Origin of the sequence: Kineococcus sp. R86509, from assembly GCF_042466365.1 — a bacterium.
Taxonomy (GTDB): domain Bacteria; phylum Actinomycetota; class Actinomycetes; order Actinomycetales; family Kineococcaceae; genus Kineococcus.
Genome location: NZ_JAXHCE010000001.1, coordinates 4862663 through 4978005, shown reverse-complemented (window position 1 = coordinate 4978005; position 115343 = coordinate 4862663). Strand labels below are relative to the sequence as shown.

At 72.5% G+C, this 115343-nt stretch carries 106 protein-coding genes and 1 tRNA gene (2 of these 107 running past the window's edge); 39 read left to right on the top strand and 68 right to left on the bottom strand.

The annotated features are described in order from the left end of the window. The 7 genes from SJY07_RS24305 to SJY07_RS24275 form a co-directional block, all read left to right on the top strand. Positions 1-950: the 3' portion of a substrate-binding domain-containing protein gene (locus SJY07_RS24305; RefSeq protein ID WP_380161861.1), read on the top strand. It extends 160 nt beyond the left edge of the window; only the last 950 of its 1110 coding nucleotides appear in the window; the start codon falls outside the window, past its left edge; the stop codon is at positions 948-950. A gap of 164 nt (positions 951-1114) precedes the next feature. Further along, entirely contained in the window at positions 1115-2770 is a 1656-nt protein-coding gene (locus SJY07_RS24300) for a hypothetical protein (protein WP_328291634.1), read from the top strand. Further along, a complete protein-coding gene (locus tag SJY07_RS24295; protein ID WP_380161860.1) occupies positions 2767-3396 on the top strand; it encodes an urease subunit gamma in 630 nt (209 codons plus the stop codon). The genes SJY07_RS24300 and SJY07_RS24295 overlap by 4 nt, the downstream gene beginning before the upstream one ends. Next, the gene (locus SJY07_RS24290; RefSeq protein WP_380161859.1) at positions 3389-5086 is read left to right on the top strand and encodes an urease subunit alpha; all 1698 of its coding nucleotides are present in this window, start codon (positions 3389-3391) and stop codon (positions 5084-5086) included. Before SJY07_RS24295 ends, SJY07_RS24290 begins: the two co-directional genes overlap by 8 nt. Further along, complete coding sequence (locus SJY07_RS24285) at positions 5086-5748, top strand: urease accessory UreF family protein (RefSeq protein ID WP_328291636.1); 663 nt, start codon at positions 5086-5088, stop codon at positions 5746-5748. Before SJY07_RS24290 ends, SJY07_RS24285 begins: the two co-directional genes overlap by 1 nt. Beyond that, the gene (ureG, locus tag SJY07_RS24280; RefSeq protein ID WP_328291637.1) at positions 5741-6460 is read left to right on the top strand and encodes an urease accessory protein UreG; all 720 of its coding nucleotides are present in this window, start codon (positions 5741-5743) and stop codon (positions 6458-6460) included. The genes SJY07_RS24285 and ureG overlap by 8 nt, the downstream gene beginning before the upstream one ends. Then, on the top strand, positions 6457-7113 hold the full coding sequence (locus tag SJY07_RS24275; protein ID WP_380161858.1) for an urease accessory protein UreD: 657 nt from the start codon (positions 6457-6459) through the stop codon (positions 7111-7113). The genes ureG and SJY07_RS24275 overlap by 4 nt, the downstream gene beginning before the upstream one ends. A 20-nt stretch (positions 7114-7133) precedes the next feature. On the opposite strand, the gene SJY07_RS24270 is transcribed toward SJY07_RS24275, so the two are convergent. Continuing rightward, positions 7134-8450 carry a hypothetical protein gene (locus SJY07_RS24270; RefSeq protein WP_380161857.1) on the bottom strand — a complete coding sequence of 439 codons (1317 nt, stop codon included), beginning with the start codon at positions 8448-8450 and terminating at the stop codon, positions 7134-7136. Between the two features lie 57 nt (positions 8451-8507). Beyond that, positions 8508-9182: a hypothetical protein gene (locus SJY07_RS24265; RefSeq protein WP_328291640.1), complete on the bottom strand. Its 675-nt coding sequence runs from the start codon at positions 9180-9182 to the stop codon at positions 8508-8510. Positions 9183-9303: 121 nt separating this feature from the next. Between SJY07_RS24265 and SJY07_RS24260 the strand changes: the two genes are divergently transcribed. Next, a complete protein-coding gene (locus tag SJY07_RS24260) occupies positions 9304-9801 on the top strand; it encodes a Rieske (2Fe-2S) protein (protein WP_328291641.1) in 498 nt (165 codons plus the stop codon). Positions 9802-9934: 133 nt separating this feature from the next. Continuing rightward, a complete protein-coding gene (locus SJY07_RS24255; RefSeq protein ID WP_380161856.1) occupies positions 9935-10933 on the top strand; it encodes a tyrosine-type recombinase/integrase in 999 nt (332 codons plus the stop codon). A gap of 24 nt (positions 10934-10957) precedes the next feature. On the opposite strand, the gene moeB is transcribed toward SJY07_RS24255, so the two are convergent. The 6 genes from moeB to SJY07_RS24225 form a co-directional block, all read right to left on the bottom strand. Beyond that, positions 10958-12067: a molybdopterin-synthase adenylyltransferase MoeB gene (gene moeB / locus SJY07_RS24250; RefSeq protein ID WP_380161855.1), complete on the bottom strand. Its 1110-nt coding sequence runs from the start codon at positions 12065-12067 to the stop codon at positions 10958-10960. Continuing rightward, a complete protein-coding gene (locus SJY07_RS24245) occupies positions 12064-12876 on the bottom strand; it encodes a hypothetical protein (RefSeq protein ID WP_380161854.1) in 813 nt (270 codons plus the stop codon). Before SJY07_RS24245 ends, moeB begins: the two co-directional genes overlap by 4 nt. A 43-nt stretch (positions 12877-12919) precedes the next feature. After that, complete coding sequence (locus SJY07_RS24240; RefSeq protein ID WP_380161853.1) at positions 12920-14056, bottom strand: Gfo/Idh/MocA family protein; 1137 nt, start codon at positions 14054-14056, stop codon at positions 12920-12922. Beyond that, positions 14053-15246, bottom strand: a complete 1194-nt coding sequence (locus tag SJY07_RS24235) for an acetylesterase (protein ID WP_380161852.1) — start codon at positions 15244-15246, stop codon at positions 14053-14055. Before SJY07_RS24235 ends, SJY07_RS24240 begins: the two co-directional genes overlap by 4 nt. Positions 15247-15325: 79 nt before the next feature. Then, positions 15326-16045 carry a ZIP family metal transporter gene (locus SJY07_RS24230; RefSeq protein WP_380161851.1) on the bottom strand — a complete coding sequence of 240 codons (720 nt, stop codon included), beginning with the start codon at positions 16043-16045 and terminating at the stop codon, positions 15326-15328. Between the two features lie 45 nt (positions 16046-16090). Further along, on the bottom strand, positions 16091-16789 hold the full coding sequence (locus SJY07_RS24225; protein ID WP_380161850.1) for an SDR family NAD(P)-dependent oxidoreductase: 699 nt from the start codon (positions 16787-16789) through the stop codon (positions 16091-16093). Positions 16790-16881: 92 nt separating this feature from the next. On the opposite strand from SJY07_RS24225, the gene SJY07_RS24220 reads away from it, so the two are divergent. Next, positions 16882-17709: a helix-turn-helix domain-containing protein gene (locus SJY07_RS24220; protein WP_380161849.1), complete on the top strand. Its 828-nt coding sequence runs from the start codon at positions 16882-16884 to the stop codon at positions 17707-17709. 79 nt (positions 17710-17788) lie between these two features. Here the strand turns inward: SJY07_RS24220 and SJY07_RS24215 are convergent, their stop codons facing one another. Continuing rightward, complete coding sequence (locus SJY07_RS24215) at positions 17789-18616, bottom strand: undecaprenyl-diphosphate phosphatase (protein WP_380161848.1); 828 nt, start codon at positions 18614-18616, stop codon at positions 17789-17791. 51 nt (positions 18617-18667) lie between these two features. After that, positions 18668-19222, bottom strand: coding sequence for a DUF2231 domain-containing protein (locus SJY07_RS24210; RefSeq protein WP_380161847.1), 555 nt, complete (start codon positions 19220-19222; stop codon positions 18668-18670). Positions 19223-19359: 137 nt separating this feature from the next. On the opposite strand from SJY07_RS24210, the gene SJY07_RS24205 reads away from it, so the two are divergent. Beyond that, positions 19360-19746, top strand: a complete 387-nt coding sequence (locus tag SJY07_RS24205; protein ID WP_380161846.1) for a BlaI/MecI/CopY family transcriptional regulator — start codon at positions 19360-19362, stop codon at positions 19744-19746. 5 nt (positions 19747-19751) lie between these two features. Beyond that, a complete protein-coding gene (locus SJY07_RS24200) occupies positions 19752-20801 on the top strand; it encodes a M56 family metallopeptidase (RefSeq protein ID WP_380161845.1) in 1050 nt (349 codons plus the stop codon). On the opposite strand, the gene SJY07_RS24195 is transcribed toward SJY07_RS24200, so the two are convergent. After that, a complete protein-coding gene (locus SJY07_RS24195) occupies positions 20778-21518 on the bottom strand; it encodes a VIT family protein (protein ID WP_380161844.1) in 741 nt (246 codons plus the stop codon). The genes SJY07_RS24200 and SJY07_RS24195 overlap by 24 nt on opposite strands. 168 nt (positions 21519-21686) lie before the next feature. Between SJY07_RS24195 and SJY07_RS24190 the strand changes: the two genes are divergently transcribed. Further along, positions 21687-23210: a GDSL-type esterase/lipase family protein gene (locus SJY07_RS24190; RefSeq protein ID WP_380161843.1), complete on the top strand. Its 1524-nt coding sequence runs from the start codon at positions 21687-21689 to the stop codon at positions 23208-23210. Positions 23211-23867: 657 nt separating this feature from the next. Here the strand turns inward: SJY07_RS24190 and SJY07_RS24185 are convergent. The 5 genes from SJY07_RS24185 to SJY07_RS24165 all read right to left on the bottom strand — a co-directional run bounded on the left by SJY07_RS24185 (position 23868) and on the right by SJY07_RS24165 (position 27054). Further along, positions 23868-24545, bottom strand: coding sequence for an esterase/lipase family protein (locus SJY07_RS24185; protein ID WP_380161842.1), 678 nt, complete (start codon positions 24543-24545; stop codon positions 23868-23870). A 23-nt stretch (positions 24546-24568) separates the two neighbouring features. Then, a complete protein-coding gene (locus SJY07_RS24180; RefSeq protein ID WP_380161841.1) occupies positions 24569-25066 on the bottom strand; it encodes an alpha/beta fold hydrolase in 498 nt (165 codons plus the stop codon). Between the two features lie 507 nt (positions 25067-25573). After that, positions 25574-26107, bottom strand: coding sequence for a hypothetical protein (locus tag SJY07_RS24175; RefSeq protein WP_380161840.1), 534 nt, complete (start codon positions 26105-26107; stop codon positions 25574-25576). Between the two features lie 189 nt (positions 26108-26296). Beyond that, positions 26297-26497 (bottom strand): hypothetical protein, encoded by a 201-nt coding sequence (locus SJY07_RS24170; protein ID WP_328291658.1) that lies wholly within the window; start codon positions 26495-26497, stop codon positions 26297-26299. A 257-nt stretch (positions 26498-26754) separates the two neighbouring features. Then, positions 26755-27054 (bottom strand): hypothetical protein, encoded by a 300-nt coding sequence (locus tag SJY07_RS24165; RefSeq protein ID WP_328291659.1) that lies wholly within the window; start codon positions 27052-27054, stop codon positions 26755-26757. A gap of 251 nt (positions 27055-27305) precedes the next feature. Between SJY07_RS24165 and SJY07_RS24160 the strand changes: the two genes are divergently transcribed. Next, positions 27306-27707, top strand: a complete 402-nt coding sequence (locus SJY07_RS24160) for a hypothetical protein (protein WP_328291660.1) — start codon at positions 27306-27308, stop codon at positions 27705-27707. A gap of 246 nt (positions 27708-27953) precedes the next feature. Here SJY07_RS24160 and SJY07_RS24155 read toward each other — a convergent pair. Continuing rightward, positions 27954-28038 (bottom strand) — tRNA-Leu (locus tag SJY07_RS24155). Between the two features lie 164 nt (positions 28039-28202). Here SJY07_RS24155 and SJY07_RS24150 point away from each other — a divergent pair. From SJY07_RS24150 to SJY07_RS24120, 7 genes are all read left to right on the top strand, one after another. Beyond that, complete coding sequence (locus tag SJY07_RS24150; protein ID WP_380161839.1) at positions 28203-29201, top strand: AAA family ATPase; 999 nt, start codon at positions 28203-28205, stop codon at positions 29199-29201. Then, positions 29198-30229, top strand: a complete 1032-nt coding sequence (locus tag SJY07_RS24145; protein WP_380161838.1) for a DUF58 domain-containing protein — start codon at positions 29198-29200, stop codon at positions 30227-30229. Before SJY07_RS24150 ends, SJY07_RS24145 begins: the two co-directional genes overlap by 4 nt. After that, on the top strand, positions 30226-32304 hold the full coding sequence (locus SJY07_RS24140; protein WP_380161837.1) for a transglutaminaseTgpA domain-containing protein: 2079 nt from the start codon (positions 30226-30228) through the stop codon (positions 32302-32304). Before SJY07_RS24145 ends, SJY07_RS24140 begins: the two co-directional genes overlap by 4 nt. Positions 32305-32440: 136 nt before the next feature. Continuing rightward, positions 32441-33493, top strand: a complete 1053-nt coding sequence (locus tag SJY07_RS24135; protein WP_380161836.1) for a 3-oxoacyl-ACP synthase III — start codon at positions 32441-32443, stop codon at positions 33491-33493. Further along, positions 33490-36207 (top strand): alpha/beta fold hydrolase, encoded by a 2718-nt coding sequence (locus SJY07_RS24130; protein ID WP_380161835.1) that lies wholly within the window; start codon positions 33490-33492, stop codon positions 36205-36207. Before SJY07_RS24135 ends, SJY07_RS24130 begins: the two co-directional genes overlap by 4 nt. Then, positions 36204-37181, top strand: coding sequence for an NAD-dependent epimerase/dehydratase family protein (locus SJY07_RS24125; protein ID WP_328291666.1), 978 nt, complete (start codon positions 36204-36206; stop codon positions 37179-37181). The genes SJY07_RS24130 and SJY07_RS24125 overlap by 4 nt, the downstream gene beginning before the upstream one ends. A gap of 10 nt (positions 37182-37191) precedes the next feature. Then, on the top strand, positions 37192-38424 hold the full coding sequence (locus tag SJY07_RS24120) for a phosphatase domain-containing protein (protein WP_328291667.1): 1233 nt from the start codon (positions 37192-37194) through the stop codon (positions 38422-38424). Positions 38425-38818: 394 nt separating this feature from the next. On the opposite strand, the gene SJY07_RS24115 is transcribed toward SJY07_RS24120, so the two are convergent. The 16 genes from SJY07_RS24115 to SJY07_RS24040 form a co-directional block, all read right to left on the bottom strand. After that, positions 38819-40624, bottom strand: coding sequence for a diguanylate cyclase domain-containing protein (locus SJY07_RS24115; RefSeq protein WP_380161834.1), 1806 nt, complete (start codon positions 40622-40624; stop codon positions 38819-38821). Between the two features lie 138 nt (positions 40625-40762). Continuing rightward, the gene (csrA, locus tag SJY07_RS24110; RefSeq protein ID WP_328291669.1) at positions 40763-40999 is read right to left on the bottom strand and encodes a carbon storage regulator CsrA; all 237 of its coding nucleotides are present in this window, start codon (positions 40997-40999) and stop codon (positions 40763-40765) included. 187 nt (positions 41000-41186) lie between these two features. Further along, on the bottom strand, positions 41187-41432 hold the full coding sequence (locus SJY07_RS24105) for a hypothetical protein (protein ID WP_328291670.1): 246 nt from the start codon (positions 41430-41432) through the stop codon (positions 41187-41189). Further along, entirely contained in the window at positions 41429-42157 is a 729-nt protein-coding gene (locus tag SJY07_RS24100; RefSeq protein ID WP_380161833.1) for a PilZ domain-containing protein, read from the bottom strand. Before SJY07_RS24100 ends, SJY07_RS24105 begins: the two co-directional genes overlap by 4 nt. A gap of 70 nt (positions 42158-42227) precedes the next feature. Then, a complete protein-coding gene (locus SJY07_RS24095; RefSeq protein WP_380161832.1) occupies positions 42228-44591 on the bottom strand; it encodes a hypothetical protein in 2364 nt (787 codons plus the stop codon). A 10-nt stretch (positions 44592-44601) separates the two neighbouring features. Then, positions 44602-46656 carry a flagellar biosynthesis protein FlhA gene (gene flhA, locus SJY07_RS24090; protein ID WP_328291673.1) on the bottom strand — a complete coding sequence of 685 codons (2055 nt, stop codon included), beginning with the start codon at positions 46654-46656 and terminating at the stop codon, positions 44602-44604. Between the two features lie 259 nt (positions 46657-46915). Beyond that, a complete protein-coding gene (locus SJY07_RS24085) occupies positions 46916-47305 on the bottom strand; it encodes a response regulator (protein ID WP_328291674.1) in 390 nt (129 codons plus the stop codon). 89 nt (positions 47306-47394) lie between these two features. Next, positions 47395-49248: an ATP-binding protein gene (locus SJY07_RS24080; protein WP_380161831.1), complete on the bottom strand. Its 1854-nt coding sequence runs from the start codon at positions 49246-49248 to the stop codon at positions 47395-47397. Beyond that, the gene (locus SJY07_RS24075) at positions 49245-51467 is read right to left on the bottom strand and encodes an ATP-binding protein (protein ID WP_380161830.1); all 2223 of its coding nucleotides are present in this window, start codon (positions 51465-51467) and stop codon (positions 49245-49247) included. The genes SJY07_RS24080 and SJY07_RS24075 overlap by 4 nt, the downstream gene beginning before the upstream one ends. A gap of 104 nt (positions 51468-51571) precedes the next feature. Then, positions 51572-52654, bottom strand: coding sequence for an EscU/YscU/HrcU family type III secretion system export apparatus switch protein (locus SJY07_RS24070; protein ID WP_328291677.1), 1083 nt, complete (start codon positions 52652-52654; stop codon positions 51572-51574). Beyond that, positions 52651-53457 (bottom strand): flagellar biosynthetic protein FliR, encoded by an 807-nt coding sequence (locus tag SJY07_RS24065; protein WP_380161829.1) that lies wholly within the window; start codon positions 53455-53457, stop codon positions 52651-52653. The genes SJY07_RS24070 and SJY07_RS24065 overlap by 4 nt, the downstream gene beginning before the upstream one ends. A 5-nt stretch (positions 53458-53462) precedes the next feature. Next, positions 53463-53741 (bottom strand): flagellar biosynthetic protein FliQ, encoded by a 279-nt coding sequence (locus SJY07_RS24060; RefSeq protein ID WP_328291679.1) that lies wholly within the window; start codon positions 53739-53741, stop codon positions 53463-53465. Between the two features lie 258 nt (positions 53742-53999). Further along, positions 54000-54887, bottom strand: a complete 888-nt coding sequence (gene fliP, locus SJY07_RS24055; protein WP_328291680.1) for a flagellar type III secretion system pore protein FliP — start codon at positions 54885-54887, stop codon at positions 54000-54002. Then, positions 54884-55414: a FliO/MopB family protein gene (locus SJY07_RS24050; protein ID WP_380161828.1), complete on the bottom strand. Its 531-nt coding sequence runs from the start codon at positions 55412-55414 to the stop codon at positions 54884-54886. Before SJY07_RS24050 ends, fliP begins: the two co-directional genes overlap by 4 nt. After that, a complete protein-coding gene (fliN, locus tag SJY07_RS24045) occupies positions 55414-56157 on the bottom strand; it encodes a flagellar motor switch protein FliN (RefSeq protein ID WP_380161827.1) in 744 nt (247 codons plus the stop codon). Before fliN ends, SJY07_RS24050 begins: the two co-directional genes overlap by 1 nt. Beyond that, positions 56154-57098, bottom strand: a complete 945-nt coding sequence (locus tag SJY07_RS24040; RefSeq protein ID WP_328291683.1) for a FliM/FliN family flagellar motor switch protein — start codon at positions 57096-57098, stop codon at positions 56154-56156. Before SJY07_RS24040 ends, fliN begins: the two co-directional genes overlap by 4 nt. A gap of 331 nt (positions 57099-57429) precedes the next feature. On the opposite strand from SJY07_RS24040, the gene SJY07_RS24035 reads away from it, so the two are divergent. From SJY07_RS24035 to SJY07_RS24015, 5 genes are all read left to right on the top strand, one after another. Then, the gene (locus tag SJY07_RS24035; protein WP_380161826.1) at positions 57430-58842 is read left to right on the top strand and encodes a ferric reductase-like transmembrane domain-containing protein; all 1413 of its coding nucleotides are present in this window, start codon (positions 57430-57432) and stop codon (positions 58840-58842) included. A gap of 74 nt (positions 58843-58916) precedes the next feature. Continuing rightward, positions 58917-59327: an FMN-binding protein gene (locus tag SJY07_RS24030; RefSeq protein WP_380162512.1), complete on the top strand. Its 411-nt coding sequence runs from the start codon at positions 58917-58919 to the stop codon at positions 59325-59327. Continuing rightward, positions 59324-60100 carry an FAD:protein FMN transferase gene (locus SJY07_RS24025; protein ID WP_380161825.1) on the top strand — a complete coding sequence of 259 codons (777 nt, stop codon included), beginning with the start codon at positions 59324-59326 and terminating at the stop codon, positions 60098-60100. The genes SJY07_RS24030 and SJY07_RS24025 overlap by 4 nt, the downstream gene beginning before the upstream one ends. A gap of 91 nt (positions 60101-60191) precedes the next feature. Continuing rightward, the gene (locus SJY07_RS24020) at positions 60192-61589 is read left to right on the top strand and encodes an MFS transporter (protein ID WP_380161824.1); all 1398 of its coding nucleotides are present in this window, start codon (positions 60192-60194) and stop codon (positions 61587-61589) included. Positions 61590-61599: 10 nt separating this feature from the next. Then, complete coding sequence (locus tag SJY07_RS24015) at positions 61600-62604, top strand: aldo/keto reductase (protein WP_380161823.1); 1005 nt, start codon at positions 61600-61602, stop codon at positions 62602-62604. Positions 62605-62612: 8 nt separating this feature from the next. Here SJY07_RS24015 and SJY07_RS24010 read toward each other — a convergent pair whose 3' ends face one another. The 5 genes from SJY07_RS24010 to SJY07_RS23990 all read right to left on the bottom strand — a co-directional run bounded on the left by SJY07_RS24010 (position 62613) and on the right by SJY07_RS23990 (position 66088). Beyond that, positions 62613-62843, bottom strand: a complete 231-nt coding sequence (locus SJY07_RS24010) for a hypothetical protein (RefSeq protein WP_328291689.1) — start codon at positions 62841-62843, stop codon at positions 62613-62615. Next, positions 62840-63598 carry a hypothetical protein gene (locus SJY07_RS24005; RefSeq protein WP_380161822.1) on the bottom strand — a complete coding sequence of 253 codons (759 nt, stop codon included), beginning with the start codon at positions 63596-63598 and terminating at the stop codon, positions 62840-62842. Before SJY07_RS24005 ends, SJY07_RS24010 begins: the two co-directional genes overlap by 4 nt. Positions 63599-63632: 34 nt before the next feature. Further along, entirely contained in the window at positions 63633-64523 is an 891-nt protein-coding gene (locus tag SJY07_RS24000) for a hypothetical protein (RefSeq protein WP_380161821.1), read from the bottom strand. A gap of 96 nt (positions 64524-64619) precedes the next feature. After that, complete coding sequence (locus tag SJY07_RS23995) at positions 64620-65246, bottom strand: DedA family protein (RefSeq protein WP_380161820.1); 627 nt, start codon at positions 65244-65246, stop codon at positions 64620-64622. Continuing rightward, complete coding sequence (locus SJY07_RS23990) at positions 65243-66088, bottom strand: hypothetical protein (protein WP_380161819.1); 846 nt, start codon at positions 66086-66088, stop codon at positions 65243-65245. The genes SJY07_RS23995 and SJY07_RS23990 overlap by 4 nt, the downstream gene beginning before the upstream one ends. A 113-nt stretch (positions 66089-66201) precedes the next feature. Between SJY07_RS23990 and SJY07_RS23985 the strand changes: the two genes are divergently transcribed. Next, on the top strand, positions 66202-67680 hold the full coding sequence (locus SJY07_RS23985; RefSeq protein ID WP_380161818.1) for a sensor histidine kinase: 1479 nt from the start codon (positions 66202-66204) through the stop codon (positions 67678-67680). On the opposite strand, the gene SJY07_RS23980 is transcribed toward SJY07_RS23985, so the two are convergent. From SJY07_RS23980 to flgB, 17 genes are all read right to left on the bottom strand, one after another. Next, on the bottom strand, positions 67670-68329 hold the full coding sequence (locus SJY07_RS23980; RefSeq protein WP_380162510.1) for a response regulator transcription factor: 660 nt from the start codon (positions 68327-68329) through the stop codon (positions 67670-67672). The two genes, SJY07_RS23985 and SJY07_RS23980, sit on opposite strands and share 11 nt — an antisense overlap. Positions 68330-68472: 143 nt before the next feature. Beyond that, on the bottom strand, positions 68473-68985 hold the full coding sequence (gene fliL, locus SJY07_RS23975; RefSeq protein ID WP_380161817.1) for a flagellar basal body-associated protein FliL: 513 nt from the start codon (positions 68983-68985) through the stop codon (positions 68473-68475). 33 nt (positions 68986-69018) lie between these two features. Beyond that, on the bottom strand, positions 69019-70035 hold the full coding sequence (locus tag SJY07_RS23970) for a flagellar motor protein MotB (protein ID WP_380161816.1): 1017 nt from the start codon (positions 70033-70035) through the stop codon (positions 69019-69021). Beyond that, complete coding sequence (locus tag SJY07_RS23965; protein WP_380161815.1) at positions 70035-70808, bottom strand: motility protein A; 774 nt, start codon at positions 70806-70808, stop codon at positions 70035-70037. The genes SJY07_RS23970 and SJY07_RS23965 overlap by 1 nt, the downstream gene beginning before the upstream one ends. Positions 70809-70811: 3 nt before the next feature. Then, positions 70812-71123, bottom strand: coding sequence for a flagellar FlbD family protein (locus SJY07_RS23960; RefSeq protein WP_328291715.1), 312 nt, complete (start codon positions 71121-71123; stop codon positions 70812-70814). A 227-nt stretch (positions 71124-71350) separates the two neighbouring features. Continuing rightward, a complete protein-coding gene (locus tag SJY07_RS23955; RefSeq protein ID WP_380161814.1) occupies positions 71351-72709 on the bottom strand; it encodes a flagellar hook protein FlgE in 1359 nt (452 codons plus the stop codon). 54 nt (positions 72710-72763) lie between these two features. Next, a complete protein-coding gene (locus SJY07_RS23950) occupies positions 72764-73681 on the bottom strand; it encodes a flagellar hook capping FlgD N-terminal domain-containing protein (protein ID WP_380161813.1) in 918 nt (305 codons plus the stop codon). Between the two features lie 88 nt (positions 73682-73769). Beyond that, positions 73770-75683 carry a flagellar hook-length control protein FliK gene (locus SJY07_RS23945; RefSeq protein WP_380161812.1) on the bottom strand — a complete coding sequence of 638 codons (1914 nt, stop codon included), beginning with the start codon at positions 75681-75683 and terminating at the stop codon, positions 73770-73772. Next, positions 75680-76756 (bottom strand): transglycosylase SLT domain-containing protein, encoded by a 1077-nt coding sequence (locus tag SJY07_RS23940; protein ID WP_380161811.1) that lies wholly within the window; start codon positions 76754-76756, stop codon positions 75680-75682. Before SJY07_RS23940 ends, SJY07_RS23945 begins: the two co-directional genes overlap by 4 nt. Beyond that, on the bottom strand, positions 76753-77205 hold the full coding sequence (locus SJY07_RS23935; RefSeq protein WP_328291720.1) for a hypothetical protein: 453 nt from the start codon (positions 77203-77205) through the stop codon (positions 76753-76755). The genes SJY07_RS23940 and SJY07_RS23935 overlap by 4 nt, the downstream gene beginning before the upstream one ends. After that, positions 77202-78563, bottom strand: coding sequence for a FliI/YscN family ATPase (locus SJY07_RS23930; protein ID WP_328291721.1), 1362 nt, complete (start codon positions 78561-78563; stop codon positions 77202-77204). Before SJY07_RS23930 ends, SJY07_RS23935 begins: the two co-directional genes overlap by 4 nt. After that, on the bottom strand, positions 78560-79339 hold the full coding sequence (locus SJY07_RS23925) for a FliH/SctL family protein (protein WP_380161810.1): 780 nt from the start codon (positions 79337-79339) through the stop codon (positions 78560-78562). Before SJY07_RS23925 ends, SJY07_RS23930 begins: the two co-directional genes overlap by 4 nt. Beyond that, the gene (fliG, locus tag SJY07_RS23920) at positions 79323-80348 is read right to left on the bottom strand and encodes a flagellar motor switch protein FliG (RefSeq protein WP_328291723.1); all 1026 of its coding nucleotides are present in this window, start codon (positions 80346-80348) and stop codon (positions 79323-79325) included. Before fliG ends, SJY07_RS23925 begins: the two co-directional genes overlap by 17 nt. A gap of 3 nt (positions 80349-80351) precedes the next feature. Beyond that, entirely contained in the window at positions 80352-81965 is a 1614-nt protein-coding gene (gene fliF, locus SJY07_RS23915; RefSeq protein ID WP_380161809.1) for a flagellar basal-body MS-ring/collar protein FliF, read from the bottom strand. Beyond that, positions 81965-82414, bottom strand: a complete 450-nt coding sequence (fliE, locus tag SJY07_RS23910) for a flagellar hook-basal body complex protein FliE (RefSeq protein ID WP_380161808.1) — start codon at positions 82412-82414, stop codon at positions 81965-81967. The genes fliF and fliE overlap by 1 nt, the downstream gene beginning before the upstream one ends. 2 nt (positions 82415-82416) lie before the next feature. Continuing rightward, positions 82417-82812: a flagellar basal body rod protein FlgC gene (gene flgC / locus SJY07_RS23905; protein ID WP_380161807.1), complete on the bottom strand. Its 396-nt coding sequence runs from the start codon at positions 82810-82812 to the stop codon at positions 82417-82419. A gap of 49 nt (positions 82813-82861) precedes the next feature. Beyond that, the gene (flgB, locus tag SJY07_RS23900) at positions 82862-83212 is read right to left on the bottom strand and encodes a flagellar basal body rod protein FlgB (RefSeq protein ID WP_328291727.1); all 351 of its coding nucleotides are present in this window, start codon (positions 83210-83212) and stop codon (positions 82862-82864) included. A gap of 422 nt (positions 83213-83634) precedes the next feature. Between flgB and SJY07_RS23895 the strand changes: the two genes are divergently transcribed. Both SJY07_RS23895 and SJY07_RS23890 read left to right on the top strand, forming a co-directional pair. Next, positions 83635-85830, top strand: a complete 2196-nt coding sequence (locus tag SJY07_RS23895) for a hypothetical protein (protein WP_380161806.1) — start codon at positions 83635-83637, stop codon at positions 85828-85830. Continuing rightward, positions 85827-86411 (top strand): hypothetical protein, encoded by a 585-nt coding sequence (locus tag SJY07_RS23890; protein ID WP_328291729.1) that lies wholly within the window; start codon positions 85827-85829, stop codon positions 86409-86411. The genes SJY07_RS23895 and SJY07_RS23890 overlap by 4 nt, the downstream gene beginning before the upstream one ends. Before the next feature lie 73 nt (positions 86412-86484). Here the strand turns inward: SJY07_RS23890 and SJY07_RS23885 are convergent, their stop codons facing one another. Both SJY07_RS23885 and SJY07_RS23880 read right to left on the bottom strand, forming a co-directional pair. Beyond that, complete coding sequence (locus SJY07_RS23885) at positions 86485-87414, bottom strand: M56 family metallopeptidase (protein WP_328291730.1); 930 nt, start codon at positions 87412-87414, stop codon at positions 86485-86487. Positions 87415-87435: 21 nt separating this feature from the next. Next, positions 87436-87831 (bottom strand): BlaI/MecI/CopY family transcriptional regulator, encoded by a 396-nt coding sequence (locus SJY07_RS23880; RefSeq protein ID WP_380161805.1) that lies wholly within the window; start codon positions 87829-87831, stop codon positions 87436-87438. A 113-nt stretch (positions 87832-87944) separates the two neighbouring features. Here SJY07_RS23880 and SJY07_RS23875 point away from each other — a divergent pair, with 113 nt between their 5' ends. The 5 genes from SJY07_RS23875 to SJY07_RS23855 all read left to right on the top strand — a co-directional run bounded on the left by SJY07_RS23875 (position 87945) and on the right by SJY07_RS23855 (position 95254). Further along, the gene (locus SJY07_RS23875; protein ID WP_380161804.1) at positions 87945-89387 is read left to right on the top strand and encodes a cytochrome ubiquinol oxidase subunit I; all 1443 of its coding nucleotides are present in this window, start codon (positions 87945-87947) and stop codon (positions 89385-89387) included. Between the two features lie 10 nt (positions 89388-89397). Continuing rightward, the gene (cydB, locus tag SJY07_RS23870; protein WP_380161803.1) at positions 89398-90423 is read left to right on the top strand and encodes a cytochrome d ubiquinol oxidase subunit II; all 1026 of its coding nucleotides are present in this window, start codon (positions 89398-89400) and stop codon (positions 90421-90423) included. Further along, entirely contained in the window at positions 90420-93749 is a 3330-nt protein-coding gene (gene cydD / locus SJY07_RS23865) for a thiol reductant ABC exporter subunit CydD (RefSeq protein ID WP_380161802.1), read from the top strand. The genes cydB and cydD overlap by 4 nt, the downstream gene beginning before the upstream one ends. An 89-nt stretch (positions 93750-93838) precedes the next feature. Further along, on the top strand, positions 93839-94558 hold the full coding sequence (locus SJY07_RS23860; protein ID WP_380161801.1) for a hypothetical protein: 720 nt from the start codon (positions 93839-93841) through the stop codon (positions 94556-94558). A 9-nt stretch (positions 94559-94567) separates the two neighbouring features. Beyond that, the gene (locus tag SJY07_RS23855; RefSeq protein WP_380161800.1) at positions 94568-95254 is read left to right on the top strand and encodes a M15 family metallopeptidase; all 687 of its coding nucleotides are present in this window, start codon (positions 94568-94570) and stop codon (positions 95252-95254) included. Between the two features lie 2 nt (positions 95255-95256). Here the strand turns inward: SJY07_RS23855 and SJY07_RS23850 are convergent, their stop codons facing one another. Together SJY07_RS23850 and SJY07_RS23845 are read right to left on the bottom strand one after the other, a co-directional pair. Then, complete coding sequence (locus SJY07_RS23850; RefSeq protein ID WP_380161799.1) at positions 95257-95826, bottom strand: Uma2 family endonuclease; 570 nt, start codon at positions 95824-95826, stop codon at positions 95257-95259. 97 nt (positions 95827-95923) lie between these two features. Beyond that, the gene (locus tag SJY07_RS23845) at positions 95924-96475 is read right to left on the bottom strand and encodes a hypothetical protein (RefSeq protein WP_328291738.1); all 552 of its coding nucleotides are present in this window, start codon (positions 96473-96475) and stop codon (positions 95924-95926) included. Between the two features lie 189 nt (positions 96476-96664). On the opposite strand from SJY07_RS23845, the gene SJY07_RS23840 reads away from it, so the two are divergent. Both SJY07_RS23840 and SJY07_RS23835 read left to right on the top strand, forming a co-directional pair. Beyond that, a complete protein-coding gene (locus SJY07_RS23840) occupies positions 96665-98776 on the top strand; it encodes an EAL domain-containing protein (protein ID WP_380161798.1) in 2112 nt (703 codons plus the stop codon). A gap of 37 nt (positions 98777-98813) precedes the next feature. Further along, the gene (locus SJY07_RS23835) at positions 98814-100043 is read left to right on the top strand and encodes a DUF6880 family protein (RefSeq protein ID WP_380161797.1); all 1230 of its coding nucleotides are present in this window, start codon (positions 98814-98816) and stop codon (positions 100041-100043) included. A 306-nt stretch (positions 100044-100349) separates the two neighbouring features. On the opposite strand, the gene SJY07_RS23830 is transcribed toward SJY07_RS23835, so the two are convergent. The 9 genes from SJY07_RS23830 to SJY07_RS23790 form a co-directional block, all read right to left on the bottom strand. Further along, a complete protein-coding gene (locus SJY07_RS23830) occupies positions 100350-101375 on the bottom strand; it encodes a glycosyltransferase (protein ID WP_380161796.1) in 1026 nt (341 codons plus the stop codon). 64 nt (positions 101376-101439) lie between these two features. Next, positions 101440-106629, bottom strand: coding sequence for a beta strand repeat-containing protein (locus SJY07_RS23825; protein WP_380161795.1), 5190 nt, complete (start codon positions 106627-106629; stop codon positions 101440-101442). Between the two features lie 130 nt (positions 106630-106759). Then, positions 106760-107143, bottom strand: a complete 384-nt coding sequence (locus SJY07_RS23820; RefSeq protein WP_380161794.1) for a hypothetical protein — start codon at positions 107141-107143, stop codon at positions 106760-106762. Continuing rightward, entirely contained in the window at positions 107140-107562 is a 423-nt protein-coding gene (fliS, locus tag SJY07_RS23815) for a flagellar export chaperone FliS (protein WP_380161793.1), read from the bottom strand. Before fliS ends, SJY07_RS23820 begins: the two co-directional genes overlap by 4 nt. A gap of 140 nt (positions 107563-107702) precedes the next feature. Then, on the bottom strand, positions 107703-109169 hold the full coding sequence (fliD, locus tag SJY07_RS23810) for a flagellar filament capping protein FliD (RefSeq protein ID WP_380161792.1): 1467 nt from the start codon (positions 109167-109169) through the stop codon (positions 107703-107705). Positions 109170-109293: 124 nt separating this feature from the next. Further along, positions 109294-110493, bottom strand: a complete 1200-nt coding sequence (locus SJY07_RS23805) for a flagellin (RefSeq protein WP_380161791.1) — start codon at positions 110491-110493, stop codon at positions 109294-109296. Between the two features lie 267 nt (positions 110494-110760). Further along, a complete protein-coding gene (locus SJY07_RS23800; RefSeq protein ID WP_380161790.1) occupies positions 110761-112290 on the bottom strand; it encodes a glycosyltransferase in 1530 nt (509 codons plus the stop codon). Positions 112291-112305: 15 nt separating this feature from the next. Next, positions 112306-113172 carry an FkbM family methyltransferase gene (locus SJY07_RS23795; protein ID WP_380161789.1) on the bottom strand — a complete coding sequence of 289 codons (867 nt, stop codon included), beginning with the start codon at positions 113170-113172 and terminating at the stop codon, positions 112306-112308. A gap of 48 nt (positions 113173-113220) precedes the next feature. Continuing rightward, positions 113221-114117, bottom strand: coding sequence for a sigma-70 family RNA polymerase sigma factor (locus SJY07_RS23790; RefSeq protein WP_380161788.1), 897 nt, complete (start codon positions 114115-114117; stop codon positions 113221-113223). A 235-nt stretch (positions 114118-114352) separates the two neighbouring features. On the opposite strand from SJY07_RS23790, the gene SJY07_RS23785 reads away from it, so the two are divergent. The 3 genes from SJY07_RS23785 to flgK all read left to right on the top strand — a co-directional run. Next, the gene (locus SJY07_RS23785; RefSeq protein WP_380161787.1) at positions 114353-114700 is read left to right on the top strand and encodes a hypothetical protein; all 348 of its coding nucleotides are present in this window, start codon (positions 114353-114355) and stop codon (positions 114698-114700) included. A 98-nt stretch (positions 114701-114798) separates the two neighbouring features. After that, entirely contained in the window at positions 114799-115290 is a 492-nt protein-coding gene (gene flgN, locus SJY07_RS23780) for a flagellar export chaperone FlgN (RefSeq protein WP_380161786.1), read from the top strand. 14 nt (positions 115291-115304) lie between these two features. Further along, positions 115305-115343 carry the 5' portion of a flagellar hook-associated protein FlgK gene (gene flgK, locus SJY07_RS23775; protein ID WP_380161785.1) on the top strand. 1344 nt of this gene lie beyond the right edge of the window, so the window shows 39 of its 1383 coding nt (coding positions 1-39); the start codon lies at positions 115305-115307; the stop codon falls past the right edge of the window.

The following is a 115343-nucleotide window of genomic DNA, read 5'->3' as shown; positions in this document are numbered from 1 at the left end:
GCCTCGACCCCGACCAGGTCGCCGACACCCTCGACCTCGCCGTCACCCGCGGCAACATCGACGCCGTCGCGGGCTGGCACCTCTCCAGCGTCCGCGAAACCGTCGCCCCGGCGCTCGCCGGCCGGGTCCCCTACGTCTACGCCACCGCCTACGAGGGCGGCGAGGCCCGCGACGGGGTGCTGTGCACGGGAGAGCTCCCGGGGGAGCAGGTGGTCGCGGCGCTCGGGTTCCTGCGCGAGGAGTTCGGCTGGCGGCGCTGGCTCGTCGTCGGCGACGACTACGTCTGGCCGCGGGCCACGGCCGCACGGGTGGCGCGGACGCTGGCCGGGTCCGGGATCCACCTGGGGGTTCAGCACTGGCTGCCGCTCGGTTGCGACGACGACGAGGTCTGGTCCGGACTGCTGGACACGCTGCAGCGCAGCGCATCCCGGCTCGACGGGGTGGTCATGCTGCTCGTGGGCGCGGACGGCGCCCGGTTCAACCGCGAGTTCCACGCCGCGGGCCTGGACGGGGACCTGGTCCGGTTCAGCCCCTTCATGGACGAGACGATGCTGCTGGCCAGCGGGCCCGGGACGACCCGGGGGCTGTTCGCGTCCGCCGGCTGGTTCGCCGGTCTCGCCACTGCGGCCGCCCTGGACTTCAGCGCAGGTTTCGCCCGCACCTTCGACCGCGTCGCGGGCACCTCCCCGGGGCTGGCGGCGCCGTCGCCCGGGACGATGGCCGAAAGCACCTACCTCGCCCTCAAACTACTGGCCGACGTGGGGCACCGCACGCCACCCGGTGCGGACGACCTGGACCGCGCCCGGTCGCAGTGGGCCTGGGAGACCCCGCACGGGACGGTGGAGATGCGCCGGGGCCGCGCAGGGCACCGCGTACACGTCGCCGCCGCAGTGGGACTGGAGTTCGAGGTGCTGGCCGAGGTCTCCGGTCCGTCCTCCCCGCCGCTCTGAGGTGTTTCCGGCGTGTTTCGGCAGTTTTTCCAGCAGGTCAACTTTCGTAATCCTGTGCGCTGCAACATGATTGAGAACACCGGTTCGTTGACCGCCGAACGGGTGACGCCCTAGCGTCAGAACGCTTCCAGTTGGAAGCGATCCGACGTCGCCGGAGGTCCGGGATGACCCAAGACACCACGAGCGCGCACCACGTCAGCGCCGCCACCTCGGAGACCCTCGAGGACTACACGCTGCGGTTCGCCCCCCGCAGCTACCGCCGCTGGACCCCCGCCGTGGTCGCGACCTCCGCCCTCGGCGGCATCGCCTACCTCGCCGACTTCTCCATCGGCGCGAACATCGGCATCGCGCACGGGACCACCAACGCCCTCCTCGGCATCCTCGTCGCCGCCGTCGTCATCTTCGTCAGCGGTTTCCCGCTGGCCTACTACGCGGCGCGGTACAACATCGACCTCGACCTCATCACCCGCGGCTCCGGGTTCGGCTACTACGGTTCCGTCCTCACCAACGTCATCTTCGCGACGTTCACGTTCATCTTCTTCGCCCTCGAGGGATCGATCATGGCCCAGGGCCTCGAACTCGGCCTCGGGATCCCGCGGTGGATCGGGTACGCGATCTCGACGATCCTGGTGATCCCGCTGGTCGTCTTCGGCATGAAGGCCCTGTCGAAGATGCAGGTCTGGACCACGCCGTTCTGGCTCGTCCTCATGGTCATCCCCTTCGTCTACCTCGTCGCCAGCCACCCCGACTCGGTGGACACCTTCTTCGCCTACGACGGCGAGGACGGTTCGGGCGCCTCGATCAGCACCGCCTCCGTCCTGCTCGCGGCCGGGGTCTGCCTCTCGCTGATGGCCCAGATCGCCGAACAGATCGACTACCTGCGGTTCATGCCGCCGCGCACCGCGCAGAACCGGCGGAAGTGGTGGACCGCGGTCGTCCTCGCCGGCCCCGGCTGGGTCGTCTTCGGCGCGCTCAAGCAGGCTGTCGGACTGTTCCTCGCCGTCTACCTCATCGCCTCCCTCGACCCCCAGGCCGCGGCCACCGCGAACGAACCCGTGCACCAGTTCCTCGGCGTCTACGAGGAGATGATGCCGGGCTGGCTGGCCATGACCCTCGCCGTCATCCTCGTCGTCATCAGCCAGATCAAGATCAACGTGACGAACGCCTACTCGGGTTCGCTGGCCTGGACGAACTCCTTCACCCGGGTCACCAAGCGCTACCCCGGCCGGATCGTCTTCGTCGTCGTCAACCTCGTCATCGCGCTGACGCTGATGGAGTCGAACATGTTCGACTTCCTCAACACCATCCTCGGCTTCTACGCCAACTGCGCCATGGCCTGGGTCGTGACCGTCGCCACCGACATCGTCGTGAACAAGGGCATCCTCAAGATCTCCCCGACCGTCGCGGAGTTCCGCCGCGGGATGCTCTACCCGGTGAACCCCGTCGGGTTCGTCTCGGTCCTGCTCTCGGCGGGGTTGTCCATCGTCGTGTTCTTCGGCGGGTTCGGTGCCGGTCTGCAGCCTTACTCCCCCGTCGTCGCCATCGTCCTCGCGGTGCTCTGCCCACCGGTCCTGGCACTGGCCACGAAGGGGAAGTACTACCTGCGCCGCAGCGACGACGGCATCGCGCTGCCGATGTACGACGAGGACGGCAACCCCTCCGGCGCCGTCCTCACCTGCCACGTCTGCCGCCAGGACTACGAACGTCCCGACGTCACCGCCTGCCTCACCCACGACGACGTCGTCTGTTCGCTCTGCCTCAGCACCGACAAGGTGTCCGACCACGTCCTGCCCGCCGCCGGGCGTACGGTCCACCCGTGAACCTCAGCCCGGCCGACACCGAGAAGCTCCTCCTGGCGGTCGCGGGCATGGTCGCCCGCGACCGCCTCGAGCGGGGAGTCCTCCTCAACCACCCCGAGGCCGTCGCCCTGCTCTCCACGTGGGTGCTGGAACGGGCCCGCGAAGGCGCCCTCGTCGCCGACCTCATGGAGTCCGGTCGTCACGTCCTGCGTGCCGACCAGGTCATGACCGGGGTCCCCGAGATGCTCCACGACGTGCAGGTCGAGGCGACGTTCCCGGACGGACGCAAACTCGTCACCCTGCACCACCCCGTCCAGGGCGGTGCCCCCACCGAAGGCCCCGGCGCGGTCCGGGTCCGACCGGGCACGATCGTCCTCAACGGGGACCGGACACCCGGGGAACGCCTCGAACTCCTCGTCGAGAACACCGGAGACCGCCCCGTCCAGATCGGTTCGCACCTGCACCTCCCCGACGCCAACCCGGCGCTCCGCTTCGACCGCGCCGCCGCCGCGGGTTTCCGGCTCGACGTCCCCTCCGGCACCTCGCTCCGCTTCGAACCCGGCGTCTCCCGACTGGTCCAGGCCGTCGCCCTGCGCGGGAACCGCCTCGTCCCCGGCCTGCAGATCAAGGAGTCCTCGCGTGGTTGAGATCGACCGCAGCGCCTACGCCGCGCTGTACGGCCCCACCACCGGCGACCAGGTCCGCCTCGGTGACACCGACCTCTGGATCGAGATCGAGCAGGACCTCACCGCCGGCGGCGAGGAAGCCGTCTTCGGCGGCGGCAAGTCGATCCGCGAGTCCATGGCCCAGGGCACCACGACCCGGGCCGCCGGCTCCCCCGACACCGTCATCACCAACGCCGTCGTCCTCGACCACAGCGGGATCTACCGCGCCGACGTCGGCGTCCGCGACGGCCGGATCTCCGCGATCGGCCGCGCCGGGAACCCCGACATCGCCGACGGGGTCCACCCCGACCTCCGCATCGGTCCCTCCACCGACGTCATCTCCGGCGAGGGACGCATCCTCACCGCCGGTGGCATCGACACCCACGTGCACCTCATCTCCCCCTCCCAGGTCCACGAGGCCCTGGCCGCGGGGATGACCACCATCGCCGGGGGCGGCACCGGCCCCAGTGAGGGGACGAAGGCGACGACCGCCACCCCCGGGTCCTGGCACCTCGCGCACACCCACCGGGCGCTGGACGCCCTCCCCGTCAACGTGCTCCTGCTGGGCAAGGGCAACACCGTGAGTGCCGAGGGTCTCGCCGAACAGGCCCTCGGTGGCGCGGCCGGCTACAAGGTCCACGAGGACTGGGGATCCACCCCGGCCGCCATCGACGCCGCCCTGCGCGCCGCCGACGAGTTCGGCCTCCAGGTCGCACTGCACTCCGACTCCCTCAACGAGGCCGGCTACGTCGACTCCACCGTCGGCGCCATCGCCGGCCGCTCCATCCACGCCTTCCACACCGAGGGGGCCGGCGGCGGCCACGCCCCGGACATCATCACCATCGCCGGGCTCCCCCACGTCATCCCGGGTTCCACCAACCCGACGCTGCCGCACACCGTCAACACGGTTCCCGAGCACCTCGACATGCTGCTGGTCTGCCACCACCTCAACCCGGCCGTCCCCGAGGACCTCGCCTTCGCCGAGTCCCGGATCCGGGCCACGACGATCGCGGCCGAGGACGTCCTGCACGACCTCGGCGCCCTCTCCATCACCAGTTCCGACGCGCAGGCGATGGGCCGCATCGGCGAGGTCATCACCCGCACCTGGCAGGTCGCGCACGTCATGAAGCTCCGGTTCGGAGGCCTGGACTCGCGGGCCGACAACGAACGGGCCCGCCGCTACGTCGCCAAGTACACGATCAACCCCGCCATCGCCCACGGCATCGACCACCTCGTGGGATCCGTCGAGGTCGGGAAGCTGGCCGACCTCGTCCTGTGGGACCCCGCGTTCTTCGGCGTCCGGCCCTCGGTGGTGCTCAAGGGCGGAGCACTGGTGCTCGGGGCCCTGGGGGATCCGAACGCCTCCATACCCACCCCCCAACCCGTCCTGCTGCGCCCCGCGCTGATGCACGCCAACGGCGCGGACGTCTCGGTCAGCTTCGTGTCCCCGGCCGCCCTGGCCGACGGCCTCGAAGGCCGACTCGGGCTGCGGCGCAGGCTCGAACCCATCCACGACACCCGTGGCGTCGGGAAGGCGCAGATGATCCACAACGACGCCCTGCCCCGCATCGAGGTCGACCCGGAGACCTTCGCCATCACCATCGACGGTGACCTCGTGGAACCCTCCCCGGCCACCGAACTCCCGCTCGCCCAGCGGTACCAGCTGTTCTGATGACGGTTTCCCCGGACCTCCTGCTCACCCTGCTCGCCGACGCACGCCTGCCCGTCGGCGGGCACACCCAGTCCGCCGGCCTGGAACCCGCCGTGACCCACGGCGGGGTCACGGCGGCGGACGTCCCGGAGTTCCTCCGCGGACGGCTCACGACCGTCGTCGCCGTCGAGGCCGGGACCGCCGTCGTCGCCCGCCACCACGTCCTCGCCGGGCTCGACCTGGAGCCCGTGGAGGACGCCTGGGCAGCCAGGACGCCCAGCGGCCCGCTGCGGACGGTGTCACGCACCCTCGGGCGCGGCTACCTGCGCCTCGCCGGACGCACCTGGCCCGATCCGGTCTGGGCGCACCTCGGCCGCACCCCACCCCGGCCGCTCGTCCTCGGCGCGCTGGCCGCCGTCGCCGGACTGGACGCAGCACGGCTCGTGCGCCTCTGCGGGCACGAGGACATCGCCACCGTCACCGCCGCCGCGCTGAAGCTCGACCCGTGCGACCCGCTCGAGACGACCGGGTGGGCGCTCGCCGCGCACCCCCTCGTCGAGGAGCTCGTCGAGCGGTGTGCGGGGCTCACCGAAGCCTCCGCGATACCCGCCGGATCGGCCCCGACGCTCGAACGGTTCTCCCTCCTGCACGACCGGACGAAACAGAGGTTGTTCCATGCCTGAGCACCACCACCACGCGACCCGCTCCTTCCGCCTCGGCGTCGCCGGCCCCGTCGGGACCGGCAAGAGTTCCCTCATCGCCCTGCTCTGCCGGGAACTGCGCGACACCTACCGCCTCGGCGTCATCACCAACGACATCTACACCGACGAGGACGCCCGGTTCCTGCGGTCCGCCGGCGTGCTGGAACCCGAACGCATCCGCGCGGTCGAGACCGGGGCCTGCCCGCACACCGCCATCCGCGACGACGTCACGGCCAACCTGCTGGCCGTCGAGGACCTCGAGCACGACTTCGACCCCCTCGACGTCGTCCTCGTCGAGTCCGGTGGCGACAACCTCACCGCCACCTTCTCCCCCGCCCTCGTCGACGCGCAGATCTTCGTCCTCGACGTCGCCGGCGGCGGTGACGTCGCCCGCAAGGGTGGCCCGGGGATCGCCCGTGCGGACCTGCTGGTGGTGAACAAGACCGACCTCGCACCCCACGTCGGGGTCGACGTCGCCCGGATGCAGGCGGACGCCACCCACGCCCGCGACGGCCGCCCCGTCATCGCCCTGTCCCGCACCGACGCGGCGTCCGTCACCGAACTCACGGACTGGCTGCACGCCGTCGTCGCGCGGTTCCGCTCCGGAACGCACTCCCCCGTCGACCCGGGCCCGATGGCCCCGCACTTCCACCGGGGGGACGACGGCGCGATCACCGCCCACACCCACGCGTGACCAGGATCCACCTGCACCGCAACGGTTCCCTCGACCTCGTCACCGGGGCGTTCGCACCGAAGCTCCTCACCCGCGGCGTCGCGTCCGCGCGCGTGGCCCTCGTCGGGGCCCGAGCGCTGCTGCTCGCCGGCGACGACGTGCGCATCGACGTGAGCGTCGCCGCGGGCTGCACGCTGGAACTCGTCGAGGTGGCGGGCACCGTCGCCCACGACGGCCGGGGTGGACCGGCCTCGACGTGGACCACCACCGTGGACGTCGCACCCGGCGCGAGGATCTCCTGGGCCGGAGAACCGTTCGTCGTCGCCGACGGGGCCGAGGTCACCCGCTCCCTCGACGTGTCACTGGGTCCCGGGGCCGTCGCCGAACTGCGGGAGACGTTCGTGCTGGGCCGCACCGGCGAACGCGGCGGGTCACTGCGCTCCACCACCCGCGTCGACCTCGCCGGGAAACCCCTGCTCGTGGAGGACCTCGACCTCACCGTCGACGCCGTCCGACGCTCGCCCGCCGTCCTCGGCACCGCGCGGTGCCTCGACACCCTCAGCCGGTTCGGCGAGCGGTTCGAGCACCCCGACGCCCTGCAACTGCAGGGACCCGGAACCCTGCTGCGCTGGCTCGGCACGGACCAGCACCGCTCCCCGGTCCCTTCCCCCTGAGCGTCTGACCGACCCCGAGGTCAGGAGGTCGGAGCGTTCCGCGAGGCCAGGACGAGTTCCAGAGCCCGGACGGGCTCCCACGGCAGGTGCAGCGCCAGGTTGTACTGCTCGCCGAGGACGTCCCGGCTCCAGCCGATCCGGGTGTGGCCCGGGTACCCGTGCTGGACCCCGATGCGGGTGCTGTTGACGGTGACGCGCGTGTAGCCGCCGGCCGGCTCAGTGAAGGACGTCGTTCGCTGGCTGGGGTCCTCCGCCAGGCGGACGAACGGCGACCAGCGCACTAGTCCCGTCACCCGTTCCTCGTCAGGTGCAACGCGCGCGGCGTCGGGGCCCCGAGGCACCCAGAGCAACTGGATGCTCACCTCCAGCGGTTCGCCGTTGGGCAGCAGGCTCCCCCTCGCGGGCAACGGGTCGGCGTCGCCGTTCCAGAAGTGCTTGGCGGTCCTGCAGATCAGCTCGAACCCCGACGCCTCCAGGGGCGTCAGCGACGGCAGGGGGAACCCGAGCCAGTCCTCGACCTCGCCACGGGTGTAGCGCAGCACGGAGTCGTCGACGTCGTCTGCGAGGCGCGCTCGTCGTCGGGAGCGCCGACCGACGCTCTGCGGCCGCAGGGCTTCGAGCACCCGGCGCAGGTGGTCGCCGAGCGGGAGTTCCGCGACCGGGTAGGGGTTCGCGAGGGCGGCGCGCAGGAGATCCGCTTCCGCGTCGGCCGCCGGGTACAGGGACAGCCGTCCCTGTCGCCACGGACCGGACGGGTCGTTCGAACCGGTCCAGCGCTGCACCTCGGCCTCGGCGTCGCTCCAGTCGTAGAGCGGGCCCACCCAGCGCATCGACCCCCGCGAGGACGGGCGGCCGTCCTCGCGCACCGCTCGGAACTGCTGGACGTGCGCCTGCGTGGCCGCGCTGATCGCGGCCAGCAGCACGGCCGTCGTCGGCCGGTCCAGCCCGGACAGGTCGCTGCGCAGGTCGACCGCGACGGCCCCCGCGAGTCCGGCGGCCAGCCGGAGCACGGGGACGTCGCGACGGGGCTGGTCGGGATCGGGCTCGACTGCGTAGGGGTCGTCGTCGAGGTGCAGGTCGAGGCTGCGCGAGGCGAGGGCACCGCCGTGCTCCGCGGCGGCCAGTGCCTCCGTCCACGCGATCGTGGCGCGCGGGCGGGCGTCGGGGTCGTCGGGGTGCGGTGGGCCGATCTCGATGAACCCGGCCGCGTCCAGGGCGGACAACCAGTTCCCGGTGCGGTGCAACAAGGTGACGGCCGCGGGTGGACCGCTCAGCTCACCGAACGCGTGCTCGAGGGTTCGGGCGAGTTCGTCGGGTTCGAGTCCATGGCCGCCCACCGGCAAGGTGCCTCCACTCCGCGACGCCACAGCCCGTCGTCGGGCTCCGGCCCCAGGCTACGACGACCACCCGGGTCCGGGCGTCGTTCTCGGTGCAGGCGCCGCGCCGAACCCGAATCGGCTCACGACACGGGTCACGAGGTCGTCGAGGGACGTCGATCCGTCGACGACCCACCCCGCCTCCCCGGTCTCGCCCGCCAACCGGTCGGTGAACCGGGCGTCCCGCTCGAGGAGGTTGGCCAGGGCCCGCCCCGGGTCACTGGTCCGGGCGGCGATGTCCGTCGTGGAACCCCGCGCGGCGAAGGCCCGCACCCGGAAGTCTCGGGTCGGCAGCAGCCACACCGCGTGGTCCGGGCGGGACAGCAGCGGGGCCACGAGCCGGGGCAGCAGCCGGAACCCTTCGACGACCACGGCCGGGGCCGGCGGGAGGCCCAGGAGGTCCTCGACGACGAGGTCGAAACCCTCACCGGCGAACCAGTGGAAGGTCTGCAGCATCTCGGCCGGGGTCCGCGCCACCCACCGCTCGTCCATCGACATCGCGGTGAAGGCGTGCAGCAACGGAGCGGACGCCGGGGTCAGTCGGCGGGCGTGCCGGGTCATCGCGTCGTCGGTGGAGAACACCTCGACGCCGAAGCGCGCCGCCAGCGCGCGGGCCACGGTGGACTTCGCCCCGCCGGACCCGCCGCCGATCCACCGGACGTGCCGCAGCCGTTCGCGCAGGTGGTCGACCACCCGCACGACGCTACCGCCGACGTTCCCACCTGCCCCTGCCCCGGGGTGAACCGAACGGGGCGTGACACCGTGTCCCTTCCGAGCGGACCGATCGGGCCCGCCGGACCGACGGAGGATCCTCGTGGACGACGCCCGACTGCCCCAGCCCGTGACTCCCGGGGTCCTGTCCCGGCGCAAGGCGCTCGCCGTGGGCGGTGGCGCGCTCGGTGTTGGGTCCCTGCTGGCGGCCTGCGGCAGCGACGACGACGCCGGCACCACCCCTGCGACCACCGACAGCAGCAGCTCGTCCACCAGCTCCTCCGCCAGTGCCACCTCCAGCGGGGACGGGGCGCTGACCACGGTGTCCGCGGTACCCGTGGGCTCGGCCCTCCTGGTCACGGCGGCCGGCGGCGCACCGGTCGTCGTCGCCCAGCCGACCGCGGGCGAGATCGTCGCCTTCAGCGGGCTCTGCACCCACCAGGGCTGTGCGGTGGCCGTGATGAAGAAGGAGCTCGACTGCCCCTGCCACGGGTCGAAGTTCGACGCTCTCACCGGCGCCGTCCTGAACGGGCCCGCGACAGATCCCCTGACCCCGTTCAAGGTCACCGTCGACGGCGATTCGGTCGTCGCGGCGACCTGACCTCCCAGGGCTGTCCGTCCTGCTCAGCAGCAGCCCCCCGCTGTCGGGGTTGCTGTTGGGCGGCGCAGCCGACATCTTGAGCAATATCACAGATTGGCCCCAATAACTGAACTTTCAACGCTATTGTGGAGGTATGACCGACGAGATGCCAGAACTCGCTGCCGCGGGCCTGCCGCCGTTGCCTGTCCCCGGCGCGTTCGACGCCGAGACCCTGGGCCTCTGGTTCGCCCTGCTGGACCCGGTCCGTCGGGCGGTGCGCGCGCCCGGGACCTGGAACGCCTACACCGTGGACCTCGCGCACTTCGCCGAGTGGTGCACCCGCACCGAACGGCAGCCGTTGCCGGCCGAGCCGGAGACGGTCGCCGCCTACCTCGCCGACCACGTCGAGACGCTGTCCATCTCGACGCTGCGCCGTCGCCTCGCCGCGATCGCCGTCGCGCACGGGATCATCGGGGTCCCCTCCCCCACCGACGGCGAGCACGTCTCACTGGTCTGGCGCGGGTTGCGCCGGGTGCACGAACCGCAGCGCAAGCCCCGGAAGGTCGACGCCGTCGAGATCCGTGAGCTCGCGGTCCTCGTCGCCCCGCTGCAGGACACGGTGATGGACCACCGCGACCGGGCTCTGCTGGTCATGGGGTTCGCCGGGGCGCTACGGCGTTCCGAACTCAGCGCGCTCGACGTGTCCGACGTCGTCGTCGAACCCGGACGCCTCCTCGTCACGATCCGCGAGGCGGGGTCACGGGCCGAACGGACCGTGGAGCTCCCCCGCGGTCACCGGCTCGAGACCTGCCCCGTCCGCTCCTGGAAGGCCTGGATCACCGTCGCGCGGCTCACCGAGGGGGCCGCGTTCCGCCGGATGACCAAGGGCGGTCGCTCCCTGCGGCCCGAACGCCTCGGCGACCGCGGCGTCGCGGAAGTGGTGAAGCGCCGGACCCTCGACGTCGGGCTGGACCCGACGCTCTTCTCGGGTCACAGCCTGCGGGCCGGGTTCGTCACGGCCGCGTCGCGCGCCGGTGTCCCGTCGGTGTCGATCGCCCGCCAGACCGGTCACCGGTCGGCGGCGGCTCTCGCCGCGTGCGTCCGGGAAGACCGCCCGTTCCCGCGGAACCCCGCCGCCCACGTGGGGTTGTGACGACGGGGACCACCGCCGCACGGGTCAGAGCGCGTTCGCCGTGCCCACCACCGGTCCTCCCGCCGCCCGCCACGCGACGACCCCACCCTCGAGGTGCACGACGTCGGTGCGGCCCGTCGCCAGGACCGCGCTCAGCGCCTGGGCGGAACGGGTCCCGCGTTCGCAGTGCAGGACGAGCGGTCCCGGGGGCAGGATCCCCGGGTCGGCGAGGACGCCCGCGAGGGGCACGTTGAGCGATCCCGGGATCGCGGAGTCGGCGTGCTCGACCGGTTCCCGCACGTCGACGACCAGCGGTGCCGCACCCCCCACGGTCGCGATCAACGCCCGCGCCTGCACCGCGGGCAGCGTGTCCAGGCCGGTGACGGGTTCGCGTCGGGGGTCGGGGCGCAGCGGCAGTTCGCGCCAGGTCATCGCGAGCGCGTCGTGGACGAGGATCCGCCCCAGCAGCGACCGGCCGGCACCGGTGACGACCTTCACGGCCTCGGTCACCATGGTCGAGGCGACGGCGCCGCACACCCCGCCCAGCACACCCGCCTCGCCGCAGCCGGGGACGGTTCCCGGTGGCGGGGCCGTGGGGAAGAGGTCGCGGTAGGTCGGTCCGTGCCCGGCGTGGAAGACGCTGACGTGACCGTCGAAGCGCAGGACCGCACCCCACACCCAGGGCACACCCACCAGGCTGCACGCGTCGTTGACCAGGTACCGCGTCGCGAAGGTGTCGGAGCCGTCCAGGACGAGGTCGTAGCCGCGCACCAGGTCGAGGGCGTTCGCCGCGGTGAGACGTTCACGGTGGGTCCGGACCACGACCCCGGGGTTCAGCCGTCGCACGGCCTCGGCCGCGCTGTCGACCTTCGCCCGCCCGACGTCCGGTGTGCCGTGGGCGATCTGGCGTTGCAGGTTCGACGCGTCGACGACGTCGTCGTCGACGACGCCGATCGTCCCGAAGCCGGCCGCCGCCAGGTAGAGCAGCGCCGGGGACCCGAGACCGCCGGCGCCGACGACGAGGACCCGGGCGGCCAGCAACCGCCGTTGTCCGACCTCACCGATCTCGGGGAGCAGCAGGTGCCGCGAGTAGCGGGCGCGTTGCTCGTCGGTCAGCTCCGGGCCGGGTTCCACGAGAGGCGCGTTCGGGGTCACGGGGAAACCCTCCCTCCCGCCGCGGCGATCCGCTCGGGCGGGCTGTCCTGGCGTTGCAGGGCGGCGCGCAGCGTGTCGCCACCGGTGTCCAACCCCTGACCCACCGCGGGTGGCGCCGACCCCGTGAGCCGTTGCAGGGCACGGGAGGTCGCCTCGAGCACCCCGAGGACGGCGGGTGAGCGCAGGAGCTCGAGGGAACCGACCGGCCCGTCGAGCGCCACGCACCCCGTGACGCGGGAGGTCTCTCCCGTGTCGTCGACGAGCGGGACGGCGACCACCACGGCGTACTTGCCGACGACCCGGCGGAACTCCTCCACCGTCAGTCCCTGCCGTTCTCCGGCGGCGTCGAGGCCGCCGACGTCGCGCGCGATCACGGCGCCCGTCGCGACGCACTCACCGATGACGCCCTTGCCGGGCGCCCACCGCACCCCGGACGCCACCGGTCGGCGCCGGGCCCGGACCCGGTGCACCCGCACCAGCCGGGGCGGGCGCAGGAACGGCCGGCGCACGCGGTAGGCGGCGAGGGCGAGGTCGCGCGGGTCGAGGCGGCCGCCGGTCGCGTCGACGACGGCCCACAGGGCCCCGGAGAGCAGGTCGTCGTGCAGTTCGCGGTCGGCGTCGTCACGCCGGTCCAGCGCCCGCGCGAGGACGTGCTCGGCCGTGGAACCGATCGCCAGCACCGCGGTCAGGACGACGAGGGTGACGACCACGCCGGCCGAGGGGTTCCAGATGTCGCCGCGGTCCAGCGCCAGGGCCGCGCCGGCGGCGGCGGCGAGGACGGCGAGAGCGAGGTCGACCCAGGTGCGCACGCCGTCACCGTAGGGGGCCGCTCCGACAGGACCTCCGGACGGCTCACGTCCAGTCGACCCCGCACCCGCTGAACGTGCTCCGCCGCCGCAGGGCCTCGTGGACGGCCTCCTCGACACCGGGCAGTTCGCGCCGTTCGTCACCGTCGGGCAGTTCCACGACGCGGAACGCGTCGGGTCGCACGACCCGGGGTCGCGGGCCGTTGACGATCGCGTCGAGGACCCTCGTGAAGGCACCGGCCGACGCCAGCGGGGACCGCAACGGCCGGCCGTCCTCGCGGTGGCGGAGGAGGTCGTCGAGCAGGTCGACCCGGGTGTGCTGCGTCGTCTCCGGTGGACGCCCTGGGAGTTCCTCCACGACCACGTCGAGGGTGTAGTAGAGCGTCATCCGGCCGTGGGTCCCTTCCACGACGACGAACGGTTCGCCGGGTTCGGCCGCCGCCAGCGTCGCGGCCAGGACGAGGTCCGGGGCGTCGCGCAGCGAGACGACGACGGACGTCGTGTCGTCGGTCTCGATGTCGTTGACCCGGAACGGGTCCACTTCGACGGCGAGCACGTCCTCGAGCGACTGGCGGCCGGCGACGGCCAGTGCGGTCGCCACCGCGTGGGCGAGGGGGTTGGTGAGGACGCCGTCGGCGACGACCCGCTCCCCCAGCCGGCGGCGACCCGCCCAGGGGGCGCGGGTGAAGTAGGAGCGGGCACGCACCCAGCACCCCGCCGCGGAGAAACCGGTGACCTTCCCGATCCGGCCCTCGGCCACGCGGGTACGGACGTGGTCCAGCGCGGCGGACCCGAGGGACTGGAAACCCACCTGGACGCTGCGACCCTCCGCCTGGGCGAGGTCGAGGAGGTGGGCGAACTCCCCCAGTCCCGTCACCGCGGGTTTCTCGAGGACCACGTCGGCCCCGCTGCGCAGCGCCCGTTCCGCGAGGTCCGCGTGGGTGTGCAAGGGGGTGGCGATGGCGACGACGTCGGGCCGCTGCTCGGCGAGGAGGTCGGCGAGGTCGCCGTAGCGGGGGACGTCGGCGGGCAGGCCCTCGGGGAGTGCCCCGACCTCGAGCCGCGGGTCCGCGACGCCGGCCCAGCGGAACGTGCCGGCGGCGATCCGGGGGCGCAGGCGCGCGAGGTAGGAGTGTCCGTAGCCGTGGACCCCGGCCAGGGCGATCGTGGGGACGGGGTTCACCGTGCTACCTCCGGGGACGAGGGACCCGGGACGGGTCCGGGGGTTTCGAGCCAGTCGAACGCCGTCTGCTGCGCGGCCGCGTCGAAGGAGTGCCCCACGTCGGCGAACGACGCGCTGTAGGCCTGCGCCGCACCGGCTCCGGTGTAGCGACGACGGATGACCTCGTCCGCGCGGGTCATGCCCCCGCGCGGGAACAACCGGTCGCGGGTGGCGTAGTGGACGTGCAGCGGACGGGGCGCGGCGGCCGCGACGACGTCGGGCCAGTCGCCCACGCGCGCCAGGCCGGGGGTCATGAACGCCCAGGTGTGGGAGTGCACGTGCTCGGCCAGCACGTCCCGCAACGTCGAGACCATGGCCGCCACCACCACCCGGCCGATGCCGCCCTCCGGGGTGGGTCGCAGCGCGGAGGCGATGGCGGCCCGGGCGCCGCCTCCTGACAGACCCACCAGGGCGACGCCGTCGAGCGCCTCGCCGGTGGCGCGGAGGACGTCCAGGGCGAGCAGGTCCTCCCGCGCGATCAACCCCGCCCACGACGTGCCCAGCAGACCCAGCGCCTTGGCGATCGCGTCCTCGGCCGGGCCGGCGTGGACGTCGTAGGTGGCGGCCTCGTCGAGCGGTGCCCCGGCGGCCAGTTCCCGCGCGGCGAGTTCGAGTTCGGCGACGGCTTCGCTGCGGGCGGGCATCGCCGCCACGGGCAACCGCCGGCTTCCCCATCCGTAGGCGTCGTGGACCAGCACGAGGTGGCCGCGGCGGGCCAGTTCCTCGGCGGGGGCCCGGCCGCCGTAGAGCGCGTCCCGGACCCCGGCGAGGGAGGGGTGGACGGGCCGGCCGTCCGCTCCGTCGGCGAGCTTGTCCAGCCCGAACCGCTTCATCCCGCCGTGGCAGTGCAGGAACACCGCGGCCGGCAACCGTTGCGGACCGTCGAGGGGTCGCAGCAACCGGCCGCGCACGCGGGGCCCGAACCCGGCGTCCCAGGACAGTTCCCGCCCGGACAGGTCGCCGCGGACCCACTCGGCCTCGACGCGGACGTCGGCCTCGGCGACGCCGGGGACGCGCGGCACGCCGAGCACCGCGTGCAGCCGCCGGCTGACCTCTGCCGGCGTCGGTGCGTCGTCGCCGAAGAGCGGCCAGGAGTCCTCGAGGACCTCCACCAACCCGTCGAAGACTCCGAGACGATCAGTGGTGGTCATGTCGATCCGGCTCCGTCGCAGGTCGGGAAAGCGCTTGCTCGCACCGTAGTGGGCGGTCTTCCGGGCCAGCAAGCCACCCTCAGGAGAGGAGTTCCGAGAGGACCAGGTAGACCAGGAACCCGACGAAGAACCCGACGCTCCCGACGCTCGTCTCGCCGCTCTCGTGCGCCTCCACGAGGAGTTCCTCGGTGGCCAGGTACATGAAGGCGACGGCGCCGAAGGCGAGGACACCGGCGAGCAGGGCGGGCGACGCACCGCCCAGGAGCACCGCCCCGCCGAGGGCACCGCCGATGGTGAGCACGGCGAGGACCGCCGGCAGCAGTGCCACCACGAAGGTCGGGAGGGTTCCCGCGATCGAGGCGGAGATGGACAGGCCCACGAAGAGGTACTCCACGGCGAGGGCCACGGTGAGCAGGACACCGACCCGGGCCTCGGTGGAGAACCCGGCCCCGAGGATGACGCCGTCGACGAGGAAGTCGATGCCGGTCGCGACGATGAGCCCGACCGGGACCCCCAGCGCCCCGCGGGCCGCGCGGCCGCGTTCGATGCGGGCGCCGACGTGGCGGAAGGTGAACATCACGGCGATGCCGGCGGCGAACCCCGCCACCGCGACCCACGGGGACCGTTCGAGGACGGCGGGGATGAGTTCGATGGCGGTGGCCGCGAAGACGACACCCGCGGCGAAGTGCTGCAGGCCGCTGGTGAGGCGGGGACCGGGGGCACGCACCGCGGCGATGCCGCCGGAGAGCAGGGCCGCCGCGAGCGGGACCAGGGTGTAGAGGGCGATGGTCGAGAGCACCTCGTGATCGTCCCCCGGGACGGGACCGGGCGCCGTCCGTGCGGTTCACCAGGCGAGCGCGCCCTCCCGGTTCCCGAAGGTCCCGGTGGGGCCGTCGTCGGGCAAGGTCGCGAGGCGGACGATCGCGTCGCTGCCCTCGGTGACGGTCTGGGTCCCCTGGCCGTCGTTGAGGTCGGTGTCGGTGTAGCCGGGGTCGGCGGCGTTGACGAGGATCCCGGGCAGCGCCCGGGAGTACTTCAGGGTCAGCATGGTCAGGGCCGTCTTGGAGACGGCGTAGATCGGGGGGACGACCTCCCAGTCGAACATGTCGTGCTCCAGCGTCGCGGCGAAGGAGCCGACCGTGGAGGAGACGTTGACGATCCGCGGGTGCTCGGAGTTCCGGAGGAGGGGCACGAAGGCGTTGGGGACGCGCAGGACCCCGAGCAGGTTGGTGTCCAGGACCGCCACGGCCTGTTCCGCCGTCGTCCGTTCCAGGGGGGCGACGCCGGTGTTGACGGCGGCGTTGTTGACGAGGACGTCCAGGCGACCGTGCTCGCTGCGGACCCGGGCGGCCGCGGCGTCGACGCTGCCCTGGTCGGTGACGTCGAGGTGCAGGAAGTCGACCCCGAGGTCGGCGGCGGCGGAGCGACCGCGGTCGAGGTCGCGAGCGCCGAGGAGGACGGTGTGTCCGGTGGCGGCGAGTCGTCGGGCGGTTTCGCGGCCGATGCCCTTGTTGGCGCCGGTGACGAGGGTGATGGGGTGCATGGCGCCACCTTGCGGGTGCGTCGTGCGGGGCGGAAGGCGCTGGGCTTCGGTAGGACTGCCGGCACCACCCGGCTCACGGGCATGATGCCGGGGTGAGCGGGAGTGCGGGGTTGGGGACGGTGTTGCGGGGGTTGCGCAACCGTTGCGACGTGGGGCTGACCGGGTTGGTGGTCACCGCGCGGCGGACGCCGGGGTTGCGTCGTGAGGAGCTCGCGCTGCTGGCGGGGGTGTCGGTGGACTACCTGGTGCAGTTGGAGCAGGGGCGGGCGACGCGACCGTCGGCTCCGGTGGTGGCGGCGTTGTCGCGGGCGTTGCGCCTGGAGGCGGAGGATTCGGACCTGCTGCACCGGGCGGCGGGGTTGGCTCCGGTGCGGGGGGCGTTGTCCCGCGAGGTCCCCGAGGGGGCGGATCGCTTGGTGTCGCGGTTGCGGGAGTGGCCGGCGGCCGTCTACTCGGCGGACTGGTGGTTGTTGCGGTGGAACTCGGCGTGGACGGCGCTGCTGGGTGGGGTAGGGGAGGGTCGGTCGCGCAACGTGGTGTGGTTCGAGATGACGCAGCCGAATCCGAACGTGCGGGTGGATCCGGTGGAGGAGGAGGTGTTCCGGGACGCGATCGTGGGCGACCTGCGGGTGGCGCTGGTGGAGCATCCCGGGGATCCGGAGCTGGTGGACCTGGTCGGTGCGTTGCGGGAGGCGAGTCCGGAGTTCGTGGAGCGGTGGGGTGCGGCGCGGCCGGCGCGGTACCGCGGGATGCGCAAGCGGGTGGAGCACCCGGAGGTGGGGACGGTCGTGCTCGACGGTGACGTGGTGCAGTTCCCGGGGTCGGACGTGCGGTTGGTGGTGTACTCCCCCGTCGCGGGTGGCCGGGACGCGGAACGCCTGTCCCGGTTGACGGGGACCGTCGACGCGCCGGGCGGGTAGCGGGGCTGGCCGCCGGGTGGGCGGTGGTCGTCGAGCGGGTCGTCGGATCCTGCGTCGGGCGCGACGCGTCACTCCCCGCTCAGAGGACTCCGGTCCCCAGGAGCACGAGCAGCACGACGCCGAGGAGGACCCGGTAGCCGATGAAGATCGTGATGGGGTGGCGGGCGACGAGGCGGAGCAACCCGGCGATGGAGGCGTAAGCCACGACGAGGCTCACCAGGGTCGCGACGAGCGTGGGGGTCCAGCCGACGCTGGCGCTGATGTCCGAGGCGCTGCCGGCGGCCTCGTAGGCCCCGGCGGCGGTCAGCGCCGGGATGGAGAGGAAGAACGACAGCCGGGTCGCCGTGACGCGGTCCAGGCCGCGGAACAGCGCGGCGCTGATGGTGGCCCCCGACCGCGAGACCCCGGGGACCAGGGCGACGCACTGGACGAGTCCGATGACCAGGACGTCGGAGAGACGGACGTCGCGCTCGGACCGTTGTTGACTGCCCCGCCGTTCCGCGAGGTACATGACCGCGCTCCACGCGATGAGGGCGACGGCGACGACGCCGAGGCTGCGGAGGCGACCCGAGACGAGGTCGCGGGCGGCGAAACCCACGATGCCGATGGGGACGGAACCCGCGATGACGAACCAGGCGAGGCGGTAGTCCGGGTCGCGCCGGGCGGTGGGGTGCAGGAGTCCGGACACCCAGGCCCGGACCAGCCTGACGATGTCGGTGCGGAAGTAGATCAGGACGGCGGCGATGGCTCCGACCTGGATGATCGCGGTGAAGGCGGTCACGCCGGGGTCGTCGACCCGCAGGCCGAGGAGTCGTTCGGCGATGGTCAGGTGTCCGGTGCTGGAGACGGGGAGGAACTCCGTGATCCCCTCGACGACTCCGAGCACGAGGGCCTGGGCGATGTCCATGTGGTGCGGTCCTCAGATCGTTCTCGACGGGTGGCGGTTGGACGGTCCGCGTCAGTCTCCGCTGCCGGCCTGGGCCGGGGCGCTGGTCATCTGGTCCGCCCACACGGCCTCGGCGCCGGAGTCGCCGACCCGGTAGACCTGGACGCCGGCGGCGACGGCGGCGACCACGGACAGCACGGCGACGACACCGAGGCCCCGCACGGCGCGCGGACCCCGGCCGCGAGCGCCGGGGTCCTTCGTGTCGTCGGCGGCGTCGGCGGTGACGGCGGTGACGTCGGGGGTGTCGGCGCGGTGGCGGCGCTGGACCCACCACAGGACGATCGCGAGGAGCGTCATGGGGAGGGCGAACCAGACGAGCTGGTCTCCGAGTTCGGCGTGGGCGCCGGGGTCGCCGACGCGGTGTTCGAGGGCTTCTCCGCTGCTCGTCGCGATCGGGCAGAGTGCGGTGGCGATGACCGCGACGAGGGCGTTGAGTCCGCCGTAGCGGGCGCGCCAGCGGGGCAGGACGGCGACGAGGATCGTGCCGAGCACCGCCAGGGGCAGGAGCACGACGACGGCGTGGACGACGAGGGGGTGGACGGGGAGTCCGTTGATGGTGTCCAGCACGGGGGTCCTCCAGGGCTGCGGCTTCGGGGGGCGGTGTGCCGCACACTGGCGAGGGGCCGGTGGGGAGCTGCACGCGACGACGTCGACTACTATTCCTCCAGTAGTAGACACGGAGACCAGGGGGGCGTCAACCGGTGGTGAGGCGATCGCGCGGCGCGCTCGAGGAGGCCGTCCTGACCGTGGTGCAGACCGCGGACCGTCCGTTGTCCGTCGCCGAGGTGGTGGACCGTCTCGACGACGACCCCGCCTACACGACGGTCATGACCACGATGGCCCGGTTGTGGTCCAAGGGGGCGTTGCTGCGCGAACCGGCGGGGCGCGGCTACACCTACGCACCGGCGGCGGCGCCGGACGAGCTCGTCTCCGCCCGGGCCGCGCGCAGCATGCGACGCCTCCTGGACGGGGAGGGCCGCCGCACCGACATCCTCGCGAGGTTCGTCTCCGAACTGGACCCCGACGACGAGCAGTTCCTGCTGGAGGTCCTCACGCGCACCGCCGCCGAGAACCCCCGGACGGACACGTGACTCGCGTGCTCGCGACGGTGCCCGACGCGTTGGACGTGCTCCTCCCGCTCTGCCTCGCCTGGTCGCTGGTGCTGCGGGTCGTGGCCCGCCGGCGGGCCGAGGAGGCCTCCTGGCGACGGGCGGTGGTCCTGTTCGCGCTCGCGGCCGCCGCGACGACGACCTGCGTGCTCACGGCGGCCACGGTCGTGATCGGTGTCCTCCTGGCCCGCACGTCGTGGCTGGCGCACTGGGGTGGGTGGCACCCGACGGCGTTGCCGGAACCCGGGGTGTCCTCGTGGTGGGCCGTTCCCGTCGTCCTCGTGCTGCTCCTCCTCCTCGCCGCCACCGCGCGTCACGTCGTCCTGGTGGTCGCCGGCCTGTGGCGGGCCGAACTCGCCTGCCGTGACGTGGACACCCGCAGCACCCCCGACGGGGGGACCTGGACCGTCCTGGAGAGCGCCTCCCCCGACGCGTTCGCCCTGCCGGGGTGGCGGCGTCCGGTGGAGGGGGGACGTCAGCGCGGACGGGTCGTGGTCTCCTCCGCGATGCTCGCCGCCCTCGACCCCGACCAGCAACGCGTCCTCGTCGAGCACGAGCGCTCCCACCTGCGCCACCGGCACCCGGTGTGGATCCAGCTCGCGGAGTCGTGCGCGGTGCTGAACCCGTTGCTGCGGGGGGTGCCCGAGGTCGTGCGCGCTGCCGCGGAGCGGCAGGCGGACCTCGACGCGGCGGCCTGCGTCGCGGACCAGGAACTCACCGCGCGGACCATCGCGACCGCCGCCCTGGCGCGGGCCCGGGTGGTGCCGCGCGAGCGCCGCCCCTCTGCTCCCGCCGCTCCTGCGGCCACCGGCGGTGACGTCGTCCACCGGGTGGAGTACCTGCTGCGTCCGCAGCGCCGCCGGTCCACGCGGTCCGGCACCCTGCTCCTGGTGGCCATCGTGCTGCTCGCCTCGACGACCTCGCTGGCCACCGGCTACTGCGCGATCGCCCGCCTGGACGACACCCGCGCCCAGGCCGGCGCGGCCGCGGTCTCGGGCGCGGCGACCCGCCCCTCAGACGCTGCGACCCACCAGTGAGCCGATCCCGTAGGTGACGGCCATCGCGAGCGCGCCGCCCAGGACCGTGCGCAGACCCGCCCGGCGCCGCCCGGCCCCGCCGAGCTGGGCGCTGACTCCGCCCGTGATGGCCAGGGCGACCAGGACGGCGACGAAGCACGCCGCCACCCGCACCGCGACCGGGGTGAGCAGGATGGCCAGCAGGGGGACGAGGGCCCCGAGGGTGAAGGCCGCCGCGGACGTCCCGGCGGCCGTCCAGGGGCCCGCGACCTCGTCGGGGTCGATGCCGAGTTCGGCGTCGGCGTGGGCGCGCAGGGGGTCGTGGGCGGTCAGTTCGAGGGCCACCTGCTCGGCCAGGGCGCGGGAGAGGCCCTTGTCGACGTAGATCGCGGTGAGCTCGGCGAGTTCCTCCTCAGGCATCTCGGCCAGTTCGCGGCGTTCCGCGGCGAGCAGGGCCTGCTGGGTGTCGCGCTGGGTCGAGACCGACACGTACTCCCCCGCCGCCATCGACAGCGCGCCGGCGACGAGGCCCGCGACGCCGGCGGTGAGCAACGCCGTCCGGTCCGTGGTGGCCCCCGCGACGCCGACGACGAGACCCGCCACCGAGACGATGCCGTCGTTGGCGCCGAGGACACCGGCCCGCAGCCAGTTCAACCGCGACGCCAGGCTGCCCCGGTGCAGGGCCGGTTCCCCGGTGTGGGGCGGCTCGGTGGCAGCGCGGGCGAGGTCGTCGGTCACGGGCCCAGCCAAGCGCCGGAGACGCGACACCGCCACCCACGGGCCACGTCGACGCCCGACCCGCGGTCCTTGAGCGACGGGTGGGCCGGACGGGTGACGCGGTGAGGTTCTTCCCCCGTTCGGCGCAACCGCCGGTGGCGTACGGGTGAACGGTGTCGATCGGTCGGCATGCTCGCCCGTCGCTCCCTGTCCGTGCTCGTCCTCGCGGGCCTGACCCTGCTGGCCCCGGTCGTGTCGGCGTCGGCGGCAGGGTCGGCACCGACGCAGGTGCCCGAGCAGGTGCCTGCGGCGACGGCGACCCCGGTGCCCACCGGAACAGGACCGAGCGACCCCACCCCGCAACCCTCCTCCCCCTTGGGAGTCACCACGCGCACCTCCCGGGTCGCCGCACCGCCGAGCGGGTGCCTGGTCACCGGGGACTTCGGCCAGGCCTACGCGGCCGCGGGCGGTCGCTCGTCGGCGTTGGGCACGTGCACGGGCAACGAGGCTCCGGTGAACGGGGGCGGAGCGGCGCAGCCCTTCCAGAACGGCTCGCTCTACCGGAGCCCCGCGACCGGCGCCCACACCCTCTACGGCGCGATCCGGGGCCGGTACGCGAGCGCCGGGTGGGAGAACTCCCCCCTGGGGTTCCCCACCACCGACGAGTTCGAGGTGCGCGGTGGCCGCGGTCAGCACTTCCAGGGCGGGTCGATCTACTGGAGCCCCGCCACCGGCGCGCACGACGTCGCCGGGGCGATCCGGGAGGAGTGGGCGGTGCTGGGGTGGGAGAACTCCCCCCTCGGCTTCCCCCTCACCAGCGAGGTCCCCCTGCCCCGCGACGGCGGGCGGCTGCAGCGGTTCAGCGGTGGCGTCGTCTACTGGACGGCGCGCACCGACGCGCGGACGGTGCGCGGCGCGATCCTGAGCGCGTGGGCCGACACCGGCTACGAGGGCGGCCGGCTGGGTTACCCGACCAGCGACGAGTACGACGTTCCCGGCGGGCGGCGTAGCGACTTCCAGTTCGGGTCCATCACCTGGGACGCGGCGACGGGGCGCGTCGGGGTGAGCACCGTCCCGCGCGTCGCCGTCATCGGGGACTCGATCACCTACGGCGCCTGCGGCGGAACCGCGCAGACAGTTCCCTCCACCGTTCCGGCCGCCACCGCGGCCTGCTTCGGCTGGCCCGGCTCCACCAGCGACGAGATGCAGGCCTTCGTCGAGGACCAGGGCTTCCGCTCCGCCTGGCCGGGGATGCCCCTCCCCACGGCGACGGTGGACCTGCGCCGGGCCGTCGACGACAGCGACGTCCTCGTGCTCGGTCTGGGCACCAACGACGCCCTGCGCGACCGGGCGGCCTTCCCGACCCGGACGTGGCCGCTCGGGGACACCGCTCCGGTTCCCAGCGGGCACGTGCCCGTCGGCAACGGCTACTTCGACCAGAAGATCGACTGGTTCATGGGCCTGGCCGCGGGGAAACCCGTCTACTGGTACGACCTCGGGTTCAACGGCACCGACCGGGCCACCGGCGACTACTTCCGCGCCCGCAACGAGCGCCTGGCCGCGGCGACGCGACGGTGGCCGAACCTGCACGTCATGGCCTGGTCCGGTGTGGTCGCGGCGCACCCGGAGTTCCTCGTGGACGAGGTGCACCCCAACGAGGCCGGTCGCGCCGCGCGGTGGGCTCTGCTGACGTCGAGCGTGTGGGGGCACTGACGTCGCTGCGCTCCGCGCCGAGGACCGCGGTGCCGCGAACATCGTCCTCGCCCCGTTCCCGGCCGTGCAGAGCTCGCAGCGCCGCGAGGTACGGCACGAGGACGACGTTGCCACCGAGGAGCAGAGAAACGCCGACCGCGCGCAGACGCCGACGATGACCTGGACGGGAGCTGCACCCGCTCAGGACGCGGGCCGCTCCGGCCGTGCTCACGCTCGATCCCGCGACCAGCAGCAGAACTGGTCCGCGCGCAGCGTGGCGTCCGATGGCCCCTGGCCGGTGAGCAAGTTGCTCGTGCACGACGGCGACGACGGCGGGCGCCAGACTCACGACCGCGGTGCGCGCGAGATCGCCGTACCCCGCACCCGAAGGGCGCGAACGCGTTCCCAGGGCCACGAGGACCAGACCGGCGACCGACGCCGCGTCGAGGGACAGCACCGCGAGCAGCCTGCGGCGTCCAGGGACGCGGGCCGCCGCCGACGTGGGCACGGGGTTTCCCCCACCACGCGTGGCCACGTCCACGGGCGCCCGTTTCGCCGGCTGCACCAGCGACGTGACGTCCGAGTCGACCACGCCCTGCTCGTCGGCGAACGTCGTCCTGGTCCGCTCGCTGCTCCACGGTCCGGGGTTCCCGGTGCGATCCGCTCGTCCACCGGCGATCACGATGGGTGTGTCCGGTCCACCGACGCGAGGACGTCGAGCAGGGCCGAACCCAGCCGGGGATCGGCCAGCAACCGGAAGTGCCCGACGGTGTCGACGACGATGTTCTCCGCGCCCGGGAGGTGACTGGAGCCGGGGATGTTCGGATCGATCTTCGTGTAGATCGACGTGATGCAGCGGTTGACGTCCTCCACGGCGGTCAGGGTCCGCAGCAGTTCCCCGCCGGGCGCGAAGACGCGGACCGACCGCAGCGGGACGAACCGGGCGAGGCTCGAACCCGAGAAGGGGGAGTTCACGGCCACCAGGTGCTTGAACAAGCCGTCACCGTTGTGGTGGGCGAGCAACTGCTTGCCGATGAGGCCGCCCTTGCTGTGCCCCACCAGGGCGATCCGGCCACCCCCGCTCAGGCCGTTCTCCTCGACGTGGCGGCGCACCCGGGAAGCCATCTCGGGGATCTCGCCGCTGTTGAACCCGAGACTGCTCACGACGTGCACGGGATGGCCACCCCCGTGCAGGGCATCGATGATCGGCTGCAGGAAGCGCCAGGACTCGAAGACACCGGGAATCAGGACGACCGGGATCGACCCACCACCGCCCGCGCCGTACTTGGGCGCCAACACACTGCGCCGCAGGCTCTTCGCCTCCCACCTCAGCGCGTACCACAGATCCGCACCCACCCGGCGGACGATCTCGAGACGCCTCACGGCGAGGACTCCCCCACCGCCATCGTCGCCAACTCGCGTGTCCCCCACCACCAGCACAACCGGGCCACCTCGGCGGGGTGCGACCAGTGGACGACGTGACCGGCACCGGGAACCTCAGCGACAGCACTCTCGAGGCACGCTGCGGACAGTCGTTGCGGCCACGCGGCCGAGGCCAGCCGATCCCGGTCCCCCCGCACGAGCAGCAGGGGAACCCGCACCTGCTCGAGGGCGTCTTCGATGTGCTCGTCCAGCATGAACCGCGACGTCCGCCACCAGACCCGGGCCCTGCAGGCCGCTGCCGCGAACAACTGGACGAACTTCAGGTTCAACGGCTCCCCCGAGGTGTCCCAGGCCAGCCGCCGCGCCTGGGAGAACCGGTTCCGGGCGGCGTCATCGGTCGTGGGGGCGAGGAGGACCGCACAGCGGACGTCGGCGGGTTCGGTGCTGAGGAGTTCGGCGACGACCTGGACACCGAGGGAGTGCCCCAGCAGCACGCCCCCCCGTCAGGTCCTGCTCGCGCAGGAAACGCGCGAGCGCCTGCGAGGTCCACCCCGAGAAGGAGGCCCAGTGGCCACGGCTCTCGGGACGCGTCACCGGCTTCGGCGGACGTCGGGCGTCACGGGTTCTCCTGGAAGCGGTCGAAGGCCACCGTTGGACCTGCGGGCAACCGCAGGTGCTCCGACGGTGGAGGGCACGCCGGGTTGTGCCACGAAGCGGTGAGGCCAGCACGGCGTCAGCAGCAGCCCGGACGTGTCTTCGCCCTCGTCACCACGTCTGACCACGTGTCGTGGGCCATCGCGTCCACCCATCGGCCCACGCTGGCGTACGAGCCACGCGACCCCCACTTCGTGACCAGGGACGTGGTGCCCTCGGCCGGGATCCACCACGGGACGGCCGGTGAGCTCGGGGTGGAGCAAGCGCCGACCGGTGTCGGCTCCCGGGTCTGCTGCAACCTGGGCTTGCCCCGGTCGTCAGCGGTGCGCGGGGTGTGGCTGGTCAGGTCAGAGGAGTGGGTCCTGTTCCCATCCGTCGGCCAGCGGAGGGTGACCGTTCTGCGGGGTCGGGCTCGAGGGGTTCGGCTCGCTGGATCTTCGGGTCTTGCCGGGCGCGCGGGTCCTGGGGGTCTTGCCCGGCTGCACCGTGCCGCTGGCGGCGAGACCGTCGTGGGGACCTGGCGACGCCGGCGCAGGTGGTGCCTCCTCCACCCGCAGCTGGTACCGCCTGCTGCTCCAGCCCCTGCGGTGTCTGATCAGGTGACCCGCATCGCTGAGGTGCGCCAGGGTGGCACTGATGTTGCCCCCGATCACCAGCACCAACCAGGAGGCGCGCACGTCGTCCGGCAGTCGCCGCCACACCTCCTGCCGGACCGCGTCGAGGGGAAGCAGGTCGTCGGAGTCCGCGAAGACGCCGAGGACGATCTCCTGCAGCTCACCCAGCAGGCCCGGTGGACGAGGCGGTAGCGTCGACGAAGCACCAGCGGCGGTGAAGTCAGCCGGGAGCTGCGGGGCGTGGACGTCGAGCTCGAAGCGATCCATGCGGCACCTCCTCGACGACCCGAGCGACCGTGGACGACCTGCGTGACGTGGCCGTCACCTGATCATGCAGCAGATCCGCGCTGACCGACGAGGAGGTCACCACGGGTTCGCCGGTGTCCTGGTCGCTGCGTACCCCCGCGGACGCGGACGAGTGGGGTCAGGGTCACCTCGGCCTCACGGAACGCCGCTCTACGCCTGCTCACGTTCTTGCACCAGCAGGTCCGCCAGGAGGTCGGGCTGCTCGTAGCGGGCTTCGTAGCCACTGTCCACGAGGACGGTGCCGACGGCGATGACCGAGACCCCCGCCATCTGCGCGTCCAACGCGAGGTCACCGGGGAGGAAGTCCCCCTCGCCCAGAGCCAGCAGCCGGGCGCGGGTGGCCTGGTCCACCTGCTCCCACCACGCTCTGAGCAGCGCCCGTTGTCCTCCCGCCTGCTCGAAGACGCCCGAGCCACCGGTGCGCTGGGAGTCGAGGCGGGGGTCGTGCGTGGATCGGTCAGGACCCGGGGTGTCCAGTCCCAGCTCGATGCCGCTCCGAGCGGTCGGGTGGTTGTGCTTCTCGCGCGTCCGCCCTCCGGGCTGGAGTGTCTGGCCGCAGAACGGAGAGTGGGACGAGGGAGAACGGGACACGACCTGACCATGTCATATCACCGTGTGTGTTGCCTGAGTGGCTCGCTGTCATGCTCGATCTGGCGGGGAACACCCGCCGGACCGACGGGAGGCTCGACCTCTTCCACGGACACGATCGTGGTCGAGGGGTCCTCGACCACCAGGACGACCGGCGTCCCGTGCACGCGGAAGGACAACCAGGACGGACCACCCGCGCGGTGCACGACGTCGAAGAGGACGCCCGCGTAGGGCTGAGGCCCCCGCTCGGTGGAACAGGCCACGACGAGGTGGGAACCGACGTGGGTGAACGCCAGGTCGGACACGCACAGTTCCGGCACTGCCACACGGTAACCACACACCCCCCTGATGGGGGGCAGAACGAGAGATCAGCCCTCTCGAGCTGCCGGCCAGGTGGCGTGACCTCAGCCACGTCGCCACATCAGGCCACGACACAGCTCATCGGCGGGCGCACCCGGTCGCAGCACCCCCCGAACAGGCGATCGTGCCGCCCGCTCGACCCGCCGAAGAGTGAGGAGAGCAGGAAGCCCACGAGCAGCGGGGTGACCAGGCGGCGTTCGAGGAGGACCCAGTGCAGTACCACCCGCGTCCGAGCACGACCCACCGCAACGGGTCGTCTGCCGGGCGCCCCGCCCCGCCCCAGCCCGCCTCTGCCGCTGAGATCAGCGCGCTGGCCCGGATGCTGCTGAACCGCCCCGAGCTGGCTCACCTCGACGACGACAGACTGCTCCTGCGCCTGGCCCGCACCACCGCCGTCGGGCACCTGCTGCGTTCCCGCGTGGCCGCCGCAGCGTCCGACGCCGAGCGCCTCCTGGACGCCATGCTCAACGACGGCCGCGCCGTGGTCCTGGACATCACCGACCCCGACCCGCGGGAGGGGGTGCTGGCGGTGCGTCGCCCTGCCGCGGTGAGCGACCTGCCCCGCGCTCGTGACATGGCGCGCGGACTCGCCCCGCTCCTCGCGCGGCGCTGACCACCGTCCCACCGGCGATGGAGCCGCGGGGGTAACGCGGCGACGGAACCGGCCGGCCTCGCCCCCGGTGGCGAAACCCTTCTGCGGCGTGCACTCGCCGCCGCGGCAGCTCCACCGGACGTGGTCCGGACTGCACTGGTACCCACCGTCGTCCCACGGACGCCGGAAGGACCGGCGCCGGAGACGAAAAAGGCCCCGACCCGCGTTTCCGCTGGTCAGAGCCTGTCCCGTCGCTGTCTCAACGAGTGTCCGAGGGGGGACTTGAACCCCCACCCACTATACGTGGACTAGCACCTCAAGCTAGCGCGTCTGCCTATTCCGCCACCCGGACGAGTGGTGCTCACCCGTGCCTTCCGGTCGGTGCGAACGAGGAAAACCGTAGCACGCTGAGAGCCTCGATCACGCCACGCGTCCGGGGCCGACGGGGTGCTCCGGACGGGGGAAGCTGCTGCGCCACACCTCCTGTGGCCCACGCCGGGTGCCGATCAACCAGAGGTGAGCCACGCCCTGCCCGAGACCGCCCGCTCGACCACGGATCCCGCGAGCGCCGCGCGCGCCCTGGTGGAGGGGATCGAGCGTGTCGTCCGGGGGCGGCGGCAGGCGGTGGAGCTGCTCGTGACGGCGGTCCTGGCGCGGGGGCACGTGCTGATCGAGGACGTCCCGGGGAGCGGGAAGACGACGATGGCGACAGCGTTCGCGGCGTCGCTGGGGGCGGACTGCGCGCGGGTGCAGGCGACGGCGGACCTGTTGCCGGCGGACGTGACGGGGTCGGGGATGTGGGACCCGGCGGCCGAGGGGTTCCGGTTCGTGCCGGGTCCGTTGTTCGCGCCGGTCGTCCTGGTGGACGAGCTGAACCGGACCTCCCCGCGGACGCAGTCGGCGTTCCTGGAGGCGATGGAGGAGCGGGCGGTGACCGTGGACGGTGTCCGGCACCGGTTGCCCGATCCGTTCGTGCTGGTGGCGACCCAGAATCCGGTGGAGCAGCACGGCACGTACCCGTTGCCGGAGGGGCAGCTGGACCGGTTCGCGGTGCGGTTGGTGCTGGGTCCCATCGGTGAGGACGTGGAGCGGCAGGTGCTGCGGGAGCAGTTGGCGGGCAACCGTCCGGAGGCGTTGTCGCCGGTGCTGGCGTTGAGCGACCTGATCGGGTTGCAGCGGGCGACGACGCAGGTGCACGTGGCGGAGGCGACCCTCGACCTCGCGCTGAGGCTGACCCGGGCGACGCGCACGGACCCGCGGATCGTGTCGGGGGCGGGGACGCGGGCGGCGTTGACGCTGGTGCGGTGCGCGCAGGCGCGGGCGTTGCTGGGCGGGCGGGACCACGTGCTGCCGGAGGACGTGCAGGCCCTCGTGGTGCCCGTGCTCGCGCACCGGCTGGTGCCGGCGGAGGAGCACCGGTTCGCGGACTCCCTGGGGACGGCGTCGCGCACGCTGGCGCAGGAACGTCTCGCGGCGGGTCTCGTCGCCGGCACGGCCGTGCCGATCCACCGGTGAGCGACGCGCGATCCGCTGCTGGTCCCCCGCCCGTCCTGGAGCGCGAGGTCCTGCTGACGCAGCCGAGCACGGACAAGGTCCTGCGGATGCGCCCGATCCTCGTGGCGACGGCGGGGCCGGCGTTGCTGCTGCTCTCCTTCGGGGTCGGCAACCGCTGGATCGCGCTGGTGGCGTGCCTGCTGCTGGCCGCGGTCGGGGTCGCCGTCGCGACGCTGCCGCGGGTCTGGACGCTGTCGGTGCGGGTCGACGTGGCGGCCCGGACGCGGGTGGGCGAGGTGGTGGAGCACGTCTTCCACCTGCACAACCACGGACCGCGGGACCTCCCCCCGGCCGTCCTGCACTTCCGCGGCGACGCCTTCGCCCCGGGTCACACCGCGCTGCCGGCGATCCCGGCCGGAGCGAGCGTGGCGCTGCGCGTTCCTCGCGAGGCCGCCTTCCGCTGCTTCAGCCCGGGCCCGGAGGTCCTCGTCGAGGCGGCGGACAGCCTCGGGTTGCTGACCGTGGAGCGGGTCGGGCGCGTCGGCGCGCCCGTGCACGTCCACCCCGCACCGGCGACGCCGCCGACGCTGGCGATCCCGCCCGTGAGCGCCGGGGTGGAGGACGTCGCGGGGGTGCGTCCCTTCCGGCGGGGGGACCGGGTGTCGTCGGTGCACTGGCGGGCGAGTGCCCGTCGGGGTGCGCTCTCGGGTCCCTCGCGTGGGGCGGGCGTGGGGTTGGTGGTGGTGGAGCGGGAGGTGGAGCCGGTGGGTCCGCTGGTGGTGGCGCTCGGGGGCGCCGCCTCCGGTGACGGGGTGGCGTGGGAGGAGCTGCTGGCCTCTGCTGCGGCGCTGGTGCGCCGGGAGCTGGGTTCGGGGCGGGTGGTGCGGGTCGTGCTCGCGGAGGCGTCGGGTGAGGGCCTGGGGGCTCTGGACGTGCTGGCGGCGGCGGGCGGGCCGACGCCGCTGGACGGGGTGGCCGCGCGGGCGGCGGCGGGTCGTGACGGTCGGGTGCTGGTGGGCGAGCTGGGGACGGGGTGGCGGTTCGCGTGAGCAGGCGGTCGGGGACGTCGGTCGAGGCGACGTCGATCGAGGCGGCGGATCCCTACGCGACGCACGGGGCGGGTCGCGCGGTGCTGGTGTGCGCGGCGCTGGCGGTGCTGGGCGCGGCGTGGGGTCTGGTCGTGACCGGTGGACTGCCGGTCGGCGGGGTGGCGACGACGGCGGCGGGTCTGGGCCTGGCGGCGCTGGTGCGGGGCGCGACGTCGTCGCGCTCGGCGCGGGCGTGGACGGGGGTCCTCGCGGCGGGGGCGGGTGCGGTGTGGCTGCCGGGGGTGGTCTCGAGCTCGGGGGTCTTCGCGCTGTGGCCGGTGCTGGCGTTGTGCCTGGCGGTGCGCCAGTTCGCGAGCGCCCGTTCGCTGCGCGAGGTGCGGTTGGTGCTGGGGTTGTCGGTGCTGGTGGTGCTGGCGGCGGCGGGGGTGTCGCCGGTGGCGGCGTTGGTCGGCCCCTTGGCTGTGGTGTGGTCGGCGGTGCTGGCGGGTTTCGCGGGAGCGGTGCCGCACCGGGTCGGGGGTGCGGCGCAGCGGGCGCGGACGCTGCGGGCGGTGGCGGCGGCCGGGACGGCGGGGGTGCTGCTGTTCCTGCTGGTGCCGGCGGGTGGCGGGGCGTCGTTGGCCGGTGGCGCGCTGGGGCGGGCGACGGCCTCCGGTGCGGAGGAACGGGCGTCGGCGGCTCCGCGCTCGGGTGCGGCCTACGCGGGGGGTGACCTGGACCTGTCCTCGCGCGGTGGGCTGCCGCAGACGGAACTGGTGAGCGTGCCGGCGGACTCTCCCGGGTGGTGGCGTTCGGCGGTGCTGGACACCTACGACGGGCGGACGTGGACGGGTGGTCCGGTGGCGTCGTGGTCGTCGGGGTCGTCGCAGTGGTCGGCGGTCGGGGAGGACGGCGCGACGGGGCCGCAGCGGGTGGACGTGGTGGAACCCGTGTCGGGTGACTACCCGGCGCTGCTCAGCGCCGGGGCGCCGGGGGCGGTGTCGTCCCCGGGGGTGGACCTGCGGGTGGTGCCGTCGGGCGCCGCGGCGTGGCTGGGGCCGGTGGGGGTCCCGTACACGGTGACGTCCTCGGAGACCCCCACGCTCGGGTCGAGCGTGGACTCGGGATCGGGCGCCGGGGCGGCGCCGGTGGAGGAGGAGCGGTGGCTGCAGCTGCCGTCGTCGTTGCCGCAGCGGGTGCGCGACCTCGGGGTGCGCCTGGCGGCGGGTCGCGGGCCGGTGGCGACGGCGCGGGCCGTGAACGAGCACCTGCACGCGACCGCGCGCTACTCCCTGGACGCGCCGGTGCCGGCGGCCGGTGAGGACGCGGTGGACGCGTTCCTCTTCGAGGACCGCATCGGCTTCTGCGAGCACTTCGCGAGCGCGGAGGTGGTGCTGCTGCGCTCGGCGGGGATCCCGGCGCGGTTGGTGACGGGCTTCGCCGGTGGCACCGACGCCGGTGGGCGGCGGGTGTTCCGCGGTGCGGACGCGCACGCGTGGGTGGAGGTGTGGGTCCCCGGGCAGGGGTGGACGACGTCGGACCCGACGGCGGGTGCGCCGCTCGTGGCGGGGGATCCTCCGTCGTGGGCGGCGCGAGCGTGGTCGTGGGTGCAGCGCACGGTGACCGAGGTGCTGGCGAGCGCCGTGGCGCGCACCGTGCTGGCCGTGGTGCTGGTGGGGGTGGCCGTCGGTGCGTGGGTGCTGCTGCGGGCGGGGGCGCGTCGGCGTCGGGCCCGGAGGGGGGTCGCGAACGCGGTGGTGGCCCGCCGGCGCGGCGACGGGATGTCGCCGTCGGTGCTGGCGCTGCTGGTGGCGTGGGAGCGCTTCGACGCGGCGTTGCCGCCGGAGCGTCGCCGGGGTGGCGCGGAGGGGCTCTCGACGTGGCGTGCGCGCCTGCTGACGCCGGCGGGGGCGGGGCCGCTGGCGGCTCGGCGGGAGGAGCTGGGGGCGGCGCTGGCGGTGGTGGAGCGGGCGTGCTTCGCCCGGCGGGTGCCGTCGCGGGCGGAACTGGAGGGGGCGGTCGCGACGTTGGAGCGGGCGTCGTCCACGGTGCTGGCGGCGGCTCGGGTCGCGGGCTCGGCGGGTGCTCGGGGGTGACCTCGGCGAGCGCGGCGTTCGTCGGCGGTTAACCTGAGTGCCCGCCGCGCGGGTGGCCTGCTGCCAGCCGGTGGACGGTGCACCGGGCACGGCGACCCACCGCCGCGCGGCCGACGACTCTGGATCGGGGAAGCCCTTGTACGACCCTTCTGCCTCGGACCGCGCGTTCCACGGGAACGCGACGTTCGCGCCGGCCAACGCCGCTCTGCTGTCGATCTCGCACGTCGAGGCGCCTCGGGTGGTGCCCTCGTCGTACTTCGACGACGTGCTGTCGGGGACGCTGGAGCGGTTGCGCCTGCGTCCCGGACTGCTGGAGAAGGTCGCGGGGGTGAGTGAGCGCCGCTGGTGGGCGGACGGCCAGAAGGCCTCCGACGTGGCCGCGGAGTGCGGCGCGAAGGCGCTCTCGGAGGCCGGGGTCGACGCGAAGGACGTCGGGGTGGTCATCTCCACGACGGTGACGCGCCCGCACCTGGAACCGGCGGTGGCGACGTCGGTGCACCACGGGATGGACCTGCCGACGTCGGCGATGAACTTCGACATCGCCAACGCGTGCCTGGCGTGGGTCAACGGGGTGCAGGTGGCCTCCGCGATGATCGACGCGGGGATGATCCGCTACGCGGTGGTGCTGGGCGCGGAGGACGTGCGTTCCATGCACGAGGGGACGATCTCGCGGTTGCAGCGCGACGGGATCACCCGCAAGGACTTCCTCAACGAGTTCGCGACGATGACGCTGGGCTGCGGTGCGGCGGCGGCGGTCATCGGCCGCGCGGACGAGCACCCGCAGGCGCACCGGATCGTCGGTGGGGTGTCGCGGGCGGGCACGGCCCACCACGAGCTGTGCATCGGGGACATGAACCACATGAAGACCGACGCGAAGCTGATGCTGACCGAGGGCATCGAGATCGTCGTGGACGCCTTCAACGCCGGTGACGAGCTGTGGGGCTGGCGCGACGCGGAGAAGTTCGTCATCCACCAGATCTCCCGCGTGCACACCGAGACCCTGGTGGAGCGGATCGGGGTGGACGCGGCGAAGGTGCCGATGACGTTCCCGCAGTGGGGCAACGTCGGTCCGATCTCGCTGCCGATGACGTTGGCGGCGACGGCGCCGGAGCTGTCCCCCGGCGACCGGGTGATCGCGATGGGTGTGGGTTCGGGGTTGAACACGGCGATGATCGAGCTGGAGTGGTGAAGACCGCTGTGCGGCCGGCGGTGACCCCGCCGGCCGGTCTGGAGGGTCTCGACCCGCGCTGGTCCCGTCTCGTGGAGGCGGTCGACCACGCGGGGGTGCCGCGGACGTGGCACGTGCTCGACACCGCGCCCGACGCGGGACCGGACGACGTCGTGGGGACGTTGCTGTGCGTGCACGGCAACCCGACGTGGTCCTACCTGTGGCGGGGGCTGGCGCGGGCCGCCTCGTCGGTGCACCTGGGGTGGCGCGTCGTCGCGGTGGACCAGCTGGAGATGGGCTTCTCGGAGCGCACGGGGACGACCCGTCGCCTCGCGGACCGGGTCGAGGACCTCGCCGGGCTCGTGGACGCGCTGGGGTTGTCGGGTCAGGTCGTGGCCGTGGGTCACGACTGGGGCGGTCTCGTCGTCTCCGGCTGGGCCGCGGGTGAACTCGCCCGCCGTGGGGGCCGGCACGGGTCGGGCTCGCGGATCAGGTTGGCGGGGCTGGTCGTGGCGAACACGGCGGCGAGCTGGCCGGCCGGCGCGGGTGCGCCGGGGATCCTGAAGCTCGTGCTGCGCCCGGGGCTGCTGGCGGGCGTGACGTCGCGCACGGACGCGTTCCTGCGCACGACGCTGGCCCTGCCGCGCCCCGCGCTCCCGGCGCCGGTGAAGGCGGCGTACCGCTCCCCCTACGCCCACGCCGGTGAGCGGGCCGGGATCGAGGCGTTCGTCGCGGACGTCCCGGTGGGTCCCGACCACCCCAGTCGTGCCGCGCTGGACGCCGTCAGCGACGGTGTCGCGGCGATCGCCGCGGCGGGGGTCCCGACGTTCGTGGCGTGGGGTCCGCGCGACCCGGTGTTCACCGAGTGGTTCCTGCGCGACTGGCGGGCCCGGGTGCCGCACGCCGACGTGCACCGCTTCGCCACGGCCAGCCACCTCACCCCGGAGGACCCGCAGTTCCCCGCCGCGGTGCTGCGGTGGCTGGACGAACGGGTCCTGCACCCCGCCCCGCAGCCCGGAGACGAAGCCGCGCAGGTCGAGGTGCGGGTGCCGCGGATGTGGGCCGCGCTGGAGGAACGGGGCGGGGACCCCGCGCTCGCCGACTCCCCCGCCGTCATCGAGATGTCGGAGGACGGCACCTCGCGCAGCGTTCCCTGGGGCCTGCTGAAGCGCCGCACCGACGAACTCGCCGCAGGCTTCACCGCGATGGGTGTCGTTGCGGGGCAACGGGTCTCGCTGCTCGTCCCGCCGGGCGCGGACCTGACGGCGACGCTGTACGCGCTGCTGCGCATCGGGGCGATCGCCGTCGTGGCGGATGCGGGACTGGGGGTGCGCGGCTTGTCGCGCGCGGTCACCGGCGCCGGGGTCGACTGGGTCGTGGGGGTGTCGAAGGCGCTCGCCGCGGCGCGGGTGCTGCGCTGGCCCGGTCGCCGGATCGCCGCCGGGGAGATCTCCGACGCGACGCTGAAGGTGCTGGGGGTCGAGGCGACGTTGCTGGCCGTCGCCCGGGCCGGGGCGCACCGCCTCGCCGCGGGCTTCGAACTGCCCGCCGAACCCTCGCCGCAGGCGGAGGCCGCGGTGCTCTTCACCTCCGGCTCCACCGGTCCCGCGAAGGGTGTCGTCTACACCCACGGCCAGCTCGCGCAGCTCGCGCAGGCGATGGGCCGCACCATCCGCACCGGTCCCGGCCAGCCGCTGGTGTCGGCGTTCGCGCCGTTCGCGCTGTTCGGGCCCGCGCTGGGCGCGACGTGCGTGGTCCCCGCGATGGACGTCACCCGGCCGGCGACGCTGACGGCGGCCGCGTTGGCCGACGCCGTCGCCGCGGCCCGGGCGACGTCGGTGTTCCTCGCCCCCGCAGCCATCGTCAACGTCCTGGCCACCGCCGCGCAGCTGAGCGCCGCCCAGCGCGAGGCGCTGGGTGGGGTGGACACCCTGCTCTCCGCCGGGGCACCCGTCCCGACGCCGCTGCTGCAGCGGGTGAAGGACCTCATGCCGCTGGCCGACCCGCGCACCCCCTACGGCGCCACCGAGGTGCTGCCCGCCACCGACGTGGGTCTCTCCGACGTCCTGGCCGCCGGTCCCGGTGAGGGCATCTGCGTGGGCACTCCCGTCGAGGGGGTCGTCGTCGCGATCGCGCCCCTGGACGGGGACGGGCACGCGGGGGTCGACCTCGTCACCACCGCCGGGGTGGTGGGAGAGGTCGTCGTCGGTGGTGAGCACGTCAAGGACCACTACGACCAGCTGTGGTTCACCCAGGCCGCCAGCGTCGACGTGCGTCCCTCCCCGACGCTGCTCGGGCAGGTCCGGCCGGGGCGCTGGCACCGCACCGGTGACGTCGGCCACCTCGACGCCGCCGGGCGGGTCTGGATCGAGGGGCGCCTGGCCCACGTCGTCGTGAGCGCCGACGAGGTCGTCACCCCCGTCGGGGTGGAGCAGCGGGCGGAGTCCGTGCCGGGCGTCGCGCGGGCCGCGTTCGTGGGGATCGGGCCGCGCGCCGCGCGCCAGTTCGTCGTCGTCGCCGAGGGTGAGGGCGACGTCGCGGTGACCCGCACGACGGTCGCCGACCCCGAGCTGTCGGAATCGGTGCGCGCCGCGACCGGGCGCAACCTGGTCGCGCTGCTGCTGGTCCCGGCGTTGCCGACCGACGTGCGTCACAACTCCAAGATCGACCGGGCCCGGGTGGGTACCTGGGCCGAGAGCGTCCTCGCGGGCGAGAAGGCGGGGAAGCTCACGTGAAGGTCCTCGTGACCGGGGCCAGCGGCATGCTGGGCCGGGAGACCGCGCGGGCCCTGGCCGCCCGCGGTGAGGACGTCCGCGTCCTGCAGCGCCGCCCGTCCGGGCTGGCCGGCTTCGAGGAGGTCCTCGGATCCGTCACCGACGCCGACGCGTGCGCCCGCGCCGCGGCCGGGGTCGACGCCGTCGTGCACCTCGCGGCGAAGGTGTCGGTCACCGGACCCCACCCCGAGTACGTCGCCACCAACGTCGAGGGCACCGCGAACCTGCTCGCCGCGGCCCGCACCGCGGGGGTCTCCCGCTTCGTCATGGTGTCCTCGCCCTCCGTCGCCCACGCCGGGTCCGCGCTCGTGGGGGTCGGGACGACCCCCGCGGACCCGGCCGCCGCGCACGGCTCCTACGCCGTGACCAAGGCGCAGGCGGAACTGCTCGCCCTGGCCGCGGACTCCCCCACCTTCGCGGTGTGCGCGGTCCGCCCGCACATCGTGCTGGGTCCCGGGGACACCCAGCTCGTGCAGCGCATCGCCGACCGCGCCCGCGCGGGTCGGTTGCCGCTGCTGGACGACGGGACCGCCCTCATCGACACCACCTACGTCGACAACGCCGTGGACGCGCTCCTCGCGGCGCTGGACCACGTCACCGACGCGGGCGTGCACGGCCAGGCGTTCGTCGTCACCAACGGCGAGCCCCGCACCGTCAGCGAGGTCTTCGCCCGCATCTGCCGCGCCGCCGGGGTCCCCGCCCCGACCCGGCGGGTCCCCGCCGCCGTCGCGAAGGTCGCGGGCTCGCTCGTGGAGCGGGTCTGGACGCGGTTCGGGCTGCCCGACGAGCCGCCCATGACCCGTTTCCTGGCCGAGCAGCTCTCCACCGCGCACTGGTTCGACATCGCCCGCACGAAGGAGCTGCTGCACTGGGAACCGCGGGTCGGCCTCGACGAGGGCTTCGACCGCCTCGCCGGGGGTTTCCCCGACCGTTAGGGTCCACCAGGTGATCAACGGACCCGCTCTCACCGGCGCACAGCGACGGGCCCGGCGGGTCGCGGAGGCACGCCGTGACCTCGAGAACCTCCGCTCCCTCGACCTGACGCCCCGGCCCGGCGAGCACCGACTGCACCGCGCCGCCCGCATCGAGGACGCCGTGAAGGGTCTCGCCGGGTCGCGGCTGCGCCGGCGGGGCTACCACGCCCGGGCCATCGCCTACCCCGGCTACGGCGGCCCCGGCTGGGTCCGCGTCCTCGGGCGGGTCCTGCTGGGCCGGGAGGAGACCCACGCCGAGAACGCCCGTGACGGGCTGCGCGTGGTGCGCGGCTGGCGCAACTTCCTCACCGTCCCCATCGCCGACGCCGAGGTGACGGTGCGCATCGGGCAGCACGAGCGCCTCCTGCGCACCAACCGCGAGGGCTACGTCGACGAGGTCGTGCGCATCGACCTGCCCCCGGGTGAGCACGAGGTCGTCCTCACCGTCGGCCCCGACGCCGGGGACGCCGGGGACGAGACCGCGGAGGACGTCGAACTCGTCGAGGACGACACCGAGGGCGGTGCGGAACTGCCGCCGCAGAACGTGTTGCGCCACTCCGGCACCTCACGGGTGATCGTCGTGGGTCCCGAACCGACGCTCGGGCTGCTCTCCGACATCGACGACACCGTCGTCGTGACCCGCCTACCGCGGCCCCTGGTGGCGGCCTGGAACTCCTTCGTCCTGGACGAACGGGCCCGGGTCCCGGTCAACGGGATGGCCGAGCTGTACCGTCAGGTCGTGGCCGAGAACCCCGGCGCGCCGGTGCTGTACCTCTCGACCGGGGCGTGGAACGTCGCGCCCACCCTCACCCGGTTCCTGCGCCGCTTCGGCTACCCCGAGGGACCGTTGCTGCTGACCGACTGGGGTCCCACCAACACCGGCTGGTTCCGCGACGGGCCCGGGCACAAGCGGGAGTCGCTGGCCCGCCTCGCCCGGGAGCTGCCGCAGGTGACGTGGCTGCTGGTGGGGGACGACGGCCAGCACGACCCGACGCTGTACGCGGAGTTCCTCGCCGCGGCCCCCGAACGCGTGGCCGGGGTCGCGATCCGCCGCCTCACCCCCGCCGAGCAGCTGCTCGCCGGTGGGCACCCGCTGGCCCCGACCGCGATGCCGGCGGACTCCCCCGTCCCCTGGGTGACCGGGGACAACGGCTACGAGCTGCTGCACCACTGGTACCGGGCGGGGATCCTCACCGCCCCCTGACGGGAACGACGAACGGGAACGACGAAGGCCGGCCCCCCGTAGCGGGGGACCGGCCTCGTGGTGGAGCTCAGAGCTGGATGCGGCGCGGATTCGCGACGGTGGTCAGCTCGATCTCACGGACGTCGATCACGACGTCGTTGGTGCCGTTGCGCGTGCTGCTGTCGTTCATCTCACGACCTCCTCGTTCAGGACGGTGCCTCTGGTCGACCACAGACGACACTGTCTTCACCGAGCGGTGGCGGGTCTGACTCCAGGATGGCCGATCAGCCCGGGCAGGGGAATCCCACGCTGCGCCGATCGGGGGTGAGGTTCATCACGCGGTGACCGAGCACACCCGGATGCCGCCTCCGAACGCCGTCTGAGTCACCTGGAGGTCACACCGCGTGACACCGCGTCATGCCGCGCGCCAGCACGCCCGCCCGGCCGCCTTCGCCCGGTACATCGCGCGGTCCGCCGCGCGCAGCAGCTCCTCGGGGCCGAGTTCCCCGTCGGTGCGGGCGGCGCCGATGCTGGCGCTGACCGTGACCGTCCGGATCCCCAGGTCGACGGGGATGCTGAGGCGTTCGCAGACCCGGTCCGCGATCGAGGACAACGCCTTGGCGTCGGCGACGTCCTCGCAGACCAGGACGAACTCGTCACCACCGATGCGGGCGGCCATGTCCCCGGCCCGCAGCAGCCCCCGCAGCCGGTCGGCGACGTCGGCGAGCAACGCGTCCCCGGCCGCGTGACCGAGGTTGTCGTTGACGTCCTTGAAGTGGTCGAGGTCGACGAAGAGCACCGCGCAGCCCCCGCCGCGGCGCCGGGTCCGCGAGATCGCCGTCCGCAGCCGGTCCTCGGCCTTGGCGCGGTTAGGCAGCCCCGTCAGCGGGTCGTGCAGGGCGGCGTGCTCGAGCTGCTCGGCCTCGCGCTTGCGGGCGGTGACGTCCTCGACGAAGGCGAGGAAGGCCGGCTCACCGGAGCTGCTGGAGGTCAGCGACAGCGAGATCTGACCCCACACCACCTTGCCGCTGGGCAGCTCGTAGCGCCGCTCGCGGTGCACGACCTCGACCGCGCCGGAGACCAGCGCCTCCAGCTCGGCGGCGGCGCGGGCGTGCTCGTCGCGTTCCTCCGCACTGGGGCGGGCACCCTCGGCGGGGCCGGCGGGGTCGAGGAACTGCCCCGCCGGGGCGCCGATCAGTTCCGCGGCGTCGCGTTCCCAGAAGGTGCAGAGCGCGTCGTTGACCTCGCTGACCCAGCCCTCCAGACCGAAGAGCAGCATCCCCACCGGGCCGCGGGCGAAGATCTCGTGGAAGCGTCGTTCCGAGCCGGCGAGCGCGTCCATCGTCGTGATCGTCTCGGTGAGGTCCTGGGCGATGCCCACGACGCGCACCGGGATCCCGACGGCGGAACGGTCGGAGACGGTGGAGCGGGTGTGCACCCACCGGTCACCGCCGTAGCCGTCGACGACGCGGTAGGTGCACTCCACGATCTCGCCCGCACCCGCACCGCCCAGGCACTCCAGGGCCCGCACGACGCCCGGGGCGTCGTCGGGGTGGATCGCGTCCAGCGAGGCCCCGCCGTCGGCGCTGGGCAGCCCCAGCAGCGAGACCGGTCCGGCGTTGGTCCACTCCACGACCCGCTGCGGCAGGTTGATGCGGTAGATCGTGTCGGGGCTGGCGGAGATCACCGCGTCCTGGCGGGCCAGCAGCGTGCGCAGCTGCTGGTGGGTCGCGCGTTCGACGGTCACGTCGCGCACGACGAGGACGGCCCCGCCGCCCGCCTCACCGGTGGTGGAGGCGTGCACGTGGGCGACCAGCAGCTGGCCGTCGGAGCGGGCGACGTCGACGTCCACGTCGAGGTCGCCGCTGCGGATCGCGCTCAGCACGTCCAGGCCGGTGGGCATCGCCCCGGACAGCACGGCCCGCTGGGTGGGCGTCAGGTCGTCGTGGGCGTCGCGGTCGTCGTGCCCGTGCCCCTCGGCCTCGGGGAGGACGACGACGGAGAGTCCCAGCCACCACTGCAGCCGGTACCGGCCGAGGAGGTCCTCCGCGCTGACGCCCAGCATGCGGGTCAGGCCGTGGGTGACGTGGATGAGCCGGCCGTCGGCGTCCAGCACCGCGAGGGCCAGCCCGGAGCGCTCCATGGCCGTGGCCAGGACCGGGCCGGGCAGCACCGGGGGTGCCGTGACGTCCGACGTGTTCGTGGACGGCGCCGCCGTCATCGCTCCACCCCCACCGTTGGCCACCGGACCACGGGAGGTCAGCAGCTCTCACGGTGCTTTCGGTCCCTCGACGCTCCCCCTTGAGGGCGGCGTGGGCCGGACGGGTGAAGCGTTCTCGAAGCAGGACTCGGAGGGGGTTCAGGCGCCCGCGCGGCGGACGATGCCCCGCAGGGCGGAGATCGCCTCCTCGGAGGCGGCGGCGGCGGCGATGTTGGCCTCGCGGACCGCTTCGTAGACCTCCTGGCGGTGCACCTGCACGTCGCGGGGCGCGTCGATGCCGACGCGGACGACGTCACCTCTCACCTCGAGGACGCGCACGACGACCTCGTCGCCGATGACCACGGATTCCCCGGCCTTGCGCGTCAGGACCAGCATGGGGCCCAGCATAGGTGACGAAACGTGTTCGTCCATGTCGTTCTAGTGACAGATTTCCGCGGCCCGGCGTGGACCCCACCCGTCACACCCGTCTCAGCCGGTGCGGAAACGTCCCGGAAACACCCGACGCCCGCTCCGCGGTGCGGAACGGGCGTCGGGTGGTCTCCAGCGGTGGCCGGAGCGGACCTCAGAAGTCGTTGCGGCGACGGCCCGGCAGGCCGTCGACGTCCTCCGCCTCGGGGTGGGGGGCCTTCTCGGCCTGTTCCTGGTACCCCCGGACCAGTCCGCGCAGGACGCGGCCCGCGACGGTGCTGACCAGCAGGGCCAGGACCAGGTGCAGCAGGGCGGTGTCGACGTCGCCGGTGCCCTGCAGGGCGGCCAGCACGGACGGTCCGGCCAGCAGCAGGCTGACGGCCAGCACGATCGCGGTCATCGGTCTCCTCCACGGCGTTGCCTGATCTGGGTCTGCATGACGAAGCGGCGCAAGCGGTCCGCGGCGGGCACCGGCTCGCTGAAGGCGACGACGACCTCGACGAGGTCGGGGTCGAGGGAGTCCAGTGAGCGGACCACCTGACCGACCTGGTCGAGCGGGGCGCCGTCGAGCTCGAAGGACATCCGCACCAGCCGCCCCAGCCGCAGCCAGGAACCGCCCCCCACGGACAGCGCCGACCCGCCCTCGCTGAGGTCCACCAGGTGGCCCTCGAGCAGGGGCTCCACCACGCCGTCGGCGAGGTCGGCCTCGCGCTGCAGGGGGTCGCCCTCCACCGGGGAGAGCCGGACCGACCCGGAGGCCGGGACCCGGGCGTAGCGGCGACGCTGTTCGACCACGACCTCGCTGGAGGGCGCGAGGTCCCAGGCCGAGACCCGGCGACGGACGACCTCGGCGATCAGGAACTCCTGCCGGCTCTGGCCGCGCGCCCCCGCCCAGGCGACCGTCACGGGCAGCCCGGGGGCCACCACGTGCAGGTCACCGCGGAAGCTGGGTGCCGCGACCACGAGACTGCCCTCGTGGGCGTCCTCGACCCGCGTGGGGAGCCGGATGAGGTCCCCACCGAAGGTGTCCGGCATCTGCAGCTCCACCCAGACCCGGTGGTTGAGGCCGGGCCACTGCGCGGCGGCGCGGCTCAGCTCCGCCCCCGGAGCAGCACGTCTGGCCATGGGCTCTGTCGTTCTCCGGTTCTGGTCTCGAGGGGTCGGGCGACGGGGTGAGTTCGTGAACCGTTGCGGCTCAACGCATCCCGTGGTCGCCCGCGGCATCGAGGAGCAGACCGGCCCAGGCGCCGGAGGTGGCGGGGCGTCCGTCGAGGAAGCCGACGGGGACGTCGAGGGAGAGGACGTCCAGGGGGTCCGGGCTCTCGGCGGCGCGGTGCACGGCCAGGCGACGGGCGGGCAGCCCGACGGCCTCGAGCGCGCGCAGCAGGCTCGCGACGGCGTGGCTGCGGCGGGTGGCGTCGACGCAGACGACGACGGAGGCGGCACCGATCTCGGCGGCCATGCGGGCGGCGCGCTCGGCGTCGGCCCCGGTGGGACGGGCCGGGATGGCGACGGTGAGCGGGGCGCTCCAGCGCCGGGCCTGGTCCTGACGGGCCGGCAGCTCCTCGGCGGTGATGGTGTTCTGCACGTCGGCACGACCCAGCACCAGCGGCGCCTCGGAACCGACCTCGTCGGCGACCAGCAGCGCGGCGGAGACGACGGCGTCGGCCTCGCCGATGACGACGACCAGCTCACCGGCGCCCACGCGCAGCGGCGCGGGGACCTCGATGTCGCGGGCCAGGCGCAGTACGTCGCCGGTGTCCTGCGGCTCGCGGTACGGCATCCGCGGCTGCGAGGACCGGTCACTGTAGGTGGTCATCGGTTCACGGTAAGTCAGATCCATGCTCATCGCCTCGTTCTCGTCCCCGTCGCGTGCACTGGTGGGCTGGTAGGTCCGCTCCGCGGTGCGCGGAGACCGGTCGTCCTGCTCGGGGGCGTACTGGCCCGCGAACTCCTGCTGGTAGGCCTGGTCGAAGTCACGCGACTCGCCGTGGCCGTTGGCCGTTCCGTTCAGCTGGCCGTTGACGTGGCCGTTGGCGGTTCCGTTGACCTGGCCGTTGAGCTGGTCGTAGTCGCCGGCCCACTCGCCACGGCGGTCCTCGGCGAACCGGTCGCCGAACTGATCACCGAACTGGTCGGCGAACTGGTCGGCCACGGCCGCGGGGCGGCGCAGTTCCGGACGACGGGCGGGGCCACGGCCCTCCGGCTCGCCGCGGCGGCCGACCGGGGTGTTGGCGGCTCCGTTGGCCGCACCGAACTGGTCAGACACGCGATCCTCCGAGCTGCGAACGGTCCGGGTCGAGGCTTCGACCGCGGGGCGACCCGGACGGGGACGAGCGGGCCGCGCAGGCTGCATCGTCACCGAGCGTACATCAGCAGTTACTCCAGCCACAGGGGATCGTCCGTAGCGGTGACCCTCTCCCCCGGTGCTGGCCGACGAGCGCATCGAGGCCACCGTCGCCGCGAAGGAATCGCTCTCCGTGGAGATCGGCCGGTGCGGGCGCTGCTGGGACGCGATGTCCTGACGCGGGTCCTGACGTGCGACCTGACGCGGGTCCTGCGAGCGCCCGGCGGTGAACATGGCCTCGAGGCGGTGGGTGCCCTCGGCGGCGTCGGCGGCGGCGAGGACCTCACCGAGGGAGCGGGCCGGTGCGGTGGTGGCGCCCATGCGGTCGGCCTGGCGGCGACGGACGTCGGCGCGGGCCTCCTCCCGGCGCAGTTCCTGCTCGCGGGCGGCTTCGCGGCGGGCCGTCTCCTGCGCGTGCCGGCGCTCGGTCTCGTGGGCGTGCTGGCGTTCGATCTCCAGTTGGCGCATCCGCTCCTCTTCCAGGGCTCGACGGTCGGCTTCCTGCTGGGCTGCGATCTGCTGGGCGGCGAGCTCCTGCTCGTGGCGCTCGTTCGCGAGGCGTTCCTGCTCGAGGCGTTCCTGCTCGAGGCGTTCCTGCTCGAGACGTTCCTGCTCGAGGCGCTCGGCGCGCTCGATCTCGAGGCGGGCCTCCTCGAGGAGCTGGGCCTCGAACCGCTCGGCGACCAGGTCCTCGTCGCGGTCCTCGGAGTAGTCCTCGGTGGGGGCCTCGACCTCGGTGCTGTCACCCGTTTGCGCGATCACACCGACCTCCTCGGCATCCGTCCCGGAAACCTTGAACGGCGGTTCCTGGACGTCGCTGCCGCTGGAGGCGCGGAGCATGTCGAGCAGGCCCTGGCGGACGGACTCGAAGTCCTCGTCGGGCTGCGCGACGGGCTGCGCGGCGGTGCCCTGGGGCGCGGCGGGGGCCGGCGCGGGGGTGGCTTCGGCGGCGTCGGCGGCGGCGAGCAGGGCCTCGAAGTCGAGGGACTCGCGTTCCTCCTCCCCCGCCGGGTGGGCGGTGGTGGAGGTGCCGTCCTGCGCGCCGACTCCGCCGGTCGCGTCGCCGGCGGTGTCGCCGTCCATCTCGACCGTCACCTCGTAGCGCTCCTTGGAGAAGAAGCCGGCGACACCGCCGGAGCGGATGCGTTCGGCGCGGACGACGCGGGCGGTCTCGCCGTGGGTCTCACGGACCTGCGTCAGCAGCTCCTGCAAGTCAGAACCTTCAAGAAGCAAGTGCATGGACACCGCTCACCGATCCAACCGTCTCGATCCGGGGGTGGTTGCTCACGTCGTCGTAGGACAGGACGTGCAGGCGGCCCACCGCCACCTTCAGCAGGCGGCGCAGCGGGGCGCGCAGAGGGGGTGCGCACACGAGGACTGCGCTGATGCCGTGCCCTTCGGCACGTTCGAGGCAGGAACTTGAGGCGGTCACCAGGTGCTCGGCCGTGACGGCGTCCAGGGCGAGGCTCGCGCCGTGCTCACCGGGGCGCAGGGACTCCGCCAGGGTCTGCTCCAGCATCGGGTCCAGGGTGATGACGTGCAGGGTGCCGTCCTGCTCGTGGACGGCCGCGACGGCCGGTCCCAGGGCACGGCGAGCGGACTCGACGAGGCCGTCGAGGTCGGAGCCGGCCTTGGCCTTGAGCGAGAGCGCCTCGAAGATGCGGGCGAGGTCGCGGATGGGGACGGCCTCGTCGAGCATCGCCTGCAGGACGCGCTGGACCTCGCCGAGGGAGAGCGCCGCGGGGGTGAGCTCGTCGACGACGGCCGGGTGGGTGCGCTTGAGGGCCTCCACCAGGGAGCGGACGTCCTCGCGGGAGAGCAGGCGCGAGGCGTGGGTGCGGACCAGTTCCCCGAGGTGGGTGATGAGGACGCTGGCGCGGTCGACGACGGTGGCGCCCATGAGCTGGGCCTGGTGGCGCAGTTCGGCGGGGATCCACTTGCCGGCGAGGCCGAAGACCGGTTCCACGGTGGCCCGTCCGGGCAGACCGTCGAGGTTGTCGCCCAGGGCGAGGACCTGTCCGGGCGGGGCGGTGCCGCGGGCGACCTCGACGCCGGAGATGCGCACCGCGTAGGTGGACATCGGCAGGTCGAGGGAGTCGCGGGTGCGCACGGGCGGGACGACGAGGCCCAGTTCGAGGGCGATCTTGCGGCGCAGGGCCCGGACGCGTTCGAGCAGGTCGCCACCGCCGGAGGTGTCGACGAGGTCGACGAGGTCGGGGGCCAGGACCACCTCGAGGGGGTCGACGCGCATCTCCTCGAGCAGGTTCTCCGCGGCCTCGTTGGGGTTGACCGGGCCGGGGGCGGAGGCGGCGAGCGCCACGTCGCGGGCGGTGTTGGCGTCGCGGCGGGAGATGCGGGTGGAGGCGACGAAGGCCAGTCCGCCGACGACGAGGAACGGCAGCTTGGGCATGCTCGGGATGAGCGCCAGGACGATCATCGCGCCGCCGGCGATCTGCAGGGCCATCTTCTGCTGCGAGAACTGCCTGATGGCCTCGGTGCCCATGTCGCCGTTGCTGGTGGAGCGGGTGACGATGAGGCCGGTCGCGACGCTCAGCAGCAGCGCGGGCACCTGGCTGACGAGACCGTCACCGATGCTCAGCAGCGCGTACTTGTTGATCGACTCCGCCGGGCCGAGCCCGTGCTGGACCATCCCGATGGCGAACCCGCCGATGAGGTTGATCAGCATGATGATGATGCCGGCGACGGCGTCACCCTTGACGAACTTCGAGCCACCGTCCATGGCGCCGTAGAAGTCGGCCTCGGCGCTGACGTCGGCGCGGCGCTGGCGGGCGGCGGCCTCGTCGATCAGGCCGGCGTTGAGGTCGGCGTCGATGGCCATCTGCTTGCCGGGCATGGCGTCGAGGGTGAAGCGGGCACCGACCTCGGCGACGCGCTCGGCGCCCTTGGTGATGACGACGAACTGGATGACGACCAGGATCAGGAAGATCACCAGGCCGATGACCAGCGAGCCGGAGATCACGAAGTGCCCGAAGGCCTCGATGACCTTGCCGGCGAAGCCGTTGGAGAGCACCAGTCGCGTCGAGGCCACGTTCAGGCCGAGGCGGAAGAGGGTGAGCACCAGGATCAGCGAGGGGAAGACCGAGAAGTCCAGCACCCGCTTGACGAACATCGTCACCAGCAGCGCCATCAGCGACATCGTGATGTTCAACGCGATGAGGAAGTCCAGCATGGCCGCCGGCAGAGGCACGACGAGCAGCAGGACGATGCCGACGACCCCCGCGGGGACCACCAGCTGCGAGAAGTTCGGGAGTCGCACTGCACCGCCTGTTGTTCGCGGTACCCCGTTCGGGGTCCCTCGTCCAGCGGCCCGTCCATGGCCCTGCTGTCAGCCTTCCTGGCTAGTGCCTCCTTCGGCACCGCCCGGGACTTCCTTGAGTCACCCGTCCGGACGCACCCGTGCCGCCTCCCCTGCAACGACACGAACCCCCGGTCCGAGACGACACGAACCCCCGGTCCGGGACGAGACGAACCCCCGGTCCGGGACGGATCGGAGGTTCGTGGGACGGGGTGGTGGCTCACCAGCCGGCGGCGGCCTCGACGCTCGCGGTCAGCGCCTTCTCGATGGCCCCGGCCAGCGCGGAGACGACGAAGGGCTTGGTGAGGTAGATCGCGCCGAGCTCCTCGCCCGCGGCGATGTCCTCGGGACGCACCCGCGCGGAGAGGAAGATCGCGGGCAGGTGGGCGTGCTCGGGCTGGGTCCGCAGGGTGCGCAGGACCTCCAGGCCGGTCATGCCGGGCATCGCGACGTCGAGGACGACGACCTCGGGTGCGCCGCGCTCGGCGATGACGGTCAGCGCCTCCGGCCCCGATCCGGCCGACACGACCCGGTGGCCGAGGCCGCGCAGGCGCAGTTCGACGAGCTGGCGGATGTCCGGGTCGTCCTCGACGACCAGCACTCGGGCCATGGTGGTTCCTCCTGCGGGACCTGGTGATCCAGACGGATCGGGGAAGGTGGGGGACGGACGTCCACCGGCCCCATCGGCAGCCGGGGGCCTCACGTGAGGGCCACCGCGACCCCGCTCTCGCCCCAGCGGGGGGCCTGCACCGACGGGAAGACGGCACGCAGGGTCGCCCCACCGCCGGGGGTCTCCTCCGCGCTGATGCGCCCGCCGTGGCGGGCCACGATGCGCCGGCAGGTGGCGAGGCCGATGCCGTGTCCGGGGCGCCGCGCGCCGGCGGCCGCACCGATGTTCTCGCCGGTGTTCTCGCCGGTGACCGCGACGGCGAACATGGCGAAGACCTGCTCGCGCTGCCCGGGCGGGATGCCGCGGCCGTTGTCGGCGACGGCCAGTTCCCAGCCGCCGCCCGCGAGGTCACGCACGCGGACCTCGACCCGGCAGGGTCGCTCGGGGCTGCGGTAGCGCACCGAGTTGCCGACGAGGTTCTGCAGCAGCTGCCGCAGCAGGACGGGGTCGGCGTGGGCGGTCCGGCTGGTGCCGGTGAGGACGATCTCGGCCTGCACCGCGGTGGCGCCGAGGTCCTCCACGACGTGGGTGAGGACGTCGGAGACGATCACGGGACGCACGTCGAGACCGGTGGAGTCGGCGCGGGCGTGGTCGAGGACGGCCTCGATGAGGCCCTGCATCCGTTGCGCCGCACGCATCGCGGTGGCCAGCCACTCCCGGCCCTCCCCGCCGAGGGCGTCACCGTGGACGTCGAGGACGAGCTCGAGGTAGCCGAGCACGGAGGTCAGGGGCGCGGCGAGGTCGTGGCTGGCGACGGCGGCGAGGTCGCCGAGCTCGTCGTTGGAGCGGCGCAGTTCGGTGACGGCGCAGGCCAGGTCGCGGCCCTGCCGGCGCAGCTGCTCCCCCGCCGCCTCGAGCGCGTGGATGCGGGCCCGGTCGGTGGTGATGTCCTGCACGGCCACGACGGCGCCGATGACGCGACCGGCGTGGTCGTGCAGGGCGCGGCCGGTGCACAGGACCCGCACGGGGGTGCGACCCGCAGGGGCGATGACGACCTCGACGTCGCGGACGTGGCCCTCGACCAGCGCCCGCCGCAGCGGGGCCTCCTCCGGTGCCAGCGGGGTGCGGCCGTCGGCGGCGTGGAGGCCGTGGACGAGGGCGAACTCGCTCGCGGGCAGGCCCAGGTCGGCGTCGCGGCCGTGCAGGCGCCGGGCGGTGGGGTTGACGACGGTGAGGCGACCGGCCGCGTCGCAGGCGAGAACGCCCACGTCGACGCTGGTGAGCAGCGCCCGGGTGAACTCCTCGCGCGCTTCCAGCTCGGTGAGGGTCAGCTCGGCCAGTTCCCGCTGCTCCTCGACCTCGGCGACCAGTCGCTGCTGCTCGCGGTGGCGGCGGTGACCGTCCAGCAGCGCCATGACGACGTCGGCGAGGTCGCGCAGGCGGGCGAGCTGGTCCGGGGTCAGCTCGCGGCGGACGGCGTCGAAGACGCAGAGGCTGCCGAGGTGGTGCCCCTCGGCGGTGACCAGCGGGAGCGAGGCGTAGAAGACGACGTCGGCGAAGCGGCCGTCGACCCAGGCGGAGTCGCGGTAGCGCGGGTCGCGCCGGGCGTCGGGGACGTGGACGACCTCGGGGTGGCCGAGGTTGCGCGCGCACAGCGACTCGCTGCGCTCGCTGGGCCCGCCGGCGAACCCGACGGCGGAGAGCTGGCACTGGCGGTGGGCGTCGATGAGGTTGATCGTCGCGGTCGTCACGCCGGCGATCGCGGCGGCGAGGCGGACGACGGCGTCCAGCGCGGGGTCGGCGGGGGTGTCGAGGAGGTCGTAGCCGTGCAGCGCGGCGAGGCGCACGACCTCCAGGCGGTCGACCTCGGGCGGGGCGTGCCGGTCCGCGGCGCAGCCGCGGGTCCGCTGCACCGGGTGGGCGGGGTGGGTGAGGTGGGTCACCGTGCTCCTCCGATCCGCAGGTCGTCGAGGGGGTCGATCAGCGGCAGCTCGAGCACGGCCGTCGTGCCCTGGTCCTGCACCGAGTCCAGCGCGAGCGACCCGCCGTGCAGGCGGACGAGGTCGCGGGCGATGGTGAGGCCGAGACCGGTGCCGGGCACGGCGAGCACGGCGGCGTTGGACCCGCGCGCGAACCGCCCGAAGACGGCGTCGACCTCTCCCACGGGGATGCCCATCCCGTTGTCCTGCACGACGATCCGCACGCGACCGCTGTGCTCCTCCACCCGCAGGCGCACCAGCGAGCCGACGGGTGAGAACTTCACCGCGTTGTCGACGACGGCGAGGACGGCCCGGTGCAGGTGCCCGGCGTCGCCGTTGACCCGCATCCCGCTCAGCTCCTCCCGCGGCGTCGTGCAGCGCAGCGTCCCGCCGCTGGTGGCGCCGGCGGCGACGGCGGCGGCCACCCCGGCGACGAGGTCGGCCACGGCGGTGGAGCCGCGCACCTCGGCGGTGGGGGCGGACTCCACGCGCGAGAGCAGCAGCAGGTCCTCGATGAGGGAGCGCAGCCGTTCGGTGTTGCGTTCCACGATGCCCAGCACCGAGGACACGTCCGCGGACACCTCCCCGACGGCGCCGTCGCGCAGCAGTTCGAGGTAGCCGGAGATGGAGGTGAGGGGGGTGCGCAGTTCGTGGGAGACGGTGGCCAGCAGGTCGGACTTGACGTTCTCGACGTCGCGCAGCTCCCCCAGCAGCCGTTCCTGGGCGCGGTAGAGCCCGGCCAGGACCAGGGCCCGGGCGAGGTCCACGGCCACGGAACGGGCCAGTTCGACCTCCGGCACCGACCAGTCGCGGGCCCCGGCCCCGCAGACGACGCTGAGCAGACCGTGCGGGGTGTCCCCGACACCGATGGGCACCAGCAGCAGGGCGCGCGCGCCGCAGTCGCGCAGGAAGGCGTCGAGGGTGGCGGAGCGTCCCTGCAGGGTGCGGGTGTCGGGGACGGCGTAGACCTCACCGCTGGTGTGCAGCTCCTGGAGCCAGCTGCGCGAGTCCTCGAAGACGGCCCACCCGCCGCCGTGGACGGCGCCGCCCGCGGGGCTTCCGGGGCCACCGGTCAGCGGCGACAGCGGCGGGTGGGCCCACTCCCGGGTGATGGGGCCCAGCCCGGCGTCGGTGAGCATCCGGACCCAGACGCGGGCGACGTCGAGCTCCTCGCCGAGGCGGGTCACCGCCACCTGCAGGGCGTCCTGGGCGACGAGCTGGTCGCGGACCTCGCGGCCGATGTCCCCGGCGAGGCGGTGCAGGCGCGCGGACTGCTCCGCGGCGTCCAGCAGCCGCTGGTTCTCCCGGGCCAGGTCGTTGACCGCGAGTGCCACGGAGCGGACTTCGCTGGGGCCGTCGGTGGGGTCGGCGTGGGCGCGGCGATCGCCCCGGCCGTGGGCGTCGAGGACGTCGACGAGGGAGCGCAGGGGGTCCACGAGGGCCCGGCGGGTGCGGCGTCCGGTGGTGGCGACGACGGCGAGGGCGGCGGCGAGGGTGAGTCCGGTGCCGGCGAGGGCCGCGTAGCGGACCCAGTCCTCCGCGGAGGTCGCGTCGTGGCGCTGGTCGCGGACGAGGACGTCGAGGCGGGCGTTGGCGTCACGCAGGCGCGCGAAGGCCTGCGTCTGCTCGGTCCAGGAGGTGTCCGCGTTGGCGGCGACCCAGGCGTCGATGAGTCGGGACTGCTCGGCGAAGAGGCTGCGCTGCAACGGGTCGGTGAGGAGGGTCTCGACGTGTCCCCGCAGGGCGGGCAGGGCGTCGAGGGCGGTGGTGTAGGTCGCCGGCAGCGCTGCGGAGCCGCTGTCGCGGCGGTCGCGCAGGGCGGAGTCGGCGTCGGAGAGGGTGAGCTGGAGGGAGGCGTTGGCCGACTCGAGCTGACGCAGCTGGGTCTCCCGGGCGCGGGAGGAGCCGGTGACGAGCAGGCCCCCGGCGCCGGAGACCCCGACGAGCAGCAGCAGGGCGACGACGACGCCGAGGGCGCGGGTGAGGCGGGCGCCGACGGAGGTGCCGCCCGCGGCGGCCGTGCGCTCGTCGACGCGGCGACGGGTGCGGCCGTGGGCGAGGGCGGCCTCGTGCAGGGCGCCAGGACGCGGAGCGGGCTGCGGGAGCAGTTCGTGCAGCCGCTCCCCCGGTGCGGGGTGGAGGTGGGGGGCGGGGTGGGGGGCGGGAGCGGGGCGGCTGCTCACGTCCGGCGCACTGCGCGCATCACCCTGTCGGCCCACACCGTCACCATCGGTCGCGGTCGCCGCGACCTTGAACCGGCGCGGGCCGCGACCGGTAGGGGGCACGGTCAGGCGGGCACGGTGTGGGCTTCGCCGAAGGCCGTCAGGGACCCGCGGCTGCGCAGGCTCATGACGAAGGCGAGGACCTTGGCGACGGCGGCGAAGAACTCCGGGGGGATCTCCTGGCCGACCTTGCAGCTCTTGTACATCGTGCGGGCGAGCTGGACGTCCTTGACCAGCGGGACGTCGTTCTCCTTGGCCTTCTCGCGGATCTTGGTGGCGATCGCGCCGGCGCCCTTGGCGACGACCTTCGGTGCGCCGGTGCCCGGTTCGTAGCGCAGGGCGACGGCGATGTGGGTGGGGTTGACGAGGACGACGTCGGCCTTGGCGACGTCGGACATCATGCGGTTGCGCGACATGGCCATCTGCTTGGAGCGGATCGCGCCCTTGAGCAGCGGGTCGCCCTCGGCGTTCTTGTGCTCCTGCTTGATGTCCTGCTTGGACATCCGCAGCTTCTTCATGGTGCGGCGGTAGCTCATGGCGTAGTCGGCGGCGGCGATGATCAGCCCGATGAGGACGGTGACCATCAGCATCCTCGCGATGGCGGACTTGGTCAGGGACAGCACCGCCGACATCGACATCGCCCCCTGCCCGACGAGGTCGGGGGCGAGGTTCTTGGCGATCATCCACATGACGAGACCGATGACGGCCGTCTTCAGCAGCGACTTCGTGCCCTCCCAGATGGCCTGGGGGCCCCAGTGCTGCTTGAAGCCGTTGACGGGGTTGAGGTTGCTGAACTTGGGTTTGAGCTTCTTCGTCGCCGGACGCAGGGTGCCCTGGATCGCGCCGGAGACGACGACGGCCATGAACGTCGTGAACGCCAGCGGCCCCAGCACGGTGGGGATGCCGGAGAACGTGTCCGACATCGCCGACAGGGCCCGCGCCGGTTCGGGATCGGCGGCGACGGTGGCGATGTCGGTCATCGCCTGCGTCATGAGCAGCTTGCCGGCCTCGATGGTGTGCGGGATCGCGATCGCCCCCGCGCCCGTCGACAACCACGCCGCGACGTCGCGGGAGAACGGGATGTTGCCTTCCTCGCGCGCCTCCTTGAGGCGCTTGGCGGTCGGCTTCTCGGTCTTCTCCCCGCTCACCCGCCCCCACCCCCGCTCACGGGATCCGCAGGGCCGGGGGTGACGAGGCGGACGACGGTCTCGCGCGCGGTGCCGGCCATGTCGGCGACGACCCCGGGCAGCATCGAGAACGTGAACCCGGCCAGGGTCAGGGCGATGAGGATCTTCACCGGGAAGCTCATGGCGAAGACGTTCAGGGCCGGGGCGACGCGCGAGAGCAGCCCCAGGCCGATGTCGGTGATGAAGAGCACCGCGATGAGGGGCGCCGCGATCTGCAGCGCCGAGAGCATCAGCTGGCTGATGCCCTCGGTGAAGACCCGCCCCACGGTCCCGGTGTCGATCCCCGCGTTCAGGGGCAGCACGTCGTAGGAGCGCAGGAAGCCCTGGAGGATCAGCAGGTGCCCGCCGGTGACGACGAGCAGCGCCGTGGTCGTCCAGCTGTAGAGCTTGCCGAAGATGGCTGTCTGGACCTGCATCAACGGGTCGTAGGCGCTGGCGAGCTGGAAACCGCCGAAGAGGTCCAGCATGTCGCCCGCGGCCTGGACGGCGGTGAACAGCAACGCGACGAAGGCGCCCATGACGACGCCCACGAGGGCCTGCTGGACGACGGCGGTGATGAGCGGACCCGGTTCCGCTGCGGGCACGGAGTCGCGCAGCCGGCCCGCGACGGGCAGGGCCATCGCGACCGAGAGCATCGCCTTCACCTGGCCGTTGACGGCCTTGTTCGCGAACGGCGGGGCGAACATCAGGAACGCCGCCGAGCGGACCGAGGCCAGCAGGACCGCCAGGATCAGGTCCAGCGGGATCGAGGGCAGTCCTTGCACGCCGCTCAGCCGCCGTGCGAGAGCAGCGACGGGATCTGGTCGTAGAGCGCGGTGGTGAAGGAGGTCATCTCGTGCAGCATCCACTTGCCGCACACCACGATCGCGACGCCCACGGCGATGGCCTTGGGGACGAAGGCGATCGTCTGCTCCTGCAGCTGGGTCACGGACTGGAACAGCGAGATGCCGAAGCCGACGGCCAGCGCGGTCAGCAGCATGGGGGCGCAGAGCTTGGCAGCGAGGACGAGAGCGGTCATCCCGATGTGGATGACGGTCACGTCGGTCATCGCGGTGCCTTCCTGTCGGGAGGGTGGTGCGGGGGTGTTCACGCTTCTGGCGTAGTTCTCGGCCGATCGGGTGAGGTTCTTGAATCGGGCTCAGGCTCGCGTCTGCCGGGTTCGGGCCCGGACGCGCCACAGGGTGGTGTCCTCGGATACTCCGTTCGCGCGGGTTCACGCAGACCCTCACGGGGCTGCACCAGCGCTCACTTCGGACATCCGACGACACCACCCTGTGGTGCGTCCTTTCAGGTCACCTCGAGTGGTTCAGCCCGCGTAGGAGCTCACCAGGGCCTTGATGATCAGGCCCCAGCCGTCGACCATCACGAAGAGGAGGAGCTTGAAGGGGAGGGAGACGGTGACCGGGGGGAGCATCATCATGCCGAGGCTCATCAGGGCTCCTGAGACGACGATGTCGATCACCAGGAACGGGATGAAGATGACGAAGCCGATGATGAAGGCGCTGCGCAGCTCGGAGAGGGCGAAGGCGGGGACGAGGGTCGTCAGCGGGGTGGCCTCGCGGGTGGCGGGCAGGTCACGCTTGGCGGCCTTGGTCATCAGGGCCAGTTCCTCGGGCCGGGTCTGCTTGAGCATGAACTGCTTCAGCGGCTCGCTGCCGTCGGTGAAGGCGACCGTCGCGGTCTTGTCGCCCTTGAGGTAGGGCTGGATCGCGGCGTCGTTGATCGCGCTGAAGGTGGGGGCCATCACGAACATCGTGAGGAAGAGCGCGAGGCCGGCCAGCACCTGGTTGGGCGGGGTGCCCTGCAGGCCGAGCGCGTTGCGCGTCAGGCCCAGGACGATGAGGATCTTGGTGAAGCAGGTCGTGAGCAGCAGCAGCGCGGGGGCGACCGAGAGGATCGTCAGGGCGATGATGACGGTGACGGACTGGCTGGGTTTGCCGCTGACGCCGTTGATGTCCAGGGACACCGAACCGGGGGCGGCCGGGGTGGTCGGGGCCACCGGGTCGGCCGGCGCCACGGCACCGGCGGGGCTGCCCGCGCTCACACCCGTCACGTAGGCGACAGGGGCGGCGGCGGAGACGCTGAGCGGGGCGAGGGCGGAGGTGGCGGCCTGAGCGGACGCGGCACCTCCGGCGATCAGTCCACCGGACAGCACCAGCGCCGCGGCCAGGGTGCGGGCACGGGAGTTCTTCACCTGCGGGTCGTCCTCTCACGCAGAACGTCGACTGCCTTGGTCCAGGTGGCCGGCGACAGGGCCGAACCGGTGACGCCCGGCTGGGGGGCGTGGCGCGTGGGGAGCTTCGCGGCGACGGTCTCGCCGTCCTTGCGCAGGTAGCGCTCCCCGACGTTCGGCTGGGCCGCAACGACTTCCGGTCCGTCCGTGACGTCCACCGTGGAGGGTTCCACGGTGATGTCCCCTACCTCGACACCTTCGGCGATTTCCTTGAGTTCACCCGTCCGGGCGAACACGGAGGCGACGTCGGTCTCGCCGAGCAGGTTCACGCCGGCGTCGGAGACCCCGACGACCAGGGCCCGGTCGCCGACCTTGATGAGGGCGACGGCGGCCTTCGCGCCGAGGCTCTGCTTGGCCAGGACGGAGAAGTCCGCCCCGCCGGTCACGCCGCCCTGACGGCGGCGCAACCAGCGCGAGATCAGGTAGAGGAGGCCGAGCACCGCGACCAGCGAGATGCTCGTGCGGGCGATCGCGGCGACGGCGTCCATCAGGCGCCGGCCTCCGGGGTGACGATCTCGGTGATGCGGATGGCGTAGTCCTCGTCGACGACGACGACCTCGCCGCGGGCGATGAGCTGACCGTTGACCAGGATGTCCGCGGGGCTGCCGGCGGCGCGGTCCAGCTCGACGACGGAGCCGGGGGTCAGGGCCAGCAGGTCCTGCACGGTCATGCTGGTGCGCCCGAGCTCGACGGTGACGTCCATCTGCACGTCGCGCAGCAGGTCCATCGTGCGGGGGCGGCTCGCCGCGGGCGACGACGACGCCGACGCCGAGGCGGTGGGCTGCGGGGTGTCGTTCTGGACGGTGAGGGTCAGCCCGATCAGGGCCAGGGTCTCCCCGCCGGCGCCGATCACCGCGACGGCACCGCCGTCGAGCTGGGACAGGGCCTGCGCCGGGTCACCCTCGACGCCCGCGTCCAGGGTGCACTGCCCGAGGGAGTGCACGACGGTCTCCAGGGCCGGGCGCAGGGCGTCGACGGGGTCGAGGGCGCCCTCGGGGCTCATGAGGAGGGTGTTGAGGGTCTCCTCGCCGACGACGACGGTGACGCGGCCGTTGGCGGCACCGGCGAAGTTCGCGGAGACCGCGATGCCCTCCTCGCCGAGGTCGGGGGCCTGGGCGACGGTCACGACACCGGTGATGGTGCCGGGCGCCGAGAGCGGGAGGACGGCGAGCGCAGCCTGGGCGGCCTCACGCAGCGTGGCGGTCAGGTCGGTGTGGGTTGCGGTGCTCATCGTGCGTTCTCCTCGGGGGTCGGGACGATCAGGCAGGCGAGTCGGGGTCCGCGGCTACCGGCCACGGCGGAGGCGACGTGGGCGCCCTGGGCGACCACCTCGAGGGGCTCGTCGGCGCGTTGCGGCAGCCGCAGCACGTCACCGGGGATGAGCGAGAGGATCTCGTCGGGACGCATCTGCGCCGCCTTCATCCGGACCGAGACGTCCACCGGGATGTGCTCGAGGTGGTCGTCGAGGCGGTCGCGCATGAGGCGCCGGATCCGCAGTTCCTCGGGGCTGGCGACCCGCAGTTCCGCCGCGGTCAGCGCCGCGGACAGCGGGTCCAGCGGCATCGCGAGCGTCGCGGTGCCGGCGACCCCGTCCACCTCGAGGTGGAAGGAGGACACGATCATCACATCGGTCGCGGCGGCGGCCTGGGCGAAGGCCGGGTTCTGGTCGATCGCCGTGAGCTTCGGCTTGAGGTCCACGACCGTCACCAGCGAGGAGGCCAGTTCGACGAGCGTGCGTTCGACCATCCCGCGGGCCAGGACGGCCTCGATGTCGGTCAGCTGCCGGTTGGGCTGCTCGTTGTGGCCGCTGCCCCCGAGCATCCGCTCGATGCAGGAGAGCACGAAGGCGATGTCGAGGTGCAGGACGCCCGCCCCGGTCAGCGGCTCGGGGTCGAAGACGGCCATCACGGTCGGCAGCGGCAGCGACGCGGCGTACTCGTCGTAGCTGTACTGCTGGATGCCGTCGAGTTCGACCTGCACGGTGGTGCGCAGGGTGGAGGACAGCAGCGTCGCCCACTGACGGCAGAAGCCCTCGTAGGTGATCTCGAGCACGCGGGCGTGCTGACGGGACAGCTTGGTCGGCCGTCGGAAGTCGTACGGGACGGGAACACCGCGTCGCCGGGAGCGACGGGTGCCTGTCCGCTCGGCGGTACTGGGGGTCTCGGCTGCCACGAGCCCTCTATCGGCACGAATGGCCGTCACCCTTTAGCGCGAGCCCGAACGGGTGGTTCTGGGCGTTGCGGCTCAAGGGTTCGCCCCGACGCGAAGGGGCCGACGGGCAGGACGACGGCCGGCGTCCACCGGCTCGACGGGGTGCCCGGGGCCGGGAGTCCCGGTGCCCTCAGACCCCGGACCAGCGACCTGGGTCGGGTCGTGGGGTGACCTGTGCGTGACCTGGGAGGTGCGTGGACGTCCTTCAGGTCGCCTTCAGCCGGTTCGACCCACACTCGGAACCGGAACGACAGCGGCGAGGTCCCCACCCACGAACCCCTCGGAGCACTGCATGACCATCACGACGTCACCGGGCACCCGGTCGCAGCCCGGTCGTCCGCCCGGTCCCCCCACGGGCCGCGCCCGACGCGACCGGGGCGTGCGCCTCGCCGCGGGCTGCTCGCTGTGGGGTTCCCTGCTGCTCGTCACCTACTGGTGGGCCGCCGACCGCGGACTGCAGGACCTCACCGGCTGGGCCGACGCCCTGACCTCGCTGGGACGGTTGTCCGGCCTGGTCGCCTCGGTGCTGCTGCTGACCCAGGTGTTCCTCATGGCCCGCGTCCCGGTCCTGGAGGCCGCGTTCGGACAGGACCGACTCGCCCGGGTGCACCGGTGGGTGGGCTTCTGCTCCTTCGACCTGATGCTCGCCCACATCGTCACGATCACCTGGGGCTACGCCGGCGGGGAACTGACCCAGACCCCCGCGACCGGGTGGAACCTCCTGGTCGAGGAACCCGGCGTGCTGCTCGCCGGGGCGGGAACCCTCGCCCTGGTCGCCGTGGTCGTGACCAGCGTCCGCGCCGCCCGGCGCCGGCTGCGCTACGAGTCGTGGCACCTGATCCACCTCTACGCCTACCTGGGCGTCGGTCTCGCCCTGCCGCACCAGCTCTGGACGGGTCAGGAGTTCACCGGCCACCCGCTGCGGACGGTGTTCTGGTGGGCGGTCTGGGGGGCGACGATGGTCGCGGTCCTGGTGCACCGGGTCACCGTGCCCCTGGTGCGGAGCCTGCGACTGGACCTGCGGGTCACCTCCGTCGTGCAGGAGGCGCCCGACGTCGTCTCCGTCGTGATGACCGGACGGAACCTGCACCGGTTGGGCGTCGAGGCCGGGCAGTTCCTCGGGTTCCGCTTCCTGGACGGACCGGGCTGGATGCGCAACCACCCCTACTCCCTCTCCGCCGCCCCGGACGGCCGCCGGCTGCGGATCACCGTCCGCACCACCGGTGACGGCGGTCGCCGGCTGCGGAACCTGCGACCCGGGACGAGGGTCCTCGTGGAAGGTTCCCACGGTCGTCTCTCGGCCCGGGCCCGGACCCGCCGCGACGTCGTCCTCATCGGTGCCGGGGTGGGCATCACCCCCCTGCGGGCCCTGGCCGAAGGCCTCGGCTACGCCCCCGGTGAGGCGGTCCTGCTGCACCGCCACCAGGGGAGACCCCTGTTCGCGCGGGAGTTCGACGTCCTCGCCCGCGACCGCGGCCTGCGGGTGGTGGACCTCCCCGGTCCGCGCCGCGCCGAGGGGTCCTGGCTGCCCGCCGGCACTCCCCCGATCGACGACGTGACCGCGCTGCGTCACCTCGTCCCCGACATCGCCGGGCGCGACGTCTACGTCTGCGGTCCGGCGGGATGGACCGCGGACGTGCGCCGCGCCGCCACCGCCGCCGGGGTCCCGGCCGAGCGGTTCCACTGCGAAGACTTCGGATGGTGACCCGCGTGACCCGAGAAACTCCCCCGCGCGAACCCGGCGAGGGTGGCTCCACCCGCCGCATCGTCGTCGCCGGCATGAGCACCGTGACGGTGCTCGTCCTCCTCTTCGGCTACCACACCTCCACCGAGGGGGCCTCCTCGACGAGCACCGCGGTCGTGTCCCCCGCCGTCGCGGGAACCACGAGTTCGAGCGGCACCTCGACGACCGCGTCGGCGACGTTCACCGGTTCCGCCGCCGACACCAGGTGGGGACCGGTGCAGGTGGAGATCACCGTGGCGGACGGCGAGATCACCGCGGTCGACGTCGTGGAGTACCCCAGCGGCAACGGCAGGGACCAGGAGATCAACGCCCGTGCCCTCCCCACCCTCGTGCAGGAGACCCTGTCCGCGCAGAACGCCTCGATCGACATGGTCAGCGGAGCCACCGTGACCAGCACCGGGTACCTCACCTCCCTGCAGAGCGCGCTGGACCAGGCCGGACTGTGAGCGGGGAGCACGACGCCGCCACCGTCCGCCGGGTCGAGCAGGTTATGGGCTTCCCCGTGAGCCTCGCGATCCGAGGGCGACACCGCGAGGACGCCGCGGGGCGGGACGCCTGGGACGCGGTGCTCGCCTCGTTGCGCGCGGCGGAGGCCGTCTTCAGCCACTACCGCCCGCAGTCGTGGGCCTCGCGGCTGGGGCGCGGGGAGGTCACCGTCGCCGACTGCCCGCCCGAGGTGGCGGAGGTCCTGGCGATCGCGGAGGAGGCCCGTCGCGACTCCGGCGGCGCCTTCGACGTCCACCGCCCGGGAGCGGACGGGGTGCGTCGCCTCGACACCGCCGGCGTCGTGAAGGGCTGGGCCCTGGAACGCGCCGCGGTCTGGTTGACGGGTCTGCCGGACACCGACTCCTGTCTCTCCGGGGGAGGTGACGTGCTCTGCCACAACGCCTCCCCCGGGTCCCCGCCCTGGCGCATCGGCATCGAGGACCCCGCCGATCCCCGGCGGATCATCGCCACCGTGGCGATCGCGAACGGCGCGATCGCCACCTCGGGCACCGCGCACCGGGGTGCCCACCTCGTCGACGCCCGCACCGGCGCCGCGCCCACCGCGGTGGCCCAGGTGAGCGTGATCGCGCCGTCGCTGACCCGCGCCGACGTCGACGCGACCGCGGCCTACGCCCTCGGTCCCGACGCCGCCCGCTGGCTCGGCGGTCGGCCCGGGACGTCGGGACTCGTCGTGTGGGCCGACGGGACCACGGAGGTCGTCGGCGACCCGTGACGGGGGTGAGAGGGGGTGAGAGGGGTGAGAGGGGTGAGAGGGGTACTGCCAGGGCATCCCACCGCCCGGCGAGCCCCCCTACGGTGGGTTCGTGCGCCACCGTGACGAGGTCGAGGAAATGCCCGCGGCGGGTGTTCCCCCGGCCCCGGAACCCCCCGACTCCCCCCACGCCCGCGTCGTGATCACCATCGCGTCGCTGGGGTTCTTCCTCATCACCCTCGACATCTCGATCGTCAACGTCGCCCTGTCGGCGATCCGCGCGGAACTCGGCGGTGGGGTGACGGGGCAGCAGTGGATCATCGACGGCTACACCCTGCTGTTCGCGTGCCTGCTGCTGTTCGCCGGGAACCTCTCCGACCGGATCGGCGCCAAACGTGCCCTCGCGCTCGGCGTCGTCGTCTTCACGCTCACCTCGGCGGCCTGTGCGGCAGCCCCGTCGGCGATGGCGCTGATCGCCGCGCGGTGCGCGCAGGGAGCCGGCGCGGCGATCATGCTGCCCGCGTCCATGGCCCTGGTCCGGGAGGCGTTCCCCGACCCGGGCCGCCGGGCCCGGGCCCTGGGGATCTGGGCCGTCGGCGGAGCGGTCGCCGGCCTGCTCGGTCAGCCCCTCGGCGGTTTCCTCACCTCGCTGGACTGGCGTTGGGTGTTCCTGGTCAACGTGCCGGTCTGCGGGGGGATGCTCGTCTTCCTCACCCGGGTCGCGACCTCGCCGCGCCGACCGAGCCCCTTCGACGTGGCCGGTCAGGTCCTGGCCGTGCTCGGGTTGTCCGCCCTGGTGTTCGGGTTGATCGACGGCGGTCACCGGGGTTTCACGTCACCGACCGTGGTGGCGACCCTGGTCCTCGCCGTCGCGTCGATCGCCGGGTTCATCGTCGTCCAGGCCCGCGCCGCGCACCCGATGGTGCCGCTCGACCTCTTCCGCGCCCGCGGGGTGCGGATCGCGCTGCCGGTGGGTTTCGCCTTCATGGTCGGCAACTTCGGCAACGTGTTCGTCGTGAGCCTCTACCTGCAGCAGCACCTGGGGTTGACCCCGTTGCGGGCGGGACTGGTCTTCGTGCCGTCGGCGGTCCTCGCCGTCGCGGGGAACCTGGCGAGCGGACCGGTCACGAACCGCTTCGGCGCGCGGGTCCCCGTGGTCGCCGGTTTGACGTCGATGGTCGCGGGGTTGCTCGGGCTGGCCGCCACGGTCGGGGCCGGCTCGGTCGGGTGGACGGCGCTCTGCGTCTGCTTCATCGGGGCGGGTGGTTCGCTGGCGATGCCCTCGGTGACCTCGGTCGTCCTGGAGGGCGTCGCGCCGGAGCGGTCCGGCACGGCCAGCGCGGTGTTCAACACCTTCCGCCAGATCGGCGGCGCGGTCGCCATCGCCGTCTTCGGCGCCCTGGTGTCCGGTGAGTTCCTCGCGGGTGCCCGCGCCAGTTTCCTGATCTCCGCGGCGCTGCTCCTGGGCGCTGCGCTGCTGAGTCTTCGCGTCCCCACCCGAACCGTCTGAGGAGAAACCCGTGCACACCCGAACCCTCGGCCCGCAGGGCCCCGCCGTCTCCGCGATCGGCCTGGGCTGCATGACCACCACCGGCGGCTACGGCGCCACCCCCGACCGGGCGGAGATGCTCGCCCACGTCCGCTCCGCGGTGGACCTCGGCGTGACGTTCTTCGACACGGCCGAGATCTACGGCCCGCACGCCAACGAGGAACTCGTCGGCGAGGCCCTCCGCGACGTCCTCGCCGATCGGGACGACGTCGTGATCGCCACGAAGTTCGCCCAGCACGTCGACCCCGCCACCCGGACCGCGACCGGGCGGATGCTGCGACCGGACGAGGTCGCGGCCGCCGCCGACGGTTCCCTGCAGCGCCTCGGGGTCGAGGCGATCGACCTGTACTACCAGCACCGGGTCAACCCGGAGTTCCCGATCGAGGAGTTCGCGGGTGCCGTCGCGGACCTCGTCGCCGCGGGCAAGGTGAAGCACTACGGGCTCTCCGAGGCGGCCGCCGACACCATCCGCCGGGCGCACGCCGTGCACCCGGTGACGGCGGTCCAGAGCGAGTACTCGCTCTGGTGGCGTCGCCCCGAGGAAGCCGTCCTCGGCGTGTGCGCCGAACTCGGCGTCGGGTTCGTGCCCTTCAGCCCCCTCGGCAAGGGTTTCCTCACCGGGACCATCGCCACCGGGACCTCGTTCGCCGAGGGGAGCGACCTGCGCGCCAGCATCCCCCGCTTCGCGGCGGCGGCCCAGCAGCAGAACGCCGCCGTGGTGGACCTCGTGCGGCGCTTCGCCGAGCGGAAGGGCTGCACACCCGGCCAGATCGCCCTGGCCTGGCTGCTGGCCCGCCAGCCGTGGATCGTCCCCATCCCCGGGACCACCAACCCGGGGCGGCTCCGCGAGAACGTCGCCGCGGCCGACGTCACCCTCACACCCGAGGAGGTGGAGGAGCTGTCCCGGCAGTCGGCCGCCCTCGAGATCGAGGGTGGCCGCTACCCGGACTGGCTGGAGGCGCAGACGAACCTGTGACTCGGTCGTCACCGACGCCGATCCCGACGCCGGGGCCGGCGCAGTTCCGGGGGTGCGCTCGAGACGCCGACACCGAGCATCACCAGCACCGTCACCGGAGGTAGCCACCACACCGGGAACCCCACCGCACGACCGCCGACGATGAGCAGGACCATCGCCGCGATCCCCACGACCATCCGCCAGTCATCACCGATGACGAGGTCGCGGACGACGTCCAGGACCACGCGCAGCGCCTTCACGACCCGGCCCGCGCGGACGCGTCCACGCGCGGGGTCCGCGCACGCAGCAGCAGCGTGTACCCGACGGCGAGGCAGGCGGTGAACGCGACGAGCACCGGCAGGGCGGCGTCGGCACCCGGCCAGAGCACCCCGGCGCCCTCACCGCTCCAGAACATCCCGAAGGAGGTCAGCAGCACGCCGACGACGAACTTCAGCTGGTTCTCGGGCACCCGCGACAACGGGCCCCGGACCAGGAGGCCGGCGACGGTGACCACGAGGACCGCCGCCGCGGCCCCCAGCGCGGCCAGCCCGATGCGTCCGGCGTTGGCCCCGAAGGTCAGGACGATGAAGACCACCTCGAGACCTTCGAGGAGGACGGCCTTGAAGCAGAGGGTGAACGCGTAGGCGTCGACGCCGTCCGACGTCGCGATCGCCTGCGAGCGTGCCGCCGCCGCGTGGGCGGCGAACAGGGCTGCCTCGTCGTGCAGGGCCTTGCGCCCGGAGGCGCGCAGGACCGCCTTGCGCAGCCACTGCAGCCCGAAGATCAGCAGCAGCGCCCCCACGAGCAGTCGGAGCACCTGCAGGGGAACCACCGTCAGCGCGGGCCCGAGGCCCACCACGAGCACGGCCAACGCGGCGAGACCCGCGAGGACGCCGAGTCCGCCGGAGCGCCAGCCCCGCGTCACGCCCACGGCGAGGACCACGGTGAGCGCCTCGACGGCTTCGACGGTGCTGGCCAGGAAGACGGAGAGGAAGAGCGCGGAGGTTGCGGTCACGGATGCTCCTGGCTCGGTGCGGGCGGACTCCCGATCAGCTGCGGTCCCCGCCGGCGTCGCCGGGCAGGGACTCGGTGGCGACCCGGGGCGACGACGACGGCGCAGCACGGCGCACCGGCACGTCCGCGGAACCATCCGGGACCCCTCCGGTCTGCTCCTGAACGTCGCTGCGTTTCACCGCCAGGTAGGCCACCAGGGCGACGATCACGACGAGCGCGACGAGGGTCACCGGGCCGTCCCCGAGACCGACACCCCCTCCGACGGAGGGTTCCTTCGCCAGCCAGTCCGCGAAGGAGGCCCCCAGCGGGCGGGTCAGCACGTAGGCCACCCAGAACGTCGCGACCGGGTTCGCTCCGAGTCGCCACGCCACGAGGGGAACCGCGATGGCGACCGCGAAGAGCAATCCCGAGGGCAGGAAGCCGAGGTGCATCGTCAACCCGGTCAGGTCCCCGACCGCCGTCCCCAGCGCGAAGGTCGCGACGACGGTGGCCCAGTAGAACCGTTCCCTGCGGGCCGTCGTGATGCTGTGGATGTCGAGGGTGCCCTCGCTGCGCCGCCACCAGGTGAACAGGACGATGACCACGACCCCGTAGAACGCCGAGGTCACGTAGTAGGACAGGCCGGTCACCACGTGCAGCACGTCGGCGACGATCGTCCCGAAGACGGCGATCATCGCGACGGCGAACCAGTAGCGGACCGCCTGGTAGCGCGTCGCGCGCAACTGCCACCACAGGGCGAGGGCGAACCCCCCGACGCCGACCACCCCGCCGAGGACGAGGTTCGTCGTGCCGAGGAAGTCCGAGGCCGCCTCTCCCATGCCGGTGGTGAGCACCTTCACCACCCAGAAGAGGACGGTGATCTCGGGCACCTTCGCCGCGACCGGGGGACGCGCGCAGGGGAAGCGCTTCAGGGGCGTGCGGGCCATGGGGCGTCGTCTCCAGACAGGGGGTGGGCGTGGCGGCGGCGTTCGCGGGTTCCCCCCCATGCTGCCTGCGAGTCGCTGAACCGCGGCTGAGAGCGGTCAGCGGCGTGAGGTGGTTCCTCGCCGCGACCTCAGCAGTTCCACCAGCACCGGCAGCAGCGAGACCACCACGACGACGGCGATGATCGGCAGCAGGTAGGCGTCGATCCCGGGGATCTGCCCACCGAGCACGTGTCCGGCGAGAGTGACCCCGAGGGCCCAGAGGAGCCCCCCGACGCACTGCCACAGGGTGAAGGTGCGGGCCGGGACGCCCACCGTCCCCGCGAGGGGGTTCATCAGCGTCCGGACCACCGGGATGAACCGCGCGAGGACGATCGCCTTGCCGTGCCCGTAGCGTTCCAGGACGGCGCGGGCGCGCTGCACCCCCGCGTAGCGCCGGCGGTGCTCAGGACGCTCCAGCAGAGCCGGACCCGCGGCCCGGCCGATGAGGTAGCCGACCTCCGCCCCCAGCAGGGCCCCGCCGACCGCGGCCAGGAGCACCGGGACCAGGGACAGGTGGACCGAGGAGCTGACACCCGTCGCCGTCAGCAGCCCGGCGGTGAAGAGGAGCGAATCACCGGGCAGGAAGAACCCCACGAGCAGCCCGGTCTCGGCGAAGAGGATCACGAAGACCCCCAGGGTCCCGAAGGACGACAGCAGGTGCTGGGGGTCCAGCAGCGTGCTCACGACGACAACGAGGAGGAGGACGACGAGGCGGCCGGGGCGCCGCGCCGGTCGGGGGCGTCGACCCTGCTGACACTCAGGTAGACCACCACCGCCAGGATCGCCGCGAGGAACAGGACGCTGGTCACCGTGGTCCCCAGACCGAGACCGCCGTCGGCCCGGTCCTGCGACAGCAGGTCACCCAGGGACGCGCCCAGCGGGCGGGTCAGGACGTAGGCCGCCCAGAACGTCCCGACGGCGTTCAGGCGCAGCCCGAAGCGCAGCACGGCGACCACGGCGATCGCGACGGCGAACAGGACGACGGAAGCGAGGTAACCGATGCCGGTCGTCTCGGCCACGAAGTCGCCCGCGGCGGTGCCCAGGGCGAAGGTGAAGAGGATGGTCAGCCAGTAGAAGGCTTCCCGCCGGGGGCTGTCGATCGCGTGGATGGACAGCGTGCCCTCGACCCGGTGCCACGTCAGGAACGTCGCGGTCAGCAGGACCGCGAAGACGATCGTGGAGGCCAGGAGCGGCACCCCGAGGCCGTCGGTCAGGTTGTCGGTGAGCAACGTCCCCACGACGCTGATCAGGACCACGGCCAGCCAGTAGACCGGGGGCCGGTAGCCGCGGCGGTGGAACTGCGCCACGAGCACGACCGCGAGCAGCACCGTCATGACGATGCTGGTCGCGGTGAGACCGAAGCCGAGGGTCTCGTTGAGGTAGTCCGCCGCGGTCTCCCCCACCGTGGTGGCCAGCACCTTGACGATCCAGAAGAACGCGGTGACCTCGGGAACCTTGTTCGCCGCCGTGCGCAGGGCGGCACCGGTGCCGCCCCGGGGTCCCTCCGGACCATGAGTCTCTGTCATGTCCCCAGCGTGGCGAAGGCATGCTGAACCTCTGCTGAGCGGCTCGGTGCGCACGGTGGTGCGCGACGATCAGAACCGGGACAGGCCGTTCCAGGGTGAGAGAGGTGGATCCAGTGGTCGCAACCCCCCGTGGGGTGCTCGGCAGGGTTCTCGGCTGGTGGCGGGCGGCCGGGGTGCAGATCCGCTCCACGATCGCCGCCACCGTCCTGCAGGCCGTGGTCGTCGCCGCGGCCGGCGCCGTGCTGCTGCTGGCGCTGAGCAACAACCTGGACAACAGCATCGACGCCGGCAACCTCGCCACCGCGCAGGGGGTCTCGGCCCTGGTGGACGGGGACATCGCGAGTTCCACCGCCGTCGCCACGACCGACTCCCCGAACCGCGAGGACCTGCGCGACGCCATCTCCGCCGCCTCCCGGCGACGAGCGGTGGTCCAGGTCCTCAACGCCGACGGCACCGTCATCGCCGCCAGCGACGACCTGCGGGGTTTCACCGCGCTCGCCCGGGAACTGCCGGCCGCGGGGGGGACCCGGACGCTCGAGAGGGCCCTGCCCTTCGACGACGACCCGTACCGGTTCACGGCGCTGGGCGGCGCGGTCGACAGCACCCGGTTCACCGTGCTCATCGGACAGTCGCTGGGTACGGGCGAGGACACCCTGCACGCCGCGGAGGTCGCCCTGACCGTCGCCGGCCCGCTGCTGCTGCTCGCCGTGGCCGGGGCCACGTACCTGTTCATCGGGCGGTCGCTGCGCCCGGTCAGCGAGATCCGCACGACCGTCGAGGGGATCAGCCTGCGCGACCTCTCGGAACGGGTTCCCGTCCCGCCGGGCGACGACGAGGTGTCCCAACTGGCCCGGACGATGAACGCGATGCTCGCCGACCTCGACCGGGCGACGACGGCGCAGCGGCAGTTCGTCTCCGACGCCAGCCACGAACTGCGCAGTCCGGTCGCCACCCTGCGGGCCGCCGCCGACATCGCCCTCACCGTTCCCGACCGCGCCGACCGAGGGGACCTCGCCGTCCTGGTGCGGGGTGAGGCGCAACGCCTGGACCGGCTCGTGGCCGACCTGCTGCTGCTGGCCCGGGTCGACGAGCGCAGCCGTGGTTCTGCGGGTACCCCTCAGCGCGACGAGGTCGACCTCGACGACCTGGTGACCGCCGAGGCCCGCCGGTTGCGGACGGCCACGACGCTAGACGTCGCCGTGCACCGCGAACCGGCCCGGGTCCTGGGCGACGGTCACGCGCTGTCGCGGGTGCTGCGCAACCTGACCGACAACGCCGCCCGGCACGCCGTCTCGAAGGTGTCCATCGCTCTGCACCGCAACGGCTCCACGGCGGTCCTGGACGTGGTCAACGACGGCCCCCCGATCCCCGGCCAGGATCGCGAACGCGTGTTCGACCGGTTCGTGCGCCTGGAGGAGAGTCGTGCCCGCGACCTCGGCGGCACCGGTCTGGGGCTGGCCATCGTCCGCGAGATCGTCCTGGCCCACGGCGGGAACGTCCGCGTCCTCGACCCCGACGACGGCCCGGGGACGTGCTTCCGGATCGAACTCCCGATCTCGGAGTTCCCGGACTCCCCGGAACTCACGGACTGACGAAGCGGTAGCCCGAACCCCGGATCGTCTCGATGAACTCGCGACCGATCTTGCGGCGCAGGTACCCGACGTAGACCTCGACGAGGTTCTCGTCGCCGTCGTAGAACTCGTCCCAGACGTTCTCGAGGATGTTCGTCTTGGTCAGGACGTCGCCGGCGTGGCGCATGAAGTGGTGCAGCACCTGGAACTCCCGCGCGGTGAGGCGGACCTCCTCGCCGCGCAGGTGGACCCGCTGCTGGGCGGGGTCGAGGGCGAGTTCCCCCGCGCTCAGCGTCGCGGGTCGCTCGGGCGCACCGCGTCGGACCAGCGAACGCAACCGGGCGACGAGGACCTCGAAGGAGAAGGGTTTGCGCAGGTAGTCGTCGGCGCCGAGGTCGAACGCGTCGGTCTCGTCGTACTCCCCGTCCTTGGCGGTCAGCATGAGGATCGGGGTCCAGACCTCGCGCGCCCGCAACGTCCGGCAGACCTCGTAACCGTTGAGCACCGGCAGCATGATGTCCAGGACGACGACGTCGAACGACCCCGCGGTGGCCCGTTCCAGCCCGGCTCCCCCGTCGTGGACGACCTCGACGCTGAACCCGACCCCGGTCAGCCCTGACGACAGCGTCGCGGCGAGCGTGACCTCGTCGTCGACCAGCAGCACCCGCACCGTCATCCCCCCTGGACCCGTGGTCAGGCGAGTTTGCCACGACTCACCCCGCCTCAGCGTTCCGACCACCAGAGCGGGGTGAGTGGAGACGCAGGAAGGCCCCGGACGCTGGTGCCCGGGGCCTTGCTGGTGGAGGGTTCAGCTCACTGCATGACGAAGGAGGTCAGGTAGATGCCCATGACCCCTTCGGTCTCCTCGCCCTTGTCGTCGTGCGTCTTGTACGCCTCGATGACCTTCTCCTGCAGCTCGTCCTTGAAGTGGTTGCGCTGATCGGTGTTCTGCAGGTCGGTCATCGAGAGGTTGGAGTACTCGTTGATGATCAGGTCGTAGGCCTTGGAGCCGTCGAGGGCGGTGCTGCCGCCCTCGTGACCGCCACCGCCGGCGGCCAGGACGCCCTGCAGCGCGACGCCGATCTTCAGGTAGTGCCCGTCGGCGAGGTTGACGCTGATCGGGTCGAGCGCGGTGACGTCACCCGGGGTGAGGGTCGGCGTGGGGGTCGCCGTCGCGGCGGAAGCGCTGTCGCCCTTGGTGAGGAAGAAGACACCGCCACCCACGCCACCGGCGAGCAGGACGGCCGCACCCGCGGCGATGATGATCATCTTCTTCTTGCCGCCGGGCTTGGCCTCGCCGTCGCCCTTGGTCTTGTCCTTGGCCATGGGGAACTCCGTTCGGTCGTGTTCGTCAGGGGGTCAGTGAGCGACGTTCGCGGCGAGGTTCGGCGCGATGCCGGTGGCGAGGTCGGTGGTGGAGGTGACGCTCGAGGTGTTCTTCGCACCGGCGGTGTCGGTGGTGCCGGTGAGTTCCTTGGGTCCCGCGCCGGTGTCGGTCTGGGCGGCGACCTCGGGCAGGAGCGCCTTGACGGCGTCCGAGCTCGGGGAGGCGATGACCAGGTCGACGCGACGGTTGCCCGTCAGCGCCTTGGGGTCCTCGTTCGGGTACAGCGGACGGCTGTCGGCGTACCCGGTGCCCGAGAGGTGGTCACCGGGGATGCCGGCGGCGATGAACCGCTGGACGACCGTCATGGCGCGGGCCGCGGAGAGGTCCCAGTTGTCGCGGTAGCGGGTGGAACCCTTCAGCGGCAGGGCGTTCGTGTGCCCCTGCACCGCGACGTCGTTGGGCAGCTGGGCCAGGATCGGCGCGATGACGTCCAGCACCTCGCGGCCCTTCTCCTCGACCTCGGCGGAGGCGTTGGCGAAGAACACGTTGTCGGCGACCAGACCGACGATGAGCCCGTCGGAGGTGATCCGGTAGGTCACCTGGTCCTGGTCGTCCTTCGCGGTGAGCGCGTCGTTGATCTGCTTCTCGATCTCGCGGTAGTCCTGGACCTCCTGCTTGGCGTCCTGGAGGTCGGACTGGGTCTGGGCGGTCTGCTGACGCTGCAGGACCTGCTTCACCTCGGAGGAGATGCTCTGCTGCAACGGCTGACCGGTCGAGTTCGGGCTGATGTCGATGGGCATGTCGCCGTTGGCCGCGTCCAGGATCCCGGAGTTCCCGGAGACCGCCTGGTTGGAGGCGGCGGTCCCCTTGGTGAGACCGTCCTTGAACTGCGCGAACTTCAGCTGGTCGACCTGGCTGAGGGCGAAGAGGACGATGAAGAGGGCCATCAGCACGGTGAGCATGTCGGCGTAGGCCACCAGCCACCGTTCGTGGTTGGCGTGCTCCTCGTGCTCCTCGTGCTTGTGACGCCGCTTGTGCGCCGCCGACATCAGGCCGCCTTCTTGTCCGGAACCGCGGTGCCCGGGGGCAGCAGGCTCTCGAGCTTCTTCGCGACCGAGCGGGGGTTGGAGCCCGCCTGGATGGCGAGGATGCCCTCGACGACCAGTTCCATCTGCGCGGTCTCGATGGCCGAGAGGCGGGTCAGGCGGCTCTGCAGGGGCAGGTAGAGGATGTTCGCGCTGGCGACACCCCAGAAGGTCGCGACGAACGCGCCGGCGATGAGCGGTCCGAGGGCCGCCGCGTCGGTCAGGTTCGCGAGGACGACGGTGAGGGAGATGACGGTGCCGCAGATGCCGACGCTGGGGGCGTAACCACCCATGTCACCGAAGATCTTGGCGCCCTGCTTGTCCGCGGCCTTCTTGGCCTGGATCTGGGCGCTGAGGATCTCGTAGAGCTCGTCGGGGTCGGTGCCGTCGATCGCGGTCTGCAGGCCGTCGCGGAGGAACTCGTCGTCCACTTCCTTGATGGCGTCCTCGAGGGCCAGGAGGCCCTCGCGGCGCGCACGCTCGGCCATGCTGACGATGACGCCGACCGTGGCGCCGGAGTCCTTGGGCTTGCCCAGGAAGGCCCGCTTCAGGGACTTGAAGGCCCCGATGCCGTCCTTCAGCGTCCCGCCCATGAAGCCGACGCCGAGCGTCCCGATGATGACGATGACGAGCGGGCCGGGCAGCAGGAGGTCCGTGGGCGAACCACCTTCGTGGTTCTGCGTCCAGAGGATGGCGGCGACGGTGACGATGAGACCGCCGATGGTTGCGAAGTCCATGGCTCAGGGCCTCCTGCGGTGCAGCGGGACCGGGGCCGGCAGGTCGCCGTCCGTGTCGCTGTGGGTGGATTCGGTGGTGTGGTGCGGGAGCTCCAGGACGTCGGCCGTGCCCGTCTCCTCCAGGGAGTGCGCGGTCGCGACGACCCGCGCGCGGAACGCCATGACGCGCTCGATGATCTCGGCCAGCGGTTCGGTGACGACGAACTTGGCGCCGTCCACGAGCGTGATGACCGTGTCAGGGGTTGCATCGACACGCTGGATCAGGTCGGGGTTCACGGCGAACACCGATCCGTTGAGGCGAGTCACGAGGATCACAGGGTTTCCATCCTTGGCGGTGGAGTGGGGCGCCCGTCCGTGGGCTGGTTCATCCAGTCCATCGGCGTGCGGGGCGTAGACCTGAGAGGGGGTTGCGCGGTACACCCGTTCGTGCTAATGCGCCGAGGATCGTCACTGGCTGCAACGAAAACACCCTCCTGGAGCGTTGCTCCAGGAGGGTGTTCGGCAGTTCTGCGCCGGCTCTTGAACTAGCGGCGGAACCAGGATCAGCGCTTCAGGTTGACCAGGTCCTGCAGGATCTCGTCAGAGGCCGTGATGACCTTCGAGTTCGCCTGGAAACCGCGTTGGGCCAGGATCAGGTTGGTGAACTCCGAGGAGAGGTCGACGTTCGACATCTCCAGCGAGCCGGCCAGGATCGCACCACGGCCGCCACCACCGGCGATGCCGAAGACGGGCTGACCGGAGTTGGTCGAGATGCTGTAGAGGGAGTTCCCCTCCTTGCGCAGACCGGCGGAGTTGTTGAACGACGCGATGGCGATCTGCCCCAGGGTCTGCTTGTACCCGTTGGAGTAGTTGCCGGTGATGACACCGTCGGTGCCGAAGGCGAACCCGGTGAGGGTACCGATCGGGGCGCCGTCGGCGACGGGGTTGACACTGCTGGTGCCGGTGTTGCCGACGAAGCTGGTGAGCCCACCGAGGTTCAGGTCGATGTTGTAGCCGCCGTTCGTCCCGAAGGCGGGGATGCCGGCGGTCATGTTGTTGTTGTCCGACGCCTTGCCGTCCGGGTCGAAGTTCACCGTCTGCTTGCCCAGGGTGACCGTCTGGCCGTGGGAGTCCTTGGCCGAGATTGCCCAGTCGTTGCTGGGTTCGTACTTGGCGTCGGTCGCCGGGGTCCCCGGCGTGGTGCCGTTGGCCGGAACGGCGGGAGTCCCCGGGGTGTACTTCACGGAGTTGACGAAGGTCACCGAGATGGTGGTAGCGACACCCTGCGCGTCGTAGCTCGTGAAGGACGAGGTCACGGTGGTGCCCTTGATGTGACCGGTCGCGTCGATGTCCGCCGCCGCCGGAGCCGAGGTCGGGATCTTGAAGGTGCGATCGATGTTGCCCTTGAACTGCGCCTTCGTCGTCTCCTGCGCCGGCATGACCGTGTCGGCGGGGATGACGAGCTTGCCGATCTGCCCGTTCGTGTTGACGTCTCCCGCGGCGTCGGCCTTCCAGCCCATCACGTAGCCACCGTCGTTGGTCACGACGGAGCCGTTGGCATCGAGCGTGAAGGAGCCGTTGCGGGAGTAGAAGGTCCCCTCCCCCTGCTGGATGGCGAACATGCCGTCGCCCTGCAGCATCAGGTCCGTCGCCTTGCCGGTCGCCTGCGCGGAACCCTGGGTCATGTTCTGGGTGATCGCGTCGACGCGGACACCGAGGCCGACCTGCGCGGGGTTCGTCCCGGCGGCGGCGTCGGTCGGAGCGCCGGCGGCCTTGGTCAGCTGGGACAGCGTGTCGGCGAAGACGACGCTGGAGCTCTTGTAGCCGGCGGTGTTGACGTTGGCGATGTTGTTGCCGACGACGTCCATCATCGTCTGGTGGGAACGGAGGCCGCTGACACCGGAGAACATGGAGCGAAGCATGCTTCAGACCTTTCGAGGGGCTGACGGGGAACTGGGAGGACGAGCGGGAGCGGGTCAGGCAGAGGTCGTCGGGCTCGACGAGCCCGACGGGGTGCTCCCGGTGGAGCCGGACACGGGGGTGTTCCCCGTCGCGGGGCTCGAGGTCGATCCGGGGACCGGAGTCGACGTGGGCGGAGTCGCAGTGGCGCCCGGAGCGGTCGGGCTCGTGGTGGTCGAACCCGAAGCGGTCGGGCTCGTGGTGGTCGAACCCGAAGCGGTCGGGCTCGTGGTGGTCGAACCCGAAGCGGTCGGGCTCGTGGTGGTCGAACCCGAAGCGGTCGGGCTCGTGGTGGTCGAACCCGAAGCGGTCGGGCTCGTGGTGGTCGAACCCGAAGCGGTCGGGCTCGTGGTGGTCGAACCCTCTGCGGCCTTGGCGTCGGCGGCTGCCTTCGCGTCCGCCGCCGCCTTGGCCGCCGCGGCTGCGGCGGCGGCCATGGCCGCCGCCTCACCGATGCCGGAGACCTTGGACAGGACGACGCTGGTGCCATCCACGTTGAGGACCGGTTCGCCGTTGGTGCCGCCGACCGAACCCTGCGTGAAGGAGACCGACTTGACCTCGCCGGTCTTCAGCGTGCCGTCCTCGGCGGTGTAGGACACCGTCTGCCCGACCATGGTGCTGGCCTGCAGCTTGTTCTGCGCCGCGACCATCGTGCTGGACTGGGTCGCGACGTCCTGCATGGCTTCCAGCGCCGAGAACTGCGCGGTCTGGGCCATGAAGGCGGTGCTGTCCGCCGGCTTCGACGGGTCCTGGTAGCGGAGCTGGGCGACGAGGAGCTTGAGGAACATGTCCTTGTCGTCCTTGGTCTTCGCCTTGGCCGCGGCCGACGTGTCCGTGGCCTTCGCGTTCTTGGTCGCCGCGGCCGCCGTCATCGCGTCGGAGTTGGCGATCAGGGACGTGTAGGCGTTCGAACCGCTTGCCGCGTCGATGGTCATGCCTACTCCTTCGGTCGAACGGGTGACGGCCTTTAACCCAGGTGAGGGATCCACAGCGTCCTGCCAGGTGAATCCCGCGGTGAACGCTTCAGATGCTGAGGTCGAGGCGCCCGTCGGCGGCCGCGGCGGCGGTGCGGGCCGCACGACGTTCGTCGGCGGCCGCGGCGAACAGGGACCCGCCCGAGGAGCGGCCGGAGCCGGGCTGCTGCCCCTGCTGCCCGTGGGAGGAACCCTGGTGTCCCGCACCGAACTGCGCGTCGGCGGAACGGCCCTGCGGCGAACCGGAACCGGTGCTGACGTCGACGGTGGTCTGGGTGAACCCGGAGCCCGACAGTTCCCGCTGCAGGTCGCCGACGGCGGCCTTCAGGGCGTGGCGGGCGGCCTCGGACGCGCCGGCGAGGGAGACGTGCAGCGCTCCCCCGCTGACCTCGGCGGTGATCTTCACCGGCCCCAGGCCCTCCGGGCTGACCTCGACGGTCATCTTGTGCACGGCGTCGGCTTCGGGGAGGTCCTCGAGGCGGCCGGCCACCCCGTGCGCGAACGCGGCGGGGTTGGTCAGGGGCAGCGGGACGGGCGGGGTCGAGGCCGCGGCGACCGTCGGGGCGGCGGTGGCCGCGGTGCCGGTGAGCGTCGGGACGGCTGTCGGCAGCGCGGTGGCGCTCGGGTCGACGGCCTGCGGGACCGGCCTCGCGGCGGCGGTCACCGGTGCGGCGAGGGGCTGGGCGACGGTCGGGCTCGCGGCCATCACGACGGGCTGCGGCACGGGTGCCTCTCCCGCACCGGGGCGCGGTGCCGCCGCGACGACCTGGGGGGCGGGCTGCTGCCCGGTCTGACCCTGCTGCTGGCCGGACTGACCGCTGGTGTCGGCGCCTGGCTGGCCGGTGGCGACGGTCGGGACGGCCACGGCGGGTGCCCCGGAGGTCGGGGCGGTCGGCGCCGGGACGTCGGTCGCGACGGGTTTCGCGGTGCCGGCGGTCGCGACGGCCGGGAGGGTCTGCGCCGGTGCAGCGGTCGCGACCGGCTGCGACACGACGGAGGTGACCGCCTGGCCGGCGTTCTGCGCGGTGGGCTGGTCGGTCAGCACGGCGTTCTTCGCGACGTTCTGCGGCAACCCGGTGACGGCGGTCTGCACGGGAGCGGGTACCACCACCGGAGTCACCGGCGCCACGGGCGTCGAGGTGACGGTGGCGGCGGCGAGCGCCGCGTCGCCCGGGGTGGCGGGGACGGCGGCTGCGGCCTGCGTGGGGACGGGCACCGCGACGGGGGCGGCGGTCTGAGCCGGCACGGCCTGGGCGGCGACGGGGGTGGTGGGGGCTGCGGCAGGAGCCTGAGCGGGGGCCGTGGTGACCGGCGGGGTCGACGTCGGGAGCTGCGCCGCGGCGGGGGCGGTCTCCCCCACGACCGGCGCGACGGCGGGTGTCGCGGCGGGCACGGGCTGCGCGGTGACCCCGTCGGTGGCCGTGACGGTGGCCTGGGTGGCGGGCTGGGTGGTCGCCTCGGTCCGGGGGGTGAGGACGGCGCGCAGGGCGGCGGGCAGACCCAGCAGGGACGGGTCGACGGGGACGGTCGGGACGGTCACCGCGTCGGTGACCTCGTCGGTGACCTTGTCGTTGTCAGTGGTCGCGTCCGTGGCCTCGGGGCGTCCCCCCGTGGCGGCGTCCTTCTTGCCGGTCTTCACGGGGTTCTTGTGTCCGGGTTCCGGACGCTCGGGGCGTTCGGTGCGCTCGGCCGCCTTGGTGACGCGGTCGTCGGCGGGGCGGTCGGTGCGGGCGTCCTCACCGGCCGGGCTGCGCTCGGGAGAGGTCCGCGCGTAGTCGTCCCGGGAGTCCCCGGCGTCTCGGGAGTCCCGCGCGTCCCGCTGGTCACGGGCGGTGGTGCGCAGGTCCTGCACGGCCTGCCCGAAGGAGTCCGCGAAGCTGGAGTCCGACGAGGACGAACGGGAGGGTTCGCGCGGAGCGCCGGTCGGGTAGGGCAACGTCGTCACGGACAGGTTGTTGCTCACGCGGCACTCCCGAGGTCGGCGGTGATCTTCTTGACGTAGTTCTGGGTCTCCGTGAACGGCGGGATGCCGCCGTACTTGCTGACGTTGCCCGGGCCGGCGTTGTAGGCGGCGAGCGCCAGCGACACGGAGCCGAACTTCGTGAGGTTCTGCCCGAGGTACTTCCCGGCCGCGTCGATGGAGGCGAACGGGTCCTTCGGGTCGATGCCGAGGCTCTTGGCCGTGGCGGGCATGAACTGCATGAGACCCGTTGCGCCGGCGCCGCTCCTGGCGTTGGCGTTGAACCCGGACTCCTGCTTGGCGACCGCCTTGAGCAGCCCGCTGGGCAGGCCGTACTTCGCTTCCGCGGCGGTGAAGGCGGCTTCGTACGGGGCGGACTTCGACGTAGTCGACGAAGCGCTCGAGAGCGAGGCGGGACGCACGTAGCTGGAGGTGTCGGGGGTGGCGACGCCGGAGAGCAGCGTGGCGGCGGCGACGCCGACCCCGGCCGCGGTGGTGGCGGCGCTCGTCCCGAGGCGGCGGATGGTCATGGGGGTCTCCCAGACCTTGGAGATCTTCACGACGTCACCCGTCTTCGGCGCGTGCAGCATCTTGCCGTCGCCGACGTAGATCCCGATGTGGTGGCCGTTCTCGAGGACGACGAGGTCGCCCGGCTTGGCCTCGGCCAGCGAGGGCACTTCGGTGCCGACGGTGGCCTGCTGGGCCGCGGTGCGCGGCAGGTGGACGCCGATCTGCTGGGCGGCGTACTGGATCAGGCCGGAGCAGTCGAACCCGGAGGGGGTGGTGCCGCCCCACTTGTAGGCGGTGCCGGTGTACTGCTTGGCCGCGGCGAGGAGCTTCTCCCCCGTGTCGCCGGAGCTGAGGGTGCGCAGTCCGCGGTTGACGATGCCCGAGGCGCCGGAGCCGGAGGTGGAGAGCAGGTCGGCGAAGTCGGAGGAGACCGAGGACGACGCCTTGGACGCGACCGAGGAGACCGACGCGGTCGTCTTGGTGGCCTGCGCGGCAACGGTTCCGGAGAACTGCGCGATGCGGGCCTCGATGTCGGAGATGCGGGCCTGGATCTCGGCGACGCTCATTCGGAATCCCCTTCCCGGGCGGCGCGGCGACGTGCCTTCGCGGCGAACTCGGCGACGGTGCGGTCGTCGAGGGACTTCTGGTCGGCGTGCAGCGCGGCCTGTTCCTGGGCGATCTCGTGGCGTTCGACGATGCGTTCCAGGGACCGTTCGGCGCGGCGGGCGCGGGCCCAGGCGGCCTGCTTCTCCCCCAGGTCGATCTCGGCGCGGGCGACGAGGGCCCGGGTGTTGTCGAGGTCGGAGACGAGGGCGGCGCGGCGGGCGACGGCGGCGGTCCAGGCGGCCATCGTCTCGTCGGAGAGGTGGGCCTCGCCGAGTTCGTGGCGGACGCGGGCGGCGCGCTTCTGCTCGTTGCGCAGCACGGCGTTGGCGGCGGCCACGTCGATCTTGATCTGTTCCTGCTGCACCTTGCGCAGCTTGAGCAGCGCCATGATCGCCTTGGTGGCACTCACTGCAGTCCTCCGAAGGTCGAGACGAGTTGCTGCAGCTGCGCCCACGCCTGGGGGGCGGGGGTGATGTCGTGGATGTCCTGGCGCAGGAACGCGTTGATCGCGGGCAGCTGGGCCACCGCCGCGTCGACCTCGGGGTTCGCGCCGGGCTGGTAGGCGCCGACGTCGATGAGCTCCTTGGCGTCGCGGTGGGCGGCCAGCACCCGGCGCAGGGCCGTCGCGGCGGCCTTCTGCTCGGGGGTGGTGACGCGGCCGGCGACGCGGGACACCGACTCGAGGACGTCGATGGTCGGGAAGTGACCGGCCGTGGCGAGCCGGCGGTCCAGCACGACGTGACCGTCGAGGATGGACCGGGCGCTGTCGGCGATGGGTTCGTTGTGGTCGTCGCCGTCGACCAGGACGGTGTAGATCCCGGTGATGGACCCGGTGACCCCGGGGCCGGCGCGTTCCAGCAGGCGCGGCATGAGGGCGAAGACGCTGGGCGGGTAGCCCCGGGTCGCGGGCGGTTCGCCGACGGAGAGGCCGATCTCGCGCTGGGCCATGGCGACGCGGGTGAGGGAGTCCATCATGAGGACGCAGTCGGCGCCCATGTCGCGGAACGACTCCGAGATCGCGGTCGCGGTGAGCGCGGCGCGCAGGCGCAGCACGGGGGCCTCGTCGGAGGTGGCGATGACGACGACGGAGCGGGCGAGTCCTTCGGGGCCGAGGTCGTCCTCGAGGAACTCGCGGACCTCTCGGCCACGTTCACCGACCAGCGCCAGCACGGAGACGTCCGCGGAGGTGCCGCGGGCGATCATCGAGAGCAGCGAGGACTTGCCGACGCCGGAACCGGCGAAGATGCCGAAGCGCTGACCGCGACCGGCGGGCACGAGGGTGTCGAGGGCGCGCACCCCCAGGGACAGGGGTGCGTCGACGCGGCCGCGGGTCATGGCCGGCGGCGGGGTGGCGTGCAGCGGGGCGCGGGGCGCGGCGTGCAGCGGCGGGCCGCCGTCGAGGGGGTTGCCGAGCGCGTCGACGACGCGACCGAGCAGGGCCGCGCCGACGGGGACGTCGGAGGGGCGGCGGGTGGCCGTGGCGGGGGCACCGGCGGCGAGGCCGGTGAGGTGGCCCAGCGGCAGGCAGCGGAGCTTCCCGCCCTCCGCCGCGACGACTTCGGCGGGGATGGAGTGCGTGGCGTCCCCGAGGCGGATGGTCTCGCCGACGGCGGCCTCCAGCCCGGCGACCTCGACGGAGAGCCCGACGATGGCCGAGACCCGGCCGCGGATCTCCGGGGCGGCGGCGCTGACGGCCCGCGCGACCTGCGGCGCGAGGATCTCGCGCACGCCGGCCGCGAGGCGGTCCGACACCAGGGAGGCGGTCATGCCAGGACTCCGGCAGGCCCTTCGTCACCCACGAGTGCGGCCAGGGCCCGGGAGACGCTGGCTCGCAGGCCGGCGTCCACCTCGGTGTCACCCTGGCGCGCGACGGCGTCACCCGGTTGGACGGTGGGGTCTGACTGGTAGCTCACGAGGTCTGCATCGGCCAGAGCGTGGCGACCCTTGAGGCTGTCACCCATCAGGGCGCTCAAGTCGGCGGGGTTGACGCGCACGGTGACGGGTTTCTCGCCCTCCAGCGGCCGCAGCGAGCGCAGGACGGCCTCCTGGACCGGGGAGTCCATGGCGCTGACCTCGCGGTCCAGGACGGCCCCCGCGAGCTCCAGGGCGAGCTCGAGGACGGTGTCGGCGAGCGCCCCGATGGAGGGTTCCCGTTCGGCCCGCAACGCCTCCCCGGCCGCGAAGAGCGCCTCCTCGGCCCGGTTGCGGGACGCGCGGCGTTCCTCGCGTTCCGCGCGGGCCGCCGCGTGGGCGGCCTCGCGCTGGGCGTCGAGCTCGGCGGCGGCCTTCTCCGCCGCCTGGCGCATGCCCGCGGCCCAGCCGGCCGCGTAGCCCTGGGTGCGGGCCTGTTCGCGGACCTGGCGGGCCGCGTCGCTGTCCTCGCGGTCGCCCAGGTCGAGACCGGTGAAGGCGCGCTCGAACCCGGGTGCGGCGGCCGGGGCCGCCACGAACACCCGCGGTTCGCGGGTGGTCGTGGGCTTGGTGTCGGCGACCCGGAAGGTGTCACGCGACGGAGTCGAGAAGGTGTTACGCGACGAAGTCATCGTCACCACCGCGCGTCAGCACGATCTGACCCGACTCCTCGAGCTGGCGGATGATCGCGACGACCTTCTGCTGGGACTCCTCGACCGCGGACATGCGGACCGGGCCCATGAGCTCGATCTCGTCGATGAGGTTCTCCCGGGCACGTTCGGAGACGTTCTTGAGGATCTTGTCCCGGACGGTCTCGGTGACGCCCTTGAGCGCCGTGGCGAGGTCGGCGGTCTCGACGCCGCGCAGCACGAGCTGGATGGCGCGGTCGTCGAGGGTCGTGATGTCCTCGAAGACGAACATGAGCGCGCGGATCTCCTCGGCCAGGGCGGAGTTCTTGGTCGCCAGGCCTTCCAGGATCGAGCGTTCGGTGCCGCGGTCGGCGCGGTTGATGATGTCGACCAGGGGCTGGACGCCGCCGACGGCGGAGTTCGTCTTCGCCTGGAGCACGGTGGAGGTGCGGCGCTGGACGACGTCCTCGACGAGGCGGACGTACTCGGAGCTGGTCGCCTCCATGGTGGCGATGCGCAGCGCGATGTCGGCCTGCATGTCCGCGCTCAGCCCGCCGAGGATCATCGAGGCCTGGTCGGGGCGCAGGTGCGCCACGACCAGGGCGATGGTCTGCGGGTGCTCACCGGTGAGGAAGGTGAGGATCTGCTGCGGGTCGGCCTGGTGCAGGAACTGGAAGGGCTGCACCACGGCCGCCTCGGCGACGCGGCCGAGGACCTCCGCGGCCCCCTCCGCACCCAGGGCGCCCTCGAGGAGGGACTGGGCGAAGTCGAGGCCACCGAGCCCGCCGCGCAGCGGCGAGGCGATCATCCCGTGGAACTCCTCCAGGACGATGCCGGCGATCTCCGGGGAGACCGCACGGAGCCGGAGGATCTCCGCGGTGAGTTCTTCGATCTCAGCGGGTCGCAGGTGGGACAGCACCTTGGCGGCGTTGTCCTGTCCGACCTGCAGGAGCAGGACGGCGGCCTTCTGTGCCCCGGACATGGGGGCGACCTCGAGCTCGGTGGACGACACGGGTCAGGACCTCCGATCGGCGAGCCAGCCGCGGAGCAGTTCCGCGACTTCCTCGGGCTGGCGGGAGACGAGTTCGACGACCTCGGTGCGGCGGGCGGCCGCGGCCTCCAGGGCCGGGTCCACCGGTGCTGCTTCGAGCGCCACCGGCCTTTCGACAGCCGGAGCGATTTCCTTGAGCTCTCCGGTGATGTCACCGAGCTGGAGGGGGTCGACGTCCAGGACGTCCACCGTCTCCACCTTGCGGCGGCGGAAGGCCACCAGGATCACGATCAGCATGATCAGGACCAGGAGCCCGAGGGCGGCGGTCTTGGCGTAGCCGATGTAGGCGTTCTGCTGGTCGGCCTTCTCGGCCTGGGCCAGCTGGGCCTGGGCGTCGGTGGCGGCGGTGTTGTCGAAGGCCGTCTTGACGACGGAGACGGCGTCGCCGCGGGTGGCGTCGATCCCCGCCGCCTGGTTGACGATCTGGGTGATCTGGTTGACGTCGGCGGCGCCGGCGACACCCTTCGCGCCGGCGTTGACGACGACGGAGACGGTCTGCTTCTCCAGCTTGCCGGGGGCCTGCTTGGTGATGGTGTCGAGCTGGTTGGTCGGGAGGTTGCTGGTGTCGCTGCCCTTGTCGTAGCCACCGCTCTGACCGGTCGTGGTGCCGGGCACGGCGATGTTGTCGGGGCCGAGGACCCCGGTGGCGGCGCTGCCGCCGCCGGTACCGGTGTACTTCTCGGTCTCCTTCGACGACGCCGAGGGGTTGATGCCCGGGGTCTGGGAGTAGGTGCGCGAGGTCTCGGTCTTGTCGTCGTAGTTCAGCGTCGCGTTGACGGTGGCCTTGACGTTGCCGGCGCCGTAGATGCCTTCGAGGTAGCTCTGCAGCTTGGCCGTCGCGGCGGTGTTGTAGTCGCTGGTCTTCTCGTTCTGCGCGCTGGAGCCGGTGCCGTCGGTGGAGAGCGTGTTGCCCTTGTCGTCGACCACGGAGACGTTCTTCACGTCCATGCCCGGGACGCCGCCGGCGACCAGGTTGACGATGGAGGTGACGTTGTCGTTGGACAGGGTCTTGCCGGCGCGCAGCTTGACCAGGACCGAGGCGGTCACCGGGTCCTGCTCGTCGAGGAACACGTCCTTCGGCGGGATGGCCAGGTTCACCACGGCGGAGTCGATGCCGTCGATGGAGCCGATGGTCTTCTCCAGCGTCTTCTTCAGGTCCTGCTGGTAGGCCTGCTGCTGGACGAACTCCGAGGCGGTGACGCCCTGCTGGGAGAGCAGGGAGGAGCCGGAGCTGGAGTCGGTCTCGGCGGGCAGCCCGGCACCGGCCATCGCCAGGCGCTCGCTGTCGACGACGTCGGCGGGGACGGAGACCGTCGCGCCGTTGTCGCTGAGCTGGTACTTCACCCCGTCGGCGGTGAGCTTGTCGACGATGGCGCTCGCGTCGGTCCCCGAGAGGTTCGAGAACATCGGCGTGTAGGAGGGCGTGGAGGCCCAGCGGGAGAAGAAGACCGCTCCTCCGATGAGTGCGGCGATCACCGCGATGACGACGGCCTTCTGGCCGGTCGAGAAGGTCCGGAATCCGGAGACGAAGTTCTGGGCGTTCTCGACGATCGCCGCGCTTCCCTTGGCCTTGGCCATCAGACCTGCATCCTCATGATCTCGTTGAAGGCATCGACTGCCTTGTTGCGGATGGCGACGGTGAGCTGGGTGGCCAGCTGGGCCTCGTTGCTGGCGATCATGTAGTCGTGGACGTTGGTGAGGTCACCGGTGGCGGCCTTCACCGCCAGGTCGTCCGACGTGGACTGCAGGCCCTGCAGCTTGTCGATGCCGCCGGAGAGGAGGGACGCGAAGTCGGTTCCCGAGGTCCCGTCGACCGAGGTGTCGGTACCCACGCCGCTGATCCCGAGGGCGGAGGGGGTTCCGGTGACCGAGCCGGTGTAGCTGGTCCCGGTGCCGCCCCCGATCGAGGAGGTCATCTGCGCGTTGTCGGTGTCGGCGATCCCCTGGCCGTAGCCGGTGGCGAGGGTTCCCAGGGTGCCGGCGATGTCGGTGGAGGACCCGATCGCGCCGATCGATTCGATGCTCACGCTCACGCCTTCCCGAGTTGCAGGGCGGCCGTGTAGGCCTCCTTGGCCGTCGTGATGGTCTGCAGGTTCGCCTGGTAGGCGCGCTGGGCCATCATCAGGCTCGTCATCTGCGAGCTCATGTCGATGTCGGGGTACTTCACGTACCCCTGGGCATCGGCGAGGGGGTTGGTCGGGTCGTACTCCAACCGTCCCGCTGCGCTGCCCGTGACGATGCCGGCGACCTGGGTGCCCTTGCCGTCCGCGGCCTCGGTGGCGACGACGTACTTGGCCTCGTAGGCGGGGTCGGACGTCCTGGTCGCGGTGTTGATGTTCGCCAGGTTGTCGCTGACGGCGTCCATCCACTTGCGGTTGACGGTGACGCCGGTGCCGGCGATGCCGATCGCGTCGAAGATGCTCATGGGGTTTCGCTCCGGATGTCAGGGGACGGGGGTCAGGGGGTGTTCCCCGTCATTGGCTGCTCATCGCGGTGCGCAGCAGCGAGTACTTGGAGTTCAGTGCCGAGAGCACCGTCTGGTAGCTGAGGTTCGTGGAGATGTTGGAGATCGTCTCCTCGTCGAGGTTGACGTTGTTGCCGTCCTCGCGAGTCGGCTCCAGGGACTTCTGCGTGACGATGCCCGAGCTCTGCGCCGAGGACGCGTCGCCGCTGGCGACCGCGCTCTGCAGCTCGCTCTCGAAGGACACCTTGTTCGCCAGGTACTTCGGCGTGTTGATGTTGGCGATGTTGTCGGCGATGGCCCGCTGCCGCGCCTGCAGACCGTTCAACGCCGTGTGCAGCGCGACGCTGGTGAGATCGGACACGAGGCCACCCTCCGTAGGTGATTGCTGGCTCTTGCGTTTGCGAGGTGTTGTGCGAGGTGTTCGGGTGCTCCCTGCGCGACCGTTGCGGTCCCCGGGGCCTGCACACTCCTTCGGCCCATCCAGGCGGGGGCTTGAGCCCGGATGAGTGCGAAACGCCACCGATCACCGGTAGGTCCGCCGAACGGGATCGCACCGTTCACCCGTTCGGCGGCTGACACGAACGGGCCGGCACCCTGGGTGACCGGGAACGCCCTGCCGGGCGCTCCTCCTCGTACTCGTCGTCACCGGTTCGGGCGCAGCCGAGCAGGGGCCCCCGTCGGGCGGGAGGCTCACCGCCCACTCCCGGTGCGACCGGACGGGTGTCACCCGATCGGCCGATCCAGCGGCTCAAGTCCGCGCCGACTCCCGCCGAGGCAGTGGCCATGACCACAGCGGACGAGAGCACTCCAGCGGGAACCGCCGCCCCTGCGGAGGGTTACGACTCGATCGAGCGTTCCCCTGCCGCGCAGGCCGAGGCGGACGGTGAACGTTTCAGCGACGCCGAACTCGGTGGGCTCGCCGTCGAGGCGGACGGGCTCGCCGCCGCCGAACCCGCGCAGCACCGCGCGACCGCTCTCGCCTCGCTGAGCACGGCCCTGCGCACCGCCGCAACCGGCGGTGAGGGGCACCTCGGCCGCTGGGCCGACGCGGACCTCTTCGAGGTCCTCGACGTCGACGCCGCCGTCGCCCCGCTGGACCAGCGCCGCAGCGTCCTGCGCTCCGGTTCGCTGCGCACCATCCTCGTCTTCGCCCCGGTCATGGTGACCTGGGTCGGTCTGCTCTTCGCCGGCCGCGCCTACGGCGGGATGAGCGCCGACGGGGAGGCCGCCGACGGCGAGTCGTTCCTGCAGCTGTGGCTCGACGGTTTCGGCGGGCGCACGTTCTTCTCCCTGGACCGCGTCGCGGAGATGGCCGTCCTGCTCATCGCCGGCGCCATCGCGATCAGCGTCGCCACCGACCGCCGTCAGCGCACCGACGAGGTCCAGGCCGCGAGCGCGGACGAGTCCCACCGTCAACTCCTGCGCGGTTTCGCCGCACGCGCCACGGTGGCCCTCGCGCCGCACCGCGCCAACGCCGCCGAGCAGCTCGGCGCGCACTTCGAACGCGGGCTGACGGAGCTGGGTCGCCTCGTGGCGGAGACGATCCGCCTGCACGCCGACACCTCCGCCCTCGTCGCGACCGTCCGCACCTCCAGCGAGACCGCCATCGTCGCCGCGAACGCCGCGAACACCGGCGGCGCCGACGTGGCCCGCGCCGCGCTGGAACTGCAGGGCGCCGTCACCGCGGCGGTCAGCCGTCACGGCGAGCTGATCGCGGCGGATCGCGAGCAGCACACCCGCACGCTGGCGGAGTCGACGCAGACGCTGGTCCACCACCTCGGCCAGGTCCGGGAGGGCACCGCCGAGGCGCTGCGCGAGGGTCTGCAGGGACGCGACCGCGTCCTCTCCGCCGTCGAGGGCGTCAGCGCCTCCGTCGAGCTGCTCTCCAGCGCCACCCGGGAGTCGATGGCCGAGCTGGCCACCTCCGCCTCCGCGATGACCCGGCACAGCGCCGACTTCGGCGAGAAGGTCACCGGCCACGTCGCCGCGCTCTCGAGCACGGCGAAGGAATCGGTGGAGACGATGCACCTCGCGGTCGTGGAGAGCGTCGAGAAGGTCACCCGGATGACCGGCGAGGCGTTCAGCGAGCACGTCTCGGCCTCCGCCGAGCACGCCGCGCAGACGATGGAGACGCTGCGTCGTGACGTCGAGCGCACCTCCTCCGCGGCGGAGTCCGCGCTCTCCACCGCGAGTCGGGTGCTGGCCACCGCGGCCGAGTCCGCCGACCGCCGGGTGCGTCACGAGGAGCGTCTCGCGGACCTGCTCACCACCCAGAACGAGGTCCTGGACTCCTGGCGCGGGATCGAGAACCGCCTCGTGGAGGCCGCGCACGACATGCGCTCGGTCCCGCGCTGGATGGAGAAGGTGCAGCACGAGCACGCCGACGCGACGGGTCGCGCGCTGCGCAGCATCGGTGCGACGCTGCGCGACGACGTCTCCGGTGCCGTCACCGAGACCCTCGCGATGGCCCAGGACGACCACGTCCGTCAGGTCAACCGCGCCTACCGCGACGCCAGCCGTCAGCTGACCCACGACCTCACCCAGACCCTCGGGTCGGGGCTCGGCACCGTCGTCGACCAGGTGATGGACCGCCTCTCCGACCAGGTCGAGGCCCTGCCCGAGCGGATCGCCTCGGCGACCGCCCGCCAGCAGCGTCAGCACACCCCCGCGCAGCCCCCGGTCCAGCCCGCTCCCGAGCGTCGCCCGGTGCAGGCGCACCGTCCGGTCGTGCGTCAGGAACCGCGTCCGGAACCCCGCCCGGAACCACGTCAGGAACCCCGTCCCGAACCGCGCGTCGAGCGCGCACCCCAGCCCCGCGTCGAGGTCGAGCGTCGCCCTGAACCCCGGATCGAGCCCCGGGTCGAGGAGCGCCGCCCGGTCCGGGCGGCCGAGCCCGAGGTCGAGGAGCAGTTCGTGGCGGTCGCGCCCCGCACGCTGCAGGCCCTCGCGGCCCGCCGCTACTCCCGGGCCGGCCAGTGAGGCGCCACGGCCGCGGCGCGCTGCGCCCGCGGAACAAGGAGAACGCCGCCATCGGCCTCGCGGGCTGGGTGTTCGCCGACGCCCTCCTGGCCCTCACGATCATCGGTCTCGCCGCCGGGGGTGCCGTGCACGCCGGGGTCGGGGAGGCCACGGCCGTCGCGGCCACGGTGGCGCCCACCGCCACCCCGACCGCGGCGCCCACGCCGGTCCCCACGGTCACCGTGACCGCCGCGCCGCTCCCGGTAGACGTACCCACGATGCCGGCCGGTGTCGCCCAGGCTCCGGTCGTGCTGGACGTCAACGTCGGCGGGGCCGACGACGAGGCGATCCGCGCCTCGGTGGCCGGGGCCGTCGGTGACCTCGCCGCCCAGGGACGCCGCGCCGCGTTCGTGCTGACCTTCGGCACCGCCGGCACCCCCGGTGCGGGCACCGCGCTGGCCCGCCGGGTCAACGCCCAGCTCGACGTCGCCGCCCCGAACGTGTTCACCGGGTCGGGCAAGCGCGACTTCTGGCGGGCCGTGAACGCCGACGCCCCCCAGGCCGGGGTCGTCCAGCTGGAGCTCTACCTCATCCAGCAGTGACCCGCTGAACCGAGAAGCCGTGATCATGCAGGGAATCCCTGCATGATCACGGCTCTTCGCGTCGATGGGTGGGTCAGTGGACGAAGGCGTGGTAGCTGGTCAGCAACCAGGGCACGGCGACGGCCAGCGTGGGCCCGCCGAGCACGAGCGCCGCGGCCACGTAGGTCGCCAGCGAGAGTCCGCGGGTGGCGGGGCGGGCGGCGAGTCGCCGCACCCGGGCGAGGGCGGCCGAGCCGAGCGGCATCTCCGACACCCCGTCCGGCTGGCCCGCGAGCGCTACCAGCGCGCGGGCCAGGGGCAGCGATCCGGTGTGGCGGCGGGCGGAGTCGTCGGCGAGCATCTCCACGAGCAGTCGCACGGAGTCGAGCGCGGCCTGGCTGGAGACGAAGCGCGGGAACGCGGCGTGCAGGGCGGTGAAGCCCTCGAGGACGAGGTCGTGGCGGGCGCGCAGGTGGGCCCGTTCGTGGGCCAGGACCGCGCGCACCTCCTCCGGGGTCAGGCAGTTCAGCATGGCGTCGGAGACGACGACGCGGGAGCGCACCCCGGGGACGCAGTAGGCGACGCGGCCGGGTCCGGTGAGCACCCGCACCCCCGCCTGGGAGAGCAGGGCGGCGTCGATCTCGCCGGTGGACTCCTTGCGGTGCAACAGGTCCACCATGTCGCGGTGGCGGTTGCGGCGTCGCCGGGTGCGGATGCCGACGAGGGTCGCGACGACCCAGAACCGCACGGTGACGATGGCCACGAGCGTGGAGGTGAGTCCGATGAGGGTCGTCTGGACGGGGCCGTGGCGCTCGAGGAAGGGGAAGCCGGGCTCCTCGGTGAAGAGCAGCGAGAGCGAGGCGAGGCCGGCGCCGAGGGTGGCGAGGACGGCGCCGAGGGCGATCGCCTGCCACAGCACCAGGGCGGCCCGGGGCACCTGCCAGGTCCAGCGGGCACGGGCCAGCAGCGCCGGCGCCGGACCCGCCAGGAGCAGCGCCAGCGCTGCGAACCAGACGGCGGTCACGCCACGAACCTACGGGGTCGCCTAGGCGGTGGTGGTCGCGTCCCCGGACTGGTCGGTCCCCGCCATCGCGTCCAGGGCCTCGCGCAGCGCGGCGGCCTCGGCGGGCGAGACACCGCCGATGAAGTGGACGAGCGCGGCCTGGCGGTCGTCGACGGAGGGCACTCCCCCGAGGGCGTCGAGCATGAGGTCGGCGACCATCTGCTCGCGGGTGGCGGCGGGGGTGTAGCGGAAGGCACGACCCTCGCGCTCCTGGCGCACGACGTGCTTCTTGGCGAGGCGGTCGAGCACGGTCATGACCGTGGTGTAGGCGATCTTGCGGTGCTCGGCGAGCTGCTCGTGGACCTCGCGGACCGTGAGGGGCGTACCGGCCGCCCACAGCCGGTCCATGACGTCGCGTTCGAGTTCTCCCAGGGCCACGGGGTGGATGTTACGTCAACCACACCGCTGAACGCGAGCCGTCGTACTACCGAAAGAAGTACTACAGTTAGTCGTAGTACGACAGGACGTCGTAGGAAGGCCAGGAACCAGCCGTGAGCATCGAATCGCTGACCCGTCTGCAGTTCGCCGTGACGACGCTGTACCACTACCTCTTCGTGCCGCTCTCGATCAGCCTCGCGCTCTTCACCGCGATCCTGCAGACCGCGCACCTGCGCGTCGAGGCGCGGACCGGGAGCGACCGCTACGGCCGGCTCTCGTTGCTGACCGGCAAGCTCATGATGATCACCTTCGCCGTCGGCGTCGTGACCGGCCTGGTCCAGGAGTTCCAGTTCGGCCTCTCCTGGAGCGCGTTCGCCCGCTTCTACGGCGACGTGTTCGGGCCCACCCTGGCCATCGAGGGGATGCTCGCCTTCTTCCTCGAGGCGACCTTCATCGGCCTGTGGTGGTTCGGCCGTGACCGGCTGCCGAAGCTCGTGCACCTCGCGACGATCTGGATCGTCGCCATCGGCACCGCCATCTCCGCCTTCGTCATCCTCGCGGCGAACTCCTTCATGCAGAACCCCGTCGCCTACAGCATCGACGCGGCCACCGGCCGCGCGCGGCTCGGCAGCTTCGAGGACCTGCTGACCAACGAGCTGAACCTCGCCGCCTTCCCCCACACCTACGCCGGGGCCGTCATGGCCGGTGGCGCGCTCGTCATGGCCGTCGGGGTCTGGCACCTGCTGCGCGGGGGCCACGACGTGACCTCCGAGGAGTTCGCCGCGTTCCGCACGCTGTCCCGCTTCGGCGCCTGGTTCACCCTCGTCGCCGGCGGCGGGGTCGCCCTCAGCGGCGACGCCCTCGGCAAGGTCATCACCGCCGTCCAGCCGATGAAGATGGCTGCGGCGGAAGGGCTCTACCGGACCACGACGGGCGCGCCGTTCTCGATCTTCTCCTACGCCCCGCTCGGCTCCGACCGCCCGACCTTCGCCCTCGAGGTCCCCGGCTTCCTCTCCTTCCTGGCCAAGGGGTCCTTCTCCTCCACGGTCCTCGGCCTCAAGGACCTGCAGGACTCCTACTCCGCGCAGTTCGGTGCGGGCGACTACATCCCCTGGGTGCCCGTGGCGTTCTGGAGCTTCCGCCTCATGATCGGCGTCGGGATGACCGCCGCGATGATCGCCCTGGTCCACCTCTGGGTCACCCGGAAGTCGGTCGCCCTGAACCCCGACCCGCGCCTGGCCCGCGGGATCCTCTGGACCCTGCCGGTCCTGCCGCTGATGCCGCTGTTCGCGAACTCCTTCGGCTGGATCTTCACCGAGACCGCCCGCCAGCCGTGGCTGGTGTTCGGGTTGTTCAAGACCGCCGACGGCGTCTCCCCCGGGCTGACCTGGGCCGAGGTCGCCACCAGCCTGGTCGCCTTCACCCTCGTCTACGGTGCGCTGGCCTGGGCCTGGACGCTGCTGGTGACCCGCCTCGTGCGCAAGGGGCTCCCGTCGATGCCCGTGCCCCAGGCGGAAGACGAAGAAGCAGTCGAGCCCTACGCCGTGAGCTACTGAGGAGCGAGTGATGGACCTCCCCGTCATCTGGTTCGGCATCGCCGTCCTGGCCTGGGTGCTCTTCTTCGTCCTGGAGGGGTTCGACTTCGGCGTCGGGTTCCTCGGGCCGCTGCTGGGCCGCACCGACGCCGAACGCGGCGCCGCGATCCGGACCGTCGGCCCCGTCTGGGACGGCAACGAGGTGTGGCTGGTCGCCGCGATCGGCGTCACCTTCGCCGCCTTCCCCGACTGGTACGCCGCCCTCCTCTCCGGCCTCTACCTGCCGATGATCGCGATCCTGCTGCTGCTGGCCGTGCGTGGCGTTGCCATCGAGTTCCGCGGCAAGCACGACACCGCGAGCTGGCACCTGCGCTGCGACGCGTTCCTCGCCACCTCCTCGCTGCTGCTGGCCGCGACCTGGGGCGCGGTCCTCGGCGCGCTCGTCGTCGGCCTCGCCCTCGACCCCGGCGGGAACGTGCAGGGCGCCGGGCTGGGCCGCTCCCTGGCCCCCGTCCTCGGACCCTGGGCCGTGCTCGGCGGTTTCGCCGGCGTGCTGCTCACCACCGTGCACGGGGCGACGTTCCTGGCCCTGCGCACCACCGGCCCCGTGCGCGCCCGGGCCCGTCACCTCACCGTCGCCACCGCCCCCGCGCTGGCCGTCATCGCCCTGGCCCTGTTCATCGCCGCCGGGCACGCCGCCGTCGCCGGCGCGCTGGCCTTGCTGGCGGTCGCCGCGGTCGCCGCCTGGCGGCGCGCGGAGGTGCTGGCCTTCGCGGCGACGTCGCTCGCGGTCGCGGGTAGCGTCGTGGCGGTGTTCACCGCCCACCTCGGCTCCACCTGGGTGCTCCTGCCCAGCACGCTGTCGAGCGCGAACGACGTGACCCTGCGGGGTGCGGCGGCCTCCGAGGGGGCACTGCACCTCATCACCGTCGCCGGGGTGATCGTCCTGCCCGCGGTCATCGCCTACCAGGTCTGGTCCTACGTCGTGTTCCGCAAGCGGGTCCACACCGGGTTCGCGACGACGTCCCGCCCACGTCGGGTGCCCGTGACCCGGTGAGCCCGCGATCCAGAGGACCCGTCGACCCCCGATTGCTCCGCCACGCCCGCCCGGCCCGGGCCGGGATCGCCGCGATCGGCGTCGTCGAGGCCGTCTCCGCGGGACTGCTCCTCACCCAGGCCCTCGCCCTGACCGATCTCGTCGTGGCGCTGTGGCGGGGAGCCCCGGCCTCCGGCGCCCTCGGGGTGCTGGTCGCCGCGGTCGCCGGGCGGGTCGTGACCGGTTGGGCCGCAGCCCGTCTGGCCCAGTGGACGGCGAGCGCCGTCCGCAGCGACCTGCGTGAGCAGGTGCTGGCCCGCACGCTGGCGCTGGGCCCCGCGTGGGTCGAGCGGTTCGGGCGGGCCCGGCTCTCCGCGGTGCTGACCCAGGGCCTGCCCGCCCTCGACGCCTGGTTCACCCGCTACCTCCCGGCGCTGGTGCCGGGGGTGCTGCTGCCGCCGCTGGTGCTGGTGGTCCTGGCGTTCACCGACCTGGAGTCGGCGATCACCGTCGCCGTGACGCTGCCGCTGATCCCGGTCTTCGCGATCCTGCTGGGCCGCGCGGCCCAGTCCCGCGCGGACCGGCAGTGGTCGGCGCAGCGGATGCTGGCGGCGCACTTCCTCGACACCGTCCGCGGGCTGCCGACCCTGCGCGCGCACCGCCGCGCGCAGCGTCAGGTCGGCGCCGTCGCCGCCGTCACCGACGCCCACCGCCGGGCGACGATGTCGGTGCTGCGCATCGCGTTCCTCTCCTCCACCGCCCTCGACCTCGTCGGGACGCTGTCGGTCGGCCTCGTCGCCGTGACCGCCGGGATGCGCCTGGCCGGCGGGACCCTCGACCTGCACACCGCCCTGCTGGTGATCCTGCTGGCGCCTGAGGCCTACCGGCCGCTGCGCGAGGTGGGTGCCCGCTTCCACGACTCCGCCGACGCCGCCGCGGTCGTCGACGACGTCGACCAGGTGCTCACCGCTCCCTTGCCGGTTCTCGGGTCGGGCCCCGCCGCAGGCTCTGCCGAGGGGGGCCGGCTGCGCGGGATCACGGTGCGGCGCGCGGACTCCACCGCCGTCCTCGACGGGGTCGACCTCGACGCCGTCCCCGGTGAGCTGCACGCCCTCGCCGGTCCCTCGGGGGCGGGCAAGACGACCCTGGCCCGGGTCGCGGCCGGTGTCCTGGTCCCCGACGCGGGCTCCGTCGAGCACGGTCTGGACGGGGTCGCGCACCTCCCCCAGCGCCCGGCCTTCCCCTACGCGGGCACGGTCGGGGACGCCGTCCGCGCCGGTCGTGGCACCCCCGACGTGTCCGACGACGACGTCCGCCACGCCCTCGACCTCGCTGCCGCGCCGGAGCTGAGCCTCGACACCCCGCTCGGGGAGAACGCCGCGGGGCTCTCCGCGGGCCAGCGCCAGCGGGTCGCCCTGGCCCGCACCTTCCTCGCGGTCCGGTGCGGTGCACGGGTCCTCGTCCTCGACGAGCCGACCGCCCACCTGGACCCGGTGAGCGAAGCCGTGGTCGTGGACTCGCTGCGCTCCCTCGCCCACGACGAGGGCTGCACCGTCCTGGTCGTCGCCCACCGCCCCGCCCTCCTCGCTGCCGCGGACCGCACGACCACCCTCACCCGTCCCGTCCCCGCCGTCCCCGCGGAAACAACACTTTCCGCCCCCCGCACGGCCCCCTCGAGGGCGGAAAGTGTTGTTTCCGCCCGAGACCGGGGACCGCGCCGGGGGGCCGGGGCCCTGGCGGTCGTCGCGGGCGTGGCCGCCGTCCTGGCCGCGGCGACCCTGACCGCCGCCGCGACGTGGCTCATCGTCCGGGCGGCGGACCGTCCGCCCGTGCTGACGTTGTCGGTGGCGGCCGTCGTCGTGCGCGCCAGCGCCACCGCGCGGCCCCTGCTGGTCTACGTCGAGCGGCTGCTGAGCCACGACGCCGCCTTCGCCCGGTTGGCGCGCTGGCGCTCCGACGTGATCGCCGCGCTCGTCCCGCGCCTGCCGGGCCCGTTGTCCCGCAAGCGGTCCGGACGGTCCGGGGAACTGCTCGTGCAGCTCGTCGAGGACGTCGACGCCCGGGTCGACGGGCTGCTGCGCTTCCGTCACCCGGTCACCGTGACGCTCGTCGCGCTCGTCCTCGCCCTGCTCGCCGCGACGCTGGTGAACCCCTGGTTCGCGCTCGCCGCGCTGCCGGGTCTGGCGGTCCTGGTGCTCGCCGCCCCCGCCGTGGCGGGGTTCGCCGAACGCCGCGACCACGACCACCGCGCCGACGTCGGAGCCCTGGCGGCCGCGACGGTGGAGACGCTCGACGCGGTCGAGGACCTGCGCACCCTGGGCGCCGTCGACCCGCTGGACACCCTGCGCCGCAGGCAGTCCGCGCTGACCCGGGCCGAGACCCGGCAGTCCCGCACCGCGGCCGCGACGGCCGCGCTGGCCGCGCTGGGAACCGGCGCCGGTGTCGTCGCGCTCGCCGTCACGGCCTCGCTGCTGCCCCATGACGGGAACCCCGCGTGGATCGCCGCGGTCGTCCTCGCCGGGGTGACCGTCGCCGACGCGGCCCGCGGCCTGCCCGACGCCGCCCGCGCCCGGGAACGGGCCCGCGCGGCCCGACGCCGCAGCGAGGCCCTGCTGGCCACCCCCCTTGCCGCGGTCGAACCCGTTGCACCGCAGCCGCTCGGCGCACCCCAGCGGGTGGTCGTGCGGCTGCGCGGGGTCGTCGCCGGCTGGGAGAAGGACTGCCTGCGCGGCGTGGACCTCGACCTGATCGCGGGTGAGGTCGTCGCCGTCCGCGGCGCGTCGGGGTCGGGCAAGTCCACCCTGGCCGCGGTGCTGCAGCGCTTCCTCGACCCCCACGCCGGGAGCGCGACCCTGGACGGCGTCGAGCTGCGCGCGCTGGCCGGCGACGACGTCCGTTCCGTCGTCGGCCGCGTCGGCGACGACGAGCACGTCTTCGCGACGACGCTGCGCGAGAACCTGCTGCTCGCCGCCCCCGGGTCCGACGACGACGCGCTGCGCGCCGCCCTGCACCGCGTCCGCCTCGACGACTGGTTCACCGCCCTGCCCCGGGGACTGGACTCCCGCCTGGGCGACGGCGGGGAGCCGATGTCCGGCGGGGAACGGCGGCGGCTCGCGATGGCCCGCGCCCTGCTCGGCGACGTCCGGGTCCTGGTCCTCGACGAACCCTCCGAGGGCCTCGACGAGGAGACCGGTGCGCGACTGCTCGCGGACCTCCTCGACGCCCGGGGCGGGCAGGCCGTGCTGCTGCTGGCCCACCGCACCGAAGGCGTGGACCGGGCCGACCGGGTACTCGACCTGGTCGACGGGAAGCTGGTCGAGGCCCCGGTCCTCACCCGATCGGTCTAGTCACAACTGTCCACCGTTGGTTCATCCGTGGTTAACCTTGCCCCCCGCTCCGCACCGACTGGCGAAAGCCTGACCGGAGGGTCAACCACGTGCTCGAAGTCTCCGTACGCCCCCGCCAGCTGCTGATCACCCTGCTCGTCGTCATCACCCTGCTGAGCGCCGCGAGCTACGCGTTCCTCGTCGCCACCGCCGGGCTCGGCATCGACGCCGGACCGGTCGTCTCGGCCCGCAAGTTCGTCGACGTCAATGCCGAGACGAACCTCCCGTCCTGGTTCTCCGCGGTGCTGCTCACCGTCGTCGGGTTGGTGACCTTCGAGTTCGGCCGGCAGAAGTTCGTGGCGAAGACGCGCTGGGCCTGGCACTGGATGATCCTCGGCGTCGGGTTCTGCTACCTCTCCCTCGACGAACTCGTCGGCCTGCACGAACGTCTCGTCGAGCCGATGACCGCGGTCGTCGGCGACAGCGGGGTCTTCACGTACGCCTGGGTCGCGGCCGCGCTGCCCGTCGTCGTGGTCGTCGCGTTATTCTACGTCCGGTTCCTGCTGGCCCTGCCGCGCCGCGCTGCGGCGTTCGCCCTCCTCGGCGGCGTGCTCTACGTCGGCGGGTCCGTGGGCCTGGAGATGGTCGCGAACGTGTTGAGCGACAAGGGCTTCGACGAGGCCGGCCTGTTCCTCGGCACGCTGCAGGCGATCGAGGAGGCCTGCGAGATGGTCGGCCCGGCGATCTTCCTCGCCGTCGTCGTCTCGCTCCAGCAGCGCGAACGCGCCGTCGACGTGTCCGCACCACGAGTCAGCGTCACCAGCCGCTAACGTGTCGTGATGGGTCGCTCACTGCTGTGCCTGCTCGTCGTGCCGCTGCTCGCCGGGTGCGCGGCGGTGAGCACCACGACGCCATCGGCGTCGAGCGCCCTCGTGACCAGGGAGACTCGGGCGACGAACTCGCCGATGCTGCCGGCCTACACCTCCGTGGTCTCCCCCGTCGGCGACCTCTCCGCCTCGTGGCGGGCCGGGTGCCCGGTTGCCCCGGCGGACCTGCGCGTGGTGACGGTGACGGTGATCGGTTTCGACGGGAGACCCGGGACAGGACGCATCGTCGTGGCCGCCGACGTGGCCCAGGCGACCGCCGACGTCTTCGGCTCCCTCTACGCGATGCGTTACCCCGTCGCCCGGATGGAACCCGTCGAAGCGTTCGGCGGTTCCGACGACGCCTCGATGGCCGCCGACAACACCTCGGCCTTCAACTGCCGCGCCACGACCGGCGGGACGGGATTCTCCGAGCACTCCTACGGCACCGCGATCGACCTGAACCCGATCGAGAACCCCTACGTGAAGGGTTCCACCGTCCTGCCCGAGGCGGGCCGGGCCTTCGTCGGGCGGAAGCCCGCGCCCGGCGTGGTCGTCGCGGGGGACGCCGTCGTGCGCGCCTTCGCGGACCGGGGGTTCTCCTGGGGCGGGGACTGGAACTCCCTGAAGGACTACCAGCACTTCTCGATCTCGGGCGACTGAGGTCAGCTCAGCAGCTCGGCGACGTTCAGCCGGACCGTCGCGATCCCGAGATCCAGCTCCGGCGTCTCGGCCCGGCCGTGGACCGCGGTCGGCGCGAACACCCCGTCGAGCGACGCGTACGTCGTCAGGGTCTCGACGAGAGGGTCGAGGATCCAGTAGCGCGGGAGTCCCGCCGTGGCGTACTCGGCCATCTTCTTCAGCAGGTCGTCACTGCGGTTGGAGGAGAGGACCTCGATGACGAGCGCGGGGATTCCCGTGAAGCGGGCATCGGAGCCGAGCTCCTTCGTCTCCCGGTCGAAGACGATCACGTCGGGGATGAACTCGTCAGCGGTCGGCTTCCACCCCCACGCGGCCAGGACGTCGTGCGTGGGGGGCAGCACCGCCTCCAACGCGGCCTGGAGTCGGAAGGAGATCTTCTGGTGCTGACCGGTCGGGCTGGGACTCACGACGAGGTGGCCGTCGACGTACTCGGTACGCGGGTCCTCCGGGAGGGCTGCGTACTCCTCCCAGGTGAGGACCTGCCCCACGCTGAACCGCAGCTCGGCCACCTGCTCGGCCACCTGCTCGGTCATGCGGAACACCTCCTCCGGGTCTCGGCTCAACCTAGCCCCGGAGCGCGTCGGCGGGGCCGCGCACCACACCCGGCCCCGCCACGCACTCCCCCGAAGATCAGACCCGGTCGAAGACCCCGCGCTGACGCGGCACGTTCGCCGTCGTCGCCACCGGCTGGGACACCGTCAGCAGCGAGCTCGGCACCTCGGCCAGCTCACCGCAGAACGAGGCCCCCGCCAGGGCCTTGTGCAGCAGCCGGGCCGAGCGGTGCGTCCCCCGCACGACGTCGTCGACGCGCACCGACATCGCGGGGACGTCGGTCGCCGCGTGCAGCAGGGCGCGCAGAGCCTCGGGCGAGGACGTGACCCGCTCACCGGCGAGGACGCACAGCGCCCAGTCGGCGCCGACGTGCGCGAGCGCCGCCTGCTGGGCCTTCTCGCGGTCCTCGGCCCAGAATCCGGAGACGACCGTCACCGCAGGGTGCAGCGTCGCCTCGAAGGCCGCGCTCCCCGGGGCGATGTGGTCGGCGGTGTCGTAGACGACGACCTCGTCGGCGACGCTCACGAGACCCCGCAGGTCGTGCTCCAGCGCCGGCGCGAGGGTCGCCGTGTCGGTGGTGCCCTGCAGCACGAGGCACGCCGCGAGGGTGGTGCGAGAGGTGCTGGCCATGATCGTCTCCGTCGGTCGTCTGCGTCGTCCTGCCCGGGCGCCTGTCCTCACCCTCCTAGGAGCATCGGCAGGAACACCCCAAACGTTTCGCACGTCACAACCTGTTTACACAGCGTTGACATTCGAACGTTCCACTCCGCGAGGTGACCACGGCTCAAGTCCGGGACCGGACCTGCCGATCACCCCCGGGTGTCCGCCGTTCCCGCCGTCCCCGCCGTCGACTTCCTCGGCGTCGCGAACCGGACCCTCGCCGACCTCGCCCAGCGCGTCGGCCTCCCGAGCTGGTGGATCGGGCGCACCGAAGGCCCCGACCAGGTCATCCTCGCCGCGACCGACCCGCTCTTCGGCCTCACTCCCGGCGACGCCCTGTCCTGGGCCGACACCCACTGCCGCCGGGTCGTCGAGGACGGCGTCGACCCCGTCCTCGCCGGGTTGAAGAGCGTGCCCGCCTCGCTGGCCCCCCGCGCCGTCGGCCAGGACCTCGGCGCGGTCTCCCTCATCACCGTTCCGCTGACCGGGCCGGACGGCACGGTCCTCGCCACGCTCTGCGGGGTCGGTAGCGGCAACGGTGCCCACCTGCACGACCTCGTCCCCAGCGTCCGGTTGCAGGGGGACCTCCTGGGCGCGCTGCTGGCGGCGGAACTGGAGCTCACGGAACGCTCCCGCGCGGCCGAACGCAGCGCGCAGTCCGAGCACGCCGACGAGGTCACCGGCGTCGCGCCGCCCGAGACGTGGCAGACCGCCCTGATCGCCGAGGAAGCCCGGGCCGCCCGGCACGCGGCGCCGGTGTCCCTCGTGCTCATCGACCTGCCCGACCTCGTCGACGTCAACCGTCGCCTCGGTTTCGCCGCCGGGGACGGGCTGCTGCACCGCACAGCGGCCACCGTCGGCGCCCGGTTGCGCAGCGGTGACCTGCTCGCCCGCATCGCCGGGGACCGGTTCGGGGTCCTGCTGCCCGGGTCCGGACTGGAGGGGTCGCGCGCCTTCGTCGAGCGCATCCGCACGGCCCTGGCCGCCGACGGCGTCTCGGTGCGCATCGGTGCGGCGACGCGCGACCGCAGCCAGGGGCTGCTCGCGACGTGGGCGCGGGCCGAGGACGCCATCGCCGCGGACACCGCCTCCCGCGTCACTTCCACGCCGCCCCCGCCCGCGCGGGCGACGTCCGGCAGCGACAGCACCCTCGACGCCCTGCTCGACCTCGCCCGACGCCAGATCGGGGCCGAGTTCGCGTTCATCTCCACCCTGGAGGGGGACCGGCGCTACATCCGCAACGCGGTCTCCCCGTTCCCGACCTCGCTGACCCCGGGCACCGACGTCACGGAACGGCGATCGCTGTGCGACCAGGTCCTCTCCGACGACGCCGCGCTCGTGGCCACCGACACCTCCGAACCCGAGTTCGACGCCCACCGCGACCACCTGCTCCGCGAGGGTTCCTACGTCGGCATCCCGCTGCACCGCCGTGACGGGTCTCTATACGGGACGCTGTGCACCGTCTCCCGGGCCCCGGACCACAGCCTGCGGCCCCGTGACGCCGAGATCCTGCGGGCCGTCACCGGCGCGGTGATGGAACTCGTCGAGGAGGAGGACCGCTCCCGCCGGGCGCGACGCGGCAAGCTCGCCCGCCTCGACGACCTCGACGCCGCCGGCGGACCCGTCGTCGTGTACCAGCCCGTCGTCGACCTCGCCACGGGCGAAGCCGTCGGTGTGGAGGCCCTCAGCCGTTTCCCCCACGGGACCCCGACCCCCGACCGCTGGTTCGCCGACGCGACGGAGGTGGGCTGCGGGGAGGAACTCGAACTCAGCGCCCTCGACAACGCCCTGCACGGGCTCCCGGTGCTGCCCGGGTTCCTGGCGCTCAACCTCTCCCCCGCGACCATCACCACCCCCGGCCTGCTGCGCCGCCTCGAGCGGCTGCCGCTGGACCGGATCGTCCTGGAGATCACCGAGCACTCCGCCGTCGCCGACTACGCGTCCCTGCTGTCGACCCTGGAACCGCTGCGCCGCCGAGGGTTGCGCGTCGCCGTCGACGACACCGGCGCCGGCTACGCCTCGCTCTCCCACGTCCTCGCGATCCTGCCGGACTTCATCAAGCTCGACATCTCCCTCGTCCGCGACATCGACACCGACACCTCACGCCGAGCGCTCGCCGCGGGGCTGGTGACGTTCGCGAGCGCGACGGACGCGCTGATCATCGCCGAGGGGATCGAGACGGGCGAGGAGCTCGCGGTGCTGCGGGAACTCGGCGTGCAGTTGGGGCAGGGGTACCACCTGGCCCGGCCGGCACCGTTGGTCCTGGGCTGACGCACGGCGGGACCCGCCGCCACGAGACGATGGGGTGGTGTCCGACCTCGCCGACGCCGTCCTCCCCCTGCTCCGCACCCGGGCCGACCTGCACCGGTGGAGCAGCGCCAACGCCCACGGCCGGCAGATGCACGACGCCGTCGACCGGCTAGAGGCCGCCGTGCCGGACGCCGATCCCCACGACGCGTGGACGGTGACGCACAAGGCCCTGGCCAGTGCCGTCACGATCATCGCCCGCGCCGACGACTCCAGCGGCATCATCGGCGACGCGTGCCGGCGGCTGCTGGACCTGCACCCACGGGTCGCGCAGGCCGCGTCGGTACCGGTGTCCACCCTCGTCCCGTGGTTGATCCGGTTCCAGTTCGAGGGCGAGGTCGACTACTTCGAGCTCGATCCGGTCGCGTACGCGCCCGCCCTGGGCGAGCTGGGGACGGCGAGGTACCGCGCGGCGCTCGCGGAGATCCGCGCGACGGTGGGCCCACCACCCGACGTGGCCTCCTGGCCCGACCCGCACCGGCGAATCCGATGGGTGCTGGAGTGGAACGACCGGCGCCTCGCCGTCCTCGACCGTGACGTCGAGGGGATCGTCCGCACCCACGCCCGCGACCAGCGGGTGGCGGCGTGGTTGCAGGACACCGCCGAGGCGATGGAGGAGATCGGCCGGATCGACCTCGCCCTGGACTGGGCCCGCCGCGCCGTCGACCACGATCATGGACACCAGTCGCTGACGGCGTCGCGCTACTGGCTCGGCCTGATCACCCGGCACCGGCCCGAGGAGACCCTGGAGGCGGTCCGCTACGTGTTCCACCGCTGGCCCACGGCGAGCACCGCGGCCGCCCTGCGGGAGGCCGCCGGTGCGACCTGGTCCCGCTACGAGGCCGAGACGTTCGCCGCGCTGGCGACGAGCGCCGCGGAGTCGGTGAGTTTCTGCCTGAACTCCTTGGCGGACCCGGTGCGGGCGTGGAAGCTGGCCGAAGAACTCGGTCTGACCGACAGTTCCGGCTGGTCCGCTCTCGCCGCCGCCTACGAGACGGTGGATCCCCTCGCCGTCCTCCCCGTGCACCGTCGTCTCGTCACGGAGGTCCTGACGGAGACCGACGCCCGGCAGTACCGCGAGGCCGCCCGCCGACTGGCCCGCATGCGCCGGCTCGCCGCCGGTACCGTCGAAGCCGCCGCGGTGGAGGAGTTCGTCGCCGAACTCCGCGTCACCCACCGCCGCCGACCGCGGCTGCAGCAGGAGTTCGACCGCGTCGGGCTGCCGCGGTGACATCGGACACGGACCGGAACGGGTTCGGCAGCCCAGGACACCTGGATGTGGACACGGCGCCGTCGACGGCATGGACGCCTCCTCGCCGATGGTTCCGCGCCTGACGAAGACGGCCACCGCAGGCAGGGCCAGGACGGTGCCCAACTCGTGGCGACCCCCGTCATCCGATCGCCGGCTGCGCCGCCGCTCCCCCACGTCCTCGCGGTTCCACCGGTCTTCACGGAGATCGACATCTCCCGCGTCCGCGACATCGGACTCGGGGTGCAGTCGAGGTAGGGGTACCACCTCGCCCGCCCCGCCGCACTGTCAGCGAGCCGCTAGCAGTTCCCGGCAAAGCCCGCGCAAGCGGTCCAGCGGTGCCGGGTCGAAACGCCGGCCGGAGGGGTCGACGATGCTGTCGACCCCCTCCACCTGCGCCAGCGCGCCCGCCGGGTCGCCGGTCTGCGCGAGACCCTGGGCGCGGAGCCACCGGCAGTAGTCACGGGAAACCCCTGCCTGCTGCAGCTGATCGGCGAGCACCAGCGCGAGCCGCGACTCTCCCGCACCCAACAGGACCCGGGCGAGGTAGTCGGTCGCCTCGTTCCAGGTGGGACCGCTGTCGACGAGTTCCCGCACCGCCTCGAACGCGTCGACGGCGCGCTGCGGATGCTCCGCGCCGATCGCGGACCGGCCCACGTTCAGTGCCGCGACGGCAACCTCGTGCGGGGTCGCCGACGCGTCGCGGAGAACCTCGTCGAGTGCCCGGTCAGCCAGGCGGAGGTTGCGCTCGCCCTTCCGGCGCTGGGCGGCCTCGTCGGCGTAGCCGTGGTGCTCGATGCTCAGCAACTCGCCCGGAACCAGCTGCGCCGGTGCGTCACCGCTCGGACGCCCCCCGTGCCCGACCGTCTCGTGCAGCCGTCCCCGCCAGGTGGCGCCGGCCCGGCGGAACAACCTCACGGGCGTGTGCTCGTGACCCTCCGAACCTTCTCGGCCCAGGTTGTGGATCCGCACGCGCACCGTGTCGACGTGCACGCCGTCCAGCCACTTCCGCAGACCGTCCGCATCACCGGCGACGACCTCGTCCGCGTCGACGCTGAGAACCCACTCACCGCGGGCGAGTTCGAGCGCGACGTTGCGTGCGGCGGCGAAGTCGTCGTTCCACGACCCCTCGACGACGACCGCACCGGTCCCCCGGAGGACCTGGACGGTGTCGTCGATCGAACCGGTGTCGTGGACGACCACCTCGTCGACCAGGGGACTCAGGCTGTCCAGGCACGCCGCCACCCGCGGGCCCTCGTCCCGGACGATGAGGCAGGCGGTGAGGCGGGGCGCGGGAACCCGGTCGAGGACCACTCCTGCACGGTACCTGGACGCAGACCGGCCGTCCCCGCGGGAGGCGAGGACGGCCGGGGGCGGATCAGACGGCGGAGCTGACCGCGTTGGTGCTGATCGTCTTGCGGTAGATGTCCGACGCCTTGTTGGTGTCCGAGGCGATCAGCGCCTGCATCGTCGTCACCAGGACGGCGTCGCCCGAGAGGACCGTGATCGAACCGTACTCGGCCACGGTGACGCTGCCCGTCATCCTCGTCGCCGAGGGCGTCCCCGCCGCCGTCGTCGTCACCATCGCGACGGTTCCGGCGTCGAGGTCGCGGCGGTACCAGTCGGTGTGGCCGTCGTTGTCGGAACCGTAGGACGCCGTGGTCTCGAAGAACGCGTAGCGCCCGGTCGGGTCCAGGGCCACCTGGTGTTCCCAGTCCACCTTCTGGTCCGGGAGCCCGGCGCGGACGATCTTCCCACCGGCGGCCATGTCCCGGCGGTAGACCAGGAACTCCGCTGCACCCGAGGTGAGTGCGCTGCTGTCGGAGGCGAACGCGACGTAACGGCCGTCGTCGCTGAGGGAGAGTTCACGCGCGTCGTAGGCGACCGAGTAGTTCGTGCCGGAGCCACCCCACGACCCGGAACCCGCGACGGAGTCCAAGGCGCCGGTCTGCAGGTCCTTGCGCCAGGCCGAGAGGAGGTTGGCCTGCTTGGCCACGAAGGTCACGTACCGGCCGTCCGGCGTGACCGCGAGCGCCGGTCCCTGCACGCCGTAGGTCAACTGGCCGCCCGTCGCCGTGACGGAGACGCGGGTCACCGCACCCGTCGTGACGTCGGTCGCGAAGAGGTCCGTCGCCTTGTTGGTGTCACCGCTGATCAGGTCGGTGCGGTCGGAGAAGTAGAACACCTTCGTGCCGTCACCGCTGATGGCGACGGAAGGGCTGGAGGCGTAGATGCGGGCCGCCTTCTGCAGCGTCGTGCCCGCGGTCGCCGTGCTCGAGGAGCCCCCGGACACCGCGCTCGCGAGGATCCAGGTGCCCGTGTTCAGGTCGACCCGGTAGACGTCCGGCAGGGTGTTCACGTCCTGCGGCGAGCGGCGCAGCGAGGTGACCAGGGCCGCGTAGCGTCCGTCGCCGCTCACCGCGACCTGGCTCTGCCCGAGGTCGGAGGACGCCGCCTCCGCGGAGGGGTCGAGGCGCCGGCTGATCCCCGTGGTGTTGTTCCGGACGTAGAGCTCGTAGCTGGCGTTGGTGTCGCTCGCCTCGAGCTGCGCCGTGGTGCCGAAGAGGGTGACCGAACCGTCGCGGGACACGACCGTCCCGGAGGCGGCACCCGCCCCGGCCACCGGGGTGCCGGTGGCGGCAGCGGCCGGCGTCACGGAGACGGCGACCGCGGTGGCGCCGCGGGTCCCGTCCCCGGCCACCGCCCGAACCGTGATCCGGTAGGTCCGACCGTTGGTCAGTCCGGTCAACGTCGCCGCCGGTCCCGTCACCGACACCGTGGTGCCGGCGTCCGTGGTGACCTCGTAGCCGGTGGCACCGTTGACGGGGTTCCAGCTGACGGCGGCGGAGGAGTCACCTGCTGCCGCGGTGACCCCGGTGGGAGCCGGGAGGGCCGCCGCCCGTGGGGTCGCGGTCGCGGGAGCACTCACCGGGGACCGGTTCCCCGCAGTGTCCACGGAGTAGACGGTGAACGCGTAGGACGTGCCGTTGGTGAGCCCCGGGAACGTCGCGGAGGTCGTCCCCTTGGCGACGTCGGAGCAGGTCCCCGACGACGAGCAGGCCTGGTAGTGGTCCACCCGGGGGTCGGTCACGGCGGTCCACGTGACGGTCGCGGCACCGTCGGACCCGGTGGCCGAGACACCCGCGGGCGTCGGCAGCGCGGCCGCGACCGGGGTCGCCGAACCGGCCGACGCGGAGGTCGAGCGGTTCCCCGCTCCGTCCACGGCGACCACGGTGAAGGTGTACGTCGTCCCGTTGGTCAACCCGGTGACGACGACCGAGGTGGCGGTCGAAGCGGCCGAGGCGCGGGTGATGCCGTTCTGGTCGACGACGTCGTAGTGGTCGACGTCGGTGGACGTGGAGGCCGTCCAGGTCACGGTGACCCGCCCGTCACCCGCGCTCGAACCGGCGCTCGCCGGTGTCGTGGGCGCCGTGGTGTCGATCGGGGTGACGGTGACGGCGGAACTCGCCGGGGAGACGTTCCCGACGCGGTCCACGGCGACGACGGTGTAGCTGGAGGGCGTTCCGTTGGTGAGCCCGGTCAGGGTGACCGAGGACCCGGTCGCGGGCACCGTGGCGACGGTGGTCCCGGCGGAGTTGCGCACGGTGTAGTGGTCGACGTCGCTCTCGGGGCTCTTCGTCCACGACAGGGTCGCGGTCGTGTCGCCGGCCGCGGCGGCGAGGTTGGCGGGCGCCGACGGCGCGGTCGTGTCCACGGGGGTCAGCGAGACCTGGTTGCTGGCGGCGGAGACATTGCCGGAGGTGTCGACGGCGACGACGGTGAAGGTGTACGCGGTCCCGTCGGTGAGACCCGTGACGACGGCGGAGGTGCCCGTCGTGGTGGCGACCGTGGCGCCGGACGCGTCGCGGACCAGGTAGCGCGCCGTGTCGGCCTGCGGGCTGCGCGTCCACGACAAGGAGACCTGGGTGTCCCCCGCCGCACCGGTGAGGTTCGTCGGGGCCGAGGGCGGGGTGGTGTCCTTCGGGGTGACGGTGGCCGCGGCGCTGGAGGCGGACACGTTGCCGGCGGCGTCCACGGCGACGACCGAGAGGGTCACAGCGGTGTCGTTGGCGAGACCGGTGATCGTGGTGGCCGTCGTTCCGGCGGCCACGGTGGCCAGGACGGTCCCCGCACCGTTGCGGACGAGGTAGTGGTGGACGTCGGGCTCGGGGCTCGCGGTCCAGCGGACGGCCGCCGTGGTGTCGCCCGCGGTGGCGGAGAAGCCGGCGGGCGCCGACGGCGCAGTGGTGTCCTTGGGGGTCACCGACACCTGGTTGCTCGCCGTCGAGGTGTTCCCCGCGGTGTCGACGGCGGCGACGGTGAACTTCGCGACCGTGTCGTTGACCAGACCGGTGATCGTCACGGTCGTCGTCCCGGCGGGGACGCTGGCCACCGCCGTGCCGGCGGCGTTGCGCACGAGGTAGTGGTCCGTGTCGGAGTCCGGGCTGGCCGTCCACGAGAGGACCGCCCTGGTGTCGCCCGCGACGGCGGTGAGTGCGGTCGGGGCCGAAGGCGGGGTGGTGTCGCGCGGAGTGACCGACACGGGCGCGGTCGCGGCGGAGACGTTGCCGGAACGGTCGACGGCGACGACGGTGTAGCTCGCGGTCGTGTTGTTCACGAGCCCGCTGACGGTCACGGTGGTCGTTCCGGCCGGAACCGTCGCGATCGTCGTGCCGGCCGCGTTGCGGACGTCGTAGTGGTCGGTGTCGGTCTCGGGGCTCCCCGACCAGACCAGCGTCGCCTTGGTGTCGCCGGCGAACCCGGCGAGGTTCATCGGGGTCGAGGGCGGCGTCGTGTCGCGCGGGGTGAGGGAGACGGCGCTGCTCGCGGCGGAGACGTTGCCCAACGCGTCGACCGCGGCGACCGTGAAGGTCACGGCCACGTCGTTGGTCAGGCCGGTGATCGTCGCGGTGGTGGTGCCGACGGGGATGGTGGCCACCGTGGTGCCGGCGCCGTTGCGCACGACGTAGTGGTGGGTGTCGGCCTCGGGGCTGCCCGTCCACGTCAGGGTGACCTTCGTGTCGCCGGCGGTGCCGGTGACGTTGGTCGGGACCGAGGGCGGTGTCGTGTCCCGGGGAGTGACGGTCGAGGAGTTGCTGGCCGCGGAGACGTTGCCCGCGGCGTCGACGGCCACGACGGTGTAGGTGTAGCTCGTGCCGTTCGTCAGTCCGCTGATGCTCGCCGTGGTCGCCGTCCTGGCGACGGTGGCGACGGTCTGTCCGGTCGCGCCGCGGACGACGTAGCGGACGACGTCCACCTCGGGGCTGGCGCGCCAGCTGAAGGAGGCGGAGCCGTCACCCGCGGTCGCCACGAAGGCTGTCGGCGCCGACGGTGCGGTCAGGTCGACGGGCGTTCCCGAGACCTGGGCGCTCAACGCGGACTCGTTGGGGATCGCGTCGACCGCGGAGACCTGGACCCGGTAGGAGGTCCCGTTGGTGAGCCCGGTGATGCGGGCGCTGGTGGTGCCCGCCGCCACCGTGCTCTTGTAGACGCCGTCGACGTAGAGCTTGTAGCCCGCGGTGTCGGTCGCGGCCGACGCGTTCCAGGTCGCGTCCAGCGCGGAGTCCGCGGCCTGCACCGCGAGCCCGGTCGGGACGTCGGGGGCGACGTTGTCGACGGGTTTCGCGGTGACGGAGGTTCCGGCGGACGGGTTCCCGACCCTGTCGACGGCGGACACGCTGTAGGTGTAGTTCACCCCGTTCGTGAGACCGGTCGCGGTGTAGGAGGTCCCGGTCACGTCGACCTTGGTCCCGACCGGGCCCTCGACGACGTAGTGGTCGAAGTCCGTCTCGGTGTTCGCGGTCCAGTTCAGTCGCAACCGCTTGTCCGTGGGGGTCGCCGTGACCCCCTGCGGTGCAGCGGGAGGAGTGAGGTCAACCGGCTTCGCGCTCGCCGCGGTCGAGGACTCCGACCGGACGAAGGGAGGGCTCGTGGTGTTGACCGCGACGATCTGGTACGAGTAGGTGGTGTAGTTCACGACCGCGGTGTCCACGTAGGACTGCGTGCCGGCCGCGGCCATCGACGCCAGGAAGGCACCGTCGCGGTAGACGTCGACGCGCTTGCGGGAGTTGTCGGAGGGCAACGTCCACCCGAGGGTGACCTTGGTGTCCCCCGCGGTCGCGACGAGCGCGGTCGGCTGCACGGGGATCGTCCCGGTCGGCGTCGCGGTGACGGTGCTGCTGGCGTTCGACTCGCTGCCGTCGCCGTAGACGGCGGACACCGTCACGCTGTAGCTGGTGCCGTTGGTCACACCGGTGATGGTCGCGTAGTTGGCAGGAGCGGTGACGACGACGTTCCTGCTGGCCCCGAGGATCGCCCCGACCGCCCCGAGCGGGACGTAGGTGACGCGGTAGGAGACGACGCCGTCGGTGTTCGCGGTCCAGTACGGGAAGAGCTTGGTGTTCCCGACGTCGACCTTCACGCCGGAGGGCACGACGGTCGTGGTGGCCGCCTCGGCGCGGTTGCTTCCGCTCAGGCCCAGTTCGTAGCCGAGCTGGGGGGACCAGACCCCGATGATGGAGGCGGCGGCGACAGCGGCGGCTGCCCGGGTCAGTCGGTTGTTCATCATCTTCGTGGCCCTTCGACGAGGACCACGAAGGCCCAGGGAACATCTAGTACGTCCTCTAGATGTCGCCCTGGGCCCGGTGTGACTTGACCGGTTTCACCCGACCGCCTTCTACGTCGTCGCTCTCCGTGTTCTAGAGAGCCGCGTCGACGAACACCGGTCGCCGCTCGGGTTCGTCGAACTTCCCCAGCACACGACGCTGGGAACGGACGTACACCATCGCCTCGGCCAGTCGTTCCGTCACGTCGAGCTGACGTTGCAGCAGCGCCCGCGCACGGTCGGCGAACTCGCTGGGCACCTGCCCCAGCAGAGCCGGAGCCACCCAGTCCTTCGTCACCGGGAGTTCCGGGAGCTCGTCGACAGCGTGGTGCATGTCGAAGATCAGTCGCTCGGCGTCCTGGACGTCGAGTTCCACCGCCTTCAAGGCGGAGTCCCAGGCGAGTCGCCAGTGGTGCGCCGCCTCCTGCCCACCCGCGCCCTGCGCGTCCTCGACGACGGAAGGGCTGGTGGTGCTCACGCGACCCCGGGCTGAGTGCCGGTCCCGCTGCTGAGGTGTTCCAGCGCAGCCGTGCGCCAGGCCTCCGCCAGCGGTTCGACGGTGACCGTCCGGCAGGCCGCCGTCTTGTCGGCGTCCCCGGAGATGTTGGCCACGGCCAGTTCCTGGATGAGCCAGGTGTAGAGGGCGAGGAGCCCCGGGCCGCCGTCCCACGCCTCGACATCGAGGCTGGTCTGGAGTTCGGCCACGATGGCCTGGGCGTGCACGAGGTTGGTGTGGGCGGTCTGGCGGTCACCGGCGCGCTGGGCGTCCTCCGCCCGCTGCAGGTCGAGCACGAGCCGGTCGTACAACATCACGAGGAGCGCCGCGGGACTGGCGGTGCTCAAGCTGTCGCCGAGGTAGCGGCTGGCACTCCGGGCACTGAACGTCGTTGCGGTCATGCGGTGGTCCTCCATGAGGTAGCCGGTATCGCCTGCTCCATCGGCACTCACCACGCGAACTGGAGCAGAGGGAGGGGGCGGATCCTGGGAACGCGAAAGCCGGCCACCGCTGCACGCGGTGACCGGCCTCCTGCGTCAGATCAGCGGCTGGAGCTCAGGCTCGAGAGCTGACTGGACAACCAGCTGGACTGGCTCTGCAACTTCCCGAGGGCGACCTCGAGGTTCGAGTAGTACTTCTGGTAGTACGACTTCTTGGCCGCGAGGCGGAGGTCGTAGTCCGAGATCCGCTTCGTGAGGTCGGTGATCGTGTTGTTCTGGCCCGCGATCGCGCCCGTCAGGGACCCCGACGTCTTGTCCGTGGCTCCCTTCCCGACCGCGAGCAGCCGTTCCGCGATCCCGACGCTCGACGACGTGGAGTCGACGCTCGTGGGGGCGAGGAGCTGCTGCGTCTTCTTCGGGTCCGCGGCGTAGGCCTTGGAGAAGACCCCCGAGTCGAAGGACAGCGTGCCCTCACGCGTGGACTGCACCCCGTAGGTGGCCGCCGAGGCGGTCCCCCCGAGAGCGCTGGTCACCGCGGTCAGGATCTGGTTCTTCAGGGAACGGAGCGTGCTGTTCCCGTTGAGCGCACCGGCGCCGGCGTTGCTGCCGTCCCCGCCGACGGTACCGGCCTTCGTGGTCGTGGCGATCTGGCTGAGCGCCGCGTTCGCCGCGTCGACCAGCGCCTGCACCGAACTGGCGACGGCACTGGTGTCGGTGGCGACCGAGACGGTGGCCCCGCCGGTCTTCGTCACGGTGGCCGTGACGCCGGACATGAGGTCCTTGAACGAGTTCGAGGACGAGGTGACCTTGATGGCCGGGTTCGAGGAACCGGCCGAGTCGTCGATCTGACTGGCATCGGTCACGGGGTTCGCCGTGATGTAGAGCCGAGCGTCCGCTGGGTCCGACAGCTTCGTCAGCTGCAGGTTTCCGGCGGAGGGATCGGCGGGGCGACTGACGAGCTGGAAGTCCCCGTCGCTCGCCCCCGTCTTGGTGGAGGTGATCTGGAGCCGGTAGACCCCGTCGCTCACCCGCACCGCGACGGCCTGGATCCCGAGCGTGCTGCTGGCCTTGTTGATGGCCGCAGCGACGTCGTCGAACGAGCCCTTGCTGAGGTCGACGGTACCGAGCAGGTTCCCCTGGTTGTCGGTGACGTCCAGCGGGAAGCCGAGCTTCTGGGCGATGTTGACGGGCGTACCGTCCCCTGCGGTCGTCGCGACCGCCTGGGTCATGACGGATCGGCCGGAGGCCAACTGGTCCACGAACACGTTGAGCGAACCGGGCACCGCGGTCGAACTGGCAGAGACCGCCACGCCGTCGGACGTCGAAGTCGCCTTCGCCGCCGTCCAGGTCGCGGCCTTGGTCAGGTTCTGCGCCGCCGTCTGCAGGGCCGACATCCGGGTGTTGACCCCTTGCAGGGCCGCCACCTTCGTCTGGGCAGTGCTGACGTTCGACTTCAGCTGCGTCTGGGGCGCTGCGTCCACGCTCAAGAGCTTGGCGATGATGCTGGTGGTGTCGAGCCCGCTGATCAGTCCGTCGACGGCATTGGACGTAGATGAGACGGTCGACATGACTGTCCCTCCTGTCTTCTGTCGAGGGTTGCACAAGTGGGTGTAGGCGGGGGGCGCCGCCGTGCGGTGCCCCCCGCCTGATGAGGTCGGGTCAGCCGGAGCTACCCGACCTCGTTAGTCAGACTCAGCCACGCAGCAGGGTGAGGATGTTCTGCGAGGAGGAGTTGGCCTGCGCGAGCATCGACGTGCCCGCCTGGGAGAGGACCTGGTTCTTGGTGAACTTGGTCATCTCGGCAGCCATGTCGGTGTCGCGGATCGCGGACTCGGAGGCGGTGATGTTCTCGATCGAGACCGAGAGGTTGTTGATCGCGTGCTCGAAGCGGTTCTGGATGGCACCGATCGAGGCGCGGGCGGTGCTGATGCCCTTCAGGGCGGCGTCGACGCTCGCGATCGCGGTCTGAGCGTTGCCGGCACTGGTCAGGCTGGACGTGGACAGACCCAGCCCGAGGGAGGTGAACCCGGTCGCCGAGGCGGGGGTGTTCTCGGTACCCGCGACGGTCGTACCGGCGATGGAGCCGGGGACGTTGGCGGCCGTGACGGTAGCCACGGAGATCGAGGGACGGTTGCCGACCGTGGCTTCGGTCAGGACGAGCTTGCCACCCGTGGCGGTCGCGGTGAACTTCGAGGTGAACGCAGCACCACCGTCGGTGCCGAGCTGCGTCGCCAGCGTGGCGGCGTCCGTCGTACCGGCGGTCAGGGTCACCGTGACGGAGTTGGTGCCGTCACCCACGGTGATCTTGTCGCCGATGGAGTGCGAACCCTCGACAGCCGAGGCAGTGAAGACCGAGGAGGTGCCGGCGACCGCGGCGGTCGGGTTGCCGAAGACCGCGCTCTGCAGGTTGATGTTGATGCGGTCGTTGGCGGTGTTGAAGGCGCCGATCTGGAAGGACCCGTTGTAGCTGCCGTCGAGCAGCTTCTGGTTGCCGAACGAGGTGGTGCTGGAGATGCGGTCCAGTTCCTTGCTCAGCTGCTGGAACTCGCTGTCCGCGGCACCCTGGGCGTTGGTGTCCTGCGAGCCGGAGTTGGCGGCCTGGACGGCGAGGTCACGCATGCGCTGCAAGATCGAGGTGGACTCGGAGAGCGCACCGTCAGCGGTCTGGGCGACGTTGACGCCGTCCTGGGCGTTGCGGGAGGCCTGGGTGAGGCCACCGATCTGCGAGCGCAGACCCTCGGAGACGACCAGGCCGGCAGCGTCGTCGGCGGCCTTGTTGATGCGGTAACCGGAAGAGAGCTTCGCCAGCGAGGACGAGACAGCCTTGTCGGTGCGGTTCACCGAGTTGTAGCTGTTGAGCGCGGCGATGTTGTTCTGAATGCGAAGACCCATGGTGACGATTCCTCCGTGATATGGGATCAGTGTGTTTCTGTCTGCCGTCCGTGGCCTGACAGTTCATTCATCGGCCTGTCGGCGTCCCACCTGAGCGGTCCGCCGCGTGGCAAACGGGTGACACTCTGGATCACCCGCACCTCGACCACCTGGAGTCCCCCCAGGCACAGAACGGTCGGGGTCAGCCCACCGGAACGCACGCAGCTCGACGAGAGCGAATGCGCTACGTAACGATCCAACCACGAAGAGTGCTGACTGTCATCCGTTTCAGGCCGGCTCGAGCGCGGACGCGATACGGGGCGACACCTGTGCGACCTGTGCGACCACGGCGCCCACCTCAGCGTCGGGGACGACGGCCAGGAGGGCCTCGAGGTCGGACCAGACGTCCTCACCCGCCTCGACCAGAGCCACACCGCAGACGATCCGAGCCGTCAGGTCGACCTCGGCGGAGGCGAAGCGTCGCCGCAGCGGGCAGTGCTGCGTCATCCCCCGCTCCCGCAACCGCAGCGACCAGCGCAGCGCGTCGTGGATGGTCAGCTGCCGCCACGACTCACCCGCGGTGAGCAGCACCGCCTCGACCGCACGGTCGGCCGACCACATCTCGTCCAGGAACTCCGAGATCGTCGGGAAGGGCAGCCCACGGAGCTGACCGAGCACCGGGACCACCAACGGCTCGGGAACAGCAGCGACGAGGTCACGGATCGGGAACCGCGAGGCCGCGACGATCCGCAGCACCACGTCCGCGCGCAGACCGAGAGAACCACGACGGAGGTGACGCAGGACCAGTTCCGCAGCGTCGTCGAAGCGGTCCAGGTTGAAGAGGATGGCGGCGCGGTACGGCTCCGTCGACACCACCGAGAAGGGAATGCCCCGCAGGTCCACGGCGTCGCCGAGACCGTCCATCAGTTCCAGGGTGCGCAGCCAGTCCTGCTGGCGACCGCTGGCCTGGGCCCTGAGCCACCGCATGACCCGGGGATCCTCACCGAGGCCTTCCAGGTGGGCCGTCCAACGTTCCTCGACCTCGGACTCGCCGAGTTCCCTGGCGACCTCGACCGCAGCGTGCGCACCGTGCGCCGCCTCGGACGGTGTGAGCTGCGTGAGCTCCAAGTCCTCGAAGGCATCGAGAGCCTCCCGCGCCCTGCCCGCGAACTGCGCGGAGCGACCGACGTTGAGGCGATACCGACCCAGGCGCTGCTCATCACGTGCGATCGCCTCGCTGAGTTCCCGCCGGGCGATCCGGAGGTTCCGGTCCCCCTTGTCCCTGTCCTGGCGCCGGACGGCGCTGTACCCGCTGTGGAGGAGTTCCAAGGCGCTGGAACGTCGTTCGATCTCCTGGCCCCGGATCCCGACGACCTGTTCGTGCAACGCCCCCACCCAGTGGCAGGTGGCTCGACGCAGAACGCGCTGGGCGGGGGTGTCCATGGTCACCGAGTCCCCGTCCCAGGACGGCGAGATCTGCGTCACCTGGAAGACGTCCGCGGTGGGGTTGCGTTCGAGTTCCCGCCGCCAGGCTCGAGGATCACCCCGCACGACCTCGTCGGCGTCGACGGTGAGGACCCACACGCCCCGGCAGTGCTCCAGCGCGCGGTTCCGCGCGGCTCCGAAGTCGTCGTCCCAGAAACCCTCCACCACCCGGGCGCCGCTGGCGCGGGCGATCGCCACGGTGTCGTCGGAGCTCCCGGTGTCGTAGACGACGACCTCGTCCGCGAAGGGTCGGACCGCGTCCAGGGACGCCTGGAGGACCTCCGCCTCGTCCTTGACGATGTAGCAGGCGCTGACGAAGGGTCGCTCACTCACGATCTGGCTCCACGCTCACGCCTCGACGGTCTTGAGGTAGTCGACGACCGAGCCCATGGCGAGCTCCTCCCGGGCCACGAGCCCCAGGAGGCACCGCACGACGAGGTCGGACGAGCCGTAGACGTGGTGCGCGACGAGCGACAACTGCTTCAGGTGATCGCTCGAGAGTTCCTCGGTCCGCGCGAAGTCCCTGACGTACACCAGGTCGGCTTCGAGCAACTGGTGCGTCCCGGGCGTGTGGCTCCGGAAGGGCGAGATGGGCCACTGCTTGACCGCGGCGAAAGCGTGCGGGACGAAGCCCTGCCGGCGCAGCTCGACGTCGATCTGACCGAACGTCGGTTGGCCCGCGTACAGGGGGAGGAAGGAGACCTCGGTCTGGATGACGACGGTCTCGGCGAGGCGGTCGCGTCCGCCCTCGAAGACCATCAGCTCCGCACCCTGGACGTCGATCTTCAGGAAGTCGACGGCCGGCAGTCCCTCGACGTCGTCGAGTCGGGTCGTCGCGACGTCGAGGCGGTCGGTGACGACGCCCCAGTCACCGAAGCCCTCGAAGACCTGGAGCCGGACGGGATCGGGCGGGAACAGGCTCGTCATGCCGCTCGCAACCGTCACGTGGAGCGTGTGGTCGCGCCCGTCCCCCACCACGTGGGGGAGGTAGGTCTCGCGCTCTCCCTGGCGAGCTCGCAGCACCGCGAGCGCGTCCGCCTGCGGCTCGAACCCCGTGACCGTGCACAGCCCGGCGTCGAGCATGTCCTGGTACGGCGGGGCGCCGTCGACGGGATTCGCACCGATGTCCACGATGGAGGTCAGTCGCGGATCGCCGAGGAGTCGGCGGAGCATCTGCTGCTCCGTCGGCACGTGGGTGCTCGTCGTCGTTGCCACGTGACTCACAGTAGCGGTCGGTTAGCTCAGAGGTAAGACGTCTTCCTCTCAGGCCGTACGACGCACCGGTGCCGCGTAGGAGCCGAAGCTGGACAGCGCCAGCCGCGAGCGGAAGTCGCTCTGCGTCCCGACCGCTGCGTAGTAGGACTCCTTGCGCTTCACCGCAGCCCCGGACCCGCCGACCTTGGCGACCATCTCCGGGGACAGGTGGGTGTTCATCCCGTCACGCAACAGCACCAGGGCCTCGGCGCGCATCTGCGAGATGCGCGACTCCGACACCTCGAGCTCCTCGGCCAGCTCGGCCATCGGACGCTCCTGGATGAAGTAGCCCTCGATGACGTGCTTGAGACGCTCAGGCAGGACGAGGATCGCCGAACGCAGGTAGCCGAGCCGCTCGCGATGCAGCAGCTCCTGCTCCGGGCCGGGCGTGTGGGTCGGGAGGTGGTCGTCGAGGGAGGCACCGTCGGCGGTGAAGCCCTGCATCGACAGCACCATCGAGCGCTGCGCCTCGTCGCGGGTCTCGGCGAGCTCCTTCTCGGAGACCCCCAGGGAGGCCGCGAGCTCGGCGGGACGCGGGGTGCGGCCGAGCTCGGTCGTCAGCTTGTCCTCGGTCTGGCTGAGCTTGCGCTGACGGCTGCGGACACCGCGCGAGGCCCAGTCGGCCCCGCGCAGGTCGTCGAGGATCGCCCCGCGGATGCGGGTGTTCGCGTAGCGGTTGAACGGGACCCCGGTGCTCGGGTCGTAGGCCTTGGACGCCTGGAACAGCGCCATGAGGCCGGCCGAGGTGAGGTCGTCCCGGCTCACGTGCGACGGCAGACGACCGATGAACTCAGAGGTGATGTAGCCGACGAGCGGCAGGTTCTTCTCCACGAGCGCGTGGCGCTCAGCGGCAGAAAGCTCGACCATGGGGAGCTCCCGGGTGGCGAAGGCGGTGTCTGCGGTCACACACCCCTTCTCGGCAACTACCCCCTCCCGACTTGAGCGCCCGTCGGATGGATCCAGCGCTCCCCCGGTCGGGTCACCGTGATCACACGGTGTCCCCCTGAACGCCACCCGGGTGACAACGTCCCCGTTCGGCGCAACCCTGTTCAGCAGCCCGGTTCGACGGGCCGAAGCTTTGAGAAGGCGTTGTGCGGCAACTCGCGCGACGCGTGTGGTTCGTGTGGCTGGAGGGAATCGAGTGAAGCCCCTGTGGCAGGTCGTGCGGGACCTGGAGTTCGCGTACAAGAAGGGTCGACTCACCCCGTCCTACCTCGATCACTACGCCGACGTGAACGGTGAACGGGTCACGGCGTTGTACGCGCTCTGCGCGAAGAACTTCCTGGAGGTGGAACACGAGATCGGCCGCAACGACCACATCGCCGGCGAACGGGCCATGGGCGTCGACCAGGCCGCCGTGAACCGCGCCATGGAGGAGGAGTCGCGCGTCCTGCACCAGGAGCTGCGCAACGCCCGCGAGGACGGCAGACCGTACTACCTGCGCAAGCCGACGAAGAACGCCCAGTTCATCAAGAAGACCGGCCGCTGATCTCACCGGTTGTCCCCTCCCGGCCCCTCAGCTCGTGGTAGCCCCCGCCGATGGACGGCCTGAGCACCACTGACTGACGGCATCGGGGAAGGACACGCATGGGACTCGCTGAGGTCTCCGGCATCCTCTGGAAGGAGCGGGAGCTGCTGGAGCTGCTCCTGTTCAAGCTGGAGGAGGAGCAGCTCGTACTGGCCAGCGGCCGGACGCGCTGGTTGGCGCACGCGACCCGTGAGGTCGAGTTCGTCATGGAGCAGATCCGCTCCACGGAGGTCCTGCGTGCCGTCGAGGTCGACACCGTCGCCGCGGAGCTGGGCCTCGAGCCCGGTCCGAGCCTCGGCGCCATCGCGGACGCGGCTCCCGAGCCCTGGAGCGAGCTCTTCCGCACCCACCGGGACGCGTTCCTCACCCTGACCGCGGAGATCCAGGACCTGGCCGACGCCAACCGCGACCTCCTCAACGCCGGTTCCCGTGCGCTGCGCGAGACCCTGCTCGGGCTGGACCAGCCCCTCGACACCTACACCGCCCGGGGCAAGAACACGGCCGCGTCGGCCGGCGGATCCCGCGCCCACTTCGTCGACGAAGCCCTCTGAAAGGACCCCTGACGATGAGCACCTTCTCCGGCATCAACACGGCCCGCCGCGCC

Coding starts and splice junctions, on each gene's coding strand:
- SJY07_RS24300 (WP_328291634.1), top strand. CDS start 1,115: ATGACCCAAGACACCACGAGCGCGCACCACGTCAGCGCCGCCACCTCG.
- SJY07_RS24285 (WP_328291636.1), top strand. CDS start 5,086: ATGACGGTTTCCCCGGACCTCCTGCTCACCCTGCTCGCCGACGCACGC.
- ureG (WP_328291637.1), top strand. CDS start 5,741: ATGCCTGAGCACCACCACCACGCGACCCGCTCCTTCCGCCTCGGCGTC.
- SJY07_RS24255 (WP_380161856.1), top strand. CDS start 9,935: ATGACCGACGAGATGCCAGAACTCGCTGCCGCGGGCCTGCCGCCGTTG.
- SJY07_RS24235 (WP_380161852.1), bottom strand. CDS start 15,246: ATGACCACCACTGATCGTCTCGGAGTCTTCGACGGGTTGGTGGAGGTC.
- SJY07_RS24225 (WP_380161850.1), bottom strand. CDS start 16,789: ATGCACCCCATCACCCTCGTCACCGGCGCCAACAAGGGCATCGGCCGC.
- SJY07_RS24215 (WP_380161848.1), bottom strand. CDS start 18,616: ATGGACATCGCCCAGGCCCTCGTGCTCGGAGTCGTCGAGGGGATCACG.
- SJY07_RS24190 (WP_380161843.1), top strand. CDS start 21,687: ATGCTCGCCCGTCGCTCCCTGTCCGTGCTCGTCCTCGCGGGCCTGACC.
- SJY07_RS24175 (WP_380161840.1), bottom strand. CDS start 26,107: ATGGATCGCTTCGAGCTCGACGTCCACGCCCCGCAGCTCCCGGCTGAC.
- SJY07_RS24115 (WP_380161834.1), bottom strand. CDS start 40,624: ATGACGGCGGCGCCGTCCACGAACACGTCGGACGTCACGGCACCCCCG.
- csrA (WP_328291669.1), bottom strand. CDS start 40,999: ATGCTGGTCCTGACGCGCAAGGCCGGGGAATCCGTGGTCATCGGCGAC.
- SJY07_RS24105 (WP_328291670.1), bottom strand. CDS start 41,432: ATGACCGCGATCGTGCTGGCCGTCAGCCTGCTGCTGGCCGGACCGTCC.
- SJY07_RS24100 (WP_380161833.1), bottom strand. CDS start 42,157: ATGGCCAGACGTGCTGCTCCGGGGGCGGAGCTGAGCCGCGCCGCCGCG.
- SJY07_RS24085 (WP_328291674.1), bottom strand. CDS start 47,305: ATGGCCCGAGTGCTGGTCGTCGAGGACGACCCGGACATCCGCCAGCTC.
- SJY07_RS24060 (WP_328291679.1), bottom strand. CDS start 53,741: ATGACCGACGTGACCGTCATCCACATCGGGATGACCGCTCTCGTCCTC.
- SJY07_RS24050 (WP_380161828.1), bottom strand. CDS start 55,414: ATGGACGCCGTCGCCGCGATCGCCCGCACGAGCATCTCGCTGGTCGCG.
- fliN (WP_380161827.1), bottom strand. CDS start 56,157: ATGAGCACCGCAACCCACACCGACCTGACCGCCACGCTGCGTGAGGCC.
- SJY07_RS24035 (WP_380161826.1), top strand. CDS start 57,430: ATGACCATCACGACGTCACCGGGCACCCGGTCGCAGCCCGGTCGTCCG.
- SJY07_RS24030 (WP_380162512.1), top strand. CDS start 58,917: ATGAGCACCGTGACGGTGCTCGTCCTCCTCTTCGGCTACCACACCTCC.
- SJY07_RS24000 (WP_380161821.1), bottom strand. CDS start 64,523: ATGGCCCGCACGCCCCTGAAGCGCTTCCCCTGCGCGCGTCCCCCGGTC.
- SJY07_RS23990 (WP_380161819.1), bottom strand. CDS start 66,088: ATGACAGAGACTCATGGTCCGGAGGGACCCCGGGGCGGCACCGGTGCC.
- fliL (WP_380161817.1), bottom strand. CDS start 68,985: ATGGCCAAGGACAAGACCAAGGGCGACGGCGAGGCCAAGCCCGGCGGC.
- SJY07_RS23970 (WP_380161816.1), bottom strand. CDS start 70,035: ATGTCGGCGGCGCACAAGCGGCGTCACAAGCACGAGGAGCACGAGGAG.
- SJY07_RS23965 (WP_380161815.1), bottom strand. CDS start 70,808: ATGGACTTCGCAACCATCGGCGGTCTCATCGTCACCGTCGCCGCCATC.
- SJY07_RS23955 (WP_380161814.1), bottom strand. CDS start 72,709: ATGCTTCGCTCCATGTTCTCCGGTGTCAGCGGCCTCCGTTCCCACCAG.
- SJY07_RS23950 (WP_380161813.1), bottom strand. CDS start 73,681: ATGACCATCGACGCGGCAAGCGGTTCGAACGCCTACACGTCCCTGATC.
- SJY07_RS23940 (WP_380161811.1), bottom strand. CDS start 76,756: ATGAGCGTCGCCGAGATCCAGGCCCGCATCTCCGACATCGAGGCCCGC.
- SJY07_RS23930 (WP_328291721.1), bottom strand. CDS start 78,563: ATGACCGCCTCCCTGGTGTCGGACCGCCTCGCGGCCGGCGTGCGCGAG.
- SJY07_RS23925 (WP_380161810.1), bottom strand. CDS start 79,339: ATGACTTCGTCGCGTAACACCTTCTCGACTCCGTCGCGTGACACCTTC.
- fliF (WP_380161809.1), bottom strand. CDS start 81,965: ATGGCCAAGGCCAAGGGAAGCGCGGCGATCGTCGAGAACGCCCAGAAC.
- flgC (WP_380161807.1), bottom strand. CDS start 82,812: ATGAGCATCTTCGACGCGATCGGCATCGCCGGCACCGGCGTCACCGTC.
- SJY07_RS23895 (WP_380161806.1), top strand. CDS start 83,635: ATGACCACAGCGGACGAGAGCACTCCAGCGGGAACCGCCGCCCCTGCG.
- cydB (WP_380161803.1), top strand. CDS start 89,398: ATGGACCTCCCCGTCATCTGGTTCGGCATCGCCGTCCTGGCCTGGGTG.
- SJY07_RS23855 (WP_380161800.1), top strand. CDS start 94,568: ATGGGTCGCTCACTGCTGTGCCTGCTCGTCGTGCCGCTGCTCGCCGGG.
- SJY07_RS23850 (WP_380161799.1), bottom strand. CDS start 95,826: ATGACCGAGCAGGTGGCCGAGCAGGTGGCCGAGCTGCGGTTCAGCGTG.
- SJY07_RS23845 (WP_328291738.1), bottom strand. CDS start 96,475: ATGGCCAGCACCTCTCGCACCACCCTCGCGGCGTGCCTCGTGCTGCAG.
- SJY07_RS23825 (WP_380161795.1), bottom strand. CDS start 106,629: ATGATGAACAACCGACTGACCCGGGCAGCCGCCGCTGTCGCCGCCGCC.
- fliS (WP_380161793.1), bottom strand. CDS start 107,562: ATGACCGCAACGACGTTCAGTGCCCGGAGTGCCAGCCGCTACCTCGGC.
- fliD (WP_380161792.1), bottom strand. CDS start 109,169: ATGTCGACCGTCTCATCTACGTCCAATGCCGTCGACGGACTGATCAGC.
- SJY07_RS23805 (WP_380161791.1), bottom strand. CDS start 110,493: ATGGGTCTTCGCATTCAGAACAACATCGCCGCGCTCAACAGCTACAAC.
- flgN (WP_380161786.1), top strand. CDS start 114,799: ATGGGACTCGCTGAGGTCTCCGGCATCCTCTGGAAGGAGCGGGAGCTG.